A 115,343-nucleotide genomic window follows, 5' to 3' on the forward strand; every position below is an offset into this window, starting at 1 on the left:
AACTCTCTGTATGCTGCATTATCTCCAGATGTTACTTCTAATCTTTTGATATTGTAGTGATCTTTTAATAATGAGTAGAAAATTTCTAGTAAGTTTTCGCAAGTAGCTACTTTCTTTACTACTACTAGTCTCTTTTCAGGATATGATTTAGCTAATTCATTATCTATAGGAAGACCTAAAGTTGTGTTATCCTTATCTCCATCATTGATTCCTTGCTCTTTATATACCTCTAATATATGTTGTAGTAACCCATCTTCTTCTTGTAAAATTAAAGCATGGTCAAAGTTTTTTAAATATTCCCAAGCAATATTTTTAATCTTGTTACACGGAAATGCAAATCCAGTTCTAGGATCAACCTCTCCTTCTACTTCGATAAGTAAAGTTCCTGTATGTCCATGAAGATATTGAGCTTCACCTTCATATCCTAAAAATCTGTGTGCATATTGAAAATCTAATTGACTTTTGGATCTCATAATTTATTCCTCCTTAGTAAAAAAAATATAACATTTAAAATATACTAATTAATAACTTTGACGATTACTTAATAAAATTTAACTAGAAAACTGCATTCTAATTTTCAAACCATTTTTTTACAGCTTCATCTTCACTTAGATTTCCTCTACAATACATATAATCAAGTTCTGAAATAATTTCATTAGATAAGATTACTTTATCTAAAATTTCTAATTCTTCTTTTATAAAAGTATTTTTAGCTTTTTTTTCAGATATTAATAATAAAGCTTTATCTGTAACTCCAAGAAGACCTTTTGGCTCTTCTAAATCTCTAATTTTAAATTTATGCTGTAAAAATTGAGGCTGCCATAATGGAACTACTAGCCATTCTTTCTTAGCTACACCTTTTTCAAAGGCTTCAACACATAAATCCTGATTTCCAATTTTAAATTCATAACCAGCATCGCTTAGACCATATTCTTCCATCATCTTAATAGAAAATCTTGTAATTCCAGCACCGATATTAATTCCCTGGATATTTTTATTCATTTTTTCTAATACTTCAGGCTTTTTTAAGTCATCGATAGTTTTGAGCATATCTTCTGGGATATAATCTGGAACTCCCCAAAGTGCGTAGGGAGAGTAGTGATTTCCTAGTTCAATCACAGGTGTAAGACTTTCTACATCGGCTTTATATCCTCCATGACTTGATGGGATCCAAGCAGAAGATAACATGTCGATTCCTCCGTGCTTTAATCTTTTAAAATTTTCTTCATGGGGAGCATATCTTCTTTCAACTTCATATCCCATTTTATTCAGAATATAAGTTATTAAAGCTCCAGTAACTCTATGGAAAGATAAATCTATAATACCTAGTATAATTTTATCTCCATTATTAGTTTTTTCTATTTTTTCTAGAAATTGTTTTCTGTTTTTTAATATAGATTCCATTATTTCACCTCATAGTTGATTTGTTCTAAATGATTTTTTTAGTTATTAACCTTGATAATCTAAATACCCTTTTTCATCTCCACCAAATAAAGTTGTTGGATCTAAAGGCATCAATGGTAAGTTATTTTCTAGTTTATGTGGTAAGTTAGGGTTAGAGATAAATGGTCTTCCAAATGCAATTAGATCTGCATAATCTTTTTCCAATAACTCTTCTCCTCTTTCCTTTGTATAGTTTCCTGCTACAATTATTTTATTCTTGAATACTTTTCTAAGCTCTACTCTAAAACTTTCTGGAACTGCAGGTGCTTCATCCCAATCAGCTTCACTTAAGTGGATATACTCTATATTTAGTTCTTGGCAATATTTTGCAACATCTAAGATAGCATCTAAAGTATATGGACAGTCCATTCCACGGTATGTAATAAATGGCGCTAATTTAATTCCAACTTTATCTGCTCCAATCTCATCTGCTGTAGCTTTTAAAATTTCTTTTGCAAATTTAGTTCTATTTTCCAAAGAACCACCATATTCATCTGTTCTTACATTAGAAGGTGTTCTTAAGAATTGATCTATAAGATAACCATTTCCACCATGGATCTCAATACCATCAAATCCTGCATCTACAGCATTTTTTGCAGCTTTAGCATAATCTCTGACAATCTCTTTTATCTCTTCTGTTTCAAGGGCTCTAGGCTTAGGACAATCTACCATTTTACCAGCGTCTTCTCCCTCTTTCCACATCCAAATTTGTGAATCAAAATCTACTTCAGATGGACCTACAGTTCTTTCTCCATTATGAAAATATGGATGAGACATTCTTCCTACATGCCATAATTGAGCAAATGTAACACCATCATTAGCATGGATAGATTTTGTTACCCTCTTCCATCCTTCTACTTGTTCTGGTGAGTAGATTCCGGGAGTGAAAGAATATCCTTTCCCTTGTGTAGATATTTGAGTAGCTTCTGATATAATCATTCCTGCACTGGCTCTTTGACCATAGTATTCAGCCATCATATCATTTGCTGTATCTCCAGGCTGACTTGCACGAGCTCTAGTCATTGGTGCCATGATTACTCTGTTTTTTAATTTCTTACCTGCTAAAATATTTTCTTCAAATAATTTTTTCATAATTACACTCCTCTTATTTTCATTTCTTTTATATATACATTATAAATTAATTCCATTTCGAACTACACGTCAGTTGTCGTAAAATTATAGTTCTTTTTTACATCTCCTCATGATGTGCAAAATTCAATTGATAATATTTTTTTACAAATGTTTCTCTTCTGTGTTATGTTTCTTAAAACATTTTTAAATGTTTTGTTGATATTTCTTTTATGTAACCATTATAAAATAATAAAATTTTAAATGACACGTCAAGTGTCGTTAGAATGATTTTTATATCAAAATTTTAAAAAGTAGAGAATAATAACCTCTACTTTTTATGCTCTTATTATAGAATAAATTGATTACGGTCTCCACGCCAAACGTCGTTACTTTGATTTTTTTACAAAAAAAAAGTAGGGGATTACATATCCCTACTTTTCAAATTTTTTCTTATATTTATCTAGTTTAAATTGATCTTTTATAAATATCTTAGTTCCTGTCTTTTCTATAACTTTTTCTTCTATCAGCTTTTTTAATAACCTTTGGAGTGTTCTCAAATTTATGTTGAGATGCTCTGAAATTTCTTTGGAGGTTCCTATATTTAATACTTTATGATTTTCTAAATACTTTATGAAAAACTCTTCATCTGAATAGATACTTTTAAGCAGAAGGTGATTAAATTCTTTAAAGTGATCTTCTACTCCTATGGTTATAATTTTTTCAAGAACTGCGGCTTTACCTTTAAATTCTAAATCTAGAGTTTTTTCAAGGGGTAGATAAGCAATTATTGAATCTTCTTTAACGATAACGTCTACATCAAAAGGCCTAAATCGTTCTGGTGTATTTCTGTTGGAAAGAGAAAAACTTAACCCTGGAATATCACCTTCAAAAAAATCTCTATAAAATTCTCCACCTTCAGGAGTATATATTATATGCTGAGTTTTACCTTTTATTAAAAAATATGTATTAAATTTTTTAAATCGTTCGTAAAAAATAGAAGTTCCTTTAGGCAGTTTTTCAATCGAGATAAGATCTTCAAATTTAGTTCCTATAAGTTCTTCAAAATTAATTTTATGTAGTATATCTGCTACAGTCATAATATTATCCTCCTTCTTAATAAATTATCATTAAGATAATAAATATCTATAATTATAACATATTTTAGCTGTAATAGTCACACAGTCAGAAGGGGGGATTTTTGTTTTATCATTGAGAAAGAGAATTTTTTTTGTTCTTATAATTTTTTTATTCTATATAAGTTAATATCAACCAATTAAGAAAATTAAACCTCCAATTGTAAAGATAGATACTATCGTTCCTAAAACGGTAACTGCAGCCGTTTCCTTTTCATAGGTTTCAAATTTAGCTGAAAATATAGGTGCAGTCGAAGCTGTAGGCATAGCTGAAACAATAAGAATTTCATTGAATAAATTGCCAGTAATCCCCATTCCTATTATCACAAAGTAAAATATTAATGGAGAAGTAATATTTCTTATAAATATCAGTAATACTACCTCAGATGAAAGAGAAATTTGAGTATAAGCCATAAAAAGACCAGTAGTAAATAACGAAATAGCTGGGGCTGTATCCCCTAAAAACTTAAAACTAGATGTTATATAGTCTGGTATTGGAATGTGGAAAAATGATAGTATAAGCCCTAATATAGGAGCAAAAATAACAGGAGTTTTGGCTAAATTAAGTAGCTGTATACCTATTGATTTAAAACTAACACTCTTCGGATTATCGTGATACTCGACTAAAAATATTGTAATAGGAGTTACTAAAAGGAATACAAGAAGACTTCCTATAATAACTACAGAGATCCCTTCATCACCATATAGATGTGATATTATAGGAATTCCCATAAAAGCTGCATTTGGAAAAGCAGACATGAGTGACGCTTGAGAAGTTTCTTTAGGGTGTTTCTTAAATTTATAATGATATATGATATACGTTTTAATATATGTCAATAATAAACCTATACTTATTACTACAACTACATTTAAATTAAGGAATGATTCTATAGGTTTAGTAACAGTCATATTAAATAATAGAGCTGGAGTAGCTAACAAGATTATAAAATCAACCAGTGATTTTGAGTGTTCTTCTTTAACTATCTCTTTTTTTCCAGCATACCAACCTATCAAGATAGTAAAAAATAATGGGAATAAAACATTAATAATTAGTAGAATCATAACTGTTTCCCCTTTCATTTGATATTTGTTTCATAATACTCACCCTCTCTAATTTAAATTTTTATAATTTATTTTCTGTAAATTCATTGCTTTTGATTTCCATCATGCGTTTCTTTTATTTTGACTTTCAATCACCTTTAATAATTTTAAAATTATTTTTATATTTGAATTATAGATAAATTTGCTATTAAAATAAACGCCAATTGACGCTATTTAATTTTTCATAATTTTTTTTAAAGTTTAGGAAATGTACGAAATGAAATTTTTAAAAAATGTCTGTCTATTTAAAGTATTTTAAGGTTTTGAAAAAAGAAAAAAGAACCCTTAAACCTATATGATTTAAGAGTTCTTTTTTTAGTTAAGTTCAAATGTGATTTCAGATATGTTAGCTGGGACTTTAGGAGCTCTTCTTCCCTGACCGTCATCTTTATTAGCAAAAGTAATGCTAAAGAGTAATAGGACACCTAAAAAAATTAAATATTTTGTTTTCATTGAAATTCCTCCTTTAAATTTATAATGGTATCTTCTGAATCAGAAGGCTGGCTTCATATTCTAAAGAATTATTTATATAGAATTTTAATATGTATGTCAAGAAATCATAATCCATCATTTTTTTTGGTATTCTGCTAATTATTTTTATCAATCCCTGCTGTTTTAACGGCTGACTATCATGGAGTAAAACAAGTTGTTTAATGGAATCTAGATATTTAATTGGGTTAAAATGAGGATTGTCAAAATTTATAGGAAGTGAAATTTCTTTTTCAAATGCATTTATAGCTTTTTTTTGCTCTCCTAAATATAAATAAGCTAATCCTATATTCCAATAAGTTTGATATAATATTTTATTTTTTAATTCTTTAAGTATATTTTCGAGTTTATTAAGAGTAATCTTTACCAGTATTTCATTTTTCATCTCTCTGGCACAGGAAATAATGTTGATATAACAAATTTCTAAATCATGATAATTTGATGGGTCACTGACTCTTTTTTTAAAATATTCAATGGATTTGTCATATTCGCCTAAGTTTTGACAACAGATCCCCAGATTATTGTATGAGTGATAGTAGTGTTTTGTAATCTCTGGCATATTTACAAGAACCTCAAAACATGGGACAGCTTTCTTCCATTTTTCGGTTCTTAAAAGGTTAACTCCGGTATTGTAAGCTAAGAGAGCCTTTGTTTTATATGGAGCTATATCGATCTGTTTTTTATATCTCAGATATATATCATAGGTAAGTTCTAATTTTTCCAGTCTGATGATTTCAATTAAGACAGAGTAGAAAATATCAGAGCAGGAGAAATTATTTAACAGGTCATAGTAGATCTTTAAAGCTTCTTCTTTCCTGTCTGTCCTCTGATTATGTTTGGCTATAATATATCGGTATCTGCAGCTATGAACTTCTTTTTTTAGTTCAAACTTATTTATTTCTTCTTGTTTTTCAGTGGAATAGATACTTTTATTTATAAGACTTTTGTTGACTAATTGTTCCAGCTCCTGCTGGGGTGGAATATATAGGTCTTCTGTAGTGATTATCTTATTTATATTTTTTTCTTTAAATATTTTATTAAGTGAAATAACTAAATATGGTAGATGTTTTGGTTTTAAAGGTGTTTTTCCGCTTCTGATCTTGTACAGTAGAGACAGGCTCATTTTTGGATTCTCCAATTCTTTAATTCCAATTTTATGCTCTTTTATAAGTTCAAATATTTTATTATTCATAAACCCTCCTAATCGTAGTGAAATTATACAATAAAATCGCAATTTTATATAAATAAAATAAAAAAAGAGTTGTTTTGGAAAAATAAGGGGTTATAAATTCCAAATTTTATGTTTATATTGTTAAATTTGACAAATTAATTTTAACGACATAATATACTAAAGTGACCCTTGGGAGAGAGTCGAAAATGAAAACAATAAATGAAAACTGAGAAAAGAAAATGGGGGGGGCTAGGGCTCTCTTTTTTCTTTAAAATATAAAGATCTAAAAAATAGAACTTAAATTATTAAATTTGATATAAGAGGGGATGATTAAAATTATAATTAAAATCTTTAAATTACTATTCGTAACATTAATGTACTGTATATCACTTATTTCATCATTTGTAATAGCTGATTTTTTTTAAGACTAAAAATATAAATTTTATGAGAATATTAAATGAAAAGAAATTAAGTTTTGAACTTTTGTTACCATAAAAAAAATTAGAAGATAAGGAGGAACACAATATGTTCGATCAAAAAAAAGTTAATAATTTTTTGGATAAAAATGGTTTATTAAAACTTTATCCTACTAAAAGGAATAAACAGGTACAAATTTTAAAATATTTAATAACATTTTTTGAACCTAAAAAAATATACACTGAAAGTGAGGTTAATAAATGTCTGAATAACCTGTCTATTCTTAAGGATAGTTGTCTTTTAAGAAGAGAATTAATTGATATAGGGTATTTAGAGAGAAGTAAAGATGGAAAAGTTTATTTTTTAAGAGATAATGATGATCATGTTGAAGGTAAATAAAATAAAAAATTATTATTTTATAGGGCTACAAATGAAATATGAAGGAGGAGCTTTCAATATTAGTGATACTAATATTGAAAGTTTTTTTATCTATAATAAATTAAAACTTTTATAGGGATAATTCCTTACTAAATATCGAAAAAAAAGAAGTATAAGAAAATAAATATTTGAAGAGGTTCTAAAGTTATTTAATAAAACAACAAGAACGTTACTATTATATATATATAAGAAAAAATAATTTATGGTTATTGAGTGGATTTTAATTATTAAGCATGTTTAAATTATTAAAATAATGAAAAAAACTTTTTAAAAAGAGTATTTCATCATAAAAGTGAAAAAAACATCTTGACAAAGCAATCACGATAAATATATCATATATATGAACATCTTAGGGAAGATGAATAACATATATAAATATTACAATAAGAGGAGATCATTAATTTGGATTTTAAATGGTTTTTGAAAGTCTTGAAACAGGTTACAAGAATGGGAATGACATAAAAGTCATAAAAGCCAGAGGAGCTATGCATAATGTATCATCACTTTCTGGAATGGCATTTACAAATGCATTTAATGATCCTTGTACTTTAACAAATCCAAGAAATATATCACCGGAAGATATTAAAGAGATCTATCTGTCAGCATATTATGGAAGAACGGCTAAAAAAAATAATTTAATAATAAGAGCTTGTTTTACAGGCTCTTATTTTAATCAAAAGAAGGGGAAAGATGAATATAAAGGATAAAAAAAGAAAAATAATAATAAATACTGCTGTAAAACTTTTTGTAGAAAGAGGTTTTCATGGAACACCTACAAGTTTGATAGCAAAAGAAGCTAAGATTGCCACAGGGACCTTATTTAATTATTTTAAGAGTAAAGATATTTTAATAAATGAAATATTTAAAGAGGTAAAAACAAAACAAATAAATTTTATTTTAAGGGATTTCAATAAAGAAAATAAATCTAAAGAAAAATTAAAAAAAATATGGGATAATTTAATCCTTTGGGGAATTGAAAATCCTCAAGAAAAAAAGTTTGTAAATTATTTCAGTAATTCTAGCTATATAAGTGATGATACTAAAACAGAAATCAATAAAAATTATAAATTTATGCTGGAAATTTTTAAAAATCTCATCAGTATAAAAAACATAAAAAATACAAATGAATTAATGCTTATCTTTAATTTTTTAGGAGCATGTATATTTACAGGGAATTATTTTTGCGTGACAAATGAACCTTACGATAAGAAATTATCCCGTGAATCTTTCGAAAGATATTGTAAAAGTATTGGGTTGACAGAAAAAGATTAAAAAAATGGGAGAGTATTTCCGTATATTTCCTTTACATAACTAAAAAGGACAAATAGACTTAAATTGTCTAGTTGTCCTTTTTAAAATATTCTAAGAGTATTTTTTAGTGCTTATTTTGTGCAACGAAAGACTCTAATTTTTTAGAGAAACATTAAATACCTTAGAAAAATTTAATTTAAAGAGGTCTAATATATCCTCTCTTGTAATTTTCTTACCTTCATTTAATATTGAAGTAACTCCTAAATTGCTTATACCACAAGGGTTAATGTTATTAAAATAGTCCAGATCAACTTCGTGATTAATTGCAATACCGTGAAGTGTTCTCCATTTTTTAACTTCCACTCCTACAGCACAAATTTTTCCTTTCTCGGTAAAAATACCGACAATACCTTCTTTTTTATGAGCTTTTACCCCCAATCCTTTCAATGTTAAAATTACAACATCTTCTAAAGATTCAATATACCATTTAATGCTTTTTTTAAAATGAGATAAATTCAGGATAGGATAGATAACTATTTGACCGGGACCGTGAAAAGTTACTTTTCCACCTCTTCTAATATCAATAAGCTCAATTCCTTTTTCCTCTCGTTCCTCTTTTGATATAAAAATCTCACTATCTTCTCCTCTAATGCCCTTAGTGATAGTGGGGTTAGGCTCTGTTATAATAAGGTGGCCCAAAACTTCTTTATCAGAGATTAAGTTGTCAAAAAATTTCATTTGAAGTTCATAAGATTTTAAATATGGTACTCTTCCTGTGTCTGTAACTCTTATATCTTTCATCATCTATTTATTGGAAATTCTGCTGCTAAGGCCTGAACTTCTTTCCTATAGTTTTTTTCAGATTTTCCTTCTATAATATCTGCAACCATATTAGCAATCTTAACCATCTCTTTTTCCTTCATCCCTCTAGTAGTTACAGCAGGAGTACCTATTCTTATTCCGCTTGTTACAAAAGGTTTTTGAGGATCATTTGGAACGGCATTTTTGTTTGTAGTGATATCTGATTCTAAAAGTATTCTTTCGGCTTCTTTACCCGTGATCCCTTTATTTTGTAGATCAACAAGGAACATATGATTATCCGTCCCACCAGAAACTAAATTAAATCCTCTTTCTACGAGAGTCTCACCAAATACTTTTGCATTTTTAACAACCTGCTTTTGGTATTCTTTAAAGTCATCAGAAAGAGCTTCTTTAAACGCCACTGCTTTACCTGCAATTACGTGCATTAGGGGTCCCCCTTGAATACCTGGGAAGATAGTTTTATTAATTTTTTTCATAATATCTTCATCATTTGAAAGGATAATTCCTCCACGAGGTCCACGTAATGTCTTATGAGTTGTAGATGTAACAACATGAGCGTATGGGACAGGGTTATTATGAAGACCTGCAGCAACAAGACCTGCAATATGTGCCATATCTACCATAAGATATGCTCCTACTTCATCGGCTATTTCTCTAAATTTTTTAAAATCTATTTCCCTTGAATAAGCGCTGGCTCCCGCTATAATCAACTTTGGTTTTTCTTTTAGAGCCATCTCTCTAATATTGTTATAATCAATAATCTGCTCTTTTTCAGTTAATTTATATGAAACTACATCATAGAGGGAACCTGAAAAATTTACAAAGTGACCATGGGTAAGGTGTCCTCCTTGGTCTAGAGCCATCCCTAAAACTTTATCCCCTATGTTTAGAAGAGCCATATATACTGCCATATTAGCTTGGGAGCCAGAGTGAGGCTGGACATTTGCATATTTACAACCAAAGAGTTTTTTTAATCTGTCAATTGCAAGTTTTTCCACAACATCTACATGTTCACACCCGCCGTAGTATCTTTTTCCCGAATATCCTTCAGCATATTTATTTGTAAATTCCGAACCAACTGCTTCCATTACAGCTTTAGATACAAAATTCTCAGAGGCAATTAATTCAATTCCATTTTCTTGTCTCTCTCTTTCATTGATTATTTGGTCAAAGACCTCTCTATCAATATAACTAAGTTGTTTATTATCCATTATAACCCCTCCAAATATTTATATCTAAAAATTAGAAGAGCTTTATTTTTTCTTTCTTTAACATCTCCTTTTATAAATTGAACTTTGATCTTATCGTTAAGTAAAAGTTCTTCATCTTTTAAATCATTCACATAATTTTTAACTTCTTCTACCTCATCCTGAGATAGTTCAGACTTTACTCCAAATGCCAGAGATAATGCCGCATTTCTGTCTCATGTATCACACATTTTTCCATCTCTTTCAAGAAGAGACTCTAATATGCTATCTTCTATAGCTTCTTTAGCCGGTTTACCATTTAAAAAACTCATTAATTCTCCTCCTTTTTGATTATTATCTTAGATTTATATCTTACCAAGAGTGAGTAACAATTATATCTCTTGCAGCTTTTCCTTCGTCAATTCTTTTGATTAGTGTGTTTCTAGGTGCTGATAGAACAACTTCAGGATCTTCTTTCATCTCTTTTTTTATAGTGATCATAGCATCTATAAACTCATCCATTGTTTCTTTGCTCTCTGTTTCTGTAGGTTCTATCATCATAGCTCCTTTTACAATGAGAGGGAAATAAATTGTTGGTGGATGATATCCAAAATCTAAAAGCCTTTTTGCAATATCAAGTGTAGTTATCTTTTCATGTTCTGGTTCTGTTAATACAAATTCATGCTTACATACTCTATCGACTGCAATAGGGTAATGCTCTTTTAATTTTGCCATCATATAGTTTGCATTAAGAACTGCAGTTTCACTTGCAGTCTGTAAACCACTTCCACCCATTGTCAAGATATATGTATATGCTCTCAAAATAACACCATAATTCCCATAAAAACTACGAACTTTACCGATACTATCAGGTTTGTCATAATTAAGGTGATATTTGTTATTTGTTTTTTCTATAACAGGTACAGGCTGAAAAGGGGCAAGTTTATTTTTAAATCCTATTGCTCCACATCCAGGACCCCCTCCACCATGTGGAGTAGAAAAAGTTTTATGTAAATTATAATGCATTACATCAAATCCCATATCTCCAGGTCTTGCTTTGCCCATTATTGCGTTCATATTTGCTCCGTCGTAATACAGCAATCCTCCAGCATCATGTATAAGTGTTGAAATTTCTTTTATATTTGATTCAAAGATCCCAAGGGTACTTGGGTTTGTTAACATGAATCCTGCCAGTTCATCATTCAGATGTTCTTTTAGAGCTTCAACATCCACATCACCTTCTGGTGTGGATTTAATTTCAATTACATTGTAGCCTACAATTTGTGCTGAAGATGGGTTTGTTCCATGAGCAGAATCAGGAAGTATTATATTTTTTCTTTTAAAATCACCATTTTTCTCGTGGTAAGCTTTTATCAACATAAGTCCTGTCATCTCTCCATGGGAACCTGCAGCAGGTTGAAGAGATACCTGATCCATTCCAGCAACTTCGGCTAGGTCTGTTTCTACCTCATACATCATTTCAAGAGCTCCTTGTACACTTTCTTCAGGTTGATAAGGATGGAGGTTTACCATCTTAGAATTTCGAGCGATCACTTCATTTATTTTGGGGTTGTATTTCATAGTACAAGATCCCAAAGGATAGAACCCCGTATCTAATCCAAAGTTTTTATTAGATAAACGAGTATAGTGTCTCACTACTCCATTTTCACTTACTTCTGGTAACTTTATATCCTTTGTTTTTAGTAAATTTTTTGGTATTTCTAAGTTAATAATAGAGTTCTCTACCTCAAATTCTGGCAGTGAATAACCACATCTTCCTTTTTTAGAAATTTCAAATATAAGTTTATTGTATTCTCTCATCTATATCTCACCCATCCTCTTAGCAAAACTATCGATCTCTAATTTACTTCTTTTTTCTGTAGTACAAACTAAAGATGTATTTTTTAATTCTGGATATTCTTTTTCCAGAGGATACCCACCCAAAATACCATTCTTTAATAATTTTTCATTGATAATTTCAGGAGACTCCTCTCCCTCGATTACGAATTCCTTGAAGAAAGGTCTGTTAAATTTTAATTTATATCTACCTGTTTCCAGGATTTTACTCAATGTGTAATTAGATTTTTTATAACATTGTTCAGCCATTTTTTCTAATCCGACTTTTCCTAGAAGTCCCATACAAATAGTCGCTGCCAAAGCATTTAATGCATGGTTTGAACAAATATTAGAAGTGGCTTTATACCTTCTGATATGTTGTTCTCTTGCTTGGAGAGTTAAGACATAAGATCTTTTACCATCTTGATCCACACTTTCTCCGACTATCCTTCCTGGCATCTTTCTGATAAGTTCTTTGGTTATTGCCATAAATCCTAGATAAGGTCCACCATATGCAAGTCCACTGCTAAAACTTTGGGCATCCCCAACAACAATATCTGCTCCGGATTCCCCAGGAGTTTTAAGCATTCCCATTGCTACAAGGTCTGTGTAGACAATATATTTTGTTTTTTTATCTGTGATGTTTTCTCTGATTTCATCCAGGTCTTCAATTATTCCAAAAAAATTAGGGCTTTGTACTATTACTCCCGCTGTTTTATCAGAAATTTTATCCTTTAAATCTTTAATAGAGGTAACACCTTCATCTAGTTCTACCTCGACTACCTCGATATCTCTAAATTTACAATATGTTTTCAGAACTTTTCTTGTCTCAGGATTAACACTCTTTGAGACAACTATTTCTTTTCTTTTAGTAACAGTTGCGGCTACCATAGCTCCTTCTGCTGCTGACGTAGCACCGTCATACATAGAAGCATTGGATGCGAACATCCCGGTTAAGTTAGCTATCATAGTTTGATATTCAAATATACACTGTAATGTTCCCTGACTGATTTCGGGTTGATATGGTGTATACGCTGTATAAAATTCAGACCGGCTGATTAGGTGATCAACTGCTGCAGGAATATAGTGATCGTATGCCCCAGCTCCCCTAAAACATATAAGATCTGATGAATTTTTATTACCCAATTCCTCTATTCTTTTCTTCAACTCTATTTCAGACATAGGTGCACCAATATTTAAAGGTTGACTTTGCTTTAAATCTTTAGGGATATCATTAAAAAGTTCATCAACGTTATTAATACCAATTACACCTAACATCTCTTTTCTGTCGTCCTCCGTAGCAGGTATATATCTATACATTAATTATCCTCCTCACATAATTCATTATATGCTGATAGATCTAATAATGAATCTAATTCTCCTTCGTCTGAAAGTTCGATTTTTATAATCCAAGCCCCATATGGATCTTCGTTTAATAAAGTAGGACTGTCTTCTAAAGCTTCATTAATTTCAATGATTTTTCCTGATACAGGCATATATGAATCTGAAGCTGCTTTTACAGATTCTATAACACCAAAAGCTTCTTCAATTTCAAATTCATCATCAACTTCAGGAAGTTCTACATACACAATTTCTCCCAATGATTTCTGTGCATGATCAGTGATTCCGATAAACGCTGTACTCCCCTCTTTCCTAATCCATTCGTGATTTTTTGAATAAAGTAATTTTTCCATGATTAATTCCTCCTCTATATTTTTTATTTATTTTTTGTATTTTTTTTCTAAAAATTTTTTGCTGATTACTTCTGCATCTACAAGTTTATTCCTGATTTCAATTTCAATATTTTTGCCTATTTTAGCGTAATCTATATCTATAAGAGCAATACCTATACTTTCTTTTTGTCCGGGAAGCTGATAGCCTGTTGTGACAGTTCCTATCTCTTTTCCATCAGCAAAGGCTTTATAGCCACCCCTGGCAATACCTTTTCCAATTAATTTAAATCCCGCAGTTCTTCTTTTTAAACCTTCTTTTTTTTGTGCTACGAGGATATCTTTTCCTATAAAATCTCCAGCCTCTAACTTTACAAAAAAACCAAGTCCTGATTCGAGAGGAGTGACATCGTCTCTTAATTCATTCCCGTATAGTGGTAATCCTGCTTCAAATCTAAGTGTGTCTCTAGCACCTAATCCTATAGGAGAAAGATCTTCTCCACCAACATTTAGTAGTTCTTCTACAATAAAAGCAGCTTTATCATTATTTAGATATATTTCAAATCCATCTTCTCCAGTATATCCAGTTCTTGAAACCAGGCATTCTACTCCAGATAATAGGACTTTAGAATTGAATGTAAAAAATTTTATCTCATTTAAGTCAATACCTGTAACCTTTTGAAGGATCTCTTGAGCTTGAGGTCCCTGGATTGCAATTTGTGAGACATCATTGGATATGTCTTTTGTTACAACATCAAAATCTTTGGCTTTTTCTTCTATCCATCTATAATCTTTTTCAATATTAGATGCATTTACTACCAATAATATCTTTTCGTTGGTATATTTATAGACAAGTAAGTCATCTACAACTCCACCTTTTTCATTGCACATAAATGTATACATAACTTGATTTTCATTCAGAACACTTGCATTATTGGCAACTAAATAATCCACAAATTTTAAAGCTTCTAAACCATCAATAGTAATTTCTCCCATATGTGACACATCAAAGAGACCGGCTCTTTCCCTAACAGCTAAATGTTCTGCTTTTATTCCTTCAAATTGAATAGGTAGTTCCCATCCTGCAAAATCTACTAATTTCCCACCTAGTTTTTTATGCACTTCATTTAACGATGTTTTTTTCAATTCCATTTCATCCTCCTTAATCATTATATAGTTGCCAGGCTTTATAAGAACTTCTAACAAGAGGTCCAGAAGCCACGCCTTCAAATCCGATTTCTTCAGCTTTTTCCTTGTACCACTCAAACTCTTCAGGAGTTACGTATTCAGACATAGGGTAGTGTTCTTCTGAAGGTCTTAAATATTGACCTATAGTTAATAGATCACAAGAATTTTTCCTCAAGTCTTTAAAGACTTCAATAACTTCTTCCCGGGTTTCCCCCAATCCTAACATTATTCCAGATTTGGTTTTAATTCTTGGATCTATTGCTTTTGACATTTTCAAGATCTCTAAACTTCTATTATATTCAGCCTCTGGTCTTACGAGTTCATATAATCTTGGGATTGTTTCGATATTATGGTTTAATACTTCGGGCATTGCTTTTAAAACTATATTTAAAGAGTCTTCACTCCCTTTTAAGTCAGGAATCAATATTTCAATTCTGACATTTTTATTAATTTCTCTTATCTCTTTTATAACCTCAGCAAAGTGACCAGCACCCCCATCAACTAAATCATCCCGGGTTACCGATGTGATAACTACATAATTTAATTTAAGTTTCTTAACAGCCTCAGCAATATGTTTAGGTTCATCAATATCCAAACTTTTTGGTGAACCATCTTTTACATTACAAAATTTACACTTTCTAGTGCAGATTCCCCCCATTATCAAAAAAGTAGCAGTTCCACTAGAATAACACTCTGCTCTATTAGGGCAGTTTGCTTCTTTACATACTGTTTTTAAGTTTAATTCCTTTAAAATGTTTTCTATATTTTGAAAACCTTTAACACTTCCTAAGTTTATTTTTAACCATTCTGGTTTTGGTACTCTGCTATTATTCATAAATATCACTACTCCCGATCTTTATAATTTGTAACACTCTATGGTTCTAAGTATAGTCTTTTAATCAACTGTATTCTTATTTTATAGCAAAGTCAATAAGGAATATTATTTTCACACCACAATAGTGTGCACAATATATTTTTTTATTGAAACACTTAAGAAATTTGAGATACAGCTCTAAAAAAAGTTTATTATTATTATTATTTTCACAGAAATTTTAGGGGGATGTCCATAAATTTATGAATGAAGTTTTAAAAATTAAGTGTAATTATATTTAAACATATATTTAATTTTTGCAATCGCTTTCAAAATAATTTAAATTTAATTTGACTTTTAAGTATATAAATTGTAATATTCTAGTACGAAAAGATTCGTTTTATTATTTTTTTATTTTTTATTGCAAGCGATTGCAAAATGGAGGGGTAAATTTGAAAGAAAATAACATGGAAAAAAAACTAGAAAAAGTAACGGTTATTAAACAGGATTCAACTACTAAAGCTGTAAAACCAAAAATAAAAACTCACCCAACAGGAAAGGTTTTTTTTGGAGAAACCAGTGAAGTTACACCAGTTCATTTTCATTCGTATAATGAGTTATCTAAAAACACTGAGGTTAAACAGGATATGGAGGGGTTTGATAAAAAATATTGTGATTTTGTAGATTACATTATGAGAATCACTCACAATATCTGGGAAGAAAGAGGAATCGGAGTAATTTATGATACATATCACGATGATGTAACGATGCACTGTGGATCTTTTAATCTGCAAGGAATGAATGATGTTGTTTCAAATACACTTCAAACATTACATGCTTTTCCTGATAGAAGATTAGTTGGAGAAAATGTCGTATGGGCAGCCGATCCTGATAATACATATTATTCTTCCCATAGGATTGTGTCTAATGCTACTAATCTTGGGGACAGCGGTTTTGGACCTGCAACAGGAAAAAAAGCATTTTTTAGAACAACTGTTGACTGTAAAATTTATAAGAATAGAATTATAGAAGAATGGTTAGTAAGAGATAACCTTTATATTGTTAAACAATTGGGATTTGATCCAATCGAGGTAGCTAAGAGAATGGCTAAAGGATTTAAAACAAAGGCTCCAGCACTACAATCAAGATTTGGCCTTGCAGAAAATAGAAAAGGACAATTTGTTCCTGAACTTACAATAAATAAAACAACAGATGATAATGGAAATTTTGATATTGGAAATTTTATACTTTCTATGTATGAAAATGTATGGAATTATAGATATTTTAATAAAGTCAGAGAATATTATACAGAAAATGCTGTTATTCATTCGATTTGTAATAAGGAACTTATCGGTGAAAGTCAATTACAGGGATTTTTAGTAAGTTTATTCGCATCTGTTCCTAATGGAAGAACTATGATAGAAAGAGTAACTTGTAATGAGATCCCCGGAAAAGACTCGTGGGATGTATCGGTTAGATGGAGAATCTCTGGAATGCACGAAGGTATTGGATTCTTTGGTCAGCCAAGTGGAAAGCCGGTAGAAATATTTGGTATAAATCATTTAAGAGTTAAAGATGGTATGATTACCGAAGAGTGGGTTACTTTTGATGGGTTGGATGTATTGAGACAAATTCATGTTGAAAATGATGATGATTTTATTCAAGGTCAATAGAAATTAAAATTTATAAATATTGGATATGAAATTTTTTAATTATATTAGAAGTAACTAGGGGGGATATTTTGAATAATAATAATGAAGAAAAAGCTATCTTAGGGGTAGACTTTTCGATGGGGCGAAGGATAGCTGCATTTGTAGCTATCTTAACAATATACTTTTTTTACTGCTATAATTTTATGGTTGGGACCTTTGTAAGACCAACATTGATTAATGAGTTTGGATTTACTTTGCAGAATGCATCATCGATCTTTGCAATTCTATCATTTGGAACAATACCTGGAACAATTATATTTGGTATGTGTTCTACTAGGTTTGGAAAAAAGAAAACTCTTATGGGAATAGCCTTGCTCTTTGCATCTATGACTTTTTTACCATTACTGGATCCTACCAGCTACAATTTATGGAGGGGAGCTAGATTTGTAACAGGGTTTTCATTAGGAGGAGTATTTGGAACTGCGATACCTCTAATTACAGAGTTATTCCCACAAAAATACAGGGGTAAATTAGCTGCGATTTGTACAAGTACTTTTTCAGTAGCTATGATATTTGCAGGTCAGTTGTATGGAGCTTTGGGAGATGCTAACTGGAAAATCCTTTTATGGACAGCTATCATACCACCTATTATTGGAGTTATCCTAGTATTTTTCCTTGTACCTGATGATTCTGCTCATATGAAACAAATGAGAGAGGAAGCTGCAAAAGAAAATATTAAGATCAATTATTTTGAGATGTATAAAGGAAAATATTTTTTCATCGGTTTAGGAGTGATCTTACTTTCTGGAGCTAACTTTGTATCTTATGCAGGTTATTCAAATAACGCCACTACATATTTAACGACAGTACTGGGAATGTCAGCAGCAACAGCAGGATCTATCTATTCATTACAGGGGATAGGACAACTTATCGGCTATAACTTCTGGGGGTTCATCTCAGACAAATTTGGTAGGAAAGCTCCACTTATTGGGATGGCGTCAGTATCGGTAATTATTTTTTTCTTCTCAAAGTTAGGAGGAGGAGACATAAAATTATTTTACGTTCTATCATTCTTATTAGGTATTTCTTTTGGATTTTCTGGAGCTTGGGGAGCATACTATACAGAGTTATTCCCACAAAAATTCCGTTCTTTATCAGCAGGAATATCATTTAATGGTGGTAGAATAGTATCAACATTTGCACTGCCTATGGTAGCAGGAGTAGCAGCAACAGCTTGGGGGATGAAAGGAGTCTTTACAATAGTTATGATAGTAGCATTAATAGGAGCAGTAATATGGTTCTTCCTACCTGAAACTCTTGTAAAAAATAAAAAAGAAGAAACGTGTCTGAATGAAAATTTAAAATAAAAGGAGAGAGTTATGAATAAGTATCAAAATAGTAAAAAAATAGTAAGGGATTACTTTGAGGCTATGGAGAAAGCAACACCTGAGACTATAGTGTCAGTATTAAAAGAACACACAGGAAAAGATTACAACTGGAAAGGAGTATATCCTTTTAGAGAGCAGACTGATGCAGAATCAGTAGCAGAAAAATTTTGGATTCCATTGAAAACTTCATTGACTAAGATGCAGAGAAGACAAGATATCTTTATTGGAGGAACCAATGAGATAAGTGGTGAAGAATGGGTAATGTCAATGGGTCATTTTATGGGGTTATTTGATAAAGAGTGGATGGGAATCAGACCTACCGGTAAGATGATTAATCTACGTTATGCTGAATTTAGTTGTATAGAAGAAGGAAAAATAACTAAAACAGGAATATTTATAGATATAATCGGATTTATGCAGCAGGCAGGAGTTAATCCTATGCCACCTTCTACAGGACAATATTTTGTATATCCAGGGCCGAGAAACCATGACGGACTTTTATTTGAAGATGCTCCTGAGCAGGATGGTATAGATACCCTTGCATTAGTAAATAAGATGGTCAATGATTTGACAGAATTAAATGAAAGTGGAGCTATGGGATGCCCTCCAGAAGTATTGGCGAAAGCATGGTCTGAAGATATGATTTGGTATGGACCTGCAGGAATTGGTGCTAGTTATACAATTCCTAGATACCAAAAACAGCATCAGCTTCCATTTAGAAACAACTTGACTGATAAGAAATTTAACGGACATGTGTGTAGATTTGCAGAGGGGAATTTTGCTTGTTTCTTTGGTTGGCCTAACCTTTCTAATACTCCACTTGGAGGTTTTTTAGGGATGCCTGGCGGAATTCATGCTGATATGCAGGTTGTAGACGTTTATTGCAGAGAAGGGGATAAACTTACTGAAAACTGGGTATTGATTGATTTACCTTACTGGTTAAAACAACAAGGATTAGATATCTTTGAAAGAACTCAGGAAATAATGAATCCTAACCTATAATCTAAATAAAATGGCTGACCTAGTGTCAGCCTCTTTATACTTATAATAAAGGAGGGAAATAATGTCACAAATTGATTTTATGATAGTCATATTTTATATGATCGGAATGATCTTTATTGGTTATAGATTGGGTAAAAAAAATGAAACACAAGAAGATTATTTTTTAGCTGGAAGGTCTATGCCATGGTTTCCTGTAGGATTATCAGTCGCAGCTACAATGATAAGTGCAAATGGTTTTGTAGGAGGACCAGGCTGGGCATATAGTAGTGGGATCGGACCTTTCATGGTTAATATTACTGTCCCGTTAGCTATAATGGCGGCTCTCTATACTTTTATTCCTGTATTTTATAATCTTAAATTAACATCTGTATATGAGTATGTGGAAAAAAGGCTAGGAATTTATAGCAGAACATTAACTGTATTTGGATTTTTAATCAATTCTTTAATTCAAGTGAGTTCTATGGTTTATATACCTGCTCTTATAATAAATAAATTTACTAATTTTGATATAAAAATAAGCGTAATAATAATAGTGGTTGTAGCTATAGTTTATACCCTTTTAGGAGGGATAAAGGCTGTTATATGGACCGATGCAACTCAAATGGGAATATTATGGGGTGGATTGATATTTGCATTTATCTTTATATTAAAAGCAACAGGACTATCGATTGGTGATACTTTTGTAATAGCAAGAGAGGCTGGGAAACTCCAGGCTATTGATTTTAGTTTTAATATAAGTTCTACAAATGGATTTTGGGCATCTCTTATAGGTGGGTTTATTATGTGGGTTCGATATTTTGGTTTAGACCAAGGGCAGGTGCAGAGGATTCTTACATCAAAATCATATAAAGGCGTAAAAAATTCATTTCTTGTAAGTGCTATTATTATGAATATAGTATATTTCTCTTTTATGATATTAGGAGTGATGCTTTTTATTTATTATAAAGGAGCAAGCTTTAATTCCTCTAACGATATAATGATAGATTTTTTATCCAATCATCTTCCTGTAGGAGTCGTTGGGTTAATTATATCTGGGATATTTGCAGCGGCCATGTCTAGTATAGATTCATTGCTTAATTCAATGACAACAGTTTACACAAAAGATATCCACGAAAGATTTATTTCTACTAAAGCAGATGTTACTTCACTAAAAAATACAATGATTATTTCTGTTGTTTTTGGTATACTGATAGTACTGTTTACATTAATAGGGTTTTCAGGAACAATGAAATCGGTATTAGATGTCATTGGAAAATATATATCCTATATTTCTGGCCCCATGTGTGGTGCATTTTTCTTAGCAATGTTTACAGTAAAAAGTAGTGATAAAGGTGTGTCTATTGGGATAATAATGGGGATGATTGTTACATTTTTAATAGGCCAGCACATTGAGATCAGCTGGATATGGAATCCTGCAATTGGTTTTGTGATAACTTCTATTATAGGTTATTTATTCAGTTGCTTTATAAAATCAAATAAGAGTGAAGATGAAAAATATAAATATACTTTAATTGGTCAAAGGGAAAAGATGATTTCAGACAATGAAACATCAGAGGAGGGAGTTTCTAAACTACCTTTAGAATTTGACAGATATTCAGTGATACTAATAATATTTTTTTTCCTGCAGTATATTATTCTTTATTCTATAGGAAACTATTAAAATACATGAAAGAAAGGTAGGTTAAATTATGGCAATAACATTAAAAGATATAGCAAAAATAGCTGGTGTAAGTGAATCTACTGTTTCTAGATGCTTAAATGATAGCCCATTAGTCTCAAAAAAAACAATGAGCCGGGTAAAAAAAATAGCTGAAGAATATAATTTTCAGTGTAATATAAATGCAAGAAATTTGGCTAACAAAAAAACAAAACGTATTGGAATAATATTTCCAGATGGGTTTTATAAATTTAATATGAGAGATTTTTTCAGTTCTCTAGAAGAACACCTCCTTAAGGGTGTTGAAGAACAAAATTATGAAGCTGTGGTTTATACTTTAAATAGTAGAAGTCGTGTAAAAAGTAATATAAAAAGACTTACCAATGGAAGGGAAGTGGATGGACTTCTAATTGCCTGCAGGGATATCCCAATAGAAGATATAGAAGCACTAAAAAGAAATAAAATTCCACATACATTGGTATATTATAAACCAAATAAATACTGGGGTCCAATGAAACTATTTACAAATGATAATGTTTATAGTGGCTACCTTGCTACCCAGTATTTAATTGAAAATGGATGTAAAAAAATTGCTGTTATCACAAGTGATGACAAACAATTAAAAAACTATTCTCAGCGTACTATAGGTTATCTAAAGGCTATTAGAGAATCTAAGTTGAAAATAGAGAAAGATTATATAATAAAAGACATAATGGATTTTAAAACTGGAGAGAGATTAGCTTTTGAAAAAGTAAATTTCTTTAAAACTATTGATGGGGTAGTCTGTCAGCAAGATAAGGTAGCTTTAGGGCTTATTAAAGGACTTATTAAACAAGGGTTTTCTATTCCGGAAGATATCTCTATAATTGGTCATGATAACTTAGAAATCGTAGATTTCTTTGATCCAAAACTTACAACTGTTCAGCAACCCTTTAAAAATATCTGTGAAAATGCTGTAATTGATCTATTTGATCAGATAAATGGAGTAGATAAAAAGGTTAGAAGGATATTTAAAAGTAATATTGTTGAAAGAGAAACGGTTAAAACTAATTTCTAATAATTTTTTTAAGGGACTAAATTAATTTAGTCCCTTTTTTTAATAACTTTTTTGATTTAAATTTTGTTAGACAATAAAAATATAAAATGCTACAATCTGAATATAAATAAATTAAAAGGAGGTAAAAGATTAATGGGAAACTTAACAGGGGTAGATGTAATTTAATAAAAAGAGGATGTTTGGTAATATAATTATGATTGCAGGACTATAAATTACTTATAGTATTTTTTAGTGCTTAAATTTATTGTTATTTATTCAAAATAACTCTTTTCCCAAGAGTTTAGGTTTGTATCAATAGCTATTAGTTTAAGTAAATTAAGCAGAAGTCTATTTAGGATATTTCTAAATAGACTTTTTTTTGTACATTTTTTACTCTTGGGAAAATTAATTAGGAGGTAAAAATGGAACAAATTTATAAAATTTTAAAAGAACACAATGTTAAAAATCTAAAAGAAATAACTCTAGAAGAAGTTTCAAATAAAGACGGGATTCTTGTGTATAGAGTTAAAGATCAAGAGTCATCAAAAATTTTAAAAGTGTTTGAAAATGAAATTTATAAGAGGGAGATTAGTAACTATAAAATATTAATGGAATTAGGAATTCAAACTATTCCAGTTTATAGCTTTGCAGAATCATCTATTTTAATGGAAGATATAAAATTTTCGGATAGATATAGACTTGCAGTAAAAGAAGATGTGTTTGATCCAAAGGTTATAGTTCCTCTTGCAAGGTGGTATCAAAAGCTCCATAGGGAAGGGGAAATATATTTAAAAGATAATAAAATAAAACTCTATTCTGAGTATGATCTAATTACTAGGGAATCTATTACTTTTCTTAAAGATAAAATTAATGTTAAAAATGAGGAGGTATGGGATATTTTAATTTCTGAAATAGATAAATTACATAAATTTTGTAAAGATCGAAGGACGATAACATACAATGATTTTTATTTTGTGAATATGATAGTTGCCAAGGATTACAGCGAAGCATTTATGTTTGACTATAATATGTTAGGAGAGGGGCTTATAGCTTCTGATATTTTAAATGTAACTTCTTCTACAAAAAAATGTGGTGAAAAGTTTATTGAATCATATGGAGAAATTAATATGTTGGAAATTACAGTGAACAATATATTAGCACATATATTTGCTGTTTTAGAGGGATTTAAGAGGGAAAATTTTCCTGATTGGGCTGAGGAGTCCCTCAAATTTTTAGAAGGTGAAAGTTTTGAGAAAGAGATAATAAAATGGAGGGAGATAGATGAGTAAAATAACATATGAAATAGATATTGCATCTAAGCAGAATAAAGTGTGGAATAAAAATTTTACATTATTAACAATTGGGTCTTTTATATCAATGATGGGAAGTTATATGGCTTCTTTGGCTATTAGTTTTACAGTTTTTGATATGACTAAATCTGTATTTTTATTTGCTATGTTTAATGTAGCATATTATATACCTAAATTAGTTATAACCCCGTTGTTGGGACCAATAATAGATAAATACAGTAGGAAAAAAATAGTAATAGGTACAGACTGCTGTTATTGTTTGTTATTTTTTTTACTGCCAGTGGTAATATACTTTACAGAATTTAGTTTGCCTTTATATCTAGGCTTTAACTTTTTGATAAGTTTATTAGATTCAGTTTATTCAGCAGCTTTTACAACACTATTACCAGATACTATAACTCCTGGAAAATCTCAAAAAGCATATTCTATAGACTCTCTTTTAGGTCCAGTTTCCCAAGGATTGATGGCTCCTATTTTCTTGATTGTATATAATAAAATAGGACTATCTGGGATATTAATCTTTAATTCGATAACTTATCTGATTGTAGCAATATTTGAATGCTTTATAGATGTGAAAGAAAATTTGATAAAAGATTCAAAATCTACATTTTTAGAAAATTTAAAGGAGGGATATGTATATTTAAGGAAGGAAAAAGGGATTTATGTTATTTATATGAAGATCTTTTTTACTACTGTTACCTGGGGTGCCATTATGACTGTTATGCTGCCTTATTTTGAGTCTAAAGTTAATTTAGGAAAGGATAAATATATTATTTTAGGAATAGTAATGACAGGGTCTAGGTTTATTATAGGATTTTTACAGTCAATATTTGTAACATACAGCCCTGAGAATAAGTTTAAAATATATGTAATAATAAATTTTATAATAGATTCATTACTTTTATTTATTTTTATATCTCCCCTATATGGTATCTATACTATATGGGGAATAACTGGAAGTTTAGGGATTATAACAATAACAATTAGAACTAGTTCAATAATGGCCTATATCCCAGGAAATATGAGGGGACGTTTATCAAGTATTTCTTTAGTTTTGAGTAATATGGGGATGTTGTTAGGATCATTTTTAGGTGGCTTTATAGCAGAAAAATTAGGTTATATAACTTTAGGCACTTTAGTAGGCGTTTTAGGACTGGTTGTAAATATTTATTATTTTTCCAGGTATAAAAAATCATTGTCTCTAGTTTTTAGAAAAGACTTATAATTAAATACAAAGTGAAGAGAAGCATAAATCTAGATAGTTTTCTTAAGGTTATTTATTTTATATTCTATATGGGTTTTGATTTTCCAAGTGCTATATTAATTTTTAAAATTTAAATAAAATTTCAACAAGACTATTCGATTAAAGTGTATTTAATATCTGTCTAGTTTTGAAAATAGTAGAGGAGGGAGAAATAAAATTTTAGAAGAAGTATTGTTTTTAAGTTAGAATTGAAGTATATACACTATTAATCTAGTTTATTACCTAATTAGGTTATGATTTAAAATTTAATTTTAAAAGGAGCAGTCAAAATGAATCCGACTATTATTATTGAAGGTTTTGGAGTAGGAGCAGGATTGATTATTGCAATTGGTTCTCAAAATGCTTTTGTGCTTAAGAAAGGTATAATGAAGCAGCACGTCTTTATAACAGCGTTGACTTGTTCAATTATAGATATGCTTTTAATCATACTTGGATCAATGGGCTTAGGAACTATAATAAGTAAAACTCCTATACTGATGATTTCAGCAACCTTATTTGGAATAGTATTTTTATCTATGTATGGCATAAAATCTTTTATGGCTGTGTTTCAGTCAAAAAGTTTAAACTCAGAAGAAGATAAAGAAGACTCAACTTCACTTAAAGTGACACTTATAACTTTATTAGCTTTTACCTTATTAAATCCACATGTATACCTTGATACAGTTATTTTACTTGGAAGTATTGGAGCAAGGTACCCGATAGTTGATAGAACAAATTTTGTAATAGGAGCCTGTATGGCATCTTTTGTTTGGTTTTTTGGATTAGCGTATGGAGCTAGATTTTTTTCTCCTTTATTTAAAAAAGATATAACTTGGAAAATCTTAGATTTTGTAATAGGTTGTGTAATGCTGACAATTGTTTATAAATTATTTGAATTTGGTATCAGTAATTACATTTAAAATTTGAGAAGTTTTTGTTATCTATAAAAAATTGATCTAAGAGCTCTTTAAACTGTAACCATGAAACTGGACACTTGACAAAGGGTATAGTTTAAACAGCTCGATTCTTTTTAGTTTTTTAGAAGTTTCGAAGGTTCCACTCTAATTTTTTTCTGGCTTCAGAAGAAAATTCATTTTCAATTACTTCAAAAAGGTGGGAGGTGTTATTAATCTTTAACATACTGACTCTTTTTAACAACCTATTAAATTCCTGTTCTCCAAGGAATCCATATAGTTTATTTAAAATTAATGCTCCTTTAGGATAAAGTGCCAGATAACTCATTTCATGACCTCTATCTAAATTAAATATTGGAGGAGTTCCTTTAATTTTTTCCTCATATTTTTTAATTTTTTCAGTTAAAACTTTTTCCCCGTATTCAGATCTTACATAGGAAAGGACAGAATATTCCGCAAAGGATTCATTCAGCCAGTCTTCCCATGAATCCATATTTCCATGAGTCCACCAGAGATGAGCTAATTCATGGGCAAAATATTGTTCGTAGGAAGTTTTATCTAGATTATTTTCAGATTCATTGAGCACGATTAAGTTTTTCCTGCAATAGTCTCCCCCTTTCTTTCTAGGAGAGATTACTACAGTCAAGATAATATCTTCCTCTAACTTTCCAAAAGTCTCTATAAAATGAGTTAAAATTTTATCGGCACTATTTTTTATAATATCTTTAAGTTCTTTTCCCTCTTTCTCTCTGAAATAAATAATTACTTTAGTTTTTCCCGAGACAACCTCCTCCATTGAGTGATTATTAGAAATAAAAACAGGACATGAGAAGTCGATTATACTTTCTTTGGAAAGAGGATATAATATTTTACTGTTTTCTCCTCCAATACAGGTAACATCTATCTGAAATTTGCATTTATCCAGTTTTTTATTTATTGGAAACCATGGAAGGTAGCATCCTAACTCTGTCCAATCTTCTTTTACCTGATTAATAGTATTATTATTTATTATTTCACCGGCATATTTTATATTAAAGGTTAGGTTTTTCTCTCCTCCATCTAGACAAATTTTTTTTGTTTCAGAAATAATTTTACTAGAAGGAACAACACCTTTACTTACTTCATAAGTTATATTATTTTTAGAAGTTATTTCAACTGTATCCATATTTTTATTGATATAAAATTTTTCTTTATTGTTGTCACAGGTTATTTCTAAATCTACTTTAATCGTATTTTTGATTACATCTATGATCAAATTACCTTTATAAATTATCATTTTATCACTCCTTTTTTTGATCCTAAAGAGGTTTCAAATATCATCTGACACAAAGCGATATTATTTCCCCTCTTTTTCAGCATTAGTATATTACTACAATTAATTTCAGAATCAAATTTTAAAACATTAAAAATAAAAAAGACCTCGGCTTATTTTATATTGTCGATGATAGAATTAACATTTTAACGTTAGACTTTTGTATATATATCGAGTATACTATTTTCAAAGAGTAAAGACCCATAAGGAGTATATATGTTAGAGAATATAGGTGAAAATATAGGAGAAAAGATAAAAGAGCTGAGAATAAATAAGGGGATGACACTAAGGGGTCTGGAAGAAATGGTAGATCTATCTGCAGGATTTTTATCCCAGCTGGAAAGAGGTCTTACAACTATTTCAGTGGATGTACTTCAGAGAATTTCAGTGGAACTAGGTGTGGAACTTACTTATTTTTTCCGTGAAGTGGAAGTAAAAAATGAAAAAAAGGTAGTAATGCGGGGGTATGAAAAGGAAGTTTATGAACTGGTTAATTCACAGTTTGTTCATTATCATTTGAGTAATAACCTTACAGATAAAGATATGGTACCAAGAATGATAGATATTTTGCCAAAAGAGAAACAGGAAAGATTAAAGGGATATTCTCATGACGGAGAGGAATTCATATATGTATTAGAAGGGATTCTTACCTTAGTGATGGATGACAGGGAAGAAACGCTATTTCCAGGAGACAGTGCACACTATAGTTCTGATTCTCTCCATAACTGGGGGAACAATACGAGTAAGAAAACAAGAATAATAGCTGTAGGAACACCTAACGGTTATAAAAAATAATAAAAAAAACCTGTTTTTTAAAAACAGGTTTTTTTTATTAATGAATGTTACCTTTGAAGACTGTTTTGAGGGCTCTCATAATATTGAAAACAAACATTATGTTTATATTTGTAAACAAAATGTTTATAAATATAAAATTTAGTCTAGACTTAGTGAAAAAAATGTTATATACTCTCGGTATAAAATAAAAATAAAACAAATAAAATTATTACTTCTGAAAAGGGAGGAAAAATGAAAGGAACAATTGTAAATGTTCAAAGGTATTCAGTTCATGATGGACCTGGTATAAGGACTACTATATTTTTTAAAGGGTGTCCGTTAAAGTGTTGGTGGTGTCATAACCCAGAAAATATAAGTTTAAAAGAAGAAATTATGTCTTGTAAAGATAAGTGTACAAATTGCGGCAGGTGTATAAAGATATGTAGAGAGGAAGCTATAAAGCTAAAGGATGGAAATCCTTTTGTAGAACTGGAAAAGTGTACAAATTGCGGCAGATGTGCGGAATTTTGCATAAGTGAAGCTAAAGAACATGTAGGCAAAGAAGTTCATGTAGATGAACTCATGGTTCACATAAAAAAAGATATCCCATTTTATGAAGAATCAGGAGGTGGAGTAACTTTTTCAGGAGGAGAACCTTTAATGCAGGGGGAATTTTTAAATGAAGTTTTAAAAAGATGTAAGAATTTCAATATTAATACTACTCTTGATACATGTGGTTATTCAGACTGGGAAAACATAGAGAAAATTCATGATAAGGTAGATCTATTTTTATATGATTTAAAGATATTTGATGATGAAAAACATATTAAATATACCGGTGTATCCAATAGATTGATATTAGAAAATTTAAAAAAATTATCCAGCCTGGGTAAGAATATATATGTAAGGATGCCAATTATAAAAGGTATAAATGATGACAGTGAACATGTGGATAATTGTGTGAAGTTTTTATCAAAACTTAATATACTACAGGTGAACCTGCTTCCATATCATAAATTAGGTATGGATAAATATGAAAAATTAGATAAAGAATACAAATTAACAGGGGAAGAAAAACCATCTGAGAATGAGATGAAAAAAATAGCAGAAAAATTTAAAACAGCAGGAATAAAAGTGAAAGTGGGGGGATAATTATGATGACAGAGAGAATAAAAAAACTTAGAAAGCAAAGTGTAGAAGCAGTGCCTAGAATATCAATGGAAAGAGCAATCATAGTAGATGAGGTTTATAAAAAACATGAAGGAAGTGTCTCCACACCAGTACTAAGAGCCCTAGTGTTAAAGGAGTTAATGAGTAAAAAAGAACTGTGTATAAATGAAGGTGAGTTGATTGTAGGAGAAAGGGGAGAAAAACCGGCAGTTACTCCTACTTATCCTGAGTTATGTTGTCATACTATAGATGATTTTGAGGTTATGAATCAGAGAGAGAAGATATCTTTTAAGGTATCTGAAGAAGCAAAGAATATCCAAAGAGAAAAAATAATTCCTCACTGGGAAAAAAGATCTATGCGTCACTCTATATTAAATAATGTAACAGATGAATGGAATTCTTGCTATCAGGCAGGGATCTTCACTGAATTTATGGAGCAGAGAGGACCGGGTCATACAGTAGCAGACGGAAAAATATACACAAAGGGATTTTTAGATTTTAAAGTCGACATACAAAAAGCCATAGATTCCTTGGATTTTTATACTGACGAAAAAGCCCTAGACAGAAAGCATCAATTAGAGGGAATGAGTATAGCCTGTGATGCAGTAATGATATTAGGAGAACGTTATTCAAAACTGGCTAAGGAGATGGCAGAGAAGGAAAACGACCTTGCAAGAAAAGAGGAACTTTTGGATATCTCAAAGAGATGCAGCAGAGTACCTGCTCATGCTCCTGAGACATTTGAAGAAGCTATCCAAATGTACTGGTTCATCCACCTTTGCGTAATCAGTGAGTTAAATCCTTGGGATTCATTTTCTCCAGGAAGACTGGACCAACACTTAAACCCGTTTTATTTAAAGGGAGTAGGTCAAGGGACGATGGATTCAGAAAAAGCCAAGGAACTGCTGCAGTGTCTGTGGATAAAATTTAACAACCAGCCGGCACCTCCTAAAGTAGGAATTACTCTGAAAGAGAGCGGAACATACACAGATTTTGCCAACCTTAATACAGGAGGGGTTCAGGCAGATGGATCGGATGGTGTCAACGAAGTAAGTTATATCATACTAGATGTAATGGATGAATTGAAGTTGCTACAGCCAAGCTCAAATGTTCATATAAGTAAAAAAACTCCTCAAGGATTTTTAAAGAAATCTCTGGAAGTAGTAAGAAAAGGATGGGGGCAGCCGGCACTTTATAATACAGATGCTGTAATCCAGGAGATGCTTATTGCAGGAAAAACAATAGAAGATGCAAGATGCGGTGGAAACAGCGGGTGTATAGAAACTGGAGCTTTTGGTAAGGAAGCCTATATTCTTACAGGGTATCTGAACCTTCCTAAGATATTAGAAATAACTCTTCACAATGGGTTAGATCCTCTCAGTGGGGAAAAATTGGGAATAGAAACAGGAGATCCGGAAACTTTTTCTACTTATGAAGAGCTGTTTGAAGCTTATAAAAAACAACTAAAGCATTTTATTGATATTAAGGTAAAAGGGAACAGGATAATTGAAAGATTGTATGCAACAAGGATGCCGGTACCATTTCTATCTGTAATTATAGATGACTGCATCACAAAAGGTAGAGACTATAATGCAGGGGGAGCGAGATATAATACCTCGTATATACAGGGAGTAGGTATAGGTAATATTGCAGACATGATGACGTCTATCAAATACAATGTTTTTGATAAACAAAGGATGTCTATGAAGGACTTATTGGAAGCTGCAAAAGATAATTTTGAAGGGCATGAGGAAATCTTTCATCTGGTTGTTAACAAAACTCCTAAATATGGGAATGATGATGATTACGCAGATGACATCATGCAGGAGATATTTTATGCTTACTATAATGAAGTAAATGGAAGACCTAACTGTAATGGAGGAGAACATAGAATAAATATGCTTCCTACTACTTGTCATGTGTATTTTGGTGCAGTAATAGGAGCCACTACAGATGGTAGAAAAGCGAATAAACCTCTGGCAGATGGAATATCACCATCTAAGGGAGTAGATAGAGTAGGACCTACAGGAGTTATAAAATCAGCATCTAAAATGAATCACCTGATAACAGGAGGAACACTTCTTAATCAGAAGTTTACACCTTCTATGGTAGAGGGAGAGCAGGGGATAGATAATTTGGCTCATCTAGTAAGATCTTATTTCAAATTAGACGGTCATCATATTCAGTTCAATATAATTAGCAGGGATATACTTTTAAAAGCTCAGGAAAATCCTGAAGAATATAAGGATCTTATTGTAAGGGTTGCAGGGTTTAGTGATTTCTTCTGGAATCTTGATAAAGCGCTTCAGGATGAGATAATAGAGAGAACAGAACAGGAGTTTTAGAAAAAATAAAAAAATCGGAGGATAGCAATGAAGAAAATAGGTTTTATAGGCTGTGGAAATATGTCACAAGCAATGATTGGCGGAGTAGTAAAAGCAGGGATATTCCAGGGGAAGAATATACTTGTATCCGATCTTAATAAAAATAGTTTAGAGAGTGCAGCTAATAAATACGGAGTTACTACAACCACAGATAATTTAGAAGTAGCAAAGGGAAGCGATATACTGGTACTTGCTGTAAAACCTAATCTATACAATGTAATTATTTCACAGATAAAAGACACAGTTAAAAGTGATGTTATTATTGTTACCATAGCCGCAGGGAAAAGTATAGAAAGCACCGAGACAGCTTTTGGTAAAAATATAAAAGTTGTTAGGGTGATGCCTAATACTCCTGCTCTAGTGGGAGAGGGAATGTCTTCTATGGTTCCTAACAAGTTAATAGAAACCCATGAACTAGAAGAGGTAATAACAGTATTTGAAAGTTTTGGAAGTACAGAGGTCGTAGAAGAAAAACTTATGGATGTAGTTACTTCTGTAAGTGGATCTGCACCGGCTTATGTCTATATGTTCATAGAAGCTATGGCTGATGGAGCAGTCCTTGATGGTATGCCAAGGGATAAGGCTTATAAAATGGCAGCTCAAACAGTATTAGGCGCTGCTAAAATGGTAATGGAAACTGGGATGCATCCTGGTCAGCTTAAAGACATGGTATGTTCTCCAGGGGGAACAACGATAGAGGCAGTAACTACTTTGGAGAAAAAAGGCCTTAGAGATGCAGTGATTACAGCTATGAGAAGTTGTACAGAAAAATCAAAAAAAATGTCTAAATAGACAACAAGGGGGAAGGTTAATGTTTAATACAAATGAATATTTTGATGGGAAGGTAAAATCTCTTAGTTTTGAAAATAGTGAAGGACCAGCAACAATAGGAGTTATGGCTCCAGGGGAATATGAGTTCGGGACTTCTAAGAAGGAGCTTATGACCGTGACTTGTGGCAAGATGACAGTAAAGTTACCTGGAAATGAAAACTGGGAAGAAATAAAAGCAGGAAATACCTTTGAAGTGGAGGCAGATAGTTCATTTTTAGTAAAGGTAGAAGATGAAATTTCATATCTTTGTTTATACAGATAATTTTGAATAATGATATGTCTAAATAAAAAAGTACTTTATTATGAAACAGAAGATTTTTAATAAAATGAAAAACGAATCATATTGGGAGAGAGATTTCGTTAATAATATATAGTTATGGTATTTAAAATCAAGTTATTATCTGATTTTTAGGTAGTAACTTAATTTTTTATAAATACAAAAGCAATATCAATTTTTTTAATCGGGGGGTAAAAAAGATGGAAAAAGCAGGGAAAAAGCCATTTGGATTTTATGTATGTTCAATGGCTTTCGTATTGGAAAGGTTTTCGTTTTATTCAGCTAAATGGTTAATCGCAGTATTTTTAGTTGCTAAGATAGCAGATGGTGGGTTAGGAATTGAACCAGGAGATGCAGCAAAGATGACGGCTAACTTGGTGGCATTTACTTACTTAGCGCCAATAATTGGAGGATATCTTTCAGATAAAGTATTTGGAGCGAGATATCTTGTACCTATTGGGATGATACTCATGGGAGCAGGTTACTTAGTAGGATGGCAGGCTAATAGTACTGGGATGGTTAATTTAATGATTATCTTACTATCTCTAGGTACAGGGTTATTTAAGTGTCAGACAAACGCTATAACAGGTAGACTTTTTGATGATCCTGGGGAATTAGATGGAGCATTCTCTACTCAGTATTCATTCGTTAATGTTGGTGCTTTCTTAGGGACAACTATTATCGGTTTACTTGTAGGATTTAAAGGGTATTCTTTCTGTTTTTTAGTTATTGCAATAGTGATGTTTGTTAATGCAATCTTCTTCATCTATGGTTGGAGATTTTTAGGGGATACAGGTAAAAAACCATTTAAAATTGCTGAGAATAAAGAGGAGAAAAAAGTTGAAGTAAAGGAAGAAAAAGTTCCTTTAACTACAATTGAAAAGAAAAGAATTGGTGCTATTGTTTTAGTATCGATCTTCTCAATTATCTTCTGGGTACTATGGTACTTAGCATATATGCCTGTTTATTATTATTGGGGTGGAGACAACGGAGCTGCAAACTGGATGATTGGAAACTTTACAATCCCTACAGCTTGGTTTGATTCATTGAATGCATTTATGTGTATAGCATTAGGACCAGTATTAGGTAAATTATGGTCAACATTAGCTAAGAGACCTAAGGGTGATCTTAGTATGTTTAAAAAGACTTCTTTAGGTATGATGCTTATGGGATTATCCTATGTAATATTTGCACTGGCTGACATTTCAAGAGGAAACAATCTTGCTCCTATCGCCTGGATAATTGCAATGGGTGTTGTATTATCTACCGGTGAAATGGTATTCTCACCACTAGGGAATTCATTTATCGCAAAATTCTCACCACCAAGATTATTAACTGGAATGATGAGTATTTGGGTATTAGCGGTATTCTTTGCAGGTAAATCATATGGTTACTTATATGCATATACACTAAAGTTTGACTTTGCAAAGGCATATCTTGTTATTGCAGCAATTGCTATCGTCGCTGGAATTATTCTTTGGGGACTGGATAAGAAGTTAAATAGCTTAGTTGAAGAGGAAGAAGAAGTAGAAGTAATAGCTTAATTACTCAATGTGTAAACACTAAAAATTATTAAGGGGGTACAGATGTTAAATGATAAACTTTTAAAACTTAGAGATGAAATGAGTAAAAATGGGATAGATGCTTATATTATTCCTAGTTCAGATGCACATCAAAGTGAATATGTGGCAGAGTATTTTAAAGGTAGAAGATGGATCAGTAACTTTACAGGTAGTGCTGGAACTGCTGTTATCACCTCTGATTCTGCTGGTCTTTGGACAGATGGACGATACTTTATCCAGGCTGAAAAAGAACTTGAAGGAAGTGGGTTTGATCTTTTTAAAATGGCTCAAGATGGAGTTCCTACCTATCCTGAATGGTTAAAAAGCGTTCTAAAGAGTGATAGTATTATTGGATTTGATGGAAAAGTTATCTCTGTTTCTGCCTACAATGAATTAAAAAAAGGATTTGATGAAGACAATTTCAAAATTCAGCACGACCTATTGGAATCTATCTGGGATGACAGACCTAGTTTCCCAAAAGAGAATATATTTGTTCATGATCTTTGCTATGCGGGAAAATCTGTTACTCAAAAAATTGATATTATTCGTGGAATATACCATTCCCATGGGGCTGATAGTTATATTCTCAGCTCTTTAGATGATATTGCATGGACTTTTAACCTAAGAGGAAGCGATGTATTGAATAACACTACTTTCTATGCATATGCATTTATTGAAGATGATAAGACTACTTTATTTATAGATCTAGATAAACTGGATGAACAAACTAAAAGCTACCTTAAAGAAAATAATGTAGTTTTAGAATCCTACGATGAGGTTACAGATATTCTATCTAATTTAAAAAACAAGAATATCTATCTCAGCCCAGAAAGAACAAGTATCTATATCCAGTCATTACTTGAAAATAATAAAACTATCCATAATAAGGAGATCACTACTCATTTAAAAGCTGTTAAGAATGAAATAGAAATAGAAAATTCAAGAGAATGCTATTTAAATGACTCTATAGCTCTCCTAAAAGGATTTAAACATATTGAAGAAAATTTTAAAGTAACTCCTCTTACTGAACTAGATGTAGAGGATATTATTAAAAATGAAAGATCAAAAATAGATGGGTTTAAAGGGATAAGTTTTGATACTATTGCAGGACATAAAGATCATGCAGCTCTTATGCATTTTAAAGCCAATGAAAAAAATACATACACTCTGGAATCTTGTGGATTTTTATTGGTAGATTCAGGAGGACAATACCTCAATGGAACGACAGATATTACCAGGACATTTTCATTGGGAGATATCACTCCTGAGCAGAAAAAAGATTTCACTCTGGTATTAAAAAGTGTAATTAACCTTAGCAGAGCCAAATTCTTAAAGGGAACTACTGGTTATAAATTAGATATGTTAGCTAGATATCCACTATGGTTAGAAGGTATCGATTATAAGTGTGGAACTGGTCATGGAGTTGGATTTTTCCTAAACATTCATGAGGGTCCACAAGGTTTTTCTGTTAGGAAAAGTCATGATCTTCCACTAGAGGTAGGGATGAACTTAACTATTGAACCTGGTGTCTATAAAGAAGGGAGACATGGTATTCGTACTGAAAATACAGTTATAGTAAAGGAAGCTTTCACCAATGAGAACGGGACTTTTTATGAATTTGAAACTATATCATTCTTCCCAATTGATATAAATTCTATCGATCCTGCTCTATTAAATAGCGATGAATTGGAATGGATCAACTCCTACCATGCCACTACATTTAATAAGCTGTCTCCATATTTAAATGAAGATGAGGTCAACTGGTTAAGAGAAAGAACTAAACAAATATAAGTAAAAAACCCCTACTAAATATAGCAGGGGTTTTTTATTTCCTATACTAACACCGTTCATCTCGATAATATATAAGAAAATTATAAGAATTGTCCAAGAAACAATTAATATACAGCTATTATTATATGGCAACGAAAAGAGGAGGAGATAGATGGAAAATAGATTAAAAACAAGGGAACTTAGGGATTTGATAAGGTTTTTGACCGTGCTTTTACTGGTACCCTGGTTAGGGTGGTTTACAGAAAGTTTATTTGGAGTAAAAATTGAGTTTGAGGTAGAGATGGTAACTTTTTTATTTTTTATTGTATTTGGAAGTTTTTGGTGTGGATGGTTGTGCCCTTTTGGAAACTTATCCTATTTTATAGAAAAAATTGGCAGAACTCTTTTTCCCAGTCTACAGTTTTCACCAAAAGGAAGATTGGATAAAATTTTGAGACTGTTAAAATATATATTTTTATCAGGGTTCGCTTATCTGATAATTATAGGAGGATATGATTATTTTTGGGGGAGTCATATGGCAATATATAAATCTAATGCCTTATCTCTTGAATTTTTAAAATTAAAAAAATACATGATCATGATTATTCCCTTGGTAATTCCAAGATTTTTTTGTAAATATATATGCCCGCAAAAAGCTATGTATAATATAATTCATAAATTTTTACCAACTTTAGTTATAGAAAGAGATGAAAAAAAATGTGTATCTTGCGGTAGATGTGACAAAGCCTGTCCAATGGATATAAAAGTGTCAAAAGAAAAGAAAATATGCGGAAGAGATTGTATTTCATGTTTCAATTGTGTAGATGGCGAAACCTGTCCTGCTAAAATAGATGCCCTGAAATTAAAGTTTTTAGGAAAAAAAGTAAGTCCAGGTCTATTTTCATTAGTTGTATTAATATTATATGTAATAATCACATACTCTGTTATGCAGTTATTACACTAGATTTTAGGACAATACAAATAAAATAAGTTTATTTTTCTAAGGATACTATAAGAATTTTCCAAGTAATACATAATCTAAGTGAAATATAATGGATTAAAGAAACTTAAAATAGGAGGTAGAAATATGAAAAAATTAATATTAAGTTTGATGCTGATAACGGGTTCTTTATCTTTTTCTAACGACAAGGATCGAGGTAAAAATTCTTCGAATTTTGAGGAACTAAGATCGAGAGCTGAGATTTCATATAAACAGAAAGAAAAGAAAAATTTGAAAAAAACTAGTGAAAAGAGCAGCTCAATAATTCCAAATATTTTTAATGATGCTGATTCGTTCGATGGAAGTGATAAATAATCATTTATTTTGAAAAATAAAAGAACAGCTGATTGATTAAAAATATATAAGGAGCTGGTTAAAATAAAAAAACAATTAAAAAAATTAGTGATTGTAGGATTAATAATGTCATCAACAGGAATTTTAGCTAATAATGAAACTGAAAAAACTATTAATCAAGAAGATATAGTTGTTGTGTTATCAACAGGATTGTCACATGAGGATTTAAACAACCAGATGGAAAATTATATAAATATACTTGAAAAAAAGTATACAGATAGATTTGTAGAGGATATAAAATATGAATTTGAATACGATTTAAAAAATTCAGGAAATTTTTTATTGCTAGAAGTAGATGTAGATAAATTTTTTTTAGGAGAAAGGTACACAGATTATCAAATAATAAGTACCGTAGAACCGATAACCAGAAAGGTAGCTAAAAATATAATAGATGATTTTAAGAAACCTGTAAGAGTAATCGTTAAATACAAAGATAAAAATATTTTTATGAAAAAATATTAAAAAATTGGGCAAACATTTTTTTATAAGGTATTATATAGATACTATAATTTATTAAAAGAGGAGGAAGTATATTGTTTCAAAAATTTAAAACTATAAAAATGAATATAATTTTTACTTATGCAGTTGTATTTGTGGGAACACTTCTTTTTTTAAATATTCTTATATATCAGTTATCTAGTAAAATGATTATTAACATAAAAAAAGACACTTTTTATACAAATAAAGAGTTTTTTCTTGAAAATATTAAAGATCTTGAAGAAAAAAATATTGTAATGTCTAAAAAAAAATTAGAAATAGAGATAAATAAAGTAAGATCACACAGTAGAGATTTTTATATAAGTATATTAAATCCAAATGGGATTGAGGTAGGGGAAATACCTAGAGATATAAATCTTGATTCGAGACAATCTAATGAAATAGTTCTATTAGAGGGGAAAAATCATGAAGAATATTTTTACCTTAATGAAGTACGTCAATATAACGGAAATGATTATATGTTTCAATATTTATTAATTACGGATTATGAAGAGTATTTTAAAGTGCTGATGCAAGTACTTATTATAATAGAGTTGCTGAGTATTTTTATAGCTATATTTTTAGGTATAAGAATTGGAAACAAAGTTATTAGACCTATAAATAGGATAAGTGATATGACTGAGAAAATAACTGCTGAAAATTTAGATCAAAGGCTTCCTATAGGGGATCAGCCAGATGAAATTTCAAGGTTATCCAAACTTATTAATACAATGTTTGAAAGATTGGATCAGTCATTTGATGATCAGAAAAATTTTGTGTCAAATATATCTCATGAACTTCGAACTCCCATAGCTGTTATGAAGGGTTATTTAGATCTATACAGAAAGGTTGGACCAGATAATAAAGAACTTCTGGAAGAAGCTATGACAGCTATAGAAGAAGAGAATGAAAGTATGAATAGAATGATTGAAAAACTTCTTTTTATGGCAAGAAAAGATCTAGAAAACTTTAAATTGAATATAGATATAATAAATATAGAAAATCTTTTTAAAAAATTAAAAAATGACTATAGCTCAATAGAGGAAAGCGGAGGGTTAAAAACTTTTGTAGAGGCAGGTTCATCTCTTAAATGTGATCAAGATATTCTTATTCAAATTCTTCGTGCACTTATTGATAACGCAATAAAATATGGTGAAAATAAGGGGATAGAACTTGGATATTATGAAAGTAATATAGAATCTATAATTTATGTGAAAGATTATGGAAGTGGAATTGATTCAGATGAAGTAGGTAAAATTTTTGATAGATTTTACAAGGGAGATAAATCGAGAAATAGAGATAACGGAAGTGTGGGTCTAGGGCTCTCTATAGTTAAAAAATTAACCGAACTCCATGGGTGTGAGGTAAATGTCAAGAGTAAATTAGGTGAAGGTACTACTTTCGAAATCATATTTATCAAAATGGAGGAATAAATGAAAAAAATACTACTGGTAGAAGATGACAAAAAACTCTCAAGAGTCTTAAGTTTGCAACTTTCATATGAGGGATATAGTTCAGATATAGCAAGAGATGGTTTTGATGCTTTGATAAAGTTTGAAGAAGGAGATTATGATCTTGTACTCTTGGATATAATGCTTCCTAAGGTAGACGGGTATGAAGTCTGCAAAAGGATAAGACAAACATCTGATATCCCCATAATAATGCTCACTGCAAAGGAAGAAGTAGGAGATAAAATAATAGGTTTGGATATAGGTGCAGATGATTATGTGGTTAAGCCTTTTAGTTATGGAGAATTGACTGCTAGAATAAGAGCAAATTTAAGGAAAACTAAAAAAGAAGATGCCCTTGTATTAACATATAAAGATTTAATCTTGGATTCAAATAAAAGAATGATCACAAGAGGTGGGAATGATATAAACCTTTCTAAACAAGAGTTTGACCTTCTTGAATATCTTCTGATAAATAATGGAATAGCTATGAGCAGAGATAAAATACTGGCTAAAATATGGGGTGATGAGGACTATTCTAATCCTAATGTATTGGATGTATATATAAAATACCTGAGAGATAAAATAGACAAAGAATATGATGAAAAATTGATAAAAACTATAAGAGGAATTGGGTATAGTCTCAGATAAAAATATAAAAAATAATTAATTAACTCTCGATCTAAAAAGGACTATCAAAATAGTCTCTGAATAAAATATGAGTAAATAGCTTCCTGTGGAAATAAGATTCCTAAAGGAGGCTATTTTTTATTTATAGATTTTGCCAGCCTATCTAAAATACATATTTTGAAAGAATTTAATTTTATACTCAGCTGTCAAATAAAAGAAATCCTAATATAAAAAAAAAGGAGTAATAATTAAAGAATTATTACCCCTTTTTTTATAAAAGTTTTACATTAATTTTCATATCTTTTATTTAAAATATTTACATCTTTATATTCTACAAGTACTCTCAAAGGTTTTTTTAGGTCAGTTTGAATATCCTTATTTACTTCTTCTAATATAGGTTCTATTGCTTTTTCAATTTCTGCATCAGTAGGTGCTTTACCAAAGAAATTAGATTCTACCTCAACTACCATTAATAAAAATGTATCTAGATCTTTTAATTTGAAGTCAAGTTCATATTTTTTAGAGTCTATCTCTAAATTTGCATATTGTGCTTCAAGTATTCTTGAATAACTTTTAATTTTTTTATTATCTTCTTTGCTGTGGTTATCACCATCATTTGCTAGTGCTCCTGTAGACAATAATAATATTCCTAGACTAGCCAATCCTACTTTAAATTGTTTTTTCATTCTAATCATCTCCCATTGTTTTTTTATTTCATTCATCTCTTTTTTCATCTGAATCATCTCCTCTTTTTTTGAATATAATGTTTTAAATCTTTGTTCTTCTGAATCTATTAACATAATACTCTAGGAAACTTATCTATTTCTTGGACAATTCTTATAACTTTCTTAGAAGTAAAAAAATATTAATTTTAAAATTTTCTGTAAAGGGATGTAATTATTATAAGAAATTTATAAGAATCACCTAATTATTCTATAATCTATGATGTTTATAATTACGATAAATATAAACTGTAAGAAGATAAAATTTTAAAATAGATATTAAAGGAGGAAAATTATGAAAAGAACTACGTTTATTTTTGATTTTGATGGAACAATAGCTGATTCATTACAGATGGGAGTAGATATATATAATGAAGAAATAGTACCTAAATTTAGATGTAAAAAAATAGAGGAAAAAAATATAGAAATTTTGAAAGGGACAAATTTTCATGAATTATTAAAGGATCACAATATTAGTTTTTTAAAACTTCCAATATTATTGTTTCAATTAAAGAGAAAAATGGCTAAAAGAATGGATGAAATCCAGCTTATAGACGATATAAAATTATCTTTAAATAAACTTCATAAAATGGGTTATAAGATGGGAGTATTGACTTCAAACAATAAAAAAAATGTTAAATTTTTTTTGAAACACTATCAAATAGATGACTTATTTGAATTTATCTATGCAGAAAAAAATCCTTTGGGTAAGGACAGGGCTATAAAAAAAATAATGAAATTAGAAAATTTAAATGACCTTATCTACGTGGGAGATGAATCACGAGATATAGATGCCTGTAAAAAGGCAGGGGTAGACATTGTTTCAGTAGGATGGGGATTTAACACTATATCTCATTTAAAGGAGTATAATCCAAATTATCTGATAAAAGCCCCGTCAGAATTAATTGAAATAGCTAAAAGCTTATCTTAAATAAGATGAATAAAGTTTAATTATAAGAAATTTATAAGAGATGTGTAATTTTTATATAATATTTTATCTCTATAATAATTTTATATAAAAATAACTATTAAAAGGAGAATTAAATGAAAAAAATATTATTTGCTATAAGTTCTTTAGGATTGGGTCATGCAACGAGAACGTTATCTATAATCAATGATTTAAAGGAGGATAATTTTATTACAATAGTTTCATACGGTAATGCTCTTAATTTTTTAGAAAGAGAATTTTCTGAGGGGAATAATATTGAATTTATCTCTATGGAGGATTATCCAAAATTTGGCAGGGGAAAAGGGGGAGCGGTTTATTCTAATTTGGTTATAGATTCTATTAAGACTAATTTTCTTATAAAGAAAGAAGAAAACTATATAAAAACAATAGAAAATGAATATGACTTTATATTTTCTGATGGACGATATGGGTTTAATTCAAAAAAAATCCCATCTTTTTTATTATCCCATCAAATTTCATTAATTTTACCAAAATATTTATCGTTCTTTCAGCCACTGATAGATTGGAGCAATTATCGTCATATTAAAAAATTTGATAAGTTATTTATTCCAGATTTTGCCCAAGAGAAAGACTCTCTAGCAGGTAAATTGTCTCATACAAAATCTTTAAAATATCTAAATCATGAATTTGTTGGAATATTATCCTCCTATAAAAAAGATGATTTAAAATGTGACATAGATTATCTTTTTATTATCAGTGGTTATTTAAATGATAGCAAAGATAGTTTTGTTTCAAAGCTTATAGAGGAATCAAAATTGTTAGATGGAAAGAAAGTGTTTATCTTGGGAGATATGACTTCTAGTGAAATTAAGAGGATAGATGAGTTTAATATTAAAATATATCCATCGGTTACAGGGAAATTAAAAAATGAACTTTTCAATAGATCAAGAGTTATTGTATCTAGAAGTGGCTATACCACTATTATGGATTTGGTGGAATTAGATAAAAATGCAATTTTATTTCCCACTCCTAATCAAGAAGAACAAGAGTATTTAGCACGTTCAAATAAACTTAACGAACATTTTGTTATAGAGGGGAATAAAGAAGAGATTAATTTAAAAAGCCTGACTGAGAAAATTTATAAGACAAAAAATATTATAAATAATAAAAAGACTTCTGATTCTTTAAGAAAAATAAGGAGGAATATAGACAAGTATATAAAGAAAAATTTCTTTTCCATTGTGATTCCAGCTCATAATGAGGAGGATTTTCTAGAGGATACAATGAGAAATTTATATAAACTTAACTATTCAAAAGAAAACTTCGAGATTATTTTAGTTGAAAATGGATCCTGTGATAGGACATATAAAATAGCATTAAAATGTAAAGAATATATTTCTAACTTAAAAGTTTATCAAAGTGAAACTGGAGTTTCTATAGCTAAAAATTTAGGAAAGGAGTTAGTAAGTAAAAGATCTGATTGGACTATTTTTTTAGATGCTGACAGCATTATTGATCCTCCTTTTTTAAAGGAATTGAATAATTATCTAAATAAAAATGAGGATAAAGGTTTTATGGTAGGGACTTGTTCGATTTTACCTTCTGATAATAACTCTTTCTATTCAAAACTATGGTTTAAAATTTATGATATATGTCATTTTGTTTCAAACACCTCATATTCGGTTCAAATTGCAAAAACCAATTTTTCTAAAAGTGTGGATTATGACGAGGAATTACATTATTCAGAAGATTTAAAATTTATAAAAGATATGAAAAAATACGGGGATTTCTTTTTCTTTAAGACTAAAGATGTTTATACTTCCACTAGAAGATTTCAAAAATATGGTTATCTAACCTTAACCTGCTTATGGATATTGCAGAGTATACTACCAAAAAAATTAAAAACAAATAAAAAATATAAGGTTGTGAGAAATTTATGAATATAGTAGAAATTGATAAATTTATAGAGATTTTACAGCAACACCAAAATATAGCTTATTTAATATTATTTATGGGTTCCATGGTAGAAACTATTATAGGTCTTTCATTTTTATTCTTTGGAGAGGTATTTTTTCTAGCTGGAGGAATTTTAGCTGGTACAGGGAGGTTAGATATAGGAAAAGTCATAGTAGTATTATATTTAGGCGGAATTATAGGAGATAATATCAGTTACTTTATCGGAAGAAAATATGGTCTAAAACTTTATGAATCTTTTTCTCAATATAGGTTTTTTAATAGAGTTATAAATAAAAAAAATTATGATAAAGGTGTCTCATATTTTACTAAAGTAGGACCTATCAGTGTATTTTTAGCAAGGTTTATGGGGCCTATTTCATGGATCACTCCATTTATTTCTGGTGTATATACAATGAATTATAGGAAGTTTTTCTTCTATAATTTTTTTGGAGTTATCCTTGGGATTGGACAATTTATAGTTGTAGGATATTTTGGAGGGGAATACATAGATTTATATCTGTAAAGGATATTACTAAATATTTAGAAATTTACTAAATTAAGAATTTTGAGAAGAAAAAGAGTAGATGCTATTTTTAGTCATCTACTCTTTTTTGATTGTTTTTAGGGTTTTAAAGTTTTCATTTTGCAAACATAAGAGGTAAGATCAGAAAAAATTAAAAGTAGTTGTAAAATTTAAACTATTTTTGTTATCATAATAGTTATAAAAGATAGAAGATCATTAACTAGGGGGATTACAATGGAATTTAAATTAAAAAAAGGTGATGGTATTGGGATTTTTTCACCCTCTACTCCTATAACAAAAATTGCACCTAAAAGATACAACAGAGGAAAAGAGTTCTTAGAGAAAAAAGGGTTTAAAGTAATAGAAGGAAAACTTACGGGGAAAAGTGATTTTTATAGATCAGGAACTATCGAAGAAAGAGCTGAGGAACTGAATGAATTAATAAGAGATCCAGAAGTACGATGTATTATGTCTACAATTGGAGGATCTAATTCAAATTCTTTATTACCTTATATAGACTATGAAGCTTTTATAAAAGATCCTAAAATTGTAATTGGTTATTCTGATGTGACAGCAATATTAATGGGAATATATGCTAAAACCGGAATAAAAACATTTTATGGACCAGCTATTGTTGCATCTTTTGGAGAATTAGAACCTTATAATGAATTGACTTATAAATATTTTGAGGATATTTTTGTAAAAGATATTAATGGTGACTATGAGTATAAAATCCCAGAATGTTGGACAGAAGAATATATAAATTGGGAAGAACAAATTAGACCTAAACTAAAAAATAAAAATAACTGGATCTCTTTAAAAGGTGGAGAAACTGAAGGAAGGTTAATAGTTGGGAATTTAAATACTATTACTGGGATATGGGGCAGCCAGTATATGCCTGAGATAAAAAAAGGTGATATATTATTGATAGAAGATTCATTGAAGGACATTGCTACTATTGAAAGAAGTTTTTCCTTTCTTAAAATAAATGGAGTCTTTGATAAAATCGGTGGTTTAATATTAGGTAAACATGAGCTATTTAATGATAAAGATACCAACAGAAAGCCTTATGAGGTACTTTTAGAAGTTTTAGGAGAGTATAATTTTCCTTTTCTTGCTGATGTGGACTGCTGTCATACCCATCCCATGTTTACAATGGCCATAGGATCCAATATAAGATTAGATGCGACTAATAAACAAATAATTCTTTTAAATCATTAATGCAGAGAAATAAATTAAAAGTTAAAAATAATAAATAAGGTGGAAATTATGAAACTTAATAGTTTAATTCCTGAATTAACAGTTTTAAACATAGATGTTAGTTTAAATTTTTATACAAAAATACTTGGATTTAGAATAGAATATTTTAGAGAAGAAGATAAGTTTGCTTTCATTTCTCTTAATGGAGCTCAAATGATGTTAGAAGAATACAATGATGAATTGTGGAGTACCGGGAGTTTAGAATACCCTTTTGGAAGAGGAATAAATTTTTCAATTGAAGTTCCTGATATCAATACGATATTAGAAAATCTAAAAAATAACAATATAAATCTGAAGTTAAATGTAGAAGAAAAATGGTATAGAAAAGGTACAAAATTATTAGGAGAAAAACATTTTTTAGTAATGGATACCGATGGCTATCTTTTACGATTCTTAGAAAGTTTAGGAGAAAAAGTAATTCCTAAATAAATAAAGATACTAAAATAAATTTAGATTAGGAGATATCTATGAAAGAAAAATGAATTGCAGTTATTGGAAGTCCTAGAAAAGGTGAGAATACAGATAGATTAACTGACCTTGCAATAGAAGCTTTAAACAATAAAAATATAGAAGTTAAAAAATATTACCTGAACAGTAAAAAAATTTTTGGATGTAATGCCTGTGAATACTGCATTGCAAATGGGAACTGTAATATTAAAGATGATATAACAGAGATAATCAATGAAATGAAAGTATCTGATGGGTATATTTTTGCTGCACCTTCATACAACTATAATGTAAGTTCCCAAATGAAAATATTGATGGACAGAACATTTTGTCTCAATGATTATTCCAATAACAGTTGGAAAACAAAACTAGATCCAGGGAAAAAAGCCATAATAATAGGTGTCTGTAAAGGAAAGAGTATAGCTTCTATGGGATACACCATGGAAGCTATGAGAAAACCTATAGATGAATTAGGTGTTAAAATAATTGATGAAATAAGGTATTTTGACACAAAGCATAATCCTGTTATTAGTAATCCTGAGATAAAGAAAGAATTAACTTTTAGAATTACAAATAACTCAGAATTAAAAAGATAGTTTTTAAGACTGAGGAAGAGTAAATATACATTAGCAGCAATACATAAGGGGGAAAATATAATGAATGAAAATATTGAAATTAAACTATTTGAAACAGCAAAAGAGTTTTTAATCAAAAGATTTCCAACAGAATGGGAAGGAGCGTATGATGATATAAAATTTTAAAATTTTTCACAAAAAAATCTGATATTATCAGATTTTTTTTTTTACATAATTTATATATTTTGTATCTTTTTTAGGATGTTACTTTTACACTGTATAATTTATCATTTTTTATCTCTATCTATGTTAAAATATTGTTAAAACAATAGAAAAATTATATCCCTTATAAGGGGGAAAAATATAGAGGAGGATATAGATGAAATCTATCCATGAAGAATTGAGAAAATCTGTGGAAACAGGGTTTATAGATAAAGATCATAGTTCAAATAACCTATATCTGCCCCAGTTGGTTACAAATAACAGGTTAAAAAATAAAAAAGTTTTATCGGTTATTTTAAATGAACTCAGGAATTGTGATGAGTTTTATTTTTCAGTTGCATTTCTGACTAAAAGTGGTGTGGCAGTACTGATAAATACTTTGGAGGAGCTGAGAAATAAGGGGATAAAGGGAAAGGTTTTGGTATCCCAATATCAGGATTTCACCCAGCCGGAAGCATTAAAAAATCTCCTCCAATTTGAAAATATAGAACTTCGTATAGCAACTAAAGGAAATTTTCATGCTAAGGGATATTTTTTCAGGCATGGAAAACAATATAGCCTCATGGTAGGAAGTAGTAACCTTACTGCTAGTGCCCTTTGTACCAATAAGGAATGGAACCTTATGGTTACTGCATCAGATAATTCTAGTTTAGTCTCGGAAGTTTTGGAAGAAGCAGATTTAGAGTTTGACAGGGGATATCCTGTAACTCCTGAATATATAAAAATATACGAGAGGATCTATAACCAACAGAGAGAAATGAGATATAAAAGCAGGGAGGAGATAGAACAAATATTAAATTACATTGAGCCCAATAAGATGCAGAGAAAGGCTCTTGAAAATATAGAAACTCTAAGAAGAATAGGAGAGGACAGGGGACTGTTGATATCAGCCACAGGAACCGGGAAAACCTATCTGTCGGCATTTGATGTAAAACAGTTTAATCCAAAGAAATTTCTATTTATAGTTCATAGAAGAAACATAGCTAAGAAAGCCATGGAAAGTTATAAAACTATCTTTGATAGAAATAAAAGTATGGGACTATTCTCAGGAGATGAAAAAGACACAGAGTCAGATTTTATCTTCTCCACAGTGCAGACCATCTCCAAGGAATCTAATTTAGAATTATTTTCCAAGGATCATTTTGATTATATTGTAATAGATGAAACCCACAGGGCTAGTGCTCCTACATACCAGAAAATCCTGAATCATTTTACTCCAAAATTTTTATTGGGAATGACAGCAACTCCCGAAAGAACAGATGGTTTTGATATATTTGATCAGTTTAACCATAATATTGCCTATGAGATCAGATTAGATGGAGCTCTTGAGGAGGAGATGCTGGTACCATTTCATTATTACGGAGTTACTGACATAAAGATAGAGGATAGTTCTATACCTGAAGACGAAAACTTTTCTAAATTGATCTCAGAAGAGAGGGTAGATAGGATAATTGAAAAATCAAAATTCTACGGTGCAGATGAAAAAACTATTCGGGGATTGATATTTTGCAGCAGAAAGAGGGAAAGTCAGGAGCTTTCCAGGTTATTCAACGAAAAGGGTTATAGGACAACAGCTCTTACCGGGGAAAGTTCTGAACGTGAGAGGGAGGAAGCAGTCAAAAGATTGGAGTCAGATGGAATAGACAGACTGGACTATATTTTTACAGTGGATATATTCAATGAAGGGATAGATATCCCCAAGATTAATCAGATAATCATGGTCCGGCCGACCCAGTCAGCTATAATTTTTATCCAACAGTTAGGAAGGGGCCTCAGGAAAAGCAGGGGAAAAGAATACCTTACAGTCATTGATTTTATAGGGAACTACAGTAATAACTATCTGATCCCTATAGCCCTTTACGGAGATAACAGTTTTGATAAGAGCAGGATAAAAAAGATGCTGGTTAATGAAAGCACTCTGATTCCTGGAAGTTCAACTGTTAATTTCGATAAGATATCCAAGGAAAGGATATTTAAAGCTCTGGATCTGGCTAACTTAAAGACTAAAAAAGATCTTATAAGAAATTATGAACTTTTAAAATATAAACTGGGCAGGATACCTATGATGATCGATTTCATAGGAATGAATTCTAGAGATCCAAAGACATATGTAGATTATTCAAAATCCTACTATAATTTTGTACTTACTCAGGAAAGAGATCTGATCTCTCATATGGGTGAAAGGGAGAAAAAATTATTGGAGTTTTTCTCCACAGACATTGCCAACCTTAAAAGAATCGAAGAGGTTATCCTAATATCTCACCTAATAGAGAAAGAAGAATGTAGTTTAAAAAAATTAAGGGATGATATTTTAAATAAATACGGATATGAAATATCTGAGGAAACTATAGACTCCCTGTATAAAAATCTTAATTTTGAATTTATCACAGAGAAACAGGATAAAAAGTTAGTTACAGTAAGGGAAAAATATGGATTTAATATCGTGAAATTAGAAGATAATAATTTTACTTTAGAAGATGATTTTCTGGAATCTCTAGAGGACAAAACTTTTAAGATTTTTTTATTGGATCTTCTAAATTATTCTAGGACAGCATATGATGCGATCTATAAAAAGCAAAATTTTTATGATGGGTTTAATCTTTATGAAAAGTATTCCAGAAAAGATGTTATAAGGATTTTGAACTGGGAAAAAAATGAAGTTGCCCAAGGGATAGCAGGATACAAGGTAAATGAAAAATTAGGGAACTGTCCGGTGTTTATCACCTATCATGGAGATGAACAGATCTATGATCACGGTTTTTTGAGTAGATCGGAATTTAAATGGATGTCCAAGGCCAGAAGGAAATTAACCAGTCCCGATATGACTGTTATCAGAAATCAGAAAATAAGGATGCCCCTATTTGTAAAAAAAAGTGACGATGAAGGGATAGAGTTTTTCTATATGGGGGATCTGACTCCCAAGGAAGACGGGATAAAAGAGATGAGAATAGTGGATAAAAAAGGAAAAGATGTTTCTGTGGTAGGAATAGAGTGCAGGTTAAACAGAAATGTGGAAGATGAGATGTACAGGTATCTGATGGAGGAGTAATTTGATATTGCAGAATAATATCCAGGAAGAAGCTGATAAATTGAGAAAGCAGTAAATTTTATAAAGTCCGCTAGAAAGATCTTTTGATCTTTCTAGCGGACTTTTTTTAGTTGATGAAGTTTTATTGCAGAGTGGAGTGTGGGAAATATTTTTTTAGAAAATTATATTCTTATAAAAGAATAGTATGAAAAATAATTTTATTGATTTTGTGTTATTATATTAATAATTAAGAGAATTTTTGGGGGGGATATAGGTGAAAAAAGAAGTTGAAGTTGTTGCAGCAATTATAATAGATAATGATAAATTTTTATGTACTCAAAGAAATAAGAGTAAATATGAATATATATCTTATAAATATGAGTTTCCAGGTGGGAAAGTTGAATCAGGAGAAACTTTAGAAGACGCTATAATTCGTGAAATTAAGGAAGAATTAGATAGTGAGGTAGAAGTAAAATCTAAATATTTAACAGTAAGACATGAATATCCCGATTTTATTGTGGTCATGCATAGTTTTTTATGTGAAATGTTATCTGAAAAAATTATTTTAAAAGAACATATAGATTCAAAATGGCTTTCTAATGCAGAACTTTCAAGTTTAGATTGGGCAGAAGCAGATCTACCTATAATAAAAAAACTAAATGGTGATATAGATGATGGATGTCTATAGTCAACAAGAAACAGAAACAGAATATAGATTGATAACAAATACATTTAATCATAATTTTTATTACGAATTAAAAAATTCATTATTAACGTGTAAAAGTTTTGATCTTAGTATAGCTTTCATAACATATAGTGGGCTACAATTAATTTTAGATGTTCTAAAAGAATTAGAGGAAAAAGGGATAAAAGGTAGAATTCTAACATCTAATTATCTAAATTTTACTGATCCTAAAGCCTTAAGAAGACTAAAGGAATTTTCAAATATTGAAACTAAAATATATTTAACAGATAAAAAAGGATTTCATACAAAGGGGTATATTTTTGAGTATAGAGACTACTATAGGTTAATAGTTGGATCTTCAAATTTGACACAAAATGCTTTAAAACATAATATTGAATGGAATTTAACAGTAAATTCAAAAAAAGTAGAATTTAATGAAAATTTATTTGAAGAATATAATAATACTTGGAATGAAAGTTATTCATTAGATGAAGAGTTATTATTAACTTATGAAAAAGCTAAAATAAAGCATGATGAAGCACATAGAAGAGTAAGATCTTTAAACTTATTTAAAGATATAGAAAAAATAAAACCTAATTATATGCAGAAAAAAGCTTTAGATTCTCTAAAAAGTTTTAGAAAAAATGGAGAAAATAAAGCATTGGTAATAGCTTCGACTGGAAGTGGAAAAACATATATGTCTGCTTTTGATGTAGAAGAATTTAATGGGAAATCTTTTTTATTTTTAGTTCATAGAGAGGAAATACTATATAGCGCTAAAGAAACTTTTATAAATATGAAATTGCTAAAAGAAGAAGATGCTTCTATTTTTACAGGAAATAAAAAAGAATATACTGACTACATGTTTTCTACAGTCCAAACTATGTCTAAGTATTATGAGTATTTTGAAAAGGATGATTTTGATTATATTATAATAGATGAAGCTCATCATGTAACTTCAAAAAGTTATCAGAATATAATTCAGCACTTCAAACCTCAATTTTTATTAGGAATGACTGCAACTCCTGAAAGAGGAGATGGAGGAGATATTTTTGATGTATTCGATGATAATGTAGCATTAGATCTGAGGTTAAGGGATGCCCTAGCTCATGACCTGGTGGCTCCATTTCACTATTTTGGTATAGATGATATTACTGTAGATTATAGCAGTGTTAGTTTAGATAAAATATCAGAAATGAGTAAATTACTTAAGATCAATAAAAGAGTAAAATTTATTATAGATAAATTAAATTTTTATGGTTGGGATGGGAAAAAACTGAAAGGCTTAGGTTTTTGTATTGATATAAATCATGCAGTATATATGGCTGAAGAATTCACTAAGAGAGGAATACCCTCTATAGCTCTTACAGGAAAAGACAACTCAGATAAAAGACGTGAATGTATTAAAAAATTACAAGATGAGAGAGACCCTTTAGAAATGATATTTACAGTGGATATATTCAATGAAGGAATTGATATTCCAAATGTAAATATAGTTTTAATGTTAAGGCCAACAAATTCACCAATAGTCTTTGTACAACAATTAGGAAGAGGATTACGAAAAACAAAAGAAAAAGAATATTTAACTGTTTTAGATTTTATAGGGAATCATAACAGAGCGTTTTTAATTTCATTAGCTTTAAGTGGGAGTAACTATTATGACAAAGACAGTTTAAAAGTTAGCCTTGTAAGAGATTTTATAGAAATACCGGGATGTACTCATATTCAAATGGATAAAATCTCTAAAGAAAGAATTTTAAAACAATTAGAAAATGAAAACTTTAATGCATTAAAATATTTAAAGGAAGAATATAAAGAATTTAAATTGTTAAATAAATGTAAAGTGCCATTACTTTTAGATTATCTTAGATATGATGGAGCACCAAATCCAATTAAATTTTTTCAATCTTCAATTAAAAATTATTTGGAATTTGTATTAAAAGTAGATGAAAGTTTTGAATTAGAGATTGATCCTATGTTTTCAATTTATTATACTCAATTGACAAAAATGTTACCGATAAAAAGACCTTTTGAATTTATAATTATTGAAAACTTATTAAGAAATAAAAGAATGAGTGTAGGTGATATCTTTAAAAATTTGGGGAAGTTCTTAGATGGTTGGAATGAAAATACAGTCTTACATGCAATAGAAACTTTAGATTTAAAATATGCTGATAAGAGTGAGAAAAAATCAAATTATAAATTTTTTAAGTATGATAAAGTAAATCAAGTTCTAGAGATAGAGAGAGATTTTTTTAATAATTATATTCAATATGAAGAATATTATTTGGACTTATTACATTATGGGTTACTTTTGTATCAAGAGAACTACGGCAGAAAAAATCATGGAGTTCCATTTTTTAAATTATATAGTCAATATAGCATGAGGGATACAGCATTATTATCTAATTATAAAAAAACACATTCTTCTTTTAGAGGATCAGGGTTGATTACCAATGGAAAAGAATATTTTTTATTTATAGACCTTCATAAAGAGAATGATGTTAAAGAAAGTATAAATTATGATGATAAATTTCTAAATTCTAAATATTTTCAATGGCAAACACCTAATTCTACTCGTCGTGATAGTGAGCGTGGAAAAAATATTATATATAATAAATCACGTGGTATAAACCTTCATCTCTTTGTCAGAAAATATAAAAAAATAGATAAAGTTATTCAAAATTATATTTATTTAGGAAAAGGAAATAGTAGTGAGTTTAAAGGTGAAAAGCCTATAACTGTAAAAATAAAATTAGAGAATGAAGTTCCAAATGATTTATTTATGGAATTTATTTACAAAGTATAGGTCAAAAATCAAGAAAATACACCTAAAATCCCCGTAAATAGGGGTTAATATGAAATTTTTATGGGGTACCACAATAAAAAAACTCTCTTATTTCCCTCCTAAGGTGCCTTCAAAACCTTTCCCTTATAATTGTATAGAAAATATGACGAAAGCTCTCTATCAAAGGCTTCAAACTCTTGATATCATTGGGGTTGAGAGGAGGAGAGGATAGAAAAGAACTGTTTAGACCAATGGAAGTTAAAATCACCTTCGATTGTATCAAAATCATCCTTTTTGTTTTTATACGACACTAAAAAAGGACTATATATATGATTATATAGTCCTTTTTTTGTCTGAAAACAACGTTTTTTATAACTAATATGTGTTTCAAATGGCAGGTGTACAGGAGGATAGATCCGGGAAATACAGGACCTATGGGCAGAAGTATATAATTTTATTCTTCACATTATCTTTTTAGCAAAATTTTCGTATTCAGTTTTTCTTTCCGGATAGAATAAGCTAATTTTGTAATTAAATTATCGTCAACTGAGCCAAAGACATCTCTTTCAATAAGAGTTACAACCTGTGGATGATCATTTAAAATTTTTACAAACTGGTTGTAAGTTTTTTTCTGGATTATCCAATCCATATATGAAGTATTCTTCTTAACCTCTAATTTATCGGTAGTTTTCAAATTAAGATATCTTATAGTTACAAAATTTTGTATATCTTTTGAACAGGCAACAGTTAATACAACAAGAAGTGTCAGAACGGATAAAAAAGTCCCTATCCATTTAATTCTATTTTTCATCACTACCTCCTCCTAAAATTAATAATACCCTGCACATTTTTACATTTTAATAGGCTGGGTGAGTAATCTATATTTAGTGATCTCTTCTTCGGTCATTTGATGGATACTGTCCGCTGTTGCTGCATAAATTGTAAACCAGTAAAAATCATCTGATCCTAACATTATTTCTATATATTTACGGTTAGCTTCATGCTCGGGGGAACCTACTGGATATTCAGCTGCATCTTTTTCTCCATCAGACCATGAATGAACTCCTATCTTAGCTCCTTTTTCCATTGTCCGTTCTACACCTGCTAAAAAAAGATCAACCCCACCTGAATTAATGTCACTGTTGGATAAAATTTTTGTATTTAACCCTTTTTTCCGGACAAAATAAGCTAATTTTATCATTGTATCATCATCGATTGAACCAGGGACATCTCCTTCAATAAGAGTTTCAATCTGCGGGTTATCATTTAAAATCTTTACAAATTGATCGTAAGTTTTTTCATTTATGATCCCATCTATATACAAGTTTTTATCTTTAACTTCTAATTTAGTGGTAGTTTTTAAATTAAGATACGTCATAGCCATAAAATTTTGTATATCTTTTGAACAGACAACAGTTAATGCTGTAAGAAGGATCAGGCCGGATAAAATACCACCTATCCATTTTAATTTTTTATTTTTTCTCATTGCTTTCCCCCTAGGTTTATAATATTTAATTTATAGGTAATAAATCATAGATATTTTACTACAAAAGCTGGAGTATTTTACTTTGTGAACACAAACTCCCTGCTGGTATACACAATTTCTTTCTATTGAAACACGACTTTACCGTAGATCAGATAAAAAACCTCATTGCAGGATTTTATAAAAACAGCGGTAAAGATATATTGAAGTCAATTTTGAATATATTTTTTACTGTTTCAAATGAAAAAAGAGGTGTATTTGATGGAATATATAAATTCAACACTAATAACACTGGGTATGGTTTTTATTTTCTTAGGTCTAGTGGATTCTGTAAAAATTCTAAAAGATTTTGAAAATTTTTATAAGGCAGCAAAATACTCCTATAAAACGGGTCTTATTACTTTTTCAGCCATGCTTTTATTTCTATTTTTATATGTAACTCATTTTAGTTATATCATCTTAAAGGAAGTGATTAACAATGAATTTACACATGTGAGTTCGATGCTATTTTTTATGGATGGCTTTTTCATATATACAATAATATTTCTCCTGAAGAATCTGTCATCTTCCCTGAACTCCTTTTATATGCAGACAATTAGCAGTCTGATTAGGGCGGTTAAACTAAGGGATAAATATACAAGCAATCATTCTGAGCATGTGGCTAACCTGGTCAAGGCAATCTTTGAGGATCTCCCCGGAGAATTGAAAAAAAATCTATCCAAAAATGAACTGGTAGAAGCAGCTCTCCTCCATGACATAGGAAAAATTATAACACCTTTAACAATCTTAAATAAAAAAAGTGAGTTATCTGTCGAAGAGTATGAACAGATTAAAAAACATGTATCTGACGGGATCTATATTTTAGAGCCCTTTGAGGTTTTTCATAAAATAATTCCATGGATTAAGTACCACCATGAGAGAATTGACGGTCAGGGGTATTATAAGCTGGAAAAAAATAAAATACCTCTGGAATCTAAAATTATAGCAGTAGCAGACACCTATTCTGCCCTGACTACATCCCGGATATATCAGAGGAAGAGATCTCACAGAGAGGCTGTTGAAGTTTTAAAAGCGGTTTCAGGGACTCAGTTAGACAGTGGGATAGTTGAGATACTGATAAAAATAGAGAATGAGAAAATGGAAAAAATATTTGTGAAATCAGGGTTTAATGTTAACTCTAAAATTTTAGTGGAATAAAAAAACAAGGAAAATCATAAAAAAATTCTAATATAATAGTAAGAGATTTATAGATAGAGGAGGGGATATTTATGGAAATCATGCACTTACTTAAAGAGGTTTATAATATAAAAAAAAATAATAAACGTTCACGGGATGAAATCCTGGAGATCCAGAACAGTAAACTGAATGATCTGATTGAACATGTATTAAAAAATTCAAAATTTTATCGTGAATTCTATGGAAAACATGGGATAACTCTGGAAAACTATAAAACTATAGATTACAATAAATATCCTACAATTGATAAAGATATTATTGCAGATCATTTCGACGATCTTATCTGTACTGAAGATTTTAAGAGGGAAGATTTAGAAGAATTTATAAGTCATAGGGAAAATTGGGGTGGAAGATATAAGGGCAAATATTTGGCTATGACTTCTTCGGGTTCAACGGGTCACCCTACAATATTTGTTTATGATCAGAAGGCATGGGCTACAGTAAAGGCTTTTATCATAGGAAGGGTCGATAGATCCCATAAGATGAGTCTATTAAAAAAAGAAAGGATTGCTTTTATTATAGCAACAGGAGGAAATTTTGCCAGTTATAATCTGGCACAGGAAGCAAAAAATATAAACTATACAACTCTGACTTTAGATGTAAATGGTGATTTACAGGAGATAATAGATGCGTTAAATGAATTTCAGCCAACTATTTTATCTGGCTATTCTTCATCTATAGCAGCCTTGGGAGAGGAAAAACTGGATGGGAAATTAAGAATATTTCCAAAAAGAGTATTCTGTTCAGCAGATAAATTGACCCGGAATAGAAAAGAGGTAATTGAAAGAGCATTTGGGGTAATACCTTTAAATTTTTATGGGGCAACTGAATCTTTGGGAATGGGATCGGAAATTCAAGAGAGAGGACAAATATTTCTTTTTGATGATTATTATAAATTTGAGATAGTGGATGAAAAGATGGACGAAGTAGAAGTAGGAGAAGTAGGAGACCTCATAGTGACCAACCTTTATAATTATGTGATGCCCCTTCTAAGATATAGGATGGAAGACAGGTTAAAAAAATCTAAAGATCAGGATTTTAACTTTACCCTCATAGATGAAATTGCCGGAAGGGTAGTAGATGATCTTTATTTTGAAAGGACAGATGGGAGTCAGGAAAAACTAACTGCTCTTCAGCTGGTAGGAATGTACTTTAATAATGTAAAGAAAATTCAATTTGTTCAGGAAGATAAAAATACTTTAAAGATTAAATATGTTGAAAGGGAAGAGGTAGATCCTGAAAAAGAAATACTGCCTATGATAATTGAATTTTTAAAGTCTAAAAATCTTGATAAGGATATAAAAATAATAATAGAGAAAGCAGAAAATATTCCTGTAGACCCTCATACAGGAAAATACAGGCAGATAGTTTCCCATAAAAAAAAGCCATCCTTAAATTAAAATAAAAAGGCTGCTCAAGATCTTGAGCAGCCTTTTTGTGTATAACTTATATAAACATCGATACTCCCGGTCCTATTGGAAGACCTAAGAAACTCCAAGCTAGGAACATAATACTCCAAACTACTAAGAATATAATCGAATAAGGAAGCATCATAGCTATGATTGTTCCTATTCCCATTCCATCCTTTTTAGATGCATACTTTGCAGCAAATGCTACTACAATTGGAAAGTATGACATAAGAGGAGATATAATATTAGTTGTAGAATCTCCAATCCTGTAAGCCAGCTGTGTATACTCAGGTGACAGACCTAATTGAGCAAACATAGGGATGAATACAGGAGATAACATGAGCCATTTAGAAGAAGCTCCTCCAATAAATAAGTTTATAAAAGCAGTTAAGAAGATAAGTCCTACAGCTGCCCATACTCCACTTATTCCCATAGATTTCATAAGGTCAGCCAAGTTTACTGCAATGATAATTCCAATATTTGATTTTGTAAACACATATACGAATTGTGCTGAAACAAATATTATTACCAGGATAGCTCCGCAAGATGCCATAGCTTTATTCAGTGAAGCTATTACATCTCTATGACTTTTTATTGTTTTAGCTCCGATTCCAAATAATAATCCCGGTATGAAGAAGAACATCATAAGGATATAAACAATAGACTGACTGAAAAATGGTTTTAAGATCTCCATACTGCTGGGAGTTCTACCGTTTTCTGTGACAAAATTTTGAATCTCAGACGGAGTCCATCTAAGGAGTCCGTTTTCCGGGATGGTCATCATGATGACAGCTCCTAAAAATACCAGCATCCCGATTCCTGCAAATCTCATTCCCTTGATCTCATCTTTAGATATTTCCGAACCGGCATCTAGATCCAGTTTAGGACCTGTATATTTTCCCAGTCTGGGTTCAACAATTTTATCGGTAATGAATCCTCCGACGATTGTTATCATAAATGTAGAAGCTACCATAAAGAAAAAATTTGCTGTAGGAGTAACTGAATACCCCGGTAAAACTATCTGTGCTGCGGTAGTTGTGATCCCGCCTAATAATGGATCTGTAGTTCCAACCAATAAGTTTGCTGAAAATCCTCCGGAGACTCCTGCAAATGCTGCAGCAAGTCCTGCAAGGGGATGTCTGCCAAATGAAGCAAATATAATTGCTCCTAATGGGATTAATACAACATATCCTGCATCCGATGCAATGTTAGACATAACTCCTGCAAAAACTACAATTCCTGCAACCATAGATTTAGGAGTAGACAATACTACTTTTTTTATAACTGCATTGATCAATCCGGATCCCTCAGCCAAGCCTACACCTAACATGGCTACGATAATAGATCCCAGTGCTGCATGGCCGGTAAAGTTATCTACTCCACTGGTTAAGATCCCTCTAATTCCAGAAGCTGTCAATAAACTTTGGACAGTAGTTGTTTTATCTATAACAGCTCCAGTGGCTCTAGATATTTCCTGGTATGTTACTGAGATACCTGTTTTAGCTAATATTGCTGATAAAAAAATTGTTATTATAAAGAAACCAAAAAACATTGCTACAGGATGGGGTAATTTATTACCTGCTACCTCGATAAAATTTAAAAATTTATCAAATTTACCTATTTTCTTTTTGCCTAGTTGTACTTGAATTTCTGCGTTCATACTTCCCTCCTCTTTTTAGTACTATTGACAAACATTTTGTCTGATTATGTACAAAATGATGATATCACAATATAAGAAAAAGTGTCAAATTTTTCTAAGTTTTCTAATAGAAAATTAATGGAAGTTCGAAGAAATAATATTTTTTGTTTAAAAAATATGTTTATTTTAGGACTTTTATAGCTAGAAATACGTGTATTCTATGAATTTTAACTAATGAATTATAGAGGATTATTTAATTTGAGATGATAGGAGGAATAGAAACTAAAAAATATTGAATAAGAGAAGTGGGGAAAATAAAAAAGGTTTTAAAAAATTAAAAGCCGGCAGATTTGCCGGCTTTTAATTTAAAATTTATTTTTGTTTTTTTACTAATAAGAAATAATACATAGCGGGGAAAATTAATCCTCCAGAAAGAGCATTTCCAATGGTAACAGGAATAATGTTATTCATAAACATTTCTCCGAGAGTATAGTTAGCTCCTAACATCTTTCCTAAGCTTAAAACATACATATTAGCAACTACATGCTGAAATCCGCAGAGTACAAATAGCATAACTGGGAACCAGACACCTATAACTTTAGAAACCAGATCTTTAGCAGACATTGTCATCCAAACACCTAAGGCCACTAAAACATTACAGAAGAAAGCACTGGCTACAGCTTCAGAAAATCCTAAAACTGCCTTATGTTCTGCCATGTGGACAGCTACAGAATAGATAGCTTCAGATTTATATAGTCCAGCTGTGATAGCTAGTACAGCTGCTATTATAGAACCTGTGAAGTTACCCAGCCATACAAAGGTCCAGTTTCTGAATAAATCTTTTAAACTGATTTTTTTGTCAAATAGTGCAAGGGTCAGCAAGTTATTACTGGTAAATAATGATCCTCCTACAACTATACATAACATTATACCAACCGGAAAGACACTGGCTCCTAAGAAGCTGGCTAATCCTGTATCTACCCTGGTTCTCATTGTCTGGGTAACGGTCATATACCCCATATATCCCAAAGCGATAAAAAATCCGCCTAAGATACCAAATAAAAATATATTTATACTTTTACTATTTGCCTTTTTAATTCCCATCTTAACAACATTACCTGCTGTTTCATAATTATCGTACATGTTTTCTTTACACATAATATACCTTCCTTTTTAAAATACTAAATTTGAACATGAATTATATTATATCATAAAAAAAATGAAATCAAAAATATTTTTTTCACTTACCTTTTTAAAAAAATCCAGAAAAAATTGGAAAAAGGAGAAAAAAGTACTAATATAGTGGTGTACAAAATTTAAAATTTTTAGGAGGTCAAGGGTATGTTGAAACAAGTGATACAATGTGTGCCTAATTTTAGTGAGGGAAAAGATTTAGAAAAGATAGAAAAAATAATTGCTCCTTTGAAAAATAGAGAGGGGGTAAAACTCCTCAGTGTAGAACCAGATAAAGATTACAATAGAACAGTTGTAAACATAATCGGAGAACCGTTAAAAGTATTGGAAGCTGTATATGAGGCAATAGGAATTGCAACAAAATTAATAGATTTGAATGTTCATAGGGGAGAACACTCCAGGATGGGAGCTACAGATGTAGTACCTTTTATACCCATTAAAAATATAGAGATGGAGGAGTGTATAGAGCTGGCTATAACATTGGGGAAAAGGATAGCTGATGACTATAAAGTTCCGGTATTTTTATATGAGGAGGCAGCTACCTGCAAGGAAAGAATTAATCTTGCCACTGTGAGAAAAGGTCAGTTTGAAGGGATGGCAGAAAAAATGAAGGATCCTCAATGGAAACCTGATTTTGGAGAGTGTATGCCTCATAGAACTGCAGGAGTGGTAGGAGTAGGAGCCAGGTTACCTTTGGTAGCTTTTAATATAAACTTAGGAACAACAGACGTAAATGTAGCAAAAAATATTGCTAAGGCGATCAGACATTCTAGTGGTGGATTCAGATATATAAAAGCCGGACCGGCAGAATTGAAGGAAAAAGGGATAGTACAGGTGACTATGAATGTAGTAAACTACAAAAAAACTCCCCTTTACAGGGTTTTTGAAACTGTGAAGATGGAAGCTAAAAGATATGGGGTTCCAGTATTAGGAAGTGAGATCATAGGAAGTGTACCTATGGAAGCCCTTGCTATGAGTATGGAATATTATTTAGGTTTAGATGGCTTTTCAATGGAGAAGGTTTTAGAATCTAATTTATAGGGTAAAATAAAAGAGTTTAATTATAAATTCGGCCGAAGGTCGTATGGGGGGATATACTAAGATGTATGCGGAGTTAATTGTAAAGAATATAGGAAATTTAATTACCCTGGGTGAGGGCAAAAAAGCCAGAGCCGGAAAAGAAATGGGTGAAGTTGAGATAATAAAAGATGGTTATATAGTTATTAAGGATGGAAAATTTTTAGAGACAGGGACAGGAGAAGTAGATAAAAAATATATTGGGGAATCGACATTGATAAAGGATGCCATGGGACTGACCGTAACTCCTGGTTTGATAGACCCGCACACACACCTGGTTCATGGGGGTAGTCGTGAAAATGAATTTTCTAAAAAATTAGAAGGGGTTCCCTATATGGATATCTTAAATGCCGGAGGGGGAATTTTGAGTACGGTAAATTCCACAAGGCAGGCCAGTTTTGAAGAATTATATGAAAAAGCTAAAAAAAGTTTGGATATTATGTTATCTTTTGGTGTAACCACTGTAGAAGCTAAGAGCGGGTACGGGCTGGATATTGAAACTGAATTAAAACAATTAGAAGTTGTAAAAAAATTAAATGAAGACCATCCTATAGATTTGGTATCAACATATTTAGGGGCTCATGCTTTACCACCTGAATATAAAGGGAAGAGGGAAGAATTTATTAGTGAAATAATAGGAGCTCTACCTATGATCAAAGAAAAGGAATTGGCTGAATTTTGTGATGTTTTCTGTGAAGAAGGAGTTTTTTCAATAGAGGAAACCAGGAAGATATTAAATGCTGCTAAGGACCTTGGATTTAAAGTAAAGATCCATGCAGATGAAATTGTAACCTTAGGGGGAGCAGAATTATCGGCAGAGTTAGGAGCGTTTTCTGCAGATCATCTTATGGCTGCCAGTGAAAAAGGGATGGAGGACATGGCTGAAGCTGGAGTGATAGCTGATATCCTGCCTGCAACTTCATTTAATTTAAATAAAGATTATGCACATGCTCGTCAGATGATAGAAAAAGGTGTAGCAGTAGCTCTGTCTACAGATTATAATCCTGGAAGTTCTCCTACAGAGAATTTACAGCTGGCTATGCAGCTGGGATCATTAAAATTAAAAATGACTCCTAAAGAGGTTATTACTGCAGTTACTGTCAACTCTGCTCATTCGGTGGACAGGGGAAAAGAAATTGGAAGTATTACCAAAGGAAAGAGAGCAGATTTTGTAATTTTTGACACGCCAAATTTAGAGTATATAATGTATCACTTTGGAATAAACCACACTAAGGATGTGTATAAAAATGGAATTCAGGTAGTGGCAGATGGTAAGGTAATATATTAGGTATAAAATAGTCCATAAGTTATACAGGTAAAATACGGAGAAAAGATAAAATACAATTAAGGAATCTGAATGGATTTCAAATGTAACTATACATAAAAAAATTATCAATTTCGCCGTAGGCGATAGGGGGGATAAATATGAGTTATTTAAATATAGAATTAGGAGACTTTATAGATGTGGTGGATTCAGATGCGCCAGCACCTGGAGGAGGAAGTGTAGCAGCCTTATCTTCATCATTGGGGATAGCACTGTCTCGTATGATGGCATCATTGGTTATAGATAAGAAAAAATATAGAGAATTTGATGATATGATCAAAGAGGAGTTTTTAACAAAACATAGAAGACTTCTAAAAATAAGAAAAAGAGTAGAAATATTAATAGATGAGGATACTAAATCTTTTAATGACCTTATGGGAGCATTTAAACTGCCGAAGGATACCGATGAAAATAAAGCAATCAGAAGTGAGGAGATTCAAAAAGCTACTTTAAAAGCTACGGAAGTTCCCTATGAGATAGCTAAAACATCTTTAGAAGCTATGGAATTACTTCCGTTTTTCTCTGAATACGGAAATCTTAACGCGATAACTGACCTGGGAGTAGGAGCTATGCTTTTGGAAACAGGGATCAGAGGAGCTATACTCAACGTAAAGATAAACCTGGGATCTTTAAAAGATCAAGCTAAAGTAGAAAGGTTTAAGAGAAACTATGAAAGGATAGAAGAAGAATCTATAATTTTAAAAGAAGCAATTATGGATTTTGTAAATGAAAAAATTAAGTTATAAAAAAGGAGAGAGTAGATGAAGTATATTACAAATTATATGGTAGAAAAATTAGTGGAAATATTAAATATCCCCAGCCCTAGTGGTGACACTGAAAAGGCAATAGCAGTATGCAGAGATGAATTTAAAAGATTAGGAGTAAAAACTGAGATAACTCCCAAAGGAGCATTAAAAGCAACTCTTCCTGGGAAAAAAGAGGAGAGTAGAATAATTGCAGCCCATATCGATACCTTAGGTGGGATGGTAAGGGAGATAACATCTAATGGTTTTTTAAAGTTAACTCAGATCGGTGGATATTCTTGGAATTCTGTAGATGGAGAATATTGTACTATATCTACTATGAATGGTGAAGAGATCAGAGGAACGATCTTGTTTGAAAAATCATCTGTACATAACTATGGAGATGCTCCTAAATCAGATAAAAGAACAGAAGATAATATGGTAGTAAGATTGGACGAACTGGTAGAAAATGCAGAAGATATAAAAAAATTGGGAATTAATGTAGGAGATTTTGTATATTTAGATCCAAGGGTAGAGGTTACTCAGTCTGGATTTGTTAAGAGTCGTCATTTGGATAATAAAGCAGGAGTAGCAATTATATTAGGAGTTTGTAAATATCTTATGGAAACTGAGATAGTTCCAGAGTATACATTGGAGTTCTTTATATCTAACTACGAGGAAGTTGGTCATGGTGCGGCAGGAATTGCAACATCATTAACTCAGGAAATATTGGCTATAGATATGGCATCTCCAGGGATAGGTCAGACTTCAAAAGAAAATAAGGTGACTATTTGTGCTAAGGATTCTTCAGGGCCATATGATTTGGAGATGAAAAAACGTCTGGTTAATTTATGCTGTGAAGAAGAGATTGATTATGTTATAGATATTTATAAATACTATGGATCAGATGCTAGTGCACTTTTACGTGGAGGAGCACAAATTAAACATGCTCTTATTGGACCTGGAGTAGACTCATCTCATTCATATGAAAGAACCCATGTAGATGGACTTTTAAATACAGCTAAATTAGTAATCGAATATTGTAAATAAAAACAACGTAACACTTGATGTAACGTCACGTTATTTTCTTGGATGAATAAAAAACATAAATTTTCGTATTGTCGAAAATTTATGTTTTTTTCTTTTTAAACTAAACTTAAACTATCTACAAAATTAAAAAAACCTATATCTCTAAAGAAATCTTTTTCCCCTACAGAAGGAATAGTTTTACTTACAATAGATCTTACTATTTTTTTAGTAAATGGGATTTTTAATCCTACTACAATATTATTTTCTAAGCAATATTTTTCTATCATTTCGCTGTGATGAAGAGATAGGTCAAATTTATTAATAACTACCTGGACCTTGAGGTTAAATTTTTTAGTTAATTCATAGATTCTTTTGAGATCATGAAGTCCTGAAAAAGTAGATTCAGTAACTATTATAACCTGGCTGGCTCCTGTAATAGAACTAATAACATTGCAGGCGATACCGGGGGAACCGTCTACTATAATATTTTTTTTATTATTTAAAACTGCCGATGCCTTGGCTTTTTTTCTGACTTCAGCAACTAATTTTCCGGAAGTTTCTTCCCCGGGGATGAGTTTTGCATGAACAAAATTTTCAAAAGTTGTCTCTGATTCATAGAGCTCACCTACTACTGCGTCTTTCATTGAAATTGCATCCTGGGGGCATATAAATTCACAAACGCCACAACCTTCACATTTAGATTGATTTAATATAATCCCTTTTGAGATAGCAGAAAATTTACAGTGTGTTTGGCATAGCCCGCAGTGGGTGCATCTATCGCTATCTATAATTGCTTTTTTTAATCCTATAAACTTACTGGTAGATTTTATTTGAGGATCGAGTAAAATATTTAGATCTGGAGCATCGACATCACAGTCGGCGATAATCAAATCATCTAAATATGGAATTAGGGAAGCCGCTAAAGTTGTTTTTCCAGTGCCACCTTTACCGGAGATAATTATAATTTCATTTATACTCATAATGACCTCCTTTCTTCTATAATATTTTTATAGATATCAGTGAATAAGTTTTTGTACTCAGGCAGGGAAATACTGAATATTTTTCCATGGGCATAGAGTTCGGCTATCCTTTTATCAAAGGGGATCTCTCCTAAAATTTCTATATTTTCATCCCTGCAGTAATGATAGATCTCCTCATCTCCTAATCCCGCTTTATTTATAATCAGTCCAAAAGGTATTTTCATTTGACGAAGCATCTCTACAACCATCTTCATATCACTGACTCCGAAAGGTGTCGGTTCAGAGACGATTACAGCATAATCTGCATCTTCCACTGCTGCCACTGTGGCACATGAAGTCCCAGGAGGGGAGTCGATAAAAATTATATTTTCATCTGAATCGGTAGATTGTTTTAATTGATCTATAATTTTTACCCCTGACATCTCACCTATGTTCAATAGTCCATAGTGAAGTTCTGTATCATATTTTGATCTGCCGCTAAAAATTTGTCCAATCTCACGTTTTTTATACGTGATAGCGCCATTTGGACACACTAATTTACACCCACCACAGTCATGACAACTTTCGCTGAAGACAATCACTTGATTTTTGGCAGGAATTATAGCATGGTAGTTACAAAATTCTCCACATCTGCCACAGAGGTTGCAGAGGTTTTCGTCGATAGAGGGATAGAGTGTATATACCGGTTTAAAAGCTGGTTTCTTCATATCCATAAAAATATGTAAATTTGGTTCCTCCACATCAGAATCTATACTTATAGAGTTTTTTATATTTACAGCGAAGTTAGAAGTGACAGTAGTTTTACCAGTTCCCCCTTTTCCGCTTAATACAGCTATTTTCATAGTCTAGTCAATCCTTTTATTTTTACTATTTCTTTTAATTTACCGGCTTTATATGCTTCTAAAATCTCTCCTACAATTTTATAATCCCCTTGGGAAATGGTTTTTATTTCAAAAGCTTCCATAGCTTTTTCAGCTTTAGGACCTAAGTGGGGAACCACAGCGACATCTACCTTATATTTTGAAAGTAATCTTACCGCTTCTCCCCCTGCACCGCTGGGATCGTTTTTAGCTGTATTTTCAATGGTTTCAACTATATCTGTATCCAAATCTATAATAGTGAAGTTTTCTGATCTGCCAAATCTTTCATCGACCAAACTGTCTAATCCTGCTTTTTTTGAACATATAGATATTCTCATATTGCCTCCTTTTATTTTTAACAATCAATAAGCAAAATATTTGTTTATCAAAATTTAAATTTTTAGGATAAGCCGAAATAAATTCGGCTTATTATAATTAATTTTATTTTTAATGATTACAATCATGATCTCCGTGATGATGACTGCAAGCAGATCCAGTAGATGCCAGCTGACCATCTAAAAATGTATTTAGATTTTCTGTGATACTTCCAGTAGCTCCTAATATAACGTCTATCTCTTGTACTTTGAATAGGTTTATGGCCATGGCTCCCATTCCGCCAGTGATAATAGTAGTGATCTTCTGTTCCCCTAAAAATCTTGGCAGTACACCAGGTTCATGGGGTGGCGGTGTAAGAAATTCTTCCGATATTACTTTCCCATCCTTTGTATTCAATATTTTAAATTCGCTGCAGTGTCCGAAGTGTTCCTCAACGTTTAATCTGTCATTTGTAGGAAACGCAATTTTCAATTCCATAATTTTCTTCCTCCTTGTATTTTAGCTTATAGTTAATGTTTGTTTTTTATAACTATAGCTTTTTCATTCAAAAAGCTGTCGACAATTTTTTTTCTTCCAGAATTTAATAGTCTTTGGATTGTTCCACGGGAGATCCCCATCAATACACTGGCTTCGATTTGACTCAAACCTTCATAGTCACAAATTCTAATGGCTTCAAATTCATCAGCCTCAATATTGTTTGTTGTAATCTCTTTCATGGTAATACCTCTTGGCTTATATACAATTTCATTTTCTAAAAATCGGCAACACCTTTTCTTTTTACCTCTCATAATCCCCTCCATTTTTGTGCATATGCACATTTAAACTTTAATATATTTTAAAAGATTTGTCAATGGCTTTTATTTAAGTTGCATTTTGGATATAAAGTGAGTAAACTATATTTAAAGAGAATTAGTGCACATAAATAATAAATTAGGGCAGGTGTAAAATGGAAAGAAAGTACTATGAATTATTATCGAATAGATATAAAAATATAGGTGAAGTCACTAGTGAAATTATAAATTTAGAAGCTATACTGAACCTTCCTAAGGGGACAGAACACTATCTGACAGACCTTCATGGAGAATACCACGCTTTCAGGCATTTGGTGAAGACGGCCTCGGGAAGTTTGAAAATAAAGGTAGATGAACTTTTTGGAGATATACTTTCCTTGGAGGAAAAACATAATTTTTCTAAATTAATTTTTTATCCTGAAAAGATATTGGAAGGATTAAAATTGAATGAATATGAAAAAGCTCATTGGTACAGGGTATCTATAAAAAGGATTATATCTATATTTCGATTAGTGTCGTCTAAATATACCAGATCCAAAGTAAGGAAAGCATTACCCGATGAATATGCCTATATATTGGAGGAGTTTTTGACACTGAACAGCAAGGACTTTAATAAAGAGGAATATTACTCTCAGATCATATCTACAGTAATAGAGTTGGAGATAGCAGATGATTTTATAATAAAAACTGTTAATCTGATCCAGCAGCTGTCGGTAGATAAACTGCATATTTTAGGAGATATATATGATAGGGGAGCAGATCCCCATAAGATTATGGATAATCTAATAGGGCATCATGACTGCGATATTCAATGGGGGAACCACGATATATTATGGGTAGGAGCATCCAAGGGTCATCTTGCCTGCGTGGCCAACGTTCTCAGAATATCTCTTCGATATAGTAATTTAAAAACTTTGGAGGAGGGATATGGGATAAACTTACTCCCTCTAGGCAGGTTTGCTATGGAAACTTATGGGGGGGATCCGTGTAAAGAGTTTTTACCTATAGCCAATAGTGATGAATTGTTTAATGAGAAGGAACAGTATGTAAGGGGACAGATGCATAAAGCTATAGCTATTATTCAGTTTAAATTAGAGGCTAAAGTTATTAAAAAAAGACCGGAATTTAATATGGAAAATAGGATGCTTTTAGATAAAATAGACCAGACTAAGGGAACAATTACATTAAATGGAAAGGAATATAAATTAACCAGTAATAATTTTCCTACAATAGACCCGAAAGATCCCTATAAATTAACAGAGAGGGAGGAAGAGGTAATAAAGAAGATAGCTAAATATTTTAAAAAGAGCGACAAGCTGCAAAAACATATCCATTTTTTCTTTTCCAATGGAAATATATATTTAAAATATAACAATCAGCTGATGTTTCATGGTTGTATTCCAATGGATTCAGAAGGAACTTATAAATGTTTTAATATAGAAGGGGAGGAATACTGCGGTAAGGAGCTCATGGATAAATTTGAAAAGTTAGCTCGTAAAGCTTACTTTAAGGGAAGTGAAAAAGATTTAGACTGGTTCTGGTATATGTGGACAGGAGAATATTCACCTCTTTTTGGGAAAGAGGAGATGAAAACTTTTGAAAGGTATTTTATCAAAGAGAAGGAAACTCATAAAGAGAAGAAGAACCCATACTATACATTGAGAGAAGATGAAGGAATAATATTAAAACTTATGGACCATTTTGGAGTTTTAAAAGAAAATGGTCATGTTATAAATGGTCATACACCTGTGCTGGCTAAAAATGGAGAACTGCCTATAAGGGCAGGTAAAAAATTGTTAGTGATTGACGGTGGGTTATCCAAAGCCTATCAATCGAGTACCGGGACTGCAGGATATACTTTAATCTATAATTCTTATGGACTCAGATTAGCTTCTCATAAACCATTTAAAAATATTGAAAAAGCCATTGAAGATAGTCATGAGATAATATCAGTAATACAATTAGTGGATAAGGCAGAGAGAAAAAAAGTTAAAGATACGGAAACAGGAGAGCTTCTCATAAAGAGTTTGAAGGAGTTAAGGGTTCTTTTGAAGATGTATAGAAACGGAAGTTTGATAGGAAGATATTAATGTACACTTATAGTTGGAAAAAAATGACAAAAAAAGGTCAAAAATTAATAAAAAAGGTTGACTTTTACCCGACAAAAGATTATTATATGATCAAAGATAGGTTGATAAAATAATTACAAGGTATTTGTGAACACTAAAAAAGGAGAATTTATGAATTTATCTGAAAGACAATATAGAATAATAGAAATTATTAGAATGAATGGTTCGATTACAGGAGAAAAAATAGCAAAGGTTTTAGGAGTTACAAGATCAGCTCTGAGAACGGACTTTTCTTTTTTAATAAAATCAGAGATTATAAAATCTAAAACTAAGGTAGGATACAGTTTGAATCCTCAAAAGCCTAAAAAAATAGATAGTTCTTCATTGAAAGATATAAATGTAACAGAATTTATAGGAGAAGCTTTGATCCTCTCGGAGAAAAATTCTATCCATGATGGAATAGTAGAAATTTTTACAAGAGATTCAGGGACAATCTATATAACCAATGGAGATTTACTTTCTGGTGTGGTTTCTAGAAAAGATCTACTTAAAGCAGCTATAGGAGGGATGGATCTTTCGTCTCTGCCAATCAGCTTGATAATGAGCAGAATGCCGAATATACACTTTTGTACTACAGATGCTACATTGTTTGAAGCTGCTGAAATAATTGTAAAAAAAGAGGTAGATTCCCTGCCGATAGTTGAGTATTCTAAAGAATTAAATGGATATAAAATTGTAGGGAAGATTTCGAAAACGGATCTAAGTAAGGTTTTGTTTGAGACTTTATTATAGTTGACGTAGGTAGCAGGAGGGATTTCTATTATTGATATATATTTTATTAAAGATGACGCTATAGTGGACTCAGAAGTTATCTTAAAAGTAATTAAAGATGAATTGAATCGGGAAGATTTTAAACTAATACAGATAACCCAGAAAGAATTTGAAAAATTAGAAGTTATAAATTCTCAAAATTTAGTTTTTTACAGTTTAAAAGATAAAAAACAGCTTCGAAAACTAGAAAAGTTTTGTATAGAAAAAGACATAACATATTTTGATACTTTTAAAATTTTAAAATATGGATTTAAAAAATTATTTAAAAAATCTAAAGCAAATTCATTTAAGAAGATGGATGAAAAGTATTTTAAACGTATTGAGGCTATGGAATTTGCAGTAAAGTATGACGATGGAAAGATAAGCCGGGGAATATTAGAAGCGGATCTTCTGATTGTGGGTTTATCCAGGACATCTAAAACACCCCTGTCAATCTATTTAGCCAATAAAAGTGGATTAAAGATAATAAATATACCATTGGTTCCAGAAGTACCTATTCCAAAAGAGATCTTTGAGGCAACTCAGGTAATTGGGTTGACCATATCTATAGATAAGTTAAACAAGATAAGAGAAGAAAGGTTAAAAACAATGAAAGCAGAGGAGAGAGCATCTAGTTATGCATCCTTCGGAAGAATATTGGAAGAATTGGATTATTCAGACAGTATAATGAAAAAATTACGGTGTCCAGTAATAGATGTATCACAAAAAGCCATTGAAGAAACGGCAGAGATCATCTTAAAATTAATAAAAGCATAATACTCAAGGAGGATTAACTCATGAAAAAATTTATTTATTCCTTTAACGACGGTGGAAAGGAAATGAAGTCTTTATTAGGAGGAAAAGGTGCAAACCTTTCTGAAATGACTAAATTAGGATTACCAATTCCACAAGGATTTGTTATAACGACAGAAGCTTGTATGAAATACTATGAAGAGCAAAAAAAAGTATGGAAGGGCTTAAAGAAAGATATAGAGCAAAACTTAAAGAACTTAGAGGCCGTGACAGATAAAAAATTTGGAGGAGATAATCCACTTTTTGTTTCAGTAAGATCTGGTGCTGCCATATCTATGCCTGGAATGATGGATACAATCTTAAACTTAGGTTTAAATGACAAAACATATAAGTTACTTGCAACGCAAACAGGAAATGAAGAGTTTGCATTTAATAGTTATAAAAGATTTATACAAATGTTTTCGGAGGTAGTATATGGAATTGAAAAGTACAAGTATGATTTACTTGAAAAAGAACTTGAGAAGAATGGAACTAAAAAAGAAACTTATATTAAAGAATATAAAAAACTCTTCAAATCAGAAGTAAACTTTAAGTTTCCAGAAGATCCAATGGACCAACTGTTAGCAGCAATCGAAGCAGTATTTAGCTCTTGGAACAATCCTAGAGCTATCTACTACCGTAATTTAAATAATATCCCACATGATATTGGAACAGGAGTTACAGTTCAATCTATGGTATTTGGTAATATGGGAGATACTTCAGGTACAGGAGTAGTATTTACTAGAAATCCATCTTGTGGTGAAAATAAATTGTTTGGTGAATTTTTAATCGATGCTCAAGGGGAAGATGTAGTAGCAGGAATAAGAACTCCAAAAAAGATAGAAGAATTAGAAAATGTAATGCCTGAAACTTATAAAGAGTTAATAGATCTATGTGGCCTTTTAGAAGATCACTATAAAGATATGCAGGATATAGAATTTACTATTGAAAATCATAAATTATACATCCTTCAGACAAGAAATGGTAAGAGAACTGCAAATGCGGCTATAAAAGTAGCTACAGATTTAGTTAATGAAGGTATAATAACTAAGGAAAAAGCTATAATGATGATAGAACCTGAGATGATCTCACAGTTACTACATCCAACATTTTCAGAAGAAGAGTTATCAAATTCAGAAGTTTTAGTGACTGGATTAGCTGCATCACCAGGTGCTGCAACAGGAAAAGTATACTTTAGTTCAGAAAAAATAAAGGAAAATAATGGCGGAATCTTAGTAAGATTAGAAACTTCACCAGAAGATATTGAAGGAATGAATATAGCAGATGGAATATTAACTGTTCGTGGAGGGATGACTTCCCATGCAGCAGTAGTTGCCCGTGGAATGGGTAGATGCTGTATCTGTGGATGTGGATCACTTGACTTAGATGAAGAAAGAAGAGAATTTAAAGTAGGAAATATCACGGTCTCTGAGGGAGAATGTATATCATTAAATGGAAGTACAGGAAATGTATACTTAGGTGAGCTTAATAAAAGTGACTCTGGATTAACAGATGAATTTAAGATGATCCTGGATTGGTCTAGTGAAATTGGAGCAATGAAGGTTTTGGCAAATGCTGATACACCTTTAGATGCCAAAGTTGCTTATGACTTTGGAGCAAATGGAATAGGTCTTTGTAGAACTGAACATATGTTTTTCGAGGAAAAAAAGATAAATCATGTTAGAGAGATGATCTTAGCTGAAAATAGTCACGAAAGAAAGATAGCTTTAGAGAGTATTTTACCTCTTCAAAGACTTGATTTTAAAGGAATATTTGAAGCAATGAAAGGGAATTCTGTAACAGTAAGATTGATCGATCCTCCACTACATGAGTTCTTACCAAGAGAGATAGAAGAGAAATTAAAGTTAACAGAATCTATGGGAATTACCATGGAAGAGATAGATAATAGAATGTTAAAGTTAGAAGAATTAAACCCTATGCTGGGTCATCGTGGGTGTAGATTAGGAATAACTTACCCTGAGATCTATGAGATGCAGTCTAGAGCAATCATTGAAGCTGCGATAGAAGTTAAAAAATCTGGAATCGAAGTGAAACCTGAAATAATGATTCCATTAGTAGGAAAAGTAGAAGAACTTGGATACTTGAGAGATAGATTAGTATTAATAGTAGATGAAGTAATTGAAAACTCAGATATAGATATGGAATATAAAATAGGAACGATGATAGAAGTTCCTAGAGCTTGTGTTACAGCTGATGAGATTGCAGAAAAAGCAGACTTCTTTAGTTTTGGAACGAATGACCTGACTCAGATAACTTTTGGATATTCAAGAGATGATGCAGGAAAGTTTATCTCTGACTACAGAGAAAAAAATATCTTAGATGCAGATCCATTTGAAACTATAGATATAAAGGGTGTAGGAAAATTGATGGAGATGGCAGCAACTTTAGGTAGAGCAGCAAAGAAAGGTCTTAAGATAGGTGTTTGTGGAGAACATGGAGGAGATCCAAAAAGTATTGAATTTTTCCACTCAATCGGTTTAGCTTATGTAAGTTGTTCACCATATAGAATACCTATTGCTAAATTAGCAGTAGCGCAGAACACTATAAGAGGAAGAAATTATTCTTTTTAAAAGATAAAAATGAAATTTATTTGTCATTTAGATATATTTATGATAGATTATAGAAAAGCAAGGGAGCTGTAACGGCTGAGAGGAGACAAGATAGTCTCGACCTTTAACCTGATCTAGGTAATTCTAGCGTAGGAAGTGATAAAATAATATTTTATTGTTAAAGATGCCTTTGTTTAAGGCATCTTTTTTTTGTAGTTTGGGAAATTATACCCGCAAGAGCATCACAAAAATGCTAGTAGTTCACTTTGTAAACATAGAATTTTGCGATAAGGTTTATGGAGTAAATAAAAAATAATAAAGATCTAGATTATGCCTGTTTGGATGCAACATCATGTTGCTTTTTGTTTTATAAAGAGATTTGGAGGAAAAATGGAAGGAATTATACAGATGAAAGATGAATTGAAAAAAGTAAAGGAAAATATAGAGAAGAACAGACCCCTAGTACATAATATTACAAACTATGTAACGGTAAATGATTGTGCTAATATTCAATTAGCTTTTGATGGAAGTCCCATCATGGCAGACAGTATTTTAGAGGTAGAAGAGGTTGTATCAGTATGCAGCTCCCTGGTAATAAATATAGGAACGATAAATGAAAGGACTATAGAATCAATGATAAGAGCGGGAGAAATGGCTAATATTAAAGAAATACCAGTAATTTTAGATCCTGTAGGTTATGGGTTTACTAAGTTAAGAACTGATGGGGTAGATGAGATATTATCCAAGGTTAAGGTATCGGTAATTAAGGGGAATATCAGTGAGATTAAGGGATTGCTAAAGGGAAATAATGATATTAACGGAGTGGATGTGAGCACTGCAGATAAAGAGTTAACTAAGGAAGGTATCTTTGAAATAGCTAAAAAAGTATCAAAAGTACATAATTGTGTTGTTGCTGTAACATCAAAAGTTGATGTGGTAACAGATGGTAAAAGAGTTGTTTATCTGTCCAATGGGAATCATATAATGTCTGATATTACAGGAACAGGTTGTATGATTAGTGCATTATTAGGAGTGAGCCTTGGAGGGAATAAAGAAAATATATTTATGGGAACAACCTATGGAGTTGGAATGATGGGTGTTTGTGGAGAAATAGCTGCAAACTCTTTAGAAAAAAGGGAACTGAGTAGATTAAAAAATAATATATTGGATAAGGTTGGTTCTATAAAATTTGAAGAATTTATGGAAGTGTTGAATTATGAATACAACTAGAATAAAGAAGAGAGATCTTCTTCTCTATGGTGTTATTTCTAAAGGGGGTCTATCTTGGGAAGAATATTTTCAAAAGATTGAACAATCTATAGATGCTGGAGTAACAATAATTCAATTGAGGGAAAAAAATATGGATACCGATAGTTTTATTAAATTGGGAAAAAAAGTAAAAAAAATAACAGATAAAAAGGGCATCAAGTTAATTATCAACGATAATATAGGTGTGTGTAAGGAGATAGATTGTGAAGGGGTGCATATAGGTCAGGGAGATATCTCACCGACAGAGGCTAGAAAGATTTTGGGTGAAGATAAAATCATAGGTTTATCGATTCAAACAAGGGAACATCTAGATAAAAGTATAGACAGCGATATTGATTATTATGGGGTAGGAGCGGTGTTTGCAACTACAACAAAACTCGATGCAGACAATGTTTCGTATTCTGATTTAAAGGCATTATCTTTAGGTTCTAAAATTCCTATGGTGGCTATAGGAGGGATAAATAGATCAAATATATTAAAATTAGAAGGTACAGGAATAGCAGGGGTAGCGGTTGTATCAGCTATATATGGGGCAGAAGACACATACAAAGAGTCGAAGATACTCTTTAATTTAGCAAAAAAAACTTTTTTTAAAGGTGGAGGGAAAGAGATGAATACAGTATTAACTATAGCAGGAAGTGACTCTAGTGGAGGAGCTGGAATACAAGCAGATTTAAAAACTTTTACAATGCATAATACATTTGGAATGAGTGTAATAACAGCAATTACAGCACAAAATACAACTGGGGTAAGATCTATTCAAAATATAAATAAAGAAATAATAGAGGATCAAATAGATGCAGTATTTGAAGATATATATCCCATGGCAGTAAAGATAGGGATGGTATCTAACACAGAGATAATAAAAATAATTTCAAAAAAATTGAGAAACTATGATGCAAAAAACATAGTTTTAGATACAGTAATGGTATCAACAAGTGGTCATACTTTGTTAGAAAAAGAAGCTAGGGAAACTCTTGTAGATGAATTATTGCCACTGGCTTCTATCATCACTCCTAATCTGCCGGAAGCAGAGATATTATGTGGGTTTGAGATAACTAATGAAGATGAGATGAAAAAAGCATGTCAAAAGATATCTAGTTATTATAAAGGCTATATCCTAATTAAAGGAGGGCACCTTGAAACCAGTAAAAAAGCAATTGATATACTTTACAAAGATGGCAAATATGAGATTTTTGAAAATGATTTTATAGATAATAAAAATACTCATGGGACAGGATGTACACTTTCTAGTGCTATTGCCGCTAACTTAGCTTTAGGAGGTAGTGTAGAAGAATCAGTGAAAAAAGCAAAAAATTACGTATACAGTGCAATTTCAAGTAAGATAGATCTTGGAAATGGGAAAGGACCAATTGATCATATGTATAAATTTAATTTAGGAGGGAAAAATTAATGTCAGTATCTAATATAGAACAAGAAAAAACATTACTAGAAGAACTAAAAGATGCGTGTAAGGATGTATGGCATGAGTATACCCATCCGGAATTTATAGATCAGCTTCAAGATGGAACATTGGATATAGAAAAATTCAGATATTATTTAAAACAAGATTACCTGTATTTATTACACTATGTAAGGTGTTTTGCATTGATGGCGTTTAAAGGGGAAAGCTTAGAAGAGATACAGTTTGCTCTAGAGGGTACACTATGGATAACAGAGGGAGAACTAGAACTGCATAGTCAGTATAAAGAGTGGGGGATAGAGAAACATGAATTAGAAAGTTCTGAAGAATCTATAGAGTGTATTGCTTATACGAGATATATGAAAGATGTTGGGGCGAGTGGTGACTACCTGGATCTAATGATTGCTATTGCTTCTTGTTATATTGGATATGGAGAAATAGGACAAAGGTTGCTGGCAGATGAAAAAACAGTGTTGGAAGGAAATCCATATAAAGAGTGGATCCATATGTATGGAGGAGAAGGTTATCAGTCTTCTACGGTTGAGTTTGTAGAAAAATTAAATAGTTACGGTAATGGTATAAGTCATAAAAAATTAGAAAAATTAAAAATTATATTTAGGGAAGTAACAAGATTAGAGGTAGCTTTTTGGGATATGGGGATGAGAGGAGATAAAAAGATAAAATAGGGAAAGATAAAGTTAAAGAAATTATTATTAAAAGGTTGGGAGGGGAGTAAAATAATAAAGAATAAGCTAAATATGAGAGAGATAGTAGTTATGGCGGTGCTATCGATGGCATATGCAGTTATTTATATTGGTGGTGTAGGAGCTTGGGGAATATTTAATGCAATATTTGGGCCTATTGGAACAGATATAGTATACGGTATCTGGTTTATGTCAGCAGTAACAAGTATGTATATAATTAGAAAACCAGGGTGTGCATTCCTTGGTGAGATGATGGCGGCGATGTCAGAGGTTTTACTAGGAACACCAGTAGGAGTAACGATGTTAATAGGAGCAGCAATTCAAGGGGCCTCTAGTGAATTAGCATTTACGATAACAGGTTACAAGAAATACAATACGTTTGTTTTAATTTTAGCAGGGATATTTCCCAGTTTAGGAACATTTTTATACTCATATATTATGTATGGATTTTCTCATTTACCGGTAAAAATGGTTGTTATGATGTTAATAATTAGAGTGATTTCTGGTGGTTTGATAGGAGGATATGGCGGTAAGATGGTAGCTGATACTCTAGCATCAACAGGTAGTCTAAACACATTTTCACTGGGAAGAGAAAGGAGGATAAAAATAAATGGCTAGGGTAGAATTAATAAATTTTAGTTTGAAATATTATGGACATAAGAAGGAAACACTTTCAAATATCAATTTAAGTTTTGATACTAATGAAAAAATACTCCTGCTATCACCTAGTGGATATGGAAAGAGCAGCCTTTTACTTTGTCTTCTTGGGATTATTCAAAGAAATAATCTAGGAGAAGTAAAGGGAAAGATTAGAATTGATGGCACAGATATAGAAGAGATGTCTCCTATAGAGATAGCCAAGAATTTTGGAATAGTTTTTCAAGATCCAGAGAATCAATTTTGTACAATGTATCCTGAAGATGAGATAGCTTTTTCATTGGAGAATTTTTGTACTCCTTCAGAGAAAATAGGGGAAAAAATAGATAAAGTATTAGAGCAAGTAAAAATGAAAGATAAAAAAAGAGAGATGTTATCTAATCTTTCAGGAGGAGAGCAGCAAAAAGTTGCCATAGGTTCTTCATTAGCAGTAGAAAGTAAAATGTTGCTGTTAGATGAACCTACAGCAAATTTAGATACCTTAGGAAGGTGTGAAATAAATGAATTAATAACATCTCTTGATATTGGGTACCTCCTTGTAGAGCATAATTTTGAAGAATGGTTAGATAGAATAACAAGGGCAATTGTTATAGATAAAAATGGGACTATAAGAGTTGATAGTAGTGGAAAAGATTTTTTAGATAAAAATAGTGATATTTTAATAGAACTTGGCTTATCTAAAAATACAGAAGAGGATAAAAGTATCTGTAATAAGATGTCTTCGAATAAAAGTGATAAACTTTTAGAAATAAAAAAATTAAATTTTAAATATGCAGAAAAAACCATATTAAATGATCTTTCCTTTGATGTAAATTCAGGTGAAATTGTAGCACTATTAGGAAAAAATGGAGCTGGAAAGACTACTTTATCTAAAATTTTAGGTGGAATGGAATCGAGATTTAATGGTGAAGTATCTTACAGGGGTAAAAATATTAAAAAAATGTCAAAAGAAAAACTATATAGTGAACTAACTTATGTTTTTCAAAATCCTGAACACCAATTTATAAAAGATTCTGTAAGAGATGAGATAGAACTCTTTAAGGAAATTCATGGAGAAGAGATCTGTGTAGATACTATTTTAGACAAGTATAATTTAGAGGGGGTAAAAAATGAAAATCCATTTACTCTCTCTGGAGGCCAAAAAAGAAGGCTTTCAGTGGCGATAATGTTATCAAAAAAGCATAATGTATTAATCTTAGATGAACCAACTTTTGGATTGGATTATTATAATACTAGAGAATTGATGATACAAATAAAAGGTCTAGCTAAAAAAGGTATGGGAATAATTATAATTACCCATAATATGGAGATAGTAAAGGAATATGCAATGAAAGCACTGGTTTTAAAAGAGGGAGAAAATTCATACTTTGGATCAGTAAAAGAGTTGTTTGAAAATAGAGAATTTTTAGAAAAAGCAAAAATCATAGGAAAAAATACAAAACTTTGGAACGATGAGGAAGTGAAAAGATGTTTAGAGAGATAAATCCAATAATAAAATTAGGGTGTAACCTACTAGGGGTAATCTTGTCTTTTCTAGTATTTACAGTAGAGGGGCTTTTTCTCATCTTAGGATTTACGTTCATAATAGCTTTGATTGAAAAGAATCTAACTAAAAAAAGTCTATTAAAAATATCTCCATTATTGTTGTTTGGAGTTGGAATATTTATAACTAATTTATTGTGGGGAAGTGGGAATTTTAATGACAGTTTTTCATATGGGAATTTTATCTTAGGTCTAAAACTCTTTTTAAGAGTAGCTATAATTGGAACATTAGCAATGAGTTTTTTATTTAATATAGACCCAAATAGGATGTTGATGAGTCTTATGCAGAATTTAAGGCTGAATCCAGGGCTAGCTTATGGTATTATGGTAGCTTTCAGGTTCTTTCCAATGATGGAAAATGATATGAATATGATAAAAAATGCAAGGGATATTAGGCTTGGAGGAAGAAAAAAAACTTTTAAAGAGAAGATTACCCTTCCGATACCTCTTCTTGCTACAAATATTAGGAGAGCAGAAAGGGTTGCTATTGCCATGGAAGGGAGAGGATTTGACAGATTTAATAAAAGAACACATTATAAAAGTATACCTTTAAAATTTATTGATTTTATCTATCTTATGGTAATATCGGGGATATTTATCCTAGTATATTTTTACGGACGTGGAGAGGGAAATTGGTTAGGGTATTAAAGATATCGTATATATTAAGAGAAAAGAGTTAATAAAAAAATGATTTCTACATAAAATAGAAATCATTTTTTATTTATGTGTAACATCATGTTGCCTTTTTTATTATCTAGGAAATTATAAAATTTGCAGAATAAATAATAGATTATAAAATCGAGATTGTGCTTATTTGGATGCAACGTCACGTTGCTTTTTATGAATAAAGAGAATATTTTGGTATACTATAAAAAAGAGTAATTAGGAGGTAGTAATGAAAAAGAGTAAGTTAGTATTTATATTGTTGTTAGGCTTGATCCTTATGGGGTGTAGTAATGCGGAGGAGAGGATAAATAATAAAGCGATCTCCGAGATTGATAGGGGAAATTATATAAAAGCGTCTTATTTATTAAATGATGCTATAAAGATAAACCCTAATTATCTTGACGGGATGGTAAATTATAGAAATGTTTATCCAAGGGCACTGGACCAGGCGGTTGAAAAGATAGGTGAGTATCAAAAAGTATCCGATTATAAATTAGAGGCTTATGCCTATGAAGATCTACTAAAATTAAAAAATAATTATTATTACGCAGATGATCTTGTTCATCAAAAATTAGGACTGAGTTTAGAGATCCCAACAATTGAGGAACTGTATAAATTGAAGAGTACAATGGGCGAAATATACTATAGTGCGGGAAATGAGCTGGAAGAAAGGAAGTTAAACAGGGGAGAAAAAAGAGAAAAGTATTTTCTCTATGAAAGAGGTGTCGAGTTATCGCCGAAGTATAAAGATATTGTAGATCGTCGTGAAAAAGCTTATAAAGAAGCTTTAGTTAAAGCCATGATGGAATTTTCTAAAAATACTCCTAGCCTGTATAGAAATAACCTAGAAAGTCAGGTGAAGGGAAATATTGCTAAGGGTAAAAAAAGAGATCTTATAAGGATAACTTCTCTTGATCAGAAAAAATTTAGAGATGCATGGGAAAATAATAAAGTTGATCATATGATAAATACAGGGATAAAAATAAACTTAAATTATATAACCTCAACTCCGGAATCTATAAAAAAATCTATAACGCCATTAACCTGGTCGGAGCAATATGTGGCTAATACTAAAAATGGTCCCGTAGTAAAAAATATTAAAAAAACATATTTTAAACATGATTTTTATAAATCGGCAGGTGTAAAAGTGAGTTTTACATATACTATGAAAGATATTTCTACCGGTGAAATCATAGGATCAGGAACTTTTGACGGAGTAGGAGAGGATAGTTATAGATGGTCTACCTTTTCAGGGAATCTTCCCAAAAGTCAGGGAAGGGGAACCTATGTAAGAAAATTAAAATCTAAAAAAGAATTGACAGAGATGGCATTGTCAGATGCAGTATCTAAGATGTCACAAGATATATCAGATAAAATATAGTTGACAAAACAATAGATGTGTATTAAACTAATATTAAGAAATAAACATTAATTAAGGAGTGATCATGACTAATAGGGAAAGGGAAGTTTTAAAATTAATTGAAAGCAACCCCATGATCTCCCAAGAGGAGATAGCAAATAACCTTGGAATAACAAGGTCTTCTGTAGCAGTTCATATAAGCAACCTTATGAAAAAAGGTGTGATTATGGGGAAGGGATATGTTTTATCTAAGGAAGAATCTTACATTTGTGTAGTTGGGGGATCAAATATTGATATCCAGGGATATCCTAAAGATTCACTTATTCTAGGAGATTCCAATCCAGGAAGTGTAAAAACATCTTTAGGTGGTGTAGGGAGAAATATTGCAGAAAATCTTACAAGGTTAGGGGTAAAAACTAAATTTTTGAGTGTTGTAGGAGATGATGAGAATGGGAAAAAAATTCTCACTCACGCTAAATCAATAGATCTTCATATGGAAAATACCTTGGTGGTTAAGGGAGAAAGTACTTCTACCTACCTCTGTGTATTGGATGAAAAAAGAGATATGAATGTAGCTATATCTTATATGGATATCTTAAAAAATATGGATATAGACTATATAAAAAAGAATGACTATATCATTAAAAATTCAAAATTTTGTATTATAGATGCCAACCTTCCAGAAATTTTAGAATATCTGGTAACTACCTATGATGTGCCATTTATTTTAGATACGGTATCTGCAAGTAAAGCTAAAAAAATAAAGGATTTGGTGGGATATTTTCACACTATAAAACCAAATAAGATGGAAGCTGAAGTTCTATCTGGAATAGCTATAAATAGTGAAGCAGATCTTAAAAAAGCAGGTCAGTACTTTGTAGATAAAGGAGTAAAGAATGTCTTTATTACCTTAGGGGCAGAGGGAGTATACTATAAAACTCCAAATATTGAGGGGATTGTAGTTCCACCTACAATGGAGATGGTAGGAGCCACAGGAGCAGGAGATGCTTTTGTAGCAGGATTAACTTATGGGTTGTTTAATAATAAAGATATAGAAGAAGAAATAAGGTTTGCTATTGGAGCATCAATCTTGGCGATATCTTCTGAAGAGACGATAAATCCAAATATAACATCTAGTTTGGTAAAAAAAACAATAGAAAAATTAAATTTTGAAAATAATAAAATAATTTTATAATAAAAGGAGTATATTATGTTAATTTATGAAAAGTATGTAGACATCAGCACTGAAGTTATGGAAGCGTTAGATAATGGTAAACCTGTAGTAGCACTAGAATCAACTATTATTTCCCATGGAATGCCTTATCCTATGAATGTGGAGACTGCAATTAAAGTTGAAGATATAATCAGAGAGGGTGGAGCTGTTCCGGCAACCATTGCAATCTTAAATGGTAGATTAAAAGTAGGATTAACAAAGGAAGAGATAGACTATCTTGGAAAAGCTGGAGAAAAAGTTATTAAAACCAGTAGAAGAGATATTCCATTTATTATTGCAAAACAATTGGATGGTGCAACGACTGTAGCTTCGACAATGATAATCGCTAATATAGCAGGAATTAAAGTGTTCGCTACCGGTGGTATTGGAGGAGTGCACAGGGGAGCAGAGACAAGTTTTGATATATCTGCCGATTTAGAAGAGTTAGGAAGAACAGATGTGGCTGTAGTTTGTGCAGGAGCAAAATCTATATTAGATATAAACTTAACTTTAGAATATTTAGAGACAAAGGGAGTTCCTGTAGTAGGGTACCAAACAGATGAATTACCTGCTTTTTACACTAGAAAAAGTGGATTTAAGGTAGATTATAATATTCAAACGCCTAGTGAATTAGCACTTGCTTTAAAAGCTAAATGGGATCTACACCTAAATGGAGGGTTTGTAATAGCTAATCCAATTCCTGAAAAATATGAGATGGATTTTGATGTGATTACTAATGCTATTAACAAAGCTGTAGAAGAAGCTGAAAGATTAGGAATAAAAGGGAAAGAAAGTACGCCATTTTTATTAGCTAAGGTAAAAGAGTTAACTGGTGGAGATTCACTTGAATCAAACATTGAGTTAGTTTACAACAATGCAAAATTAGCTGCAAAATTAGCTGTAGAATACTCAAAATTGTAGTAAAAATATAAGATCTTCTTGCTAATAAGTTCACAATGGTGTATCTTATTTGGGAGGGAGATTTTTTTTTGTAAAAAAAGGGAGGAACAAATGAACAAAAAGTACAAAAAATCCATTAGTTTGGAGGGGATACTTGCAATTTTATTGATTATTGGAGGTGTATTTTACACAGCCAATACAATGGGTGGAATAAACATGATTAACACAATAATGAAAACCGCTCATGATTTACTCTTGAATACGGTGTTTTTCATAATGGGGATAGCTGTTTTAGCAGGAGCTTTAGCCGGTGTATTATCAGAATTTGGAGTAATATCTATAGTTAATCGAGTTTTATCACCACTGATGAAACCAATTTATAATCTACCAGGGGCGGCAGTCTTAGGGGTTATAACTACTTATCTATCTGATAATCCTGCAGTTATAACTTTGGCCGAAGATAAGGGCTTTAGAAAATATTTTAAAAAATTCCAATTACCGGCTTTGACTAATTTAGGAACATCTTTTGGGATGGGATTAGTAGTTTCGGCTTTCATGGTAGCCCAGAGTACTGTGGCAGGGGAAAGTTTGATAGTCCCAGTAATACTTGGGAATGTTGGAGCTTTTATAGGAAGTATAGTCAGTGTAAACCTTATGTTGATGTTTACGAAAAAACTATATGGTACAGAGGAATATATTGATGGAAATAATAAATTTGACTCTAATGCAGATATACTGAATTACCGTGAAGTAAGGGAAGGAAGCGTTACTGGAAGAGGGCTAGAAGCTGCTTTAGAAGGCGGGAAAACAGGGGTTAAGATGGGACTAGAAATAATCCCGGGAGTTCTTATTATATGTACTATGGTAATGATGCTGACAAATGGACCAAGTCCAGATGGATATACCGGTGCAGCCTATGAAGGAATAAAATTACTGCCTTTTATAGGAGATAAATTATCATTTATATTTACACCGATATTTGGATTTCAGCATTCAGAAGCGCTGGCTTTCCCTATTACATCCCTAGGAGCAGTAGGAGCAGCTATAAGTTTGGTACCACAGCTTTTGAGAGATAAATTGATTGGTGGAAATGAAATAGCAGTATTTACAGCAATGGGGATGTGCTGGAGTGGTTATTTGAGTACCCATGTAGCTATGATGGACAGTTTAAAATTTAGAAATCTCACTGGTAAGGCTATATTCAGTCACACTATAGCGGGATTGGTAGCGGGATCTTCTGCACATTTTTTATTTGTTTTTTATAGTTCATTTATGTAAAAATAATATTATCAAGGAGTTTTCTAAAAAGAAAACTCCTTTTTTAGTTGATTTTATACATCTCTTTTTAAATAAAGTTGCAAATGTTTCATTTATCATATATAATGATTAACATATAGTTTGATAATCAAAATTAATTAGGAGGAAAACATGATAGCAATAATTGGAGGAGTAAAAGGAATAGAATTTGAATATAAGGGATTGATGAAGAAAAATAATCTTAAGTGTAAAATATATAATCAAAATTGTCCGAATTTTGAGAAAAAGATAAAAAATTGCGAAGCCTGTATAATGTTTACCAATACAGTAAGTCATAAACTTTCAACTTCATGTAATAAGGTCTGTAAGAAAAATGATATAAAATTAATAAGAGTTCATTCAAGTAGTATAAATAAATTAAAAGAAAGTATCTGCGAAGTATGCGAATATTTAGATAATTAGGAGGAAAAGATGAAGGTATTTGTTCACCATATATATGAATATGAAAAAGGATTAAGAAATTTAGTTTTACATACAACATCTAAAGAAAACCTTGAGATGATTGAGATGAAGTTAGGGAATAGGAAGATCAATTATAAGATCTATGAAACAAAAAATGGAAAACTCAATATTTTTTTTGGAGCAGAGGAGTGTGTAGAAGTTATAAAAAAAATTGGGAAAGATTATTTGGTAGATTATACAGCAGAGGAAGATTTTATATTAGGGATTATGCTGGGTTATGATAGGAAAAAGCAATGTGAAAGATTTATGAAATATGATGAAATAAATAGAGCTTAAATAAAGAAAAGCTCTATTTATTTTAATTGTTAATCTTATAGGTATATAGAGATATCATCTACATGGATATTTAAAACTTGAATTAACTTATTTGGATCGATTTCAATCTGCATCCCTCTTTTTCCACCACTGATGACAATAGTTTCAAAACTTAGGCAGGAATCTCCAATATAAGTAGGAAAAGATTTTTTCATCCCTAGAGGAGAGCATCCGCCCCTCATATATCCTGTTATTTTTAGGAGATCTTTCATATGAATCATCTCAACTTTCTTATTTTTACTGACTTTAGCCAATTTTTTTAAATCTAATTCCATCTCTCCTGAGATACAAGCTACTAGATAGCCAGTTTTATCTCCTAAAAGGACTAAAGTTTTAAAAATTCTATCGATATCAACCTTAGTTTTTTTTGCCATAGCTACAGCACTGAGATCGGATTCGTCATATTCATATTCATTTATCACATATGGAATTTTATTTTTATCTAGGATTCTCATAGCGTTTGTTTTTTTCATAATTCCTCCTCTATCTTAAACAATATTTCACTTAAATAATCATCGACTGAACTTGATGTATGAGCGCCTAAGATAGCCCTACCATAAGCTTTACCAGCTGATTTTAATTGATTCTCTTCCAAGTATTCTTTGATTTTTTTCATGGCAGGTTCATTATATGTTTTAGGATTACCTCTGTAGATTAGAGATATATATAATCCCCCAGACATTAAATATTCATTTTCTGCTTTTTTATTTTTGGAAAGTTCATGGATTAAACCATTACAGCTATATCTCCCCTCCAATAATTCATCTACATCTAACAATCCATAGACTTTACCCTCTATTTCATCAGTTTTTTTCTTGAGTGTCATACCTATCTGGTACAATTCAGGTTTCTCCACTATATTTATTGGTTCAAATTCAATTTTTTCAAATTTAGTTTTATATACTTTAATTATCTTTATCTCAAAAGTTTCGTTGATCTCTGGAGTAGATTTGAGTTTTGCTATATGATTGTCTACGCCGATCTTTAATTTCTTTAAATTTTTTATCTCATCTTCTATTTTTTTTGAAATAATAATTAATTCATCTAGGAGGCCGCCTCTATTCTTAATTTCTTTTATCTTTTTTAAAGAAACTCCCATCTTTTTCAGTGAGAATATAATATATGCTTCCTTTATATGCTCTTTTAAATAATATCTATACCCTGTAATAGGATTTTTAAAAGCTGGAATCAATAGACCCAGTTCCTCATAATGTCTCAGTGTTTTGGTTGTAATATTCAATATTTTGGCTAATTCGCCGATAGTAAAAAAAAATTTCATATTTCCCCCTTGAACCTTGCCCTTAGGTTAAAGCTTATCATATAAATATAAAATATTAAAGGAGGGAATCATGAAAAAAGATCATTGGTTTTATACAAAACTTATAAAGGACGAAATAACAAATGAAAATATTGAGGCAGGGGTAGGAAGTTATTATTCAGGCTATTATCAGGATGGGAATTTTGAGGATCATAATGTAAGGTATCTTTATGGAACCCCTAAGGATAAAGAGTTGGCAGATATTAGATGGGTCCCTGATAAATTAAAGATAGGTAAATACAACTCTATAGCTAGTGGAGTAGTATTTATGATGGGAGGAAATTCAACACATAATTTAAATTTTGTTTCAGTTTATCCATTTCCTGCCATTATAGAAAATGCTTACGAAAGTCGTGGAGACACTGTAGTTGGGAATGATGTTTGGCTGGGGATGGAAGCTATGGTCATGCCAGGAATTAAGATAGGACATGGTTCAGTAGTTGCTGCAAGAAGTGTAGTAACAAAAGATGTTCCTCCTTATACTATAGTCGGTGGAAACCCGGCTAAGGTTATAAGGAGAAGGTTTTCAGAGGCCGAGATTGAGATGTTATTAGAAATGAAATGGTGGGATTGGTCTGAGGAGGAGATAAATTTAGCTTTACCATACTTTATAAAAGGGGTTGAAGATCTCTATGAATATTGGAAACAATTAAAAAATGAACATGACGTTGCCTCCAAAAAGGCATAGTCTAAATTTTTCTGGTTTTAGCTGATATTATGAGATGGTGTAATTTTCTAGATAAAAAAAGGAGGACTTGAATGTCCTCCTAATTTTTTATAGATGAATAATAAAGTAACTTTTCCCCTTAACTTTAAATTCTACAGGTTTTCTCTCTCTAATTTTTCTAAATTTTGTGTGAGTATATCTTTTTACCATTTTTTGAGGATAATCCTCTGCTTTTTTTCTACTCATAGTAACTATAGTATTGATTACTTCTGATTTTTTATTACTAACCAGATAATCTTCATTCATACAACTAAATAAAACACCCCTATAGATAGGATCTCCTTTTATCTGTTTAAAATTTATATTTTTACCCAATCTTTCATTGATATATAAGCCTAGGGCCATCATTCTATCTTTCATAATTATCTTCTCCTTTTTGATCACTAACTAGCACTATTGCCGCTAATAAAATTTTATTTTTAGACAAAAATTTGGCTGAGAGATCCCAGCCAAATGATTTTTATTTTTCTGTTCTACTGAATGCTGCTGTAATTAAACCACTAAATAATGGATGTGGTCTATTAGGTCTTGTTTTAAATTCTGGATGAAATTGTCCAGCGATAAAGTAAGGATGGTTCTTAACTTCTACAATTTCAGCTAATCTTCCATCTGGAGAAGCACCTGAGATGATAAGTCCAGCTTTTTCCATCTCTTCTTTGAATTCATTGTTGAATTCAAATCTATGTCTATGTCTCTCATAGATTAACTCTTCTCCGTATAATTCACGAGCTAAAGTTCCTTCTTTTAATTTACAAGGGTATAATCCTAATCTCATAGTTCCACCCATTTCTACACCTTTTTGATCAGGCATTATGTCTATTACTGGATGAGCAGTACCAGAATTAAATTCAGCTGAATGAGCATCCTTCCATCCCATGATAGATCTAGCATATTCAATAACTGCTGACTGCATTCCAAGACATATTCCTAAGAATGGTATCTTATTCTCTCTAGCATATTTTACTGCAGCTATCTTACCTTCTACTCCACGGTCTCCAAATCCTCCAGGAACTAATATTCCGTCAAATCCTTTAAGGTCTTTTAAATCTAAATTCTCAGCTTGAAGATAAGTTACTTCAGCTTTGATATCTTGATGGTATCCTGCATGTTTTATTGACTCGTCTATAGAGATATATGCATCTTTTAACTCTACATATTTTCCAACTACAGCTATTTTAACTTTTTTAGAAGGGTTTTTGATCTTATCTACCATAGCTCTCCATTCTGTAAGAGCAGGTTTTTCATTAGATACTCCTAATTGTTTGCAAACTACATCTGCTAAACCATTTTCTTCTAAGTTCATAGGCACTTCATAGATAGTAGGAGCATCGATACACTCGATCACAGCATCAGTATCTAGGTCGCAGAATAGTGATAACTTTTCTTTTAATGATTCAGGAAGAGTATGCTCAGTTCTACATACTAATACATTTGGTCTTATTCCTAAAGTCATAAGTTGTTTTACTGAATGTTGTGCAGGTTTAGATTTTAATTCTCCAGCGGCATTTAAATAAGGAACTAATGCACAATGAACATATAATACATTTTCTCTTCCTACATCATATCTAAATTGTCTGATAGCTTCTAAAAATGGTGTAGATTCGATATCTCCTACAGTTCCACCAATTTCAGTGATTACGAAGTCAGAGTTTACTTCTTTACCTACAATCTCGATTCTTGATTTAATCTCATTTGTGATATGGGGAATAACTTGTACAGTTTTACCTAAATATTCTCCCTTTCTTTCTTTATTGATAACAGTTTGGTAGATTCTACCAGTAGTTACACTACTGTACTTAGTTAAGTTTTGGTCGATAAATCTTTCATAATGACCTAAATCTAAGTCTGTTTCTGCTCCATCATCAGTTACAAATACCTCACCATGTTCATATGGATTCATTGTTCCTGGATCTATATTGATATACGGATCAAATTTTTGAATAGTAACTGAATGCCCTCTTTCCTCTAATAATCTACCTAAAGATGCTGCTACGATTCCCTTTCCTAAAGATGATACTACACCACCGGTAACAAAAATATACTTAGTTTGTTTCATATAACTCCTCCTAAAATAATAGATTTAACACATAAAAAAAAGGCGAAAAAAAAAACGGATGTTTTGATTTATCGCCTATAATAATTTTTTTTAAAACAGAAATATTTCTTTCCCTGTTTAATTTACTTTAATAAGTATACTATAGAACCTAAAAAAAATCAATAATTTTTTTAGATTCTATAGTCTTTGTTTCTTACCCCTCAATTGGGTTTAAATTAATTTTAGGATTTAAATTCAAAATAAAGTGAGTAAGTAAATTTATTTCATCTTCAATATCATAAAAACTAGCTGTTTCTACTGGAGAGTGCATATATCTGATTGGCAGAGAAACTAAAGCTACAGGAACCCCTTTACCAGTATATTTTATAGTATCAGCATCTGTACCAGTCCTTCTAGGAGTCAGCTCATATTGTAAATTTATATCTAATTCTTCAGCTGATTTTTCTAACTCTGAATTAATTTTGAGATTTATAGGAGCTCCTTTAGCTAAAACAGGTCCGCCCTCTAATGAAAACTCTCCATTGGCATTGGTATCTACCCCGGGATAGTCAGTAGCAAAGGTAACGTCACAAATCACAGCCATATCCGGGTTAATTTTTGAGCCAGCAAAATAAGCTCCACCTTGATTAGTTTCTTCAGTACTTGTATTTACAGCATAAACTCCTATATCTAGGTTTTCCTCAGCCAGCTTTCTTATAACTTCAGCTATGATGAAACTTCCAGTTTTATTATCTAAGGCTTTACCAGCAATTCTATTCTCCTGCAAAAGTTCAGTTTCTCTCTTGTAAACTGCCATATCTCCAATATTTAAAAATTTTATTGCTGATTCTTTATTTTTAAAACCACAATCTACATATATATCATCCATAGTAAGATTTTCTTTCACTCCTCCATGGTGCTCAGCATTGGCTCCGACTACTCCAACAACCTCTTCTTTACCCAAGAATTTTATTTTCATACCCACAGCAATTTTGGGACTGATCCCCCCTAGTTTCTCCAAGAAGATAAAACCATTAGAATCGATTCTTTTAACCATAAATCCAATTTCATCCCCATGAGCTGCGATCATAACTTTAAAATCTGCTTCTGGGTTTAAAACTGCATATGCATTGCCTACATTATCACTCTCTGTTTTGTGGGAAAACTCTTTCACATAGTCCAGCCAAAGAAGTTGAACTTCTTTTTCCATTCCAGACGGTGAAGAAGTATCCAAAAGATCCATTAAAAATTTTCTGTTCATAAGTTATGCCCCCTAGTATTTTTATTCTCCAAAAAAATTATAAAACTCACCAATAAATTAAAGGTTATAAAAACTTTCATTGTGACTATAATTAGATGCAACATTACGTTGCCTTTTTAGTCAAATTTAATATACATTTTTTTTATTTTATCCACAGTATCCCAGATGTTAGTTCTAGAATCAATATGGACTTGATCGTCCATGTATTTTTTGTAATTATCGATTCTTTCGTCTAAAAGTTCAACAATACGAGAATGCAGGTCCTCTACATCATTTAGGAGAGGCCGGGTATTTCTCCTGGATACCCTCTTATAGATACATTCAATGGTGCAATCTAAATAGATTACAAAGCCGCTTTCTTTTAAAAGCATTATATTAGCATCAGATGCTACAACACCGCCCCCTGTAGAAATAACGGTGTTGTTCATTTTGGAAATTTCTTTAACATATTTTGCTTCAATCTCTCTGAAATATTTTTCCCCTTTCAGAGCAAATATCTCTTTTACCTTCATATTTTCTTTGTGTTCTATATAATGGTCTGTATCTACAAAGTTCATCTCTAAAACTTTAGCCAGCTCTCTACCCACTGTAGATTTTCCACTTCCCATAAATCCTATTAAAATTAAATTTTGTTTCATAAGGTTCACCTCGAGACAATTATATCATAATATTAAATACTTTTGATTACTTTTATTTTCTCTTTTTTGAGTAATAACCATTTATTGAATGGAGAATCGCGATTTTATAAAAGTAAAAGGATATTAGGGTGTTTTTTGTATAACATAATATGCTGGATAGAAAATGAATAAATATTTTATAGGTTATATATCATGCAAAAATACAGGAGGGAAAATGGGATATAAAAAATTATATTTAATATTAAGTATTTTATTTTTAAGTTTAACTGCCTGCAAAAAATATGAGGAACCCATAAAAATAGGGGTTAATGATTGGCCACCATGTGAATTATGGTATATAGCGGAAGAACAGGGTTATTTTGAAGATACTAAAGTGGAAATTATTAGGTTTTCTACCTGGGCAGATAGTTTAACTGCTTTTTATTTAGGGAAGACAGATATAGTAAGTTCATCATATTTTAATACTCTTTATTATGATAAAAAAGGAGAAGGTGCAAAGATAATCCTTACTGCTGATATGATAGTGGGAGGAGACGGTCTGGTAGTTAAAGATTACATTGAGGATCTAAAGGATCTAAAAGAGAAAAAAATAGCAGTAGAACTGGGAACAGATGAGCATTTTTTACTTCATAAAGTGTTAGAAAAAATAGGGCTAAAAGAGGAGGATGTTACAATAATTCCATCTACTTCTAAAGAAAGTATGGAAAAATTTATTCGTGGGGAAGTAGATGCCTGTTTAACATATGAACCTTTTATGAGCCGGGCTGCTGAAAAAGGAGGAGGGAGAGTTACTTTTACTACAGCTAATTTACCAGAGTATATAATCGATGTTTTACTTGCCCGAAATGAGGTTTTAGAGGTAAGAAAGAAAGATTATTCAAACATTATTCGTGCCTGGTATAAGGCTCAAAAATTTGTAAAGGAAAATCCAGAGGAAGCCTATAGAATAATGAGTTCTAAAGAAAACATAACACCAAAAGAATTTAAATCATTCTATGAGAGTTTTGAAATGTTTAGTTTAGAAGACAATAAAAAGATATTTAGTTCAGAAAAATTAAAAGAAAAATTGATGGAGATGGATAAATTTTTATTCAAAAATGATCTAATCTCTGACAGGATAGAGATAGAAAAAATATATACAGATGAAATTCTCATTGATATAGGAGATGAGTAAGATGAGTAAGGGGTTTAGAAGATCCTTCTACAGTTTATATCTTAAAATTTCAATGGGGCTGATAGCCGTAATAGTTACAATTATGTTTTTATCATTTTTTTTCGTAGATAAACTTCTGTATAGTTATTTAAAACTTCAATATAAAGAACAGGTCTTCTCTGTTATTTCAGGATTAGACTGGGCAGCATCAGGTCTTTTGGAAAATAAAGAAATAAACTCTTTACAGAGATTGACAGAAAATATTGGTTCCTACTCTTTTATAGAAAAAATACGTGTTTATAATACAGAAGATCACATCATATCTTCTAATAATAAAAGGGAAGTTGGAAAAGAATTAAAGGAAAGGATTGTCAGTGAAATATTAATAAAAAATAAATTACGAAGCATGGAGATAAATTTTAAAGAGGGACGGTTTAAAGTGGCTGTTCCTATAAAGGGAAAGGAGTATAGCAGAGTGACAAAATCTGGAATAGTAGGAGTACTCTATATAAAGGTTGACCTAAAAGGGATAGATAAGCTCATGTTTGAATATAGGTATAGTATTATTAGGGATATCACTATAGTGGGAGTTCTTTTACTCATTATTATATTGACTTTATTGACCAAAAAAATATTTATTCCTCTTATTAAATTATCAGATGCTGCAATAGAAGTATCTCGTGGGAATTATAAAAGTAAAATTGAAAATAATTCTAAATTAGAATTTAATTATTTGATCGATGAATTTAATCATATGATCGAACAGATTAACATAAGGGATGAAAAATTAAGGATCAGTAGAAAAAAATTAGAAGATTATAGTTTATCATTGGAAAAAAAAGTGAAAGAACGAACCAAGGAGCTGCATCTAAGCAATGAAAAATTTAAAAAAATAGCAATTACAGATGGTTTGACTAAAATTTATAATAGGAAATATATCTTAGAAAAACTTGGCTCAGAAATAGAAAAATCAATAAGAATTCATGAGAAACCATCTATTGTTATGTTGGATGTAGATGACTTTAAAAGAATAAATGATAACTATGGTCATCAAACAGGTGATGAGGTATTAAAAAAAATAAGTAAAGTTATAAAGAACAGTTTAAGAGACATAGATTTACTTGGAAGATACGGTGGGGAAGAATTTATTATTATTATTCCTGAAACAAATATAGAAAAATCTTTTCATATAGCTGAAAGAATCAGGAAAGAAGTTGAAAATATAAGGTACGATAATAAAAATATTAAAACAACGATAAGTTTAGGAGTTGTAGAAGTAGTCGATGAAAACCAGCATGAAATTATAAGAAAGGTCGATAAACTTCTCTATAAAGCTAAAGAAAACGGGAAAAATAGGGTAGAAAAATAAAAAAAGCTGAAGAAATTATTTTGGCTTTTTTTACTTTATAAAGTGGAAAAAATAAATATTATGCTAGTTTAGAAAAGATTACTATTATTTGAATTCAAAGAATGATGAATTTTTAAAGGAGGAAAAATGTTTGAAAAACTCAGAGAATCTATGGTAGAAAATCAGCTTCTTTATCGTGGAATAAAAGACTCTAAAGTAATAGCTGCATTTTTAGAAGTTGAAAGACACCTTTTTGTCGAAAAAGAAGAGGTAGAGTTTGCCTACAATGATTATCCCCTTCCAATTGGATCAGGACAGACAATTTCCCAACCATATATCGTAGCTTATATGATGGAAAAATTAAAGATAGAAAAAAATGATATAGTTTTAGAGGTAGGAGCAGGATCGGGATATGAAGCGGCACTTATATCTAAAATTGCAAAGCAGGTTATTACTTTAGAGGTGAACTTTGACCTTTATTTGAAGTCTAAAGAAAAACTCAATTATTTAGGTTATGAAAATATTGAAGTGCTGAATAAAAATGGCTTTGAAGGGTATGAAGAAAAGGCTCCCTATGATGTGATAATAGTATCAGCTGCGCCTTCAGAAATCCCACAGAACCTCATAAAACAGTTGAAAATAGGGGGAAGGATGATTGTTCCTGTAGGCAGATTCACACAACAATTATTTTATATAGAGAAAAATGGTAGGGACAAATTTTTAATAACTGCTCTAGCCTATGTAAAGTTTGTACCTATGATCAAATAAGTTTTTATAAAAAAACACTAGAAAAATAAATTTCTTAAAAAATAAATTTAATAATTATGGTACAATAATTCCATATGACATTATTAAACTAGGGAGGATACAGGTATAATGAAAAAAATAATTATTGCTTTAATAACACTTCTTTCTTTGAATCTTTACGGAGAGACAGAGGGAGAAGGAAAGAATAGAAAGGCGTTTGATGTAGATGGGAATAAATATATAATCAGGCCACTATATGGAATAGCTACACAATCAGATTTAGGTGATTTATTGACCTTTAAAGATTTAAAGAAAGACCCAAACGATGGAAAACTTGCTGGAATACAGGTGGAAAGATATGTATATAAGAGACCATATGATTTTCCAATAAACATAACTTTACAGAGTAGTTTTATTACTCATTTTAACAGTTATAGCGGCGATGAAACAGATTATTACACAAATGATAATACCTATGAGATAAATTTTGGTATAAAGATATACTGGACAGAGTTTCCATGGGATAAATATGTTCGTACAAGACTGGGGGTATCGGAAGGATTATCTTATACAAGTAATATTACTAACCTAGAAAGATACAATCAATACTATAAAAATAATTCTAATTATTTAAACTATATAGATATTACTCTTTCTTTTAATGCTAAGGATATCACTAAGATAGATGAACTAGAAGATACCTATATTGGAATGGGAATTTCACATAGATCAGGGATATTTGGGACTATTAACGGTGTAGATGGTGGATCAAATAATGTGACATTCTTTTTTGAAACAGAATTATAGGAGGAAAAAATGAAAAAGATAATATTATTTTTAAGTTTAATGGTCAGTATGACTATAACAAGTTTTAGTGAGACTACAAATTTTCAGTTGGGATTAACTCCTACTTTAAATATAGGTGAAGGTGAAGATGTCAAAGGGCTACGTGTACCGGTATTTTTTGGAACTACAGAAGAAGTTACAGGGGTTGATTTTAACATATTTGCCAGTGACGTGGATAAATTCACAGGTCTGCAGGGTGGAATATTTTTAGGAGCAGGAATATTTAATAAAGTTAACACTGAATTTAAAGGGGCCGGTCTAGGGCTTGTTAATCTTCATGATGGGAACAGTAAGGGGCTTTTAATAGGAGCAGGAAATCTTACAAATGAGTTTACAGGATTAAAATTAGGGATATTTAATTATTCAAAATCTAATTCAAATTATGAATTTGGAGTAATCAATTACTCTAAAGAAACATTTTTTCAAGTGGGGCTTATAAATATTGCAGGGAAGATAAATGGTATTCAAATAGGGTTTTTAAACTTTGCAAGTAATGGTATTTTACCGGTAATGCCTTTTTTGAATTTTAACTGGAAGCTATAAAGGTTAAAGATTAGGAATAAAAACATAAAGTATTAAGTATAAATTAAATAGATTAAAAAATAAATTATTGTGGATTTTAATATTTAAAACAAAAGAGGGGGAACCTATGAAGGATAGACAACTGTTAAGTGAATTTGCAAACGTAATAAACTCCGATAGGTATCAATATACAGAAAGCGATGTTTTTTTAAAAGAGGGAATGCAGGAAAAGGTAGCTGTTTTTGACATGTACTTTCGTAAAACAGAGGATGGAGGCTTAGCTGTAGTTTCCGGTATTCATGAAGTGATTAAACTAATAGAGGTTTTAAATAGTACAAGTGAGGAAGAAAAAAGAAAATATTTTTCTCCCCTCATTAATGAGGAAGAATTATTGGAATATTTAGTAAAGTTAAAATTTACAGGTGATATATATGCGATGCGAGACGGGGAGATAGCGTATCCAAATGAGCCTATCATAACTATAAAAGCTCCTATAATTCAGGCTAAGATCTTAGAAACACCTATTTTAAATATAATGAATATGCAGATGGCAATAGCTACAAAAGCATCTCGTGTAACTAGAGCTGCTTATCCTACCCCAGTGCTATCCTTTGGAAGTAGAAGAGCACATGGATTCAGTTCTGCTGTAGAGGGTAATAAAGCAGCTTATATCGGAGGATGCACGACCCATTCAAATATTGTTACAGAATATAAATATGGTATCCCTAGTGTAGGAACTATGGCACACTCATATATTCAGACTTTTGGTGTAGGAAGGGAAGCAGAAAAAGAATCTTTTGATAAATTTATAAAAAATAGAAGAAGTGGAAATAACCCTCTTATTCTTTTAATAGATACCTATAATACCTTGAAGATCGGAATTCAGAATGCTATTGATTCTTTTAAAGAAAATGGGATAGATGACTCCTACGAAGGGACTTACGGTATAAGGATTGACTCAGGAGATTTAGCATACCTGTCTAAAAAATGCAGAAAATTATTGGATAAGGCATCACTTTATAAGGCTCAAATAGTTTTGACCAATGGATTAGATGAAAATTTAATAAGAGCTTTAAAGGAACAGGATGTCGCAGTAGACTCTTATGGTGTAGGAGATGCTATTGCTGTAAGTAAGTCAAATCCTTGTTTTGGAGGGGTATATAAAATTGTAGAAGTTGACGGAGAATCGGTAATAAAGCTATCGGAGGATATTATTAAGATATCAAATCCTGGTTTTAAAGAAGTTTACAGGCTCTATGATAAAAAGGGATTAGCTTATGCAGATTTAATAACTTTAACTGATGGAGATAATGATAAGAAGCTGTTGATGAATAATGAAACTTTAGAACTTAGAGATGAAAATTATGAGTTTAAAAGTGCTAGTTTGGCAGGGGGGGATTATACCCATAAAAAGCTTACTAAAATATATGTAAAAGATGGTCAAATAACTGAAGAATATTCAAAGCTAAAAGATATAAGGATTTCAAGGGATTATTATTTGACAGAATTAGAAAAAATATCTAGCGAAAGAAAAAGGTTGGAAAATCCACATAAATATAAGGTAGACTTATCTCATGATTTGAGAAGATTAAAATATAAGCTTATAAATAAAATATCTAAACAAATCAAGGGTGAAATATAGAAAAAATCATTTAAATAAGTAAAAAGACCAGAAAATTTTATTTTCTGGTCTTTTCATATTTTAGTTAAGAATTGAGTCTAGCTGGTTTTTTTAGATGTCTTTCACTTAAATTTTTTATAAGATCTCTGATTTTTTCATATTGCTTCGCAGTTATTTCATTGGCTATAGCTATAGAAATTTCGAATTCTCCTAGATTTCTATGAAGTTCTGCCTTTAAAATCTTTTCGGCGCTGCTGTCTCCTAAAATATCTAAAAGGATTTTCATGTTTTCTTTTTCTGGAATAGTATAAAATACTTCTGCCTCTCCTACTTCTTCCATCTCTTTAATTTGAGCTAGGATGTTATTCAGATGATTTTTTTCCTTTAATCTGCCAAAGACTTCCTCTCTTTTTTGAACTAATTCGTTAATTTTTTCTTCCACTATAGATATAGATGTATTTTCAGAAAGAGTTTCCTTTTTTTGAACCATCTTAGCAATATATTGGTTAAAGTGTGTTATAGAAGGGATTTGCGAAATGGTAGCCTTTAAAAGTTCTACCTTTACTTTGAGATCATCTAAAGAATCGATATCTCTATATTTATCATTGGTTCTCTGCCAGGTTTTTATTCGAATATTTAGAGTTTTAAAATTTTCATCTTTTAAAATTTCTAAGTATTCCTCAACTGTGGGTTCTAGGAGAAGAATCGCGGCCTTCTCTTTGATTTCCTCACATTCGTTGACAAATTTGATTTTTTTGCAGGTATCGCATATAAACACATCTATCATTCTAGGAGTCATAGCTCCTTCTACTACCCCGTCGGTGTAGATTGTAGCCTCTATATCACCTGTAAATTCAGACGTTTTAGTTCTGTATTTAGTTCCGCATTTACATTCAAAATTCATATTGTTCCTCCAGTTTAAAATTTTTTTACTGATATTTAAGATCTTTTAAAATATCATCTAATTGAGAAGTTAAATTTTTCCATGTGAATCTATCTAAAGAAATATTATGATTTATATCATGAAGAGTGCTTAAAGAATTTAAAAGGGCGCTCTTTATGTTTTCTATGTAGATTTCTTCGTTTTGTTCTTTTAACTGATCCTGAGAGACTCTCTCTGGGATATCTATGTATGTGATCATATTTGAATCATTGATCACATCTCCAAACCAAGGCTTTATACCGGGAAGATCAGAAGCGACAACTCTCAATCCACAGGCTAGAGCTTCTACTAAAACTAAGGGTAATCCTTCATATAAGGATGGGAGGATAAATATGTGTCCCTTATTGTAAATCTCTTTTAATTTAGTCTGTTCAATCATACCCCAAAACTTTATCTCATTTTTACTTTTTTTACTCTGGGTTAGAATGTTTTTATATTCCTTCCCATGTCCCATACCGATCAAGTTAAGTCTTATTTGTTTATCTGTTTTAATAGAAGAAAAGGCCTCTATTAGGTACCGAATTCCCTTTGCATAAGATATTTTACCGGTAAAAATTATATCGATTATTTCATTATTTTTTTTTGTATCCATCGAATGGAAAACTTTATTATTAAATCCTATTCCAAGGGGAACAACCTTGTGAGGTTCTACACTATAAATCTTTTGAATTTCTTTTTTTTGAACTTCGTGAAGAGCTATTATTTTATCTAAATTTTTTATATTTTTCAGGATGAAATTATCTTTTAGGCTGTGTGTGTTCATTTGCCTAAGATCAGTTCCGTGACAAAATCCAACTACTTTAATATCTTTGACCCATTCCCTGACTAAGGCAGTTAAAAAATACAAATGATGACAGAGGATATAGTCTGGATTAAACTCTTTTACAGCTTTTAAAATTTGCTCTTTAAAAGCATCTTCATAGAGGTTTACCATGGAACTATCCATCTCTTTGTATATAGTGCTTTTATAAGGCATGATATCACTCATACCTGCAATTGGAAAAGGGAGTTCAGATGTATTGAAAATAACTTCATAGGTAGAGGAAATATCTATGCCTTTTAGTTCCCCTTTAAATTCGCTGCCACAAACTAAACTTTGAGAGTACTTTAAATCAGTAAATTCTTTTATTAGATTTTTTAGATAGATTCCACTTCCAGTATCACTTGGTTTTTGAGATATAATATGAAGAATTTTCATTAAATGTCCTCCTAGGTAATTAAAAACTTTCACTATATTTTAACTAAAATAGACAATTTTTACAATATTTTTCAATAATTTTCGTATTTAATTGTTTAATTTTTGATCTTTTTAAGTTTATTTTAATTATTTTATTAGTAATATCATATGTTGCATCTTTTTTATAATTAGAATTTAATGTATTATAAATGGTTTTAATGTTTTGTATCCGTAACAAAAAATTGGTAAAAATCCCATTATTATGGTATTATTTTCACATGTATTGTTTTTTGTAGAAGGAGGAAAGATGGTTGAGGCGTTATTAGGAATTTTATTTTGTATGGGATTATGGTATCTTGCAGTTTTTTTTAAAGATTATAGAGAGGTTAAAAGAAAGAATAAGGTAGAGAAGGAAAACAAGGTAGCTTTAAGTGGTATTGGGTTTATAATTTGTTTTTTTGACACCCTTGGAATAGGCGGATTTGCACCTATGACCGCTATATTTAAACAGTTTAAGTTAGTAAATGACAGGATTATTCCAGGAACTTTAAACACTGCGATGACTATTCCTATTGTTATTGAAGCTCTTATTTTTATCAAAGATGTAAAGGTGGATCTGGTTACTTTAATATCTATGCTTGTAGCTGCAACTTTAGGAGCTCTTTTAGGTGCAGGGTATGTGTCCAAATTGAACGAGAAAAAGGTTCAACTTTATATGGGGATAGCTTTAATAGTTGTGGTAATAATAATGTTAGCTGGTAAATTAGGAATACTTTCATCTGGTGGAGATGCAGTCGGTCTTTCTGGGGTTAAATTAATTATAGCAATTGCAGGTAACTTTATATTAGGAGCACTTATGACTCTCGGAATAGGACTTTATGCCCCTTGTATGGCATTGGTATATGCTCTTGGACTAAGTCCATTAGTTGCTTTCCCTATTATGATGGGATCATGTGCATACTTAATGCCGGCAGCCAGTGCTAAATTTATCCGTGAAGGAGCCTATCATAGAAGTGTTACTCTATGGAGTACAATATTTGGGTCGGTTGGAGTTGTTGTGGCAGCATATTTAGTTAAATCATTACCTATAAATATTTTAACTTGGGTTGTTATGGGAGTTATCCTTTACACGTCGGTTAATTTATTAAAGGATTCTTTTTCACCTGAAAATCAAGAGCCTGTTAATGTTTAATTAGATATAACAAATAATCCTTGATAGATATATGTTAGGTTAGAATTTTCTATAAAGGTAATATATTTAAACTTTTATAGAGACAAATTAAGTTCATTGAAAAAACAGTTAGTTTTTTCAATGGACTTTAAATTTTTTTTGACTGTTTCAGTATCTAATTAAATAGATAAAATAAATTTTGAGATGGTCATTTTAATTTAAAATAATAATAATACATATCATAGGTTATAAAAATAACACCTATATAAATGGTTCTGTATTTCTTTTGATTGAATTTTTTAATGGTTTATGTTAAAATTGTCAGATATAATAAGCGATAAAGAGGAGATGAACATGAAGAAAAGAATAGTCTTTGATAGGATCGGAGATATGAAATACATCTCTCATTTAGATACTATAAGATTTTTAGAGAGACTCTTTAAGAAAACAGGTATCACTATAAAACATTCAGAAGGTTTTACTCCAAGACCAAAGTTGTCCTTTGGAAATCCAGTGTCATTAGGAGATGAAGCATACAACGAACTAATGGATGCTGAAATAATCTCCGAATTGTCCAATGAGGAGATAGTAGAACTTCTAAATTCCAACTCACCTGAAGGGTTTAAATTTCATGAGATTTATGATGTCCCAAAGAAATCGGGGATAGCCAATGATTTTGATATTTTAATCTATGAAGTAGAGGGATGCACAGCGGATATAGATGGTTTAGAGAATCTATTGAATAGGGAAGAAATCATAGAAATAAGAGAAAAAAGAGGAAAAACCCAAGAAAGAAACTTAAAAGAAAAAATAGCAGATTTTAAAAGAATTGGTAATAAGATTTTTTTAGAACTATATAATATTTCTCCCAAAGGTTTATTTACATTGGCTGAGATAGATAGTAAAGATCTAAAAGTTACAAGAATGGGATATAAAAAAAGTAATTAAAATAAAATATAAAATAAAATATGGAGGGGTAAACATGTTAGATTTAAAGTATATCAGAAATAACATTGAATTTTTAAAAGGAATTTTAGAAAATAGAAACGCCAAGATAGATTTAGATAGATTTGAGCAGTTAGATGAGGAAAGAAGAGAGTTATTATCAGAGGTAGAAGTTTTAAAGTTTAAAAGAAATAATGCTTCACAAGAAGTTGGAAAATTAAAGAGAGCTGGAGAAGACGCATCTCACATAATCGAAGAGATGGGATCTGTAAGCTCTAGTATCAAAGCAATAGATAAAAAATTATCTGTAATCGAAGGGGAGATCAAATATTTCCAAATGACTATTCCAAATGTATATCATGAGTCTACACCAGTTGGAAATGACGACACTGATAATATCTTAGTTAGAACTTGGGGAGAACCTTCAAAATTTGATTTCGATGTTAAACCTCATTGGGAATTAGGAGAGGAATTAGATATATTAGATTTCGAAAGAGGAGTAAAATTAGGAGGATCTAGATTCACTCTATATAGAGGAGCAGGAGCTAGATTAGAAAGAGCACTAATAAACTTCATGTTAGATTTACATACTACAGAGCATGGATATACAGAGCATCTTACACCAATTTTAGTAAAACCTGAAATATGTGAAGGAACTGGTCAATTACCAAAATTTGGTGACGATATGTATAAGACTGAAGATGATATGTACCTAATCTCAACTTCAGAGATAACTTTAACAAATATCCATAGAGGAGAAACTTTAACAGAAGCAGATCTACCTAAATACTATACTGCATTCTCACCTTGTTTTAGAAGGGAAGCAGGATCATATGGTAGAGATATTAGAGGATTAATTAGACAGCATCAATTTAATAAAGTTGAGATGGTAAAATTAGCTCATCCTAATAACTCAAATGAAGAATTAGAAAAAATGGTAGTAAATGCAGAGACTGTATTACAAAAATTAGGATTACCATATAGAGTAGTTCAACTTTGTACAGGAGATATCGGGTTCTCAGCAACTAAAACATATGATTTAGAGGTATGGTTACCATCTGAAGATACATATAGAGAGATCTCATCTTGTTCTAACTGTGGAAATTTCCAAGCTAGAAGAATGGGACTTAGATTTAAACCATCTGAAGGTGGAAAGAGTGAATTTGTTCATACATTGAATGGATCTGGATTAGCAGTAGGAAGAACTTTACTAGCTATTATGGAAAATTATCAGCAAGCAGATGGAAGTTTCTTAATTCCAGAAGCTCTTAAGCCATACATGGGCGGGTTAGATGTTGTTAAAAAGTAGTATATTCTTTATACTCCTAATTACCATCCTTACATCTAATATATATATATTAATAATAGTAGCAGGTTTGATGATTTTTTCAAACCTGCTATTTAACAAAAATTTAAAAAATTCTATAAAGAAGATGAAATATGTCTTTCTTCTTTATTTCACTACAATATTATTTCAATTGTTGATGATTCAAGATGGGGAAGTTATTTTTAAATTTTATAATTTTTATATCACCTGGAGGGGAGTTACTCAGGTTGGGATTAATTTTTTGAGGATTTTTGATATATTACTTATTTCGTGGCTAATAAATGCACAAAACATTTTTACTGGAAAATTACAGAGATATAACGAATTAATAGATACGATTATAGAATTAGTTCCAGAGGTTTTTGTTCTATTTAAGAAGAAGATGAAATTCAAGGCGTTTTTTAGGCATATTTTAAAGCAAATAGAGGGTAAAATATAATCTTTCAAAAGATTGCTTTTATGTATTAAATTTGGTATTATTAAAGAGTAGAAAAACTCAAATACAATAGAGGAGGTAATTATGAGATATAATTACAAAGATTTAGGATTAGTGAACACTAAAGAGATGTTCGTTAAAGCAAATAAAGAAGGATATGCAGTACCTGCATTTAACTTTAACAACATGGAGCAAATGTTAGCAATCGTAGAAGCTGCTGCATTAAAAGGGTCACCAGTTATATTACAATGTTCAGGTGGAGCAAGAACTTATATGGGTAAACCAGTAGTACCTATGTTAGCTAAAGCTGCTGTTGACGTTGCAAGAGAAATGGGATCAGACATCCCTATCGCTTTACATTTAGATCATGGTTCATCTTTTGAGCAAGCAAAAGATTGTATCGAATGGGGATTCTCATCAGTAATGATCGATGCATCTCATCATTCATTCGAAGAAAATATTGCTGAATCTAAAAAAGTTGCAGAATACGCACATGCAAATGGTGTAACTGTTGAGGCTGAATTAGGTGTTTTAGCTGGAATCGAAGATGAAGTAGAAGCTGAAGAGCACATTTTCACACAACCACATGAAGTAGAAGAATTCGTAAAGGCATCTGGTGTAGATTCACTAGCTATCTCAATCGGAACTTCACATGGTGCACACAAATTCAAACCAGGAGATGATCCTAAATTAAGATTAGACATCTTAGCTGAAATCGAAGAAAGAATCCCTGGATTCCCTATCGTATTACATGGTTCATCATCAGTACCTGCAAAATTCTGTGACATGATCAAAGAATTTGGTGGAGAAATCAAAGATGCAATTGGTATCCCTAATGATCAATTAAGAGGAGCTACTAAATCTGCAGTTGCTAAAATCAACGTTGATACAGACGGAAGATTAGCATTCACAGCTGGAATCAGAGAAGTATTCACTAATAAACCAGGTGAATTTGATCCTAGAAAATATTTAACACCAGCAAAGAACTACATGAGAGATTTCTATATGGAAAAAATCGAAAATGTATTTGGTTCTGAAGGTGCTTATAAAAAAGGAAATAAATAATTAAATTTAAAAGGAGATAGTCTAACTATCTCCTTTTTTTATATTTAACTATGACCTCTTGTGATAGGTATAGTTGATTTTAGAATCAAGAACTCTTTGGTATTGTTTTAATTTTCTTTTTCCCTTACTGGGATCTAAGAAAAGCAATGAAAAAAATTCCCAAAGGAAAACCCATCCTCCTACATAAAATCCCTCTATGATTATTTCCCATACCAGATGAGTGACAGAAAGATTTTTTTTAATAATAGAAATAGCAAAAATAAATAAAATCCCTGTAATAAAACTCCCCATAGCTGATCTATAAGTCTCATAGATCTCCTTTTTTTTCTTCTTGCGCAGATATAAAAAATAATGTTTAATTTCCTTTATTCCTCTGGTTTCTTTAACCTGATCATAGACCTTTTGAGGCATATTTATATTCACTAAAAGGTTGTAGCGAAAGGGAATGTCTTCTATGGAATCCTCTAAATAGATAATTAAATCATCATCTAAATCCTTGTTCTTAAAAGGCGAAAAATCTAGAGTACTATAAAGTGATTCATAGTGATCTACGAAAATATCTATTATATAAGAATTAGTTTTCTTATCAAATCTAAAAAGTTCATCTAATTTTATCTCATTTTTTAAATTTTTAAAAATCATTTTAACCACCTCATGGTTGTTTATATTAATTTTTACAAAGTTAAGTAAAAAAATCCTTTTTTAGAGACTTTAATAAGATAATAAATGAGGAGTTAGTTGACATAAATAAGAGATTAGCCTATCATAGACATACATATTAATTTTACAAAGGTGGAAAAAAATGATGATATTATACTTTGGGATAGGACTACTGGCAACAATTTTTGGGTCATTGGTTGGATTAGGCGGAGGAGTGGTTATAAAACCGGTTTTAGATGCTATAGGAACCTATGACCTTACTACTATTGGGATACTCTCTTCTTTTACGGTCTTCTCCATGGCTGTTGTATCTACGGGAAAACAAATAAAGAAAGGATTTAAAGTTGAAAAAAATATGCTGATAATTGCAGCAGGATCAATATTAGGGGGGGGGATTGGTAATTTATTATTCAGTCTTTTTCTAAAAGCCTTAAATAATGAAGGTTTTGCTACAGCTATTCAAGGGTTTATACTGGCATTTTTGCTGATCTTGGTTTTATTTAAAGAAAATTTTCCAAAATATCATTTGAAAAATTATCTAGGGCTATTTTTAGTAGGGATGATCCTTGGAACTATAGCATCTTTTTTAGGTGTAGGAGGGGGACCTATAAATGTGATGGTCTTGGTTTTACTTATGAATATGGATATAAAAAAAAGTGCTACAACGTCAATATTGATAATTTTGTTGTCTCAGTTTACAAAGTTACTCTTGATATTTATAGAAAGCAGATTTAGAGGACTTGACCTTTCTATGCTCTATGTGATGATTCCAGGAGGTATTTTAGGAGGTTTTATAGGTGCTCATTTTAACCATAAATTGACCCATGAAACGATCCATAGGATATTCAATATTGCCATAGTAGTATTGGTAATTTTAAATATTTATAATGTGATAAGCAGTTTAGTATAGAAAAAAGAGCGGAAAAATCCGCTCTTTTTTTATTTATAATTTAAATAATAATTCTTCATAAGTCGGGAATGGCCACATCTTGTGTTCTACTATTCCTTCTAAGTTATCTCCATGAGTCCTTAACTCTTTCATAAGAGGCAATAATTGATCTTTAGTGAAGTTAACACTTAGTGTGATATCTTCTAAATTATTTAACTCCTCTAATTTTTCTTCTAATTTTTTAGCGGTATTGTATAAACCGGCATTATTTTTTAAGATAGAAGTTAGAAGTTCTTTTTGAGTTACTGCGAACCCCTCTCCTAATATTTTAGAAGATTTTTTAATTATTTCAGCTAGCTCTAAAGCGTATCTATTTGATGCTGGATAGATATCTTGGACAGCCATCTTAATCATTACAGCTGATTCTGTAACTATTTGATTATAATAATTTTCAGCATAGATATTATATCTAGAGATCAATTCTCCCTCAGATAATACTCCGTGTCTTCCAAATAGTTCAATTGTTTCAGAAGTGATATAAGTTCCTATTACATCTGTTGTAGATTTTAAATTAGGCAGTCCCCTTTCCTTAGCTTCTTCTACCCATTCCTCACCATAACCATTTCCAGAGAAGATGATTCTTTTATGCTCTTTGTATGTTTTAGATATTAATTTTTGAATTCCTTTAGTCTTATCTTCTACTCCTTCTAACTCATCAGCAAACTCTTTTAATACATCTGCCATAATAGTATTTATCATGATATTAGGTGTAGAAGTACTTTGACTAGAACCAGGCATTCTAAATTCAAACTTATTTCCTGTAAATGCAAACGGAGAAGTTCTGTTTCTATCGGTGATATCCATAGATAACTTAGGTAAAGAATCTACTCCAATTTCCATTTTACTTTTAGTTTCTAATTTTTCATCAGTCTTTTTAAAGATAGTTTCTAACTCATCCCCTAAGAAGATAGAGATTATAGCTGGTGGAGCTTCATGTCCTCCTAATCTGTTGTCGTTAGATGCACTTGCAGTAGATAGTCTAAGAAGTGGTGCATACTTATCTACAGCCTTTATAACAGCAGCTACAAAGATTAAAAATTGTGCATTCTCTTTAGGATTTTTCCCTGGATCAAATAAGTTTATTCCATCATCGGTAGCCAGAGACCAGTTATTATGTTTACCTGAACCATTAACATCTGCAAATGGTTTTTCATGTAATAACGCAACTAGATCATGTCTGATAGCTACTTTGTTTATAGTATCCATTACAAGTTGATTTTGGTCGGTAGCTACATTTGAAGTACTGTATACAGGGGCAAGCTCAAATTGGTTAGGAGCTACCTCGTTATGTTTTGTCTTTGAAGGGATTCCTAATCTCCATAATTCAAAGTCCAATTCTCTCATATAGGCAGCTACTCTCTCTTCAATAGTTCCATAATAATGACTTCTAAGCTCCTGTGATTTAGCAGGTTTTGCACCAAATAATGTTCTACCTGTATGAGCTAAGTCCAATCTTTTGTTGAATAAGTTTTTTTCAACTAAGAAATATTCCTGTTCTGCTCCTAAACATGTAGTGATATGTTGAGAAGTGTTATTTCCTAAGATCTTTAAGATTCTAAGAGCTTGTTTTTCAACGGCATTCATAGATCTAAGCAGAGGTACTTTTTTATCCAAAGCCTCTCCAGTATAAGCAACAAAAGCAGTAGGGATATATAGTGTAATCCCTGTATTGTCATCCTTTAAAAAAGCTGGTGATGTAGTATCCCAAGCAGTATATCCACGAGCTTCGAAAGTAGATCTTAGCCCACCATTTGGAAATGAAGATGCATCTGATTCTCCTTTAATTAACTCTTTTCCAGAGAATTCCATTATGATTTGTCCGTCTCCAATAGGAGAGATGAAAGAATCATGTTTTTCTGCAGTAAGTCCATTTAATGGTTGGAACCAGTGAGTAAAATGAGTTGCTCCTTTTTCTATTGCCCAGTCCTTCATGGCATTGGCAATTACTTCAGCAATGGAAAGAGTTAATTCCTTTCTACCATTTTGTACCTCTAAAAATTCTTTGAACACACTCTTTGGGACACGTTGTCTCAAGGTAGTTTTGTCGAAGCAATAATCTCCATAAATTTCAGGTACACTTTTAGTTTCATTAATAATTTTTTCCATTTGGACCTCCTAAGTTGTTTGAATGTTCATTGTGATTAATTTATAAAAAAACCAAGACATGTTTTAAGTAAGTGAAAAACAAGCCTCGGACGATAGCGGCATAAATTCACTTATAGTGGTTAATTTGTGGTAAACCCTAGAAACTCCCAACCATATTATGGGGATATATAAGTTTTATATAAATTTTAAAAAAGGGGGACAGTGACCTGAAGTCACTATCCCCTATAAGAAACTATTTTTAGTTTTTTAGATACTAAGCCCATCTTTGAAGTGAAGCTAAATATGAAAATGTCTAATTTATCAATTTTTTTTAAAACCATTTGCTTACCTCCAAATTTTTATGTGTACCAACTATTTAGAGCATTATAACAAATTTTTAGGAAAGAAGCAATTTTTTTTTGTAAAGATGATTGAGTTGGGGTATACTCCTAATGTACAACAAACTTAACAAATAAAGGGGTTAGCTATGAAATATGAGGAAGAAAAAAATAAAAGTGAATTTGATGTTCATATTTTTCACGAAGGAAACCATTTTGAGTCATATTATCTATTAGGTGCACATATAAATGAATGTGGAGTATCTTTTAGAGTTTGGGCTCCCAATGCCAAAAGTCTTTCAGTGGTAGGAGATTTTAATAATTGGGATCATAATAGTCACAGGATGAAAAAAATTAATGATTTTTGGTTTCTTCAAATTGATGGGATAAAAAAAGGTGATAAATATAAATATGTTGTTGAAACATGGAAGGCTGAAAAACTTGTAAAATCAGATCCATATGCACTGTATTCAGAATTAAGACCAAATACAGCTTCAATAGTATGGGATTTAGAAAATTATTCTTGGAATGACCAAGGATGGCAAGAGGATAAAAAATCCTATCAACCGTATAAAAATCCAATGAATATCTACGAAGTTCATTTGGGATCATGGAAAAAACCTCAAGGGAGGGAAAATTTTCAAACCTATAGAGAGTTGGCAGAGGAACTACCTAAATATGTTTCTGAAATGGGATATACCCATGTAGAATTAATGCCTATAGCTGAGTATCCACTGGATGATTCTTGGGGATACCAGGGGACGGGATATTTTTCAGTAACCAGTAGGCATGGGGTACCAGAAGATTTTAAATATTTGATAGATGAATTACATAGATACAAAATAGGAGTTATTTTAGATTGGGTGCCAGGACATTTTTGTAAAGATGCCCATGGATTGTATAGATTTGACGGTACCCCAACATATGAGTATAGCAATCCAATATTAGGAGAAAATGAACAGTGGGGAACCTGTAACTTTGATCTGTCCAAACGAGAGATTCATAGTTTCTTAATATCAAATGCTATATTCTGGATGAAGGAATATCATATAGATGGCCTCAGGGTAGATGCGGTATCTAATATGTTGTATTTAGATTTTTGCAAGGAACCCAGTCCGGAGTTAAAAAATAAAGATGGGGGGAATCAAAATTTATGGGCAGTTGATTTTATGCAAAGGTTGAATGGAGCTATATTTAAAGAGTTTCCAAATGCACTTATGATCGCTGAAGAATCTACGTCTCGGCCAAATATAACAAAAGGGAAGGAAGAAAATGGACTAGGGTTTAACTATAAATGGAATATGGGTTGGATGAATGATATTTTAAAATACATGGAGCTTGATCCTATCAATAGAAAGTTCCATCATAACCTAATCACGTTTTCAATAGTTTATGCATTTTCAGAAAATTATGTTCTGCCTTTTTCCCATGATGAAGTAGTTCACGGGAAAAAATCTCTTATAGAAAAATTTCCAGGTTACTATGTGGATAAATTTGCAAGTTTGAGATTGCTCCTAGGGTATATGATGGCACACCCAGGAAAAAAACTTCTTTTTATGGGTGGTGAGATCGGTCAGTTCTTAGAATGGAGGTTTTATGAATCTATAGAATGGCAGTTATTGGAACTTCAAAAACACAGAGAGATGCAAGAATTTGTTAAAAACTTAAACTTTTTTTATAGGAAAGAGAAATCTTTTTGGGAAATTGATCATTCATATGAAGGATTTCACTGGTTAGAGGCGAATAATAGTAATTGTGGGATAGTTTCCTTTATGAGAAAGAGTGAGGATAAGGATGAATTTATAATAGCAATATATAATTTCACCCCTGTCCATTATTCTAAACATAAGATGGGAGTACCTAGGTTTGTTGATTATGAAGAAGTATTGAACAGTGATACCAATGAGTATGGGGGACAAGGGAGAGTAAATTCAAAAGTGTTAAAACCTAGATGGGGTGGCGTAGGTAAAGAACTTTGCCATATAGAGATAGATATAGCTCCCCTTTCAGTAATATATTTAAAACCAAAATTTTAAAATACAGTATTTAGAAAACTTTTAGTCTTAAAACTTAAAACGAACATTTTTTTATAATATAACGCTTAAAAAGTAATCAATTTACTTAATTAAATGTAAGGTAATTGTGATAAGATGTCTAAAAGTTAAACATTCATAGGAGGGAGTTTAAATGAGAAAAAAAGAGATGATAGCTATGCTATTAGCAGGAGGACAAGGGAGTCGATTGGTTCCTTTAACTTCAGATGTAGCCAAACCAGCAGTTGATTTTGGGGGTAAATATAAAATTATAGATTTTCCATTGAGTAATTGCACAAACTCAGGAATCGATACTGTGGGAATACTTACCCAGTATAGACCATTTTTATTAAATACACATATAGGAACAGGCTCAGCTTGGGACCTGAATAGTATGCATGGGGGAACAGCAATACTTCCGCCATATACAACTCAAGAAGGTGGAGCATGGTATAAAGGAACAGCTAATGCCATCTATCAAAATATCCAGTATATAGATAGATATGATCCAGATCATGTACTTATCTTATCTGGAGATCACATCTATAAGATGGATTATAATAAGATGTTAAGGGAGCATAAAAAACAAGGAGCAGATGTGACAATTGCTGCTTTAACAGTAACCTTAGAAGAAGCTAAAAGATTTGGAATAATGAATGTCAGAGATGATAACACAATATATGAATTTGAAGAAAAACCAGAAAAACCAAAGAGTAATCTAGCTTCTATGGGGATCTATATCTTTAAATGGTCAGAATTAAAAAAATATTTGATTGAAGATGAAAAGAATAAAGAATCGGAAAATGATTTTGGTATGAATATACTGCCTAAGATGTTAGATGATGGGCTAAAAATGGTCACTCACCCATTTAAAGGTTACTGGAAAGATGTCGGAACAATCAATAGTTTATGGGAAGCTAATATGGATCTATTGGATGAAAACAATGATTTGAATTTACATACAAATAATTGGAAGATTTATACATCGGGAGAGCCAAAAGGCGCTGCCTATTTTGGTGAAAGTGCTAACGTCGAAAATTCGATGGTAGTTGACGGATGTGAAGTGAATGGTTCAATAAAGAATACAGTACTGTTTCCTGGGGTAATTATTGAGGAGGGAGCTGTAGTTGAAAATTCAGTGCTATTTCCAAATGTAAAAATAGGAAAAGGAGTAATCTTAGATAGAGTTATAGTAGGAGAAAATACAAATGTTCTGTCTGGAACTCATGCAGGAGATACTACAATAAAGGTGATACCGCAAAATAAAACTATAAAATAAATTTGGAGGGGAATTATGGCAAAATCATATATGGGATTAATACTGGCAGCTCAAGATACTAATGATATTATGGGTCTTACAAAATATAGACCTATTGCATCTATTCCATTTGCAGGAAGATATAGAATAATAGATTTTTCATTGACTAACTTAACTAGAACTGGGATTTCGAATGTAGGAATAGTGGTTCCACATAATTACGTAAGATCATTAAGAGATCATATAAGGGGAGGTCAGTTTTGGGACCTAAATAGAAAAAATGGAGGGATATTTTTGATGCATCCTACCATTGATGCTGAAATTGGTAAATCAAATGTAAAAAACTTTAGATCTAATTTAGAGTATTTACATAAGAGTAAGGAAAATAATGTTGTACTATGCTCATCTCATTTAGTAGCTAATATTGATCTGCGGTCTATCATAGACTCTCATGAAAAATCAGGTAGAGATCTCACAATAGTCTATAAAAAAGTAGATAAGAACCTAAAGGGTTATAGAGGTTGTACAAGTGTAATACTAAATGAAGATAAAGAAATAGAAAACTTTGGAGTAGTTGTAGATTCACGAGAAGAAACAAATATATCGTTAGAGATAAAAATTATAAGAAAAGATCTTTTAATAGACCTTCTAATGAGCGGGGTACAAAATGGACTTGTAGGAGATTTAAACAAGTTTATTGAAAATAGTGTCCATAAAATTTCTACTAATTTGTATGAATTCACTGGATATGGTAAATTTATTGATTCTACAAAAAATTATTTTAAAGCAAATAAAGATATATTAAAAAAAGAGATAAGAGAGGAACTCCTCCTAAGCAATGGAGGGATATCTACAAAAATTAATGACACTCCTCCAGCTATATACAAACCAAATTCTAAGGTATCTAATTCACTTATAGCTAACGGGTGTATTGTGAAGGGATCGGTAAAAAATAGTATCATAGGTAGAAGGGTAGTTATAAAAAAGGGAGCGACCATAGAAAATAGTATAATCTTACAATCTTGTATAATTGAAGAGGGCGTGGAGATAAGAAATGTGATCATAGATAAGAACGTAACAATTAGCAGATATCAAAAAGTGATTGGATCGGAAGATTTTCCATTGATAATAGAAAAAAAATCACTCTTAGACGGATAACATAAATTTTTGCTGGCTCTGAGGAGTCAGCATTTTAAGAAAAAAGGAGAACATTATGAAAATATTATTTGTAAGTAGTGAGGCACACCCCTTTGCCAAGAGCGGAGGGTTAGGGGATGTAGCATACTCCCTTCCTAAAGCCCTTGTTAAAACCACAGATATCAGGGTGATTATGCCTAAATACACAAGTATCCATGATAGATATCGTAGTGGAATGAGATTGGTATCTAAGTTTACAACTAATGTATCTTGGAGGGAAAAATATGTAGGTCTTTATAATATGAAATATGATAATATTCCATTTTATTTTATAGATAATGAAGGTTATTTTAATCGTCCAGATGCCTATGGGTATTTTGATGACGGAGAACGATTTGCGTATTTTGCTAGAGCAGTAATAGATTCTATTGAACATATGGACTTTATACCTGATATAATCCATTGCAATGATTGGCAGTCAGCTTTAATTCCTGTGTTTTTAAGGGCTTTTTATGGAGACAAATATAAAGATATAAAGGTGGTATATACTATACATAATCTTAAATTCCAGGGTGTGTATAGCAAAAATACACTTCACGATATCCTAGGTTTGAGTGATTATTATTTTGATGAGGAAAGATTAAAGTTTAACGACGCAATTTCCTATATGAAAGGGGGAATCACTTTTTCTGACTATATAACTACAGTGAGTGATACGTATGCCAATGAGATAAAATATCCTTTTTTTGGAGAGGGTCTTCACGGTCTTTTTCAAAAGTTAGATTATAAAGTTACAGGAATAGTAAATGGTATAGATTATGAGACCTTTAACCCTAGAAAAGATAAGGAGCTTTGCACTAAATATGGGATCTCTACAAGAGTAAAAAAAATAAAGAATAAACTGGCTTTACAGAAAGAATTAGGACTCCTAGAGAGTGAGAGTATACCAGTTATAGGGATTGTAACACGGCTTACAGGGCAAAAAGGTTTAGATCTTATAGCACATATATTAGAAGAATTATTAGTTCTAGATGTACAGCTGGTTGTATTAGGAACTGGAGATATTCAATTTGAAGATCTATTTAGATATTATGCACATATATATCCATCTAAATTATCAGCAAATATTACTTTTGACAGTGCACTAGCTAAAAAAATATATGCTGGATCGGACATATTCTTGATGCCGTCATTATTTGAACCGTGTGGATTATCTCAATTGATTTCTATGAGGTATGGAACTATCCCTATTGTAAGGGAAACAGGGGGATTAAAGGATACTGTTATTCCATATAACGAGTTTGAAGAGACAGGAACAGGCTTTGGATTTAAAAATTATAATGCTCATGAATTGTTGGAAACCTTAAAGTATGCTTTAAGTGTCTATGAAAAGAAAGAAAAATGGGATAAATTGGTTAAAAATGCCATGGAAAGAAAGAGCAGCTGGGCAAATGCAGCTAAAGAATATAAGAAGATATACAAAGCTCTGATAAATAAAAAATAGAGGAAAGATAGGAGAGATATTATGAATATTACAAAAGAAAAGATCCTATCTGATTTAAAAAAAGTGGCTATGATAATGTTCACAAAGGAATTTGTGGATACATCTAAGGAAGATCAGTATAAGATATTTGCCACAGTTATAAAGGGGTATCTTTCAGAAAATTGGTTGGAAAAAAATGAAAATTATAGGATTGGAAAGGAAAAACAGGTATATTATTTTTCTTTAGAATTTTTATTGGGAAAGATGACATGTACTAATATAATTAATTTAGGTTTAGAAGAACTATGTATGGAAGTTATGGATGAATTGGGGTTAGATTTCAAGGGATTTGATAAATATGACGCTGAACCAGGTCTTGGAAATGGTGGATTAGGAAGACTAGCGGCTTGTTTTTTAGATTCTATGGCATCTATAGGAATACCAGGACATGGATGTGGTATAAGGTATGATTATGGCTTATTTGAACAAAAAATAGTAAATGGAGAGCAGATAGAAGGGCCTGATAATTGGTTAAAAAATGGATTCGTTTGGGAGACTAAAAAAAGTCATCAGTCTAAAAGGATAAAATTTTATGGAGACATAACTTTAAAAGAG

At 31.3% G+C, this 115,343-nt stretch carries 109 protein-coding genes and 2 riboswitches (2 of these 111 only partly in view); of the genes, 73 read left to right on the top strand and 36 right to left on the bottom strand.

Annotated elements, in window-relative coordinates:
• The 7 genes from K337_RS0113135 to K337_RS0113165 all read right to left on the bottom strand — a co-directional run.
• On the bottom strand, nt 1-473 hold the 5' portion of the coding sequence (locus tag K337_RS0113135) for a 6-pyruvoyl trahydropterin synthase family protein (protein WP_028857008.1). Its footprint begins 4 nt before the window's first position; 473 of the gene's 477 nt are visible here — the first part of the coding sequence; its start codon is at nt 471-473; its stop codon lies off the left edge, out of view.
• A 97-nt stretch (nt 474-570) separates the two neighbouring features.
• Entirely contained in the window at nt 571-1,404 is an 834-nt protein-coding gene (locus K337_RS0113140) for a glycine betaine ABC transporter substrate-binding protein (protein WP_084140895.1), read from the bottom strand.
• A gap of 45 nt (nt 1,405-1,449) precedes the next feature.
• Complete coding sequence (locus K337_RS0113145) at nt 1,450-2,535, bottom strand: alkene reductase (protein WP_028857010.1); 1,086 nt, start codon at nt 2,533-2,535, stop codon at nt 1,450-1,452.
• 410 nt (nt 2,536-2,945) lie between these two features.
• The gene (locus tag K337_RS0113150; protein WP_028857011.1) at nt 2,946-3,611 is read right to left on the bottom strand and encodes a Crp/Fnr family transcriptional regulator; all 666 of its coding nucleotides are present in this window, start codon (nt 3,609-3,611) and stop codon (nt 2,946-2,948) included.
• A 168-nt stretch (nt 3,612-3,779) separates the two neighbouring features.
• Nucleotides 3,780-4,709 carry an AEC family transporter gene (locus K337_RS0113155; RefSeq protein WP_028857012.1) on the bottom strand — a complete coding sequence of 310 codons (930 nt, stop codon included), beginning with the start codon at nt 4,707-4,709 and terminating at the stop codon, nt 3,780-3,782.
• A 354-nt stretch (nt 4,710-5,063) separates the two neighbouring features.
• Nucleotides 5,064-5,201, bottom strand: coding sequence for a hypothetical protein (locus K337_RS19930; protein ID WP_156877379.1), 138 nt, complete (start codon nt 5,199-5,201; stop codon nt 5,064-5,066).
• A 19-nt stretch (nt 5,202-5,220) separates the two neighbouring features.
• The gene (locus tag K337_RS0113165; protein WP_028857013.1) at nt 5,221-6,429 is read right to left on the bottom strand and encodes a tetratricopeptide repeat protein; all 1,209 of its coding nucleotides are present in this window, start codon (nt 6,427-6,429) and stop codon (nt 5,221-5,223) included.
• A 504-nt stretch (nt 6,430-6,933) separates the two neighbouring features.
• On the opposite strand from K337_RS0113165, the gene K337_RS18535 reads away from it, so the two are divergent.
• The 3 genes from K337_RS18535 to K337_RS18540 all read left to right on the top strand — a co-directional run bounded on the left by K337_RS18535 (nt 6,934) and on the right by K337_RS18540 (nt 8,535).
• Nucleotides 6,934-7,224, top strand: a complete 291-nt coding sequence (locus tag K337_RS18535) for a DUF2087 domain-containing protein (RefSeq protein ID WP_051251782.1) — start codon at nt 6,934-6,936, stop codon at nt 7,222-7,224.
• Nucleotides 7,225-7,676: 452 nt separating this feature from the next.
• Nucleotides 7,677-7,970: a hypothetical protein gene (locus K337_RS0113180; RefSeq protein ID WP_028857014.1), complete on the top strand. Its 294-nt coding sequence runs from the start codon at nt 7,677-7,679 to the stop codon at nt 7,968-7,970.
• On the top strand, nt 7,954-8,535 hold the full coding sequence (locus tag K337_RS18540; protein WP_051251783.1) for a TetR/AcrR family transcriptional regulator: 582 nt from the start codon (nt 7,954-7,956) through the stop codon (nt 8,533-8,535). Before K337_RS0113180 ends, K337_RS18540 begins: the two co-directional genes overlap by 17 nt.
• A gap of 132 nt (nt 8,536-8,667) precedes the next feature.
• Here K337_RS18540 and lipB read toward each other — a convergent pair whose 3' ends face one another.
• From lipB to lipA, 8 genes are all read right to left on the bottom strand, one after another.
• A complete protein-coding gene (lipB, locus tag K337_RS18545) occupies nt 8,668-9,318 on the bottom strand; it encodes a lipoyl(octanoyl) transferase LipB (RefSeq protein ID WP_051251784.1) in 651 nt (216 codons plus the stop codon).
• Nucleotides 9,315-10,547 carry a serine hydroxymethyltransferase gene (gene glyA / locus K337_RS0113195; protein ID WP_028857015.1) on the bottom strand — a complete coding sequence of 411 codons (1,233 nt, stop codon included), beginning with the start codon at nt 10,545-10,547 and terminating at the stop codon, nt 9,315-9,317. The genes lipB and glyA overlap by 4 nt, the downstream gene beginning before the upstream one ends.
• On the bottom strand, nt 10,547-10,678 hold the full coding sequence (locus K337_RS20400; RefSeq protein ID WP_281168337.1) for a hypothetical protein: 132 nt from the start codon (nt 10,676-10,678) through the stop codon (nt 10,547-10,549). Before K337_RS20400 ends, glyA begins: the two co-directional genes overlap by 1 nt.
• Nucleotides 10,679-10,895: 217 nt before the next feature.
• Complete coding sequence (gene gcvPB, locus K337_RS0113210) at nt 10,896-12,344, bottom strand: aminomethyl-transferring glycine dehydrogenase subunit GcvPB (protein WP_028857016.1); 1,449 nt, start codon at nt 12,342-12,344, stop codon at nt 10,896-10,898.
• The gene (gcvPA, locus tag K337_RS0113215; RefSeq protein WP_028857017.1) at nt 12,345-13,679 is read right to left on the bottom strand and encodes an aminomethyl-transferring glycine dehydrogenase subunit GcvPA; all 1,335 of its coding nucleotides are present in this window, start codon (nt 13,677-13,679) and stop codon (nt 12,345-12,347) included.
• Nucleotides 13,679-14,053, bottom strand: a complete 375-nt coding sequence (gene gcvH, locus K337_RS0113220) for a glycine cleavage system protein GcvH (RefSeq protein WP_037029919.1) — start codon at nt 14,051-14,053, stop codon at nt 13,679-13,681. The genes gcvPA and gcvH overlap by 1 nt, the downstream gene beginning before the upstream one ends.
• A 27-nt stretch (nt 14,054-14,080) precedes the next feature.
• On the bottom strand, nt 14,081-15,181 hold the full coding sequence (gene gcvT, locus K337_RS0113225; RefSeq protein ID WP_028857019.1) for a glycine cleavage system aminomethyltransferase GcvT: 1,101 nt from the start codon (nt 15,179-15,181) through the stop codon (nt 14,081-14,083).
• A 10-nt stretch (nt 15,182-15,191) separates the two neighbouring features.
• On the bottom strand, nt 15,192-16,052 hold the full coding sequence (gene lipA, locus K337_RS0113230; protein ID WP_028857020.1) for a lipoyl synthase: 861 nt from the start codon (nt 16,050-16,052) through the stop codon (nt 15,192-15,194).
• 428 nt (nt 16,053-16,480) lie between these two features.
• On the opposite strand from lipA, the gene K337_RS0113235 reads away from it, so the two are divergent.
• The 8 genes from K337_RS0113235 (at nt 16,481) to K337_RS0113270 (ending at nt 26,236) form a co-directional block, all read left to right on the top strand.
• The gene (locus K337_RS0113235; RefSeq protein WP_211226108.1) at nt 16,481-17,701 is read left to right on the top strand and encodes an ester cyclase; all 1,221 of its coding nucleotides are present in this window, start codon (nt 16,481-16,483) and stop codon (nt 17,699-17,701) included.
• 68 nt (nt 17,702-17,769) lie between these two features.
• Nucleotides 17,770-19,047 carry an MFS transporter gene (locus K337_RS0113240; protein WP_211226109.1) on the top strand — a complete coding sequence of 426 codons (1,278 nt, stop codon included), beginning with the start codon at nt 17,770-17,772 and terminating at the stop codon, nt 19,045-19,047.
• Between the two features lie 12 nt (nt 19,048-19,059).
• Nucleotides 19,060-20,070: an ester cyclase gene (locus tag K337_RS0113245; RefSeq protein ID WP_028857023.1), complete on the top strand. Its 1,011-nt coding sequence runs from the start codon at nt 19,060-19,062 to the stop codon at nt 20,068-20,070.
• A gap of 61 nt (nt 20,071-20,131) precedes the next feature.
• Entirely contained in the window at nt 20,132-21,730 is a 1,599-nt protein-coding gene (locus tag K337_RS0113250) for a sodium:solute symporter family transporter (protein WP_037029922.1), read from the top strand.
• Nucleotides 21,731-21,758: 28 nt separating this feature from the next.
• Nucleotides 21,759-22,784, top strand: a complete 1,026-nt coding sequence (locus tag K337_RS0113255) for a LacI family DNA-binding transcriptional regulator (protein WP_028857025.1) — start codon at nt 21,759-21,761, stop codon at nt 22,782-22,784.
• Nucleotides 22,785-23,185: 401 nt separating this feature from the next.
• Nucleotides 23,186-24,052: a hypothetical protein gene (locus K337_RS0113260; RefSeq protein WP_028857026.1), complete on the top strand. Its 867-nt coding sequence runs from the start codon at nt 23,186-23,188 to the stop codon at nt 24,050-24,052.
• Nucleotides 24,045-25,298, top strand: a complete 1,254-nt coding sequence (locus K337_RS0113265) for an MFS transporter (protein WP_028857027.1) — start codon at nt 24,045-24,047, stop codon at nt 25,296-25,298. Before K337_RS0113260 ends, K337_RS0113265 begins: the two co-directional genes overlap by 8 nt.
• Before the next feature lie 308 nt (nt 25,299-25,606).
• Complete coding sequence (locus K337_RS0113270) at nt 25,607-26,236, top strand: LysE/ArgO family amino acid transporter (protein ID WP_028857028.1); 630 nt, start codon at nt 25,607-25,609, stop codon at nt 26,234-26,236.
• Between the two features lie 118 nt (nt 26,237-26,354).
• On the opposite strand, the gene K337_RS0113275 is transcribed toward K337_RS0113270, so the two are convergent.
• Nucleotides 26,355-27,506 carry a M1 family aminopeptidase gene (locus tag K337_RS0113275; protein WP_028857029.1) on the bottom strand — a complete coding sequence of 384 codons (1,152 nt, stop codon included), beginning with the start codon at nt 27,504-27,506 and terminating at the stop codon, nt 26,355-26,357.
• 252 nt (nt 27,507-27,758) lie between these two features.
• Between K337_RS0113275 and K337_RS0113280 the strand changes: the two genes are divergently transcribed.
• From K337_RS0113280 to K337_RS0113335, 12 genes are all read left to right on the top strand, one after another.
• Nucleotides 27,759-28,337: a helix-turn-helix domain-containing protein gene (locus K337_RS0113280; RefSeq protein ID WP_211226110.1), complete on the top strand. Its 579-nt coding sequence runs from the start codon at nt 27,759-27,761 to the stop codon at nt 28,335-28,337.
• A gap of 231 nt (nt 28,338-28,568) precedes the next feature.
• Nucleotides 28,569-29,468, top strand: coding sequence for a trans-4-hydroxy-L-proline dehydratase activase (locus K337_RS0113285; RefSeq protein ID WP_037029924.1), 900 nt, complete (start codon nt 28,569-28,571; stop codon nt 29,466-29,468).
• 2 nt (nt 29,469-29,470) lie between these two features.
• Complete coding sequence (gene hypD, locus K337_RS0113290) at nt 29,471-31,831, top strand: trans-4-hydroxy-L-proline dehydratase (protein ID WP_028857032.1); 2,361 nt, start codon at nt 29,471-29,473, stop codon at nt 31,829-31,831.
• Between the two features lie 27 nt (nt 31,832-31,858).
• Complete coding sequence (gene proC / locus K337_RS0113295; RefSeq protein ID WP_037029927.1) at nt 31,859-32,662, top strand: pyrroline-5-carboxylate reductase; 804 nt, start codon at nt 31,859-31,861, stop codon at nt 32,660-32,662.
• A 19-nt stretch (nt 32,663-32,681) separates the two neighbouring features.
• Nucleotides 32,682-32,963, top strand: a complete 282-nt coding sequence (gene ppnP / locus K337_RS0113300) for a pyrimidine/purine nucleoside phosphorylase (RefSeq protein ID WP_028857034.1) — start codon at nt 32,682-32,684, stop codon at nt 32,961-32,963.
• A gap of 215 nt (nt 32,964-33,178) precedes the next feature.
• Nucleotides 33,179-34,522, top strand: coding sequence for a peptide MFS transporter (locus K337_RS0113305; protein WP_028857035.1), 1,344 nt, complete (start codon nt 33,179-33,181; stop codon nt 34,520-34,522).
• Nucleotides 34,523-34,564: 42 nt separating this feature from the next.
• Nucleotides 34,565-36,331: an aminopeptidase P family protein gene (locus K337_RS0113310; protein ID WP_037029929.1), complete on the top strand. Its 1,767-nt coding sequence runs from the start codon at nt 34,565-34,567 to the stop codon at nt 36,329-36,331.
• A 151-nt stretch (nt 36,332-36,482) separates the two neighbouring features.
• Nucleotides 36,483-37,274, top strand: a complete 792-nt coding sequence (locus K337_RS0113315; protein ID WP_028857037.1) for a 4Fe-4S binding protein — start codon at nt 36,483-36,485, stop codon at nt 37,272-37,274.
• A gap of 123 nt (nt 37,275-37,397) precedes the next feature.
• The gene (locus tag K337_RS0113320) at nt 37,398-37,625 is read left to right on the top strand and encodes a hypothetical protein (protein ID WP_028857038.1); all 228 of its coding nucleotides are present in this window, start codon (nt 37,398-37,400) and stop codon (nt 37,623-37,625) included.
• Between the two features lie 87 nt (nt 37,626-37,712).
• On the top strand, nt 37,713-38,126 hold the full coding sequence (locus K337_RS0113325) for a hypothetical protein (protein ID WP_156877380.1): 414 nt from the start codon (nt 37,713-37,715) through the stop codon (nt 38,124-38,126).
• 71 nt (nt 38,127-38,197) lie between these two features.
• A complete protein-coding gene (locus tag K337_RS20315; RefSeq protein ID WP_028857040.1) occupies nt 38,198-39,574 on the top strand; it encodes a sensor histidine kinase in 1,377 nt (458 codons plus the stop codon).
• Nucleotides 39,575-40,240, top strand: a complete 666-nt coding sequence (locus K337_RS0113335) for a response regulator transcription factor (RefSeq protein WP_028857041.1) — start codon at nt 39,575-39,577, stop codon at nt 40,238-40,240. It abuts the gene before it with no gap.
• A gap of 266 nt (nt 40,241-40,506) precedes the next feature.
• On the opposite strand, the gene K337_RS0113340 is transcribed toward K337_RS0113335, so the two are convergent.
• Entirely contained in the window at nt 40,507-41,019 is a 513-nt protein-coding gene (locus K337_RS0113340) for a hypothetical protein (protein ID WP_028857042.1), read from the bottom strand.
• Between the two features lie 217 nt (nt 41,020-41,236).
• Here K337_RS0113340 and K337_RS0113345 point away from each other — a divergent pair, with 217 nt between their 5' ends.
• From K337_RS0113345 to K337_RS19935, 10 genes are all read left to right on the top strand, one after another.
• A complete protein-coding gene (locus K337_RS0113345) occupies nt 41,237-41,872 on the top strand; it encodes an HAD-IA family hydrolase (RefSeq protein ID WP_028857043.1) in 636 nt (211 codons plus the stop codon).
• 113 nt (nt 41,873-41,985) lie between these two features.
• Nucleotides 41,986-43,791, top strand: a complete 1,806-nt coding sequence (locus K337_RS19315) for a glycosyltransferase (RefSeq protein WP_051251785.1) — start codon at nt 41,986-41,988, stop codon at nt 43,789-43,791.
• Nucleotides 43,788-44,330, top strand: coding sequence for a DedA family protein (locus K337_RS0113355; protein WP_028857045.1), 543 nt, complete (start codon nt 43,788-43,790; stop codon nt 44,328-44,330). Before K337_RS19315 ends, K337_RS0113355 begins: the two co-directional genes overlap by 4 nt.
• Nucleotides 44,331-44,564: 234 nt before the next feature.
• Nucleotides 44,565-45,551, top strand: a complete 987-nt coding sequence (locus K337_RS0113360; protein ID WP_037029931.1) for a S66 family peptidase — start codon at nt 44,565-44,567, stop codon at nt 45,549-45,551.
• Nucleotides 45,552-45,599: 48 nt separating this feature from the next.
• Nucleotides 45,600-46,019, top strand: coding sequence for a bleomycin resistance protein (locus K337_RS0113365; RefSeq protein ID WP_037029933.1), 420 nt, complete (start codon nt 45,600-45,602; stop codon nt 46,017-46,019).
• 62 nt (nt 46,020-46,081) lie between these two features.
• On the top strand, nt 46,082-46,633 hold the full coding sequence (locus tag K337_RS18550) for a flavodoxin family protein (protein ID WP_281168349.1): 552 nt from the start codon (nt 46,082-46,084) through the stop codon (nt 46,631-46,633).
• A gap of 358 nt (nt 46,634-46,991) precedes the next feature.
• On the top strand, nt 46,992-49,883 hold the full coding sequence (locus K337_RS0113380) for a DEAD/DEAH box helicase (RefSeq protein WP_028857048.1): 2,892 nt from the start codon (nt 46,992-46,994) through the stop codon (nt 49,881-49,883).
• A gap of 253 nt (nt 49,884-50,136) precedes the next feature.
• Entirely contained in the window at nt 50,137-50,550 is a 414-nt protein-coding gene (locus tag K337_RS0113385) for a (deoxy)nucleoside triphosphate pyrophosphohydrolase (RefSeq protein ID WP_028857049.1), read from the top strand.
• The gene (locus tag K337_RS0113390; protein ID WP_051251786.1) at nt 50,534-53,356 is read left to right on the top strand and encodes a DUF3427 domain-containing protein; all 2,823 of its coding nucleotides are present in this window, start codon (nt 50,534-50,536) and stop codon (nt 53,354-53,356) included. The genes K337_RS0113385 and K337_RS0113390 overlap by 17 nt, the downstream gene beginning before the upstream one ends.
• Before the next feature lie 49 nt (nt 53,357-53,405).
• Nucleotides 53,406-53,567, top strand: coding sequence for a hypothetical protein (locus K337_RS19935; protein ID WP_156877381.1), 162 nt, complete (start codon nt 53,406-53,408; stop codon nt 53,565-53,567).
• A 234-nt stretch (nt 53,568-53,801) separates the two neighbouring features.
• On the opposite strand, the gene K337_RS0113400 is transcribed toward K337_RS19935, so the two are convergent.
• Nucleotides 53,802-54,146: a hypothetical protein gene (locus K337_RS0113400; protein WP_028857051.1), complete on the bottom strand. Its 345-nt coding sequence runs from the start codon at nt 54,144-54,146 to the stop codon at nt 53,802-53,804.
• A 39-nt stretch (nt 54,147-54,185) separates the two neighbouring features.
• Nucleotides 54,186-54,821, bottom strand: a complete 636-nt coding sequence (locus K337_RS18555; protein ID WP_051251787.1) for a hypothetical protein — start codon at nt 54,819-54,821, stop codon at nt 54,186-54,188.
• Between the two features lie 258 nt (nt 54,822-55,079).
• Here K337_RS18555 and K337_RS19320 point away from each other — a divergent pair, with 258 nt between their 5' ends.
• Both K337_RS19320 and K337_RS0113415 read left to right on the top strand, forming a co-directional pair.
• Nucleotides 55,080-56,015, top strand: coding sequence for an HD-GYP domain-containing protein (locus K337_RS19320; RefSeq protein ID WP_051251788.1), 936 nt, complete (start codon nt 55,080-55,082; stop codon nt 56,013-56,015).
• 71 nt (nt 56,016-56,086) lie between these two features.
• Nucleotides 56,087-57,454: a phenylacetate--CoA ligase family protein gene (locus tag K337_RS0113415; protein ID WP_028857052.1), complete on the top strand. Its 1,368-nt coding sequence runs from the start codon at nt 56,087-56,089 to the stop codon at nt 57,452-57,454.
• A 46-nt stretch (nt 57,455-57,500) separates the two neighbouring features.
• Here the strand turns inward: K337_RS0113415 and K337_RS0113420 are convergent, their stop codons facing one another.
• On the bottom strand, nt 57,501-59,123 hold the full coding sequence (locus tag K337_RS0113420; RefSeq protein ID WP_028857053.1) for an AbgT family transporter: 1,623 nt from the start codon (nt 59,121-59,123) through the stop codon (nt 57,501-57,503).
• Nucleotides 59,124-59,474: 351 nt separating this feature from the next.
• Entirely contained in the window at nt 59,475-60,260 is a 786-nt protein-coding gene (locus K337_RS0113425; RefSeq protein ID WP_084140898.1) for a formate/nitrite transporter family protein, read from the bottom strand.
• 186 nt (nt 60,261-60,446) lie between these two features.
• On the opposite strand from K337_RS0113425, the gene ftcD reads away from it, so the two are divergent.
• The 4 genes from ftcD to K337_RS0113445 all read left to right on the top strand — a co-directional run bounded on the left by ftcD (nt 60,447) and on the right by K337_RS0113445 (nt 64,490).
• Nucleotides 60,447-61,337, top strand: a complete 891-nt coding sequence (ftcD, locus tag K337_RS0113430) for a glutamate formimidoyltransferase (protein WP_028857055.1) — start codon at nt 60,447-60,449, stop codon at nt 61,335-61,337.
• A gap of 61 nt (nt 61,338-61,398) precedes the next feature.
• Complete coding sequence (gene hutI, locus K337_RS0113435; protein ID WP_028857056.1) at nt 61,399-62,661, top strand: imidazolonepropionase; 1,263 nt, start codon at nt 61,399-61,401, stop codon at nt 62,659-62,661.
• Nucleotides 62,662-62,798: 137 nt separating this feature from the next.
• Entirely contained in the window at nt 62,799-63,443 is a 645-nt protein-coding gene (locus K337_RS0113440) for a cyclodeaminase/cyclohydrolase family protein (RefSeq protein WP_028857057.1), read from the top strand.
• A 15-nt stretch (nt 63,444-63,458) separates the two neighbouring features.
• Entirely contained in the window at nt 63,459-64,490 is a 1,032-nt protein-coding gene (locus tag K337_RS0113445) for a M42 family metallopeptidase (RefSeq protein WP_028857058.1), read from the top strand.
• 95 nt (nt 64,491-64,585) lie between these two features.
• Here K337_RS0113445 and K337_RS0113450 read toward each other — a convergent pair whose 3' ends face one another.
• From K337_RS0113450 to K337_RS0113470, 5 genes are all read right to left on the bottom strand, one after another.
• Nucleotides 64,586-65,449, bottom strand: coding sequence for an ATP-binding protein (locus K337_RS0113450; RefSeq protein ID WP_051251789.1), 864 nt, complete (start codon nt 65,447-65,449; stop codon nt 64,586-64,588).
• Nucleotides 65,446-66,291, bottom strand: a complete 846-nt coding sequence (locus tag K337_RS0113455; RefSeq protein ID WP_028857060.1) for an ATP-binding protein — start codon at nt 66,289-66,291, stop codon at nt 65,446-65,448. Before K337_RS0113455 ends, K337_RS0113450 begins: the two co-directional genes overlap by 4 nt.
• The gene (locus K337_RS0113460; protein WP_028857061.1) at nt 66,288-66,647 is read right to left on the bottom strand and encodes a NifB/NifX family molybdenum-iron cluster-binding protein; all 360 of its coding nucleotides are present in this window, start codon (nt 66,645-66,647) and stop codon (nt 66,288-66,290) included. The genes K337_RS0113455 and K337_RS0113460 overlap by 4 nt, the downstream gene beginning before the upstream one ends.
• A gap of 109 nt (nt 66,648-66,756) precedes the next feature.
• Nucleotides 66,757-67,122 carry a NifB/NifX family molybdenum-iron cluster-binding protein gene (locus tag K337_RS0113465; protein ID WP_028857062.1) on the bottom strand — a complete coding sequence of 122 codons (366 nt, stop codon included), beginning with the start codon at nt 67,120-67,122 and terminating at the stop codon, nt 66,757-66,759.
• A 32-nt stretch (nt 67,123-67,154) separates the two neighbouring features.
• Entirely contained in the window at nt 67,155-67,433 is a 279-nt protein-coding gene (locus K337_RS0113470; RefSeq protein WP_245584901.1) for a DUF134 domain-containing protein, read from the bottom strand.
• Between the two features lie 158 nt (nt 67,434-67,591).
• Between K337_RS0113470 and K337_RS0113475 the strand changes: the two genes are divergently transcribed.
• The 16 genes from K337_RS0113475 (at nt 67,592) to K337_RS0113555 (ending at nt 85,466) form a co-directional block, all read left to right on the top strand.
• Nucleotides 67,592-69,526: a fructose-bisphosphatase class III gene (locus tag K337_RS0113475; protein WP_028857064.1), complete on the top strand. Its 1,935-nt coding sequence runs from the start codon at nt 67,592-67,594 to the stop codon at nt 69,524-69,526.
• 150 nt (nt 69,527-69,676) lie between these two features.
• On the top strand, nt 69,677-70,297 hold the full coding sequence (locus tag K337_RS0113485) for a CBS domain-containing protein (protein ID WP_028857065.1): 621 nt from the start codon (nt 69,677-69,679) through the stop codon (nt 70,295-70,297).
• Nucleotides 70,298-70,360: 63 nt separating this feature from the next.
• Nucleotides 70,361-71,092, top strand: a complete 732-nt coding sequence (ppsR, locus tag K337_RS0113490) for a pyruvate, phosphate dikinase/phosphoenolpyruvate synthase regulator (protein WP_051251790.1) — start codon at nt 70,361-70,363, stop codon at nt 71,090-71,092.
• Nucleotides 71,093-71,112: 20 nt separating this feature from the next.
• Nucleotides 71,113-73,698, top strand: coding sequence for a pyruvate, phosphate dikinase (gene ppdK / locus K337_RS0113495; protein WP_028857067.1), 2,586 nt, complete (start codon nt 71,113-71,115; stop codon nt 73,696-73,698).
• A gap of 49 nt (nt 73,699-73,747) precedes the next feature.
• A riboswitch (TPP riboswitch) is annotated at nt 73,748-73,850 on the top strand.
• Nucleotides 73,851-74,067: 217 nt separating this feature from the next.
• Nucleotides 74,068-74,907, top strand: coding sequence for a hydroxyethylthiazole kinase (thiM, locus tag K337_RS0113500; protein ID WP_028857068.1), 840 nt, complete (start codon nt 74,068-74,070; stop codon nt 74,905-74,907).
• Nucleotides 74,894-76,360: a bifunctional hydroxymethylpyrimidine kinase/phosphomethylpyrimidine kinase gene (gene thiD / locus K337_RS19640; RefSeq protein ID WP_028857069.1), complete on the top strand. Its 1,467-nt coding sequence runs from the start codon at nt 74,894-74,896 to the stop codon at nt 76,358-76,360. Before thiM ends, thiD begins: the two co-directional genes overlap by 14 nt.
• Nucleotides 76,360-77,055 carry a thiaminase II gene (tenA, locus tag K337_RS0113510; protein ID WP_051251791.1) on the top strand — a complete coding sequence of 232 codons (696 nt, stop codon included), beginning with the start codon at nt 76,360-76,362 and terminating at the stop codon, nt 77,053-77,055. The genes thiD and tenA overlap by 1 nt, the downstream gene beginning before the upstream one ends.
• Before the next feature lie 72 nt (nt 77,056-77,127).
• Nucleotides 77,128-77,691 (top strand): ECF transporter S component, encoded by a 564-nt coding sequence (locus tag K337_RS0113515; protein ID WP_037029936.1) that lies wholly within the window; start codon nt 77,128-77,130, stop codon nt 77,689-77,691.
• A complete protein-coding gene (locus K337_RS0113520) occupies nt 77,684-79,213 on the top strand; it encodes an ABC transporter ATP-binding protein (RefSeq protein WP_028857072.1) in 1,530 nt (509 codons plus the stop codon). Before K337_RS0113515 ends, K337_RS0113520 begins: the two co-directional genes overlap by 8 nt.
• Complete coding sequence (locus tag K337_RS0113525; RefSeq protein ID WP_028857073.1) at nt 79,198-79,920, top strand: energy-coupling factor transporter transmembrane component T family protein; 723 nt, start codon at nt 79,198-79,200, stop codon at nt 79,918-79,920. The genes K337_RS0113520 and K337_RS0113525 overlap by 16 nt, the downstream gene beginning before the upstream one ends.
• A 247-nt stretch (nt 79,921-80,167) precedes the next feature.
• Nucleotides 80,168-81,319 (top strand): hypothetical protein, encoded by a 1,152-nt coding sequence (locus K337_RS0113530; protein WP_028857074.1) that lies wholly within the window; start codon nt 80,168-80,170, stop codon nt 81,317-81,319.
• A 64-nt stretch (nt 81,320-81,383) separates the two neighbouring features.
• A complete protein-coding gene (locus K337_RS0113535; protein WP_028857075.1) occupies nt 81,384-82,493 on the top strand; it encodes a carbohydrate kinase in 1,110 nt (369 codons plus the stop codon).
• Between the two features lie 15 nt (nt 82,494-82,508).
• Nucleotides 82,509-83,432 (top strand): pseudouridine-5'-phosphate glycosidase, encoded by a 924-nt coding sequence (locus K337_RS0113540; protein ID WP_211226111.1) that lies wholly within the window; start codon nt 82,509-82,511, stop codon nt 83,430-83,432.
• Between the two features lie 90 nt (nt 83,433-83,522).
• Nucleotides 83,523-84,689 carry a CD0519/CD1768 family membrane protein gene (locus K337_RS0113545; protein ID WP_028857077.1) on the top strand — a complete coding sequence of 389 codons (1,167 nt, stop codon included), beginning with the start codon at nt 83,523-83,525 and terminating at the stop codon, nt 84,687-84,689.
• Nucleotides 84,690-84,839: 150 nt separating this feature from the next.
• Nucleotides 84,840-85,130 carry a DUF2325 domain-containing protein gene (locus K337_RS0113550; protein ID WP_028857078.1) on the top strand — a complete coding sequence of 97 codons (291 nt, stop codon included), beginning with the start codon at nt 84,840-84,842 and terminating at the stop codon, nt 85,128-85,130.
• A 9-nt stretch (nt 85,131-85,139) separates the two neighbouring features.
• Nucleotides 85,140-85,466: a DUF2023 family protein gene (locus K337_RS0113555; RefSeq protein WP_028857079.1), complete on the top strand. Its 327-nt coding sequence runs from the start codon at nt 85,140-85,142 to the stop codon at nt 85,464-85,466.
• A gap of 35 nt (nt 85,467-85,501) precedes the next feature.
• Here the strand turns inward: K337_RS0113555 and ybaK are convergent, their stop codons facing one another.
• Together ybaK and K337_RS0113565 are read right to left on the bottom strand one after the other, a co-directional pair.
• Nucleotides 85,502-85,978, bottom strand: a complete 477-nt coding sequence (ybaK, locus tag K337_RS0113560; protein WP_028857080.1) for a Cys-tRNA(Pro) deacylase — start codon at nt 85,976-85,978, stop codon at nt 85,502-85,504.
• On the bottom strand, nt 85,975-86,784 hold the full coding sequence (locus K337_RS0113565; protein ID WP_028857081.1) for a MerR family transcriptional regulator: 810 nt from the start codon (nt 86,782-86,784) through the stop codon (nt 85,975-85,977). The genes ybaK and K337_RS0113565 overlap by 4 nt, the downstream gene beginning before the upstream one ends.
• Nucleotides 86,785-86,854: 70 nt before the next feature.
• Between K337_RS0113565 and K337_RS0113570 the strand changes: the two genes are divergently transcribed.
• Nucleotides 86,855-87,511 carry a CatB-related O-acetyltransferase gene (locus K337_RS0113570; protein WP_028857082.1) on the top strand — a complete coding sequence of 219 codons (657 nt, stop codon included), beginning with the start codon at nt 86,855-86,857 and terminating at the stop codon, nt 87,509-87,511.
• A gap of 87 nt (nt 87,512-87,598) precedes the next feature.
• Here K337_RS0113570 and K337_RS0113575 read toward each other — a convergent pair whose 3' ends face one another.
• The 4 genes from K337_RS0113575 to K337_RS0113590 all read right to left on the bottom strand — a co-directional run bounded on the left by K337_RS0113575 (nt 87,599) and on the right by K337_RS0113590 (nt 91,484).
• Nucleotides 87,599-87,910, bottom strand: a complete 312-nt coding sequence (locus tag K337_RS0113575) for a hypothetical protein (protein ID WP_028857083.1) — start codon at nt 87,908-87,910, stop codon at nt 87,599-87,601.
• 100 nt (nt 87,911-88,010) lie between these two features.
• Nucleotides 88,011-89,606: a CTP synthase gene (locus K337_RS0113580; protein WP_028857084.1), complete on the bottom strand. Its 1,596-nt coding sequence runs from the start codon at nt 89,604-89,606 to the stop codon at nt 88,011-88,013.
• A gap of 193 nt (nt 89,607-89,799) precedes the next feature.
• Nucleotides 89,800-90,846, bottom strand: coding sequence for a zinc-binding metallopeptidase family protein (locus K337_RS0113585; protein WP_028857085.1), 1,047 nt, complete (start codon nt 90,844-90,846; stop codon nt 89,800-89,802).
• 116 nt (nt 90,847-90,962) lie between these two features.
• Entirely contained in the window at nt 90,963-91,484 is a 522-nt protein-coding gene (locus K337_RS0113590) for a shikimate kinase (RefSeq protein WP_028857086.1), read from the bottom strand.
• A gap of 214 nt (nt 91,485-91,698) precedes the next feature.
• Between K337_RS0113590 and K337_RS0113595 the strand changes: the two genes are divergently transcribed.
• The 6 genes from K337_RS0113595 (at nt 91,699) to K337_RS0113620 (ending at nt 97,742) form a co-directional block, all read left to right on the top strand.
• Nucleotides 91,699-92,658 (top strand): ABC transporter substrate-binding protein, encoded by a 960-nt coding sequence (locus K337_RS0113595; protein WP_028857087.1) that lies wholly within the window; start codon nt 91,699-91,701, stop codon nt 92,656-92,658.
• Nucleotide 92,659: 1 nt separating this feature from the next.
• The gene (locus tag K337_RS0113600) at nt 92,660-94,006 is read left to right on the top strand and encodes a sensor domain-containing diguanylate cyclase (protein ID WP_028857088.1); all 1,347 of its coding nucleotides are present in this window, start codon (nt 92,660-92,662) and stop codon (nt 94,004-94,006) included.
• 126 nt (nt 94,007-94,132) lie between these two features.
• The gene (locus tag K337_RS0113605; RefSeq protein ID WP_037029938.1) at nt 94,133-94,753 is read left to right on the top strand and encodes a protein-L-isoaspartate(D-aspartate) O-methyltransferase; all 621 of its coding nucleotides are present in this window, start codon (nt 94,133-94,135) and stop codon (nt 94,751-94,753) included.
• Between the two features lie 108 nt (nt 94,754-94,861).
• Nucleotides 94,862-95,539, top strand: a complete 678-nt coding sequence (locus K337_RS0113610) for a hypothetical protein (protein WP_028857090.1) — start codon at nt 94,862-94,864, stop codon at nt 95,537-95,539.
• A gap of 9 nt (nt 95,540-95,548) precedes the next feature.
• On the top strand, nt 95,549-96,121 hold the full coding sequence (locus K337_RS0113615) for a VC2662 family protein (protein ID WP_028857091.1): 573 nt from the start codon (nt 95,549-95,551) through the stop codon (nt 96,119-96,121).
• 106 nt (nt 96,122-96,227) lie between these two features.
• The gene (locus K337_RS0113620) at nt 96,228-97,742 is read left to right on the top strand and encodes a nicotinate phosphoribosyltransferase (protein ID WP_028857092.1); all 1,515 of its coding nucleotides are present in this window, start codon (nt 96,228-96,230) and stop codon (nt 97,740-97,742) included.
• Nucleotides 97,743-97,806: 64 nt separating this feature from the next.
• Here K337_RS0113620 and K337_RS0113625 read toward each other — a convergent pair whose 3' ends face one another.
• Nucleotides 97,807-98,625, bottom strand: a complete 819-nt coding sequence (locus K337_RS0113625; RefSeq protein ID WP_028857093.1) for a hypothetical protein — start codon at nt 98,623-98,625, stop codon at nt 97,807-97,809.
• A gap of 25 nt (nt 98,626-98,650) precedes the next feature.
• Nucleotides 98,651-99,862 (bottom strand): glycosyltransferase family 4 protein, encoded by a 1,212-nt coding sequence (locus K337_RS0113630; protein ID WP_028857094.1) that lies wholly within the window; start codon nt 99,860-99,862, stop codon nt 98,651-98,653.
• A gap of 286 nt (nt 99,863-100,148) precedes the next feature.
• On the opposite strand from K337_RS0113630, the gene K337_RS0113635 reads away from it, so the two are divergent.
• The 5 genes from K337_RS0113635 (at nt 100,149) to K337_RS0113655 (ending at nt 104,785) form a co-directional block, all read left to right on the top strand.
• On the top strand, nt 100,149-101,033 hold the full coding sequence (locus tag K337_RS0113635) for a sulfite exporter TauE/SafE family protein (protein ID WP_028857095.1): 885 nt from the start codon (nt 100,149-100,151) through the stop codon (nt 101,031-101,033).
• Between the two features lie 333 nt (nt 101,034-101,366).
• On the top strand, nt 101,367-101,960 hold the full coding sequence (locus K337_RS0113640; protein ID WP_028857096.1) for a TIGR03936 family radical SAM-associated protein: 594 nt from the start codon (nt 101,367-101,369) through the stop codon (nt 101,958-101,960).
• Nucleotides 101,961-101,994: 34 nt separating this feature from the next.
• A complete protein-coding gene (gene serS / locus K337_RS0113645) occupies nt 101,995-103,266 on the top strand; it encodes a serine--tRNA ligase (RefSeq protein WP_028857097.1) in 1,272 nt (423 codons plus the stop codon).
• Nucleotides 103,250-103,723: an energy-coupling factor transporter transmembrane component T family protein gene (locus K337_RS0113650; RefSeq protein WP_028857098.1), complete on the top strand. Its 474-nt coding sequence runs from the start codon at nt 103,250-103,252 to the stop codon at nt 103,721-103,723. Before serS ends, K337_RS0113650 begins: the two co-directional genes overlap by 17 nt.
• Before the next feature lie 81 nt (nt 103,724-103,804).
• On the top strand, nt 103,805-104,785 hold the full coding sequence (locus tag K337_RS0113655) for a class II fructose-bisphosphate aldolase (protein ID WP_028857099.1): 981 nt from the start codon (nt 103,805-103,807) through the stop codon (nt 104,783-104,785).
• A gap of 48 nt (nt 104,786-104,833) precedes the next feature.
• Here K337_RS0113655 and K337_RS19330 read toward each other — a convergent pair whose 3' ends face one another.
• On the bottom strand, nt 104,834-105,427 hold the full coding sequence (locus tag K337_RS19330; protein WP_028857100.1) for a hypothetical protein: 594 nt from the start codon (nt 105,425-105,427) through the stop codon (nt 104,834-104,836).
• Nucleotides 105,428-105,587: 160 nt separating this feature from the next.
• Between K337_RS19330 and K337_RS0113665 the strand changes: the two genes are divergently transcribed.
• Nucleotides 105,588-106,355: a sulfite exporter TauE/SafE family protein gene (locus K337_RS0113665; RefSeq protein ID WP_028857101.1), complete on the top strand. Its 768-nt coding sequence runs from the start codon at nt 105,588-105,590 to the stop codon at nt 106,353-106,355.
• Between the two features lie 33 nt (nt 106,356-106,388).
• Here the strand turns inward: K337_RS0113665 and K337_RS0113670 are convergent, their stop codons facing one another.
• On the bottom strand, nt 106,389-108,500 hold the full coding sequence (locus K337_RS0113670) for a glutamine synthetase III family protein (protein WP_028857102.1): 2,112 nt from the start codon (nt 108,498-108,500) through the stop codon (nt 106,389-106,391).
• Nucleotides 108,501-108,593: 93 nt separating this feature from the next.
• Nucleotides 108,594-108,691: riboswitch (purine riboswitch) on the bottom strand.
• A 275-nt stretch (nt 108,692-108,966) separates the two neighbouring features.
• Here K337_RS0113670 and glgB point away from each other — a divergent pair.
• The 5 genes from glgB to K337_RS0113700 all read left to right on the top strand — a co-directional run.
• Nucleotides 108,967-110,853 (top strand): 1,4-alpha-glucan branching protein GlgB, encoded by a 1,887-nt coding sequence (gene glgB / locus K337_RS0113680; RefSeq protein WP_028857103.1) that lies wholly within the window; start codon nt 108,967-108,969, stop codon nt 110,851-110,853.
• Between the two features lie 151 nt (nt 110,854-111,004).
• The gene (locus tag K337_RS0113685) at nt 111,005-112,129 is read left to right on the top strand and encodes a glucose-1-phosphate adenylyltransferase (RefSeq protein WP_028857104.1); all 1,125 of its coding nucleotides are present in this window, start codon (nt 111,005-111,007) and stop codon (nt 112,127-112,129) included.
• A gap of 15 nt (nt 112,130-112,144) precedes the next feature.
• On the top strand, nt 112,145-113,266 hold the full coding sequence (gene glgD / locus K337_RS0113690) for a glucose-1-phosphate adenylyltransferase subunit GlgD (protein ID WP_028857105.1): 1,122 nt from the start codon (nt 112,145-112,147) through the stop codon (nt 113,264-113,266).
• 55 nt (nt 113,267-113,321) lie between these two features.
• Complete coding sequence (glgA, locus tag K337_RS0113695; protein WP_028857106.1) at nt 113,322-114,749, top strand: glycogen synthase GlgA; 1,428 nt, start codon at nt 113,322-113,324, stop codon at nt 114,747-114,749.
• 21 nt (nt 114,750-114,770) lie between these two features.
• A protein-coding gene (locus K337_RS0113700; RefSeq protein WP_028857107.1) for a glycogen/starch/alpha-glucan phosphorylase crosses the window boundary here: on the top strand, nt 114,771-115,343 show its start. The gene runs 1,824 nt beyond the window's last position; 573 of the gene's 2,397 nt are visible here — the first part of the coding sequence; it begins with the start codon at nt 114,771-114,773; the stop codon falls past the right edge of the window.

It is taken from the genome of Psychrilyobacter atlanticus DSM 19335, assembly GCF_000426625.1.
Taxonomy (GTDB): Bacteria; Fusobacteriota; Fusobacteriia; order Fusobacteriales; family Fusobacteriaceae; genus Psychrilyobacter; species Psychrilyobacter atlanticus.

Bases quoted from the DNA above. Each gene is read 5' to 3' on its own strand.
- K337_RS19320 (WP_051251788.1), top strand. From the start codon at position 55,080: ATGGAATATATAAATTCAACACTAATAACACTGGGTATGGTTTTTATT.
- K337_RS0113440 (WP_028857057.1), top strand. From the start codon at position 62,799: ATGAGTTATTTAAATATAGAATTAGGAGACTTTATAGATGTGGTGGAT.
- K337_RS0113180 (WP_028857014.1), top strand. From the start codon at position 7,677: ATGGTTTTTGAAAGTCTTGAAACAGGTTACAAGAATGGGAATGACATA.
- K337_RS0113550 (WP_028857078.1), top strand. From the start codon at position 84,840: ATGATAGCAATAATTGGAGGAGTAAAAGGAATAGAATTTGAATATAAG.
- K337_RS0113545 (WP_028857077.1), top strand. From the start codon at position 83,523: ATGAACAAAAAGTACAAAAAATCCATTAGTTTGGAGGGGATACTTGCA.
- K337_RS0113630 (WP_028857094.1), bottom strand. From the start codon at position 99,862: ATGAAAATTCTTCATATTATATCTCAAAAACCAAGTGATACTGGAAGT.
- K337_RS0113345 (WP_028857043.1), top strand. From the start codon at position 41,237: ATGAAAAGAACTACGTTTATTTTTGATTTTGATGGAACAATAGCTGAT.
- K337_RS0113555 (WP_028857079.1), top strand. From the start codon at position 85,140: ATGAAGGTATTTGTTCACCATATATATGAATATGAAAAAGGATTAAGA.
- thiD (WP_028857069.1), top strand. From the start codon at position 74,894: ATGAATACAACTAGAATAAAGAAGAGAGATCTTCTTCTCTATGGTGTT.
- K337_RS0113585 (WP_028857085.1), bottom strand. From the start codon at position 90,846: ATGAACAGAAAATTTTTAATGGATCTTTTGGATACTTCTTCACCGTCT.
- K337_RS0113275 (WP_028857029.1), bottom strand. From the start codon at position 27,506: ATGATAATTTATAAAGGTAATTTGATCATAGATGTAATCAAAAATACG.
- K337_RS19330 (WP_028857100.1), bottom strand. From the start codon at position 105,427: ATGATTTTTAAAAATTTAAAAAATGAGATAAAATTAGATGAACTTTTT.
- K337_RS0113255 (WP_028857025.1), top strand. From the start codon at position 21,759: ATGGCAATAACATTAAAAGATATAGCAAAAATAGCTGGTGTAAGTGAA.
- K337_RS0113535 (WP_028857075.1), top strand. From the start codon at position 81,384: ATGACTAATAGGGAAAGGGAAGTTTTAAAATTAATTGAAAGCAACCCC.
- gcvPA (WP_028857017.1), bottom strand. From the start codon at position 13,679: ATGTATAGATATATACCTGCTACGGAGGACGACAGAAAAGAGATGTTA.
- glgD (WP_028857105.1), top strand. From the start codon at position 112,145: ATGGCAAAATCATATATGGGATTAATACTGGCAGCTCAAGATACTAAT.
- K337_RS0113260 (WP_028857026.1), top strand. From the start codon at position 23,186: ATGGAACAAATTTATAAAATTTTAAAAGAACACAATGTTAAAAATCTA.
- K337_RS0113265 (WP_028857027.1), top strand. From the start codon at position 24,045: ATGAGTAAAATAACATATGAAATAGATATTGCATCTAAGCAGAATAAA.
- K337_RS0113665 (WP_028857101.1), top strand. From the start codon at position 105,588: ATGATGATATTATACTTTGGGATAGGACTACTGGCAACAATTTTTGGG.
- ybaK (WP_028857080.1), bottom strand. From the start codon at position 85,978: ATGAAAAAAACAAACGCTATGAGAATCCTAGATAAAAATAAAATTCCA.
- K337_RS0113685 (WP_028857104.1), top strand. From the start codon at position 111,005: ATGAGAAAAAAAGAGATGATAGCTATGCTATTAGCAGGAGGACAAGGG.
- K337_RS19935 (WP_156877381.1), top strand. From the start codon at position 53,406: ATGAAATTTTTATGGGGTACCACAATAAAAAAACTCTCTTATTTCCCT.
- K337_RS18555 (WP_051251787.1), bottom strand. From the start codon at position 54,821: ATGAGAAAAAATAAAAAATTAAAATGGATAGGTGGTATTTTATCCGGC.
- K337_RS0113460 (WP_028857061.1), bottom strand. From the start codon at position 66,647: ATGAGAATATCTATATGTTCAAAAAAAGCAGGATTAGACAGTTTGGTC.
- K337_RS0113525 (WP_028857073.1), top strand. From the start codon at position 79,198: ATGTTTAGAGAGATAAATCCAATAATAAAATTAGGGTGTAACCTACTA.
- K337_RS0113445 (WP_028857058.1), top strand. From the start codon at position 63,459: ATGAAGTATATTACAAATTATATGGTAGAAAAATTAGTGGAAATATTA.
- K337_RS0113335 (WP_028857041.1), top strand. From the start codon at position 39,575: ATGAAAAAAATACTACTGGTAGAAGATGACAAAAAACTCTCAAGAGTC.
- K337_RS0113605 (WP_037029938.1), top strand. From the start codon at position 94,133: ATGTTTGAAAAACTCAGAGAATCTATGGTAGAAAATCAGCTTCTTTAT.
- K337_RS0113570 (WP_028857082.1), top strand. From the start codon at position 86,855: ATGAAAAAAGATCATTGGTTTTATACAAAACTTATAAAGGACGAAATA.
- K337_RS0113280 (WP_211226110.1), top strand. From the start codon at position 27,759: ATGTTAGAGAATATAGGTGAAAATATAGGAGAAAAGATAAAAGAGCTG.
- K337_RS0113565 (WP_028857081.1), bottom strand. From the start codon at position 86,784: ATGAAATTTTTTTTTACTATCGGCGAATTAGCCAAAATATTGAATATT.
- K337_RS0113415 (WP_028857052.1), top strand. From the start codon at position 56,087: ATGGAAATCATGCACTTACTTAAAGAGGTTTATAATATAAAAAAAAAT.
- K337_RS0113340 (WP_028857042.1), bottom strand. From the start codon at position 41,019: ATGTTAATAGATTCAGAAGAACAAAGATTTAAAACATTATATTCAAAA.
- K337_RS0113600 (WP_028857088.1), top strand. From the start codon at position 92,660: ATGAGTAAGGGGTTTAGAAGATCCTTCTACAGTTTATATCTTAAAATT.
- K337_RS0113155 (WP_028857012.1), bottom strand. From the start codon at position 4,709: ATGATTCTACTAATTATTAATGTTTTATTCCCATTATTTTTTACTATC.
- K337_RS0113650 (WP_028857098.1), top strand. From the start codon at position 103,250: ATGTTGTTAAAAAGTAGTATATTCTTTATACTCCTAATTACCATCCTT.
- K337_RS0113165 (WP_028857013.1), bottom strand. From the start codon at position 6,429: ATGAATAATAAAATATTTGAACTTATAAAAGAGCATAAAATTGGAATT.
- gcvT (WP_028857019.1), bottom strand. From the start codon at position 15,181: ATGGAATTGAAAAAAACATCGTTAAATGAAGTGCATAAAAAACTAGGT.
- K337_RS0113465 (WP_028857062.1), bottom strand. From the start codon at position 67,122: ATGGAATTGAAAATTGCGTTTCCTACAAATGACAGATTAAACGTTGAG.
- K337_RS0113520 (WP_028857072.1), top strand. From the start codon at position 77,684: ATGGCTAGGGTAGAATTAATAAATTTTAGTTTGAAATATTATGGACAT.
- K337_RS0113320 (WP_028857038.1), top strand. From the start codon at position 37,398: ATGAAAAAATTAATATTAAGTTTGATGCTGATAACGGGTTCTTTATCT.
- K337_RS0113530 (WP_028857074.1), top strand. From the start codon at position 80,168: ATGAAAAAGAGTAAGTTAGTATTTATATTGTTGTTAGGCTTGATCCTT.
- K337_RS0113615 (WP_028857091.1), top strand. From the start codon at position 95,549: ATGAAAAAGATAATATTATTTTTAAGTTTAATGGTCAGTATGACTATA.
- K337_RS0113355 (WP_028857045.1), top strand. From the start codon at position 43,788: ATGAATATAGTAGAAATTGATAAATTTATAGAGATTTTACAGCAACAC.
- gcvH (WP_037029919.1), bottom strand. From the start codon at position 14,053: ATGGAAAAATTACTTTATTCAAAAAATCACGAATGGATTAGGAAAGAG.
- K337_RS0113150 (WP_028857011.1), bottom strand. From the start codon at position 3,611: ATGACTGTAGCAGATATACTACATAAAATTAATTTTGAAGAACTTATA.
- K337_RS0113655 (WP_028857099.1), top strand. From the start codon at position 103,805: ATGAGATATAATTACAAAGATTTAGGATTAGTGAACACTAAAGAGATG.
- K337_RS0113640 (WP_028857096.1), top strand. From the start codon at position 101,367: ATGAAGAAAAGAATAGTCTTTGATAGGATCGGAGATATGAAATACATC.
- K337_RS0113360 (WP_037029931.1), top strand. From the start codon at position 44,565: ATGGAATTTAAATTAAAAAAAGGTGATGGTATTGGGATTTTTTCACCC.
- K337_RS0113625 (WP_028857093.1), bottom strand. From the start codon at position 98,625: ATGAATTTTGAATGTAAATGCGGAACTAAATACAGAACTAAAACGTCT.
- K337_RS18535 (WP_051251782.1), top strand. From the start codon at position 6,934: ATGTTCGATCAAAAAAAAGTTAATAATTTTTTGGATAAAAATGGTTTA.
- serS (WP_028857097.1), top strand. From the start codon at position 101,995: ATGTTAGATTTAAAGTATATCAGAAATAACATTGAATTTTTAAAAGGA.
- tenA (WP_051251791.1), top strand. From the start codon at position 76,360: ATGTCAGTATCTAATATAGAACAAGAAAAAACATTACTAGAAGAACTA.
- K337_RS0113540 (WP_211226111.1), top strand. From the start codon at position 82,509: ATGTTAATTTATGAAAAGTATGTAGACATCAGCACTGAAGTTATGGAA.
- gcvPB (WP_028857016.1), bottom strand. From the start codon at position 12,344: ATGAGAGAATACAATAAACTTATATTTGAAATTTCTAAAAAAGGAAGA.
- K337_RS0113450 (WP_051251789.1), bottom strand. From the start codon at position 65,449: ATGAGTATAAATGAAATTATAATTATCTCCGGTAAAGGTGGCACTGGA.
- lipA (WP_028857020.1), bottom strand. From the start codon at position 16,052: ATGAATAATAGCAGAGTACCAAAACCAGAATGGTTAAAAATAAACTTA.
- proC (WP_037029927.1), top strand. From the start codon at position 31,859: ATGAAGAAAATAGGTTTTATAGGCTGTGGAAATATGTCACAAGCAATG.
- K337_RS0113365 (WP_037029933.1), top strand. From the start codon at position 45,600: ATGAAACTTAATAGTTTAATTCCTGAATTAACAGTTTTAAACATAGAT.
- glgA (WP_028857106.1), top strand. From the start codon at position 113,322: ATGAAAATATTATTTGTAAGTAGTGAGGCACACCCCTTTGCCAAGAGC.
- K337_RS19930 (WP_156877379.1), bottom strand. From the start codon at position 5,201: ATGAAAACAAAATATTTAATTTTTTTAGGTGTCCTATTACTCTTTAGC.
- K337_RS0113515 (WP_037029936.1), top strand. From the start codon at position 77,128: ATGAGAGAGATAGTAGTTATGGCGGTGCTATCGATGGCATATGCAGTT.
- K337_RS0113670 (WP_028857102.1), bottom strand. From the start codon at position 108,500: ATGGAAAAAATTATTAATGAAACTAAAAGTGTACCTGAAATTTATGGA.
- hypD (WP_028857032.1), top strand. From the start codon at position 29,471: ATGATGACAGAGAGAATAAAAAAACTTAGAAAGCAAAGTGTAGAAGCA.
- K337_RS0113590 (WP_028857086.1), bottom strand. From the start codon at position 91,484: ATGAAACAAAATTTAATTTTAATAGGATTTATGGGAAGTGGAAAATCT.
- K337_RS0113580 (WP_028857084.1), bottom strand. From the start codon at position 89,606: ATGAAACAAACTAAGTATATTTTTGTTACCGGTGGTGTAGTATCATCT.
- thiM (WP_028857068.1), top strand. From the start codon at position 74,068: ATGGAAGGAATTATACAGATGAAAGATGAATTGAAAAAAGTAAAGGAA.
- K337_RS0113400 (WP_028857051.1), bottom strand. From the start codon at position 54,146: ATGAAAAATAGAATTAAATGGATAGGGACTTTTTTATCCGTTCTGACA.
- K337_RS0113270 (WP_028857028.1), top strand. From the start codon at position 25,607: ATGAATCCGACTATTATTATTGAAGGTTTTGGAGTAGGAGCAGGATTG.
- K337_RS0113475 (WP_028857064.1), top strand. From the start codon at position 67,592: ATGGAAAGAAAGTACTATGAATTATTATCGAATAGATATAAAAATATA.
- K337_RS18540 (WP_051251783.1), top strand. From the start codon at position 7,954: ATGAATATAAAGGATAAAAAAAGAAAAATAATAATAAATACTGCTGTA.
- K337_RS0113315 (WP_028857037.1), top strand. From the start codon at position 36,483: ATGGAAAATAGATTAAAAACAAGGGAACTTAGGGATTTGATAAGGTTT.
- K337_RS0113285 (WP_037029924.1), top strand. From the start codon at position 28,569: ATGAAAGGAACAATTGTAAATGTTCAAAGGTATTCAGTTCATGATGGA.
- K337_RS0113470 (WP_245584901.1), bottom strand. From the start codon at position 67,433: ATGAGAGGTAAAAAGAAAAGGTGTTGCCGATTTTTAGAAAATGAAATT.
- K337_RS0113420 (WP_028857053.1), bottom strand. From the start codon at position 59,123: ATGAACGCAGAAATTCAAGTACAACTAGGCAAAAAGAAAATAGGTAAA.
- K337_RS0113455 (WP_028857060.1), bottom strand. From the start codon at position 66,291: ATGAAAATAGCTGTATTAAGCGGAAAAGGGGGAACTGGTAAAACTACT.
- K337_RS0113635 (WP_028857095.1), top strand. From the start codon at position 100,149: ATGGTTGAGGCGTTATTAGGAATTTTATTTTGTATGGGATTATGGTAT.
- K337_RS0113610 (WP_028857090.1), top strand. From the start codon at position 94,862: ATGAAAAAAATAATTATTGCTTTAATAACACTTCTTTCTTTGAATCTT.
- K337_RS0113245 (WP_028857023.1), top strand. From the start codon at position 19,060: ATGAATAAGTATCAAAATAGTAAAAAAATAGTAAGGGATTACTTTGAG.
- K337_RS19315 (WP_051251785.1), top strand. From the start codon at position 41,986: ATGAAAAAAATATTATTTGCTATAAGTTCTTTAGGATTGGGTCATGCA.
- hutI (WP_028857056.1), top strand. From the start codon at position 61,399: ATGTATGCGGAGTTAATTGTAAAGAATATAGGAAATTTAATTACCCTG.
- lipB (WP_051251784.1), bottom strand. From the start codon at position 9,318: ATGATGAAAGATATAAGAGTTACAGACACAGGAAGAGTACCATATTTA.
- K337_RS0113305 (WP_028857035.1), top strand. From the start codon at position 33,179: ATGGAAAAAGCAGGGAAAAAGCCATTTGGATTTTATGTATGTTCAATG.
- ppdK (WP_028857067.1), top strand. From the start codon at position 71,113: ATGAAAAAATTTATTTATTCCTTTAACGACGGTGGAAAGGAAATGAAG.
- K337_RS0113595 (WP_028857087.1), top strand. From the start codon at position 91,699: ATGGGATATAAAAAATTATATTTAATATTAAGTATTTTATTTTTAAGT.
- K337_RS0113145 (WP_028857010.1), bottom strand. From the start codon at position 2,535: ATGAAAAAATTATTTGAAGAAAATATTTTAGCAGGTAAGAAATTAAAA.
- glgB (WP_028857103.1), top strand. From the start codon at position 108,967: ATGAAATATGAGGAAGAAAAAAATAAAAGTGAATTTGATGTTCATATT.
- K337_RS0113380 (WP_028857048.1), top strand. From the start codon at position 46,992: ATGAAATCTATCCATGAAGAATTGAGAAAATCTGTGGAAACAGGGTTT.
- K337_RS0113250 (WP_037029922.1), top strand. From the start codon at position 20,132: ATGTCACAAATTGATTTTATGATAGTCATATTTTATATGATCGGAATG.
- K337_RS0113575 (WP_028857083.1), bottom strand. From the start codon at position 87,910: ATGAAAGATAGAATGATGGCCCTAGGCTTATATATCAATGAAAGATTG.
- ppnP (WP_028857034.1), top strand. From the start codon at position 32,682: ATGTTTAATACAAATGAATATTTTGATGGGAAGGTAAAATCTCTTAGT.
- K337_RS0113620 (WP_028857092.1), top strand. From the start codon at position 96,228: ATGAAGGATAGACAACTGTTAAGTGAATTTGCAAACGTAATAAACTCC.
- K337_RS0113310 (WP_037029929.1), top strand. From the start codon at position 34,565: ATGTTAAATGATAAACTTTTAAAACTTAGAGATGAAATGAGTAAAAAT.
- glyA (WP_028857015.1), bottom strand. From the start codon at position 10,547: ATGGATAATAAACAACTTAGTTATATTGATAGAGAGGTCTTTGACCAA.
- K337_RS0113390 (WP_051251786.1), top strand. From the start codon at position 50,534: ATGATGGATGTCTATAGTCAACAAGAAACAGAAACAGAATATAGATTG.
- K337_RS0113140 (WP_084140895.1), bottom strand. From the start codon at position 1,404: ATGGAATCTATATTAAAAAACAGAAAACAATTTCTAGAAAAAATAGAA.
- K337_RS0113485 (WP_028857065.1), top strand. From the start codon at position 69,677: ATGAATTTATCTGAAAGACAATATAGAATAATAGAAATTATTAGAATG.
- K337_RS0113425 (WP_084140898.1), bottom strand. From the start codon at position 60,260: ATGTGTAAAGAAAACATGTACGATAATTATGAAACAGCAGGTAATGTT.